Origin of the sequence: Paenibacillus sp. RS8, assembly GCF_041956825.1 — a bacterium.
Lineage (GTDB): Bacteria > Bacillota > Bacilli > Paenibacillales > Paenibacillaceae > Paenibacillus_AQ.
Genome location: NZ_CP168131.1, coordinates 3,449,980 through 3,565,322, shown reverse-complemented (window position 1 = coordinate 3,565,322; position 115,343 = coordinate 3,449,980). Strand labels below are relative to the sequence as shown.

90 protein-coding genes, 2 pseudogenes and 1 other annotated feature (1 of these 93 running past the window's edge) are annotated in these 115,343 nt (G+C 44.5%); of the genes and pseudogenes, 16 read left to right on the top strand and 76 right to left on the bottom strand.

Translation table 11 applies throughout. From position 1 onward, the window contains the following. The 22 genes from essC to ACDZ28_RS17210 form a co-directional block, all read right to left on the bottom strand. A protein-coding gene (gene essC / locus ACDZ28_RS17315) for a type VII secretion protein EssC (RefSeq protein WP_052414523.1) crosses the window boundary here: on the bottom strand, positions 1–1,451 show its 5' portion. It extends 2,434 nt beyond the left edge of the window; only the first 1,451 of its 3,885 coding nucleotides appear in the window; it begins with the start codon at positions 1,449–1,451; its stop codon lies off the left edge, out of view. Beyond that, positions 1,444–2,283: a DUF5050 domain-containing protein gene (locus ACDZ28_RS17310; RefSeq protein WP_339289894.1), complete on the bottom strand. Its 840-nt coding sequence runs from the start codon at positions 2,281–2,283 to the stop codon at positions 1,444–1,446. The genes essC and ACDZ28_RS17310 overlap by 8 nt, the downstream gene beginning before the upstream one ends. A gap of 14 nt (positions 2,284–2,297) precedes the next feature. Continuing rightward, the gene (locus ACDZ28_RS17305; RefSeq protein ID WP_375102358.1) at positions 2,298–2,528 is read right to left on the bottom strand and encodes an EsaB/YukD family protein; all 231 of its coding nucleotides are present in this window, start codon (positions 2,526–2,528) and stop codon (positions 2,298–2,300) included. Between the two features lie 17 nt (positions 2,529–2,545). Next, entirely contained in the window at positions 2,546–3,019 is a 474-nt protein-coding gene (locus ACDZ28_RS17300; protein WP_375102357.1) for a hypothetical protein, read from the bottom strand. Between the two features lie 45 nt (positions 3,020–3,064). Then, on the bottom strand, positions 3,065–3,538 hold the full coding sequence (locus ACDZ28_RS17295) for a hypothetical protein (protein ID WP_375102356.1): 474 nt from the start codon (positions 3,536–3,538) through the stop codon (positions 3,065–3,067). A gap of 1 nt (position 3,539) precedes the next feature. After that, on the bottom strand, positions 3,540–3,755 hold the full coding sequence (locus ACDZ28_RS17290; protein ID WP_375102355.1) for a hypothetical protein: 216 nt from the start codon (positions 3,753–3,755) through the stop codon (positions 3,540–3,542). Positions 3,756–3,784: 29 nt separating this feature from the next. Next, complete coding sequence (locus ACDZ28_RS17285; RefSeq protein ID WP_042125615.1) at positions 3,785–4,666, bottom strand: hypothetical protein; 882 nt, start codon at positions 4,664–4,666, stop codon at positions 3,785–3,787. Then, positions 4,663–5,646, bottom strand: coding sequence for a hypothetical protein (locus ACDZ28_RS17280; protein ID WP_042125613.1), 984 nt, complete (start codon positions 5,644–5,646; stop codon positions 4,663–4,665). The genes ACDZ28_RS17285 and ACDZ28_RS17280 overlap by 4 nt, the downstream gene beginning before the upstream one ends. After that, positions 5,624–7,096 carry a CpaF family protein gene (locus tag ACDZ28_RS17275; protein WP_042125611.1) on the bottom strand — a complete coding sequence of 491 codons (1,473 nt, stop codon included), beginning with the start codon at positions 7,094–7,096 and terminating at the stop codon, positions 5,624–5,626. Before ACDZ28_RS17275 ends, ACDZ28_RS17280 begins: the two co-directional genes overlap by 23 nt. A 13-nt stretch (positions 7,097–7,109) precedes the next feature. Then, positions 7,110–7,937 carry a hypothetical protein gene (locus ACDZ28_RS17270; RefSeq protein WP_076119199.1) on the bottom strand — a complete coding sequence of 276 codons (828 nt, stop codon included), beginning with the start codon at positions 7,935–7,937 and terminating at the stop codon, positions 7,110–7,112. Beyond that, positions 7,916–8,797 (bottom strand): hypothetical protein, encoded by an 882-nt coding sequence (locus tag ACDZ28_RS17265; protein ID WP_042125607.1) that lies wholly within the window; start codon positions 8,795–8,797, stop codon positions 7,916–7,918. The genes ACDZ28_RS17270 and ACDZ28_RS17265 overlap by 22 nt, the downstream gene beginning before the upstream one ends. After that, on the bottom strand, positions 8,798–10,156 hold the full coding sequence (locus ACDZ28_RS17260) for a hypothetical protein (protein WP_339289878.1): 1,359 nt from the start codon (positions 10,154–10,156) through the stop codon (positions 8,798–8,800). A gap of 301 nt (positions 10,157–10,457) precedes the next feature. Further along, positions 10,458–11,384: a 5'-3' exonuclease H3TH domain-containing protein gene (locus ACDZ28_RS17255; protein ID WP_042125603.1), complete on the bottom strand. Its 927-nt coding sequence runs from the start codon at positions 11,382–11,384 to the stop codon at positions 10,458–10,460. 256 nt (positions 11,385–11,640) lie between these two features. Then, positions 11,641–12,015, bottom strand: coding sequence for an arsenate reductase family protein (locus ACDZ28_RS17250; protein WP_042125601.1), 375 nt, complete (start codon positions 12,013–12,015; stop codon positions 11,641–11,643). Positions 12,016–12,105: 90 nt separating this feature from the next. Next, positions 12,106–13,095 (bottom strand): RluA family pseudouridine synthase, encoded by a 990-nt coding sequence (locus ACDZ28_RS17245; RefSeq protein ID WP_339289876.1) that lies wholly within the window; start codon positions 13,093–13,095, stop codon positions 12,106–12,108. A 1-nt stretch (position 13,096) separates the two neighbouring features. Further along, entirely contained in the window at positions 13,097–13,663 is a 567-nt protein-coding gene (locus tag ACDZ28_RS17240; RefSeq protein WP_042125597.1) for a cob(I)yrinic acid a,c-diamide adenosyltransferase, read from the bottom strand. A 97-nt stretch (positions 13,664–13,760) separates the two neighbouring features. Next, positions 13,761–15,434 (bottom strand): amidohydrolase, encoded by a 1,674-nt coding sequence (locus ACDZ28_RS17235; protein WP_375102354.1) that lies wholly within the window; start codon positions 15,432–15,434, stop codon positions 13,761–13,763. 184 nt (positions 15,435–15,618) lie between these two features. Beyond that, entirely contained in the window at positions 15,619–15,807 is a 189-nt protein-coding gene (locus tag ACDZ28_RS17230; RefSeq protein WP_076120863.1) for an aspartyl-phosphate phosphatase Spo0E family protein, read from the bottom strand. A gap of 316 nt (positions 15,808–16,123) precedes the next feature. After that, the gene (locus ACDZ28_RS17225; protein WP_042125591.1) at positions 16,124–17,344 is read right to left on the bottom strand and encodes an aminotransferase class I/II-fold pyridoxal phosphate-dependent enzyme; all 1,221 of its coding nucleotides are present in this window, start codon (positions 17,342–17,344) and stop codon (positions 16,124–16,126) included. A 13-nt stretch (positions 17,345–17,357) separates the two neighbouring features. Continuing rightward, on the bottom strand, positions 17,358–17,858 hold the full coding sequence (locus ACDZ28_RS17220) for an Lrp/AsnC family transcriptional regulator (RefSeq protein ID WP_042125589.1): 501 nt from the start codon (positions 17,856–17,858) through the stop codon (positions 17,358–17,360). Between the two features lie 260 nt (positions 17,859–18,118). Beyond that, a complete protein-coding gene (locus ACDZ28_RS17215; RefSeq protein WP_339289874.1) occupies positions 18,119–18,508 on the bottom strand; it encodes a spore coat protein in 390 nt (129 codons plus the stop codon). Between the two features lie 31 nt (positions 18,509–18,539). Next, positions 18,540–18,773 carry a hypothetical protein gene (locus ACDZ28_RS17210; protein WP_042125585.1) on the bottom strand — a complete coding sequence of 78 codons (234 nt, stop codon included), beginning with the start codon at positions 18,771–18,773 and terminating at the stop codon, positions 18,540–18,542. Positions 18,774–18,950: 177 nt separating this feature from the next. On the opposite strand from ACDZ28_RS17210, the gene ACDZ28_RS17205 reads away from it, so the two are divergent. Then, positions 18,951–20,207: an FAD-binding oxidoreductase gene (locus ACDZ28_RS17205; RefSeq protein ID WP_042131980.1), complete on the top strand. Its 1,257-nt coding sequence runs from the start codon at positions 18,951–18,953 to the stop codon at positions 20,205–20,207. Positions 20,208–20,262: 55 nt separating this feature from the next. Here ACDZ28_RS17205 and ACDZ28_RS17200 read toward each other — a convergent pair whose 3' ends face one another. From ACDZ28_RS17200 to ACDZ28_RS17190, 3 genes are all read right to left on the bottom strand, one after another. Then, positions 20,263–20,805 (bottom strand): hypothetical protein, encoded by a 543-nt coding sequence (locus tag ACDZ28_RS17200; protein WP_042125583.1) that lies wholly within the window; start codon positions 20,803–20,805, stop codon positions 20,263–20,265. Between the two features lie 215 nt (positions 20,806–21,020). Next, complete coding sequence (locus ACDZ28_RS17195; RefSeq protein WP_042125581.1) at positions 21,021–21,440, bottom strand: DUF350 domain-containing protein; 420 nt, start codon at positions 21,438–21,440, stop codon at positions 21,021–21,023. 31 nt (positions 21,441–21,471) lie between these two features. Beyond that, positions 21,472–23,838: an endonuclease MutS2 gene (locus ACDZ28_RS17190; protein ID WP_339289873.1), complete on the bottom strand. Its 2,367-nt coding sequence runs from the start codon at positions 23,836–23,838 to the stop codon at positions 21,472–21,474. A 150-nt stretch (positions 23,839–23,988) separates the two neighbouring features. Between ACDZ28_RS17190 and ACDZ28_RS17185 the strand changes: the two genes are divergently transcribed. Continuing rightward, a complete protein-coding gene (locus ACDZ28_RS17185; RefSeq protein WP_042125577.1) occupies positions 23,989–24,336 on the top strand; it encodes a phage holin family protein in 348 nt (115 codons plus the stop codon). A gap of 69 nt (positions 24,337–24,405) precedes the next feature. Here ACDZ28_RS17185 and ACDZ28_RS17180 read toward each other — a convergent pair whose 3' ends face one another. Further along, on the bottom strand, positions 24,406–25,419 hold the full coding sequence (locus ACDZ28_RS17180) for a GGDEF domain-containing protein (RefSeq protein ID WP_052414522.1): 1,014 nt from the start codon (positions 25,417–25,419) through the stop codon (positions 24,406–24,408). A gap of 326 nt (positions 25,420–25,745) precedes the next feature. Here ACDZ28_RS17180 and ACDZ28_RS17175 point away from each other — a divergent pair, with 326 nt between their 5' ends. Beyond that, positions 25,746–26,129 carry a cupredoxin domain-containing protein gene (locus ACDZ28_RS17175; protein WP_331281360.1) on the top strand — a complete coding sequence of 128 codons (384 nt, stop codon included), beginning with the start codon at positions 25,746–25,748 and terminating at the stop codon, positions 26,127–26,129. Between the two features lie 238 nt (positions 26,130–26,367). On the opposite strand, the gene zapA is transcribed toward ACDZ28_RS17175, so the two are convergent. The 8 genes from zapA to ACDZ28_RS17135 form a co-directional block, all read right to left on the bottom strand. Beyond that, on the bottom strand, positions 26,368–28,386 hold the full coding sequence (gene zapA / locus ACDZ28_RS17170) for a cell division protein ZapA (protein ID WP_331281374.1): 2,019 nt from the start codon (positions 28,384–28,386) through the stop codon (positions 26,368–26,370). Between the two features lie 206 nt (positions 28,387–28,592). Next, on the bottom strand, positions 28,593–31,037 hold the full coding sequence (gene pheT, locus ACDZ28_RS17165; RefSeq protein WP_042125572.1) for a phenylalanine--tRNA ligase subunit beta: 2,445 nt from the start codon (positions 31,035–31,037) through the stop codon (positions 28,593–28,595). Positions 31,038–31,415: 378 nt separating this feature from the next. After that, positions 31,416–32,450 (bottom strand): phenylalanine--tRNA ligase subunit alpha, encoded by a 1,035-nt coding sequence (pheS, locus tag ACDZ28_RS17160; protein ID WP_076120826.1) that lies wholly within the window; start codon positions 32,448–32,450, stop codon positions 31,416–31,418. Positions 32,451–32,510: 60 nt separating this feature from the next. After that, positions 32,511–32,797, bottom strand: a binding site (T-box leader). 186 nt (positions 32,798–32,983) lie between these two features. Further along, a complete protein-coding gene (locus tag ACDZ28_RS17155; protein ID WP_231574086.1) occupies positions 32,984–34,018 on the bottom strand; it encodes an ABC transporter substrate-binding protein in 1,035 nt (344 codons plus the stop codon). Between the two features lie 113 nt (positions 34,019–34,131). After that, positions 34,132–35,100: a galactofuranose ABC transporter, permease protein YjfF gene (yjfF, locus tag ACDZ28_RS17150; protein WP_375105292.1), complete on the bottom strand. Its 969-nt coding sequence runs from the start codon at positions 35,098–35,100 to the stop codon at positions 34,132–34,134. After that, positions 35,090–36,130: an ABC transporter permease gene (locus tag ACDZ28_RS17145; protein WP_042125563.1), complete on the bottom strand. Its 1,041-nt coding sequence runs from the start codon at positions 36,128–36,130 to the stop codon at positions 35,090–35,092. The genes yjfF and ACDZ28_RS17145 overlap by 11 nt, the downstream gene beginning before the upstream one ends. A 6-nt stretch (positions 36,131–36,136) precedes the next feature. Beyond that, entirely contained in the window at positions 36,137–37,648 is a 1,512-nt protein-coding gene (locus tag ACDZ28_RS17140; protein WP_375105291.1) for a sugar ABC transporter ATP-binding protein, read from the bottom strand. An 84-nt stretch (positions 37,649–37,732) separates the two neighbouring features. Continuing rightward, positions 37,733–38,764: an ABC transporter substrate-binding protein gene (locus ACDZ28_RS17135; protein ID WP_375105290.1), complete on the bottom strand. Its 1,032-nt coding sequence runs from the start codon at positions 38,762–38,764 to the stop codon at positions 37,733–37,735. Positions 38,765–39,026: 262 nt separating this feature from the next. Here ACDZ28_RS17135 and ACDZ28_RS17130 point away from each other — a divergent pair, with 262 nt between their 5' ends. The 3 genes from ACDZ28_RS17130 to ACDZ28_RS17120 are packed head-to-tail and all read left to right on the top strand — an operon-like array spanning position 39,027 to position 43,374. After that, positions 39,027–40,826 carry a sensor histidine kinase gene (locus ACDZ28_RS17130; RefSeq protein ID WP_042125556.1) on the top strand — a complete coding sequence of 600 codons (1,800 nt, stop codon included), beginning with the start codon at positions 39,027–39,029 and terminating at the stop codon, positions 40,824–40,826. Continuing rightward, on the top strand, positions 40,823–42,418 hold the full coding sequence (locus ACDZ28_RS17125) for a response regulator (RefSeq protein WP_375105289.1): 1,596 nt from the start codon (positions 40,823–40,825) through the stop codon (positions 42,416–42,418). The genes ACDZ28_RS17130 and ACDZ28_RS17125 overlap by 4 nt, the downstream gene beginning before the upstream one ends. Next, complete coding sequence (locus ACDZ28_RS17120; RefSeq protein WP_042125552.1) at positions 42,415–43,374, top strand: substrate-binding domain-containing protein; 960 nt, start codon at positions 42,415–42,417, stop codon at positions 43,372–43,374. The genes ACDZ28_RS17125 and ACDZ28_RS17120 overlap by 4 nt, the downstream gene beginning before the upstream one ends. Positions 43,375–43,444: 70 nt before the next feature. Here ACDZ28_RS17120 and ACDZ28_RS17115 read toward each other — a convergent pair whose 3' ends face one another. Continuing rightward, complete coding sequence (locus ACDZ28_RS17115) at positions 43,445–49,681, bottom strand: family 43 glycosylhydrolase (protein ID WP_375105288.1); 6,237 nt, start codon at positions 49,679–49,681, stop codon at positions 43,445–43,447. A gap of 650 nt (positions 49,682–50,331) precedes the next feature. Between ACDZ28_RS17115 and ACDZ28_RS17110 the strand changes: the two are divergent. Together ACDZ28_RS17110 and ACDZ28_RS17105 are read left to right on the top strand one after the other, a co-directional pair. Further along, positions 50,332–50,433, top strand: a pseudogene (locus tag ACDZ28_RS17110) (hypothetical protein); the annotation flags it as partial. 468 nt (positions 50,434–50,901) lie between these two features. Next, positions 50,902–52,512, top strand: a complete 1,611-nt coding sequence (locus ACDZ28_RS17105) for a diguanylate cyclase domain-containing protein (RefSeq protein WP_375105287.1) — start codon at positions 50,902–50,904, stop codon at positions 52,510–52,512. Between the two features lie 59 nt (positions 52,513–52,571). Here ACDZ28_RS17105 and pulA read toward each other — a convergent pair whose 3' ends face one another. The 13 genes from pulA to ACDZ28_RS17040 all read right to left on the bottom strand — a co-directional run bounded on the left by pulA (position 52,572) and on the right by ACDZ28_RS17040 (position 70,974). Beyond that, positions 52,572–54,911: a type I pullulanase gene (gene pulA / locus ACDZ28_RS17100; RefSeq protein WP_375105286.1), complete on the bottom strand. Its 2,340-nt coding sequence runs from the start codon at positions 54,909–54,911 to the stop codon at positions 52,572–52,574. A gap of 453 nt (positions 54,912–55,364) precedes the next feature. After that, the gene (gene ptsP / locus ACDZ28_RS17095; protein WP_042125545.1) at positions 55,365–57,077 is read right to left on the bottom strand and encodes a phosphoenolpyruvate--protein phosphotransferase; all 1,713 of its coding nucleotides are present in this window, start codon (positions 57,075–57,077) and stop codon (positions 55,365–55,367) included. Next, positions 57,070–57,345: an HPr family phosphocarrier protein gene (locus ACDZ28_RS17090; protein WP_042131974.1), complete on the bottom strand. Its 276-nt coding sequence runs from the start codon at positions 57,343–57,345 to the stop codon at positions 57,070–57,072. Before ACDZ28_RS17090 ends, ptsP begins: the two co-directional genes overlap by 8 nt. Positions 57,346–57,443: 98 nt before the next feature. Then, positions 57,444–59,507 carry a glucose-specific PTS transporter subunit IIBC gene (gene ptsG, locus ACDZ28_RS17085; protein WP_042125544.1) on the bottom strand — a complete coding sequence of 688 codons (2,064 nt, stop codon included), beginning with the start codon at positions 59,505–59,507 and terminating at the stop codon, positions 57,444–57,446. Positions 59,508–59,846: 339 nt separating this feature from the next. Then, entirely contained in the window at positions 59,847–60,722 is an 876-nt protein-coding gene (glcT, locus tag ACDZ28_RS17080; RefSeq protein ID WP_042125542.1) for a glucose PTS transporter transcription antiterminator GlcT, read from the bottom strand. Positions 60,723–60,950: 228 nt separating this feature from the next. Continuing rightward, positions 60,951–62,564: a hypothetical protein gene (locus ACDZ28_RS17075; protein WP_375105285.1), complete on the bottom strand. Its 1,614-nt coding sequence runs from the start codon at positions 62,562–62,564 to the stop codon at positions 60,951–60,953. Then, complete coding sequence (locus ACDZ28_RS17070; RefSeq protein ID WP_339289866.1) at positions 62,557–63,264, bottom strand: ABC transporter ATP-binding protein; 708 nt, start codon at positions 63,262–63,264, stop codon at positions 62,557–62,559. The genes ACDZ28_RS17075 and ACDZ28_RS17070 overlap by 8 nt, the downstream gene beginning before the upstream one ends. A gap of 111 nt (positions 63,265–63,375) precedes the next feature. Continuing rightward, entirely contained in the window at positions 63,376–64,950 is a 1,575-nt protein-coding gene (locus ACDZ28_RS17065; protein ID WP_375105284.1) for a flotillin family protein, read from the bottom strand. After that, complete coding sequence (locus tag ACDZ28_RS17060; RefSeq protein WP_042125536.1) at positions 64,950–65,486, bottom strand: hypothetical protein; 537 nt, start codon at positions 65,484–65,486, stop codon at positions 64,950–64,952. The genes ACDZ28_RS17065 and ACDZ28_RS17060 overlap by 1 nt, the downstream gene beginning before the upstream one ends. 377 nt (positions 65,487–65,863) lie before the next feature. Then, positions 65,864–67,027 (bottom strand): iron-containing alcohol dehydrogenase, encoded by a 1,164-nt coding sequence (locus tag ACDZ28_RS17055; protein WP_042125534.1) that lies wholly within the window; start codon positions 67,025–67,027, stop codon positions 65,864–65,866. 150 nt (positions 67,028–67,177) lie between these two features. Beyond that, complete coding sequence (locus tag ACDZ28_RS17050; RefSeq protein ID WP_042125532.1) at positions 67,178–68,758, bottom strand: UDP-glucose--hexose-1-phosphate uridylyltransferase; 1,581 nt, start codon at positions 68,756–68,758, stop codon at positions 67,178–67,180. 49 nt (positions 68,759–68,807) lie between these two features. Beyond that, complete coding sequence (galE, locus tag ACDZ28_RS17045; RefSeq protein WP_375105283.1) at positions 68,808–69,794, bottom strand: UDP-glucose 4-epimerase GalE; 987 nt, start codon at positions 69,792–69,794, stop codon at positions 68,808–68,810. Positions 69,795–69,798: 4 nt separating this feature from the next. Then, positions 69,799–70,974 carry a galactokinase gene (locus ACDZ28_RS17040; RefSeq protein WP_042125528.1) on the bottom strand — a complete coding sequence of 392 codons (1,176 nt, stop codon included), beginning with the start codon at positions 70,972–70,974 and terminating at the stop codon, positions 69,799–69,801. Positions 70,975–71,162: 188 nt separating this feature from the next. Between ACDZ28_RS17040 and ACDZ28_RS17035 the strand changes: the two genes are divergently transcribed. After that, a complete protein-coding gene (locus ACDZ28_RS17035; protein WP_375105282.1) occupies positions 71,163–72,059 on the top strand; it encodes an AraC family ligand binding domain-containing protein in 897 nt (298 codons plus the stop codon). A gap of 93 nt (positions 72,060–72,152) precedes the next feature. Here the strand turns inward: ACDZ28_RS17035 and ACDZ28_RS17030 are convergent, their stop codons facing one another. From ACDZ28_RS17030 to ACDZ28_RS17020, 3 genes are read right to left on the bottom strand one after another with little or no spacing between them, the layout of a single operon-like run. Continuing rightward, complete coding sequence (locus ACDZ28_RS17030; RefSeq protein ID WP_375105281.1) at positions 72,153–72,893, bottom strand: NAD-dependent protein deacylase; 741 nt, start codon at positions 72,891–72,893, stop codon at positions 72,153–72,155. Between the two features lie 34 nt (positions 72,894–72,927). Beyond that, the gene (locus ACDZ28_RS17025) at positions 72,928–73,692 is read right to left on the bottom strand and encodes an HAD family hydrolase (protein ID WP_375105280.1); all 765 of its coding nucleotides are present in this window, start codon (positions 73,690–73,692) and stop codon (positions 72,928–72,930) included. A 38-nt stretch (positions 73,693–73,730) separates the two neighbouring features. After that, positions 73,731–74,471: an alpha/beta hydrolase gene (locus tag ACDZ28_RS17020; RefSeq protein ID WP_375105279.1), complete on the bottom strand. Its 741-nt coding sequence runs from the start codon at positions 74,469–74,471 to the stop codon at positions 73,731–73,733. Positions 74,472–74,660: 189 nt separating this feature from the next. Between ACDZ28_RS17020 and ACDZ28_RS17015 the strand changes: the two genes are divergently transcribed. Together ACDZ28_RS17015 and ilvD are read left to right on the top strand one after the other, a co-directional pair. Then, complete coding sequence (locus ACDZ28_RS17015; protein WP_042125518.1) at positions 74,661–75,701, top strand: acyltransferase family protein; 1,041 nt, start codon at positions 74,661–74,663, stop codon at positions 75,699–75,701. A 316-nt stretch (positions 75,702–76,017) separates the two neighbouring features. Then, complete coding sequence (gene ilvD, locus ACDZ28_RS17010) at positions 76,018–77,703, top strand: dihydroxy-acid dehydratase (protein WP_042125516.1); 1,686 nt, start codon at positions 76,018–76,020, stop codon at positions 77,701–77,703. A gap of 168 nt (positions 77,704–77,871) precedes the next feature. On the opposite strand, the gene ACDZ28_RS17005 is transcribed toward ilvD, so the two are convergent. Further along, the gene (locus tag ACDZ28_RS17005) at positions 77,872–79,272 is read right to left on the bottom strand and encodes a polysaccharide deacetylase family protein (RefSeq protein ID WP_339289862.1); all 1,401 of its coding nucleotides are present in this window, start codon (positions 79,270–79,272) and stop codon (positions 77,872–77,874) included. Between the two features lie 208 nt (positions 79,273–79,480). Here ACDZ28_RS17005 and ACDZ28_RS17000 point away from each other — a divergent pair. Beyond that, positions 79,481–80,670: pseudogene (locus tag ACDZ28_RS17000) on the top strand (AI-2E family transporter). Here the strand turns inward: ACDZ28_RS17000 and ACDZ28_RS16995 are convergent. The 8 genes from ACDZ28_RS16995 to ACDZ28_RS16960 form a co-directional block, all read right to left on the bottom strand. Beyond that, entirely contained in the window at positions 80,631–82,439 is a 1,809-nt protein-coding gene (locus ACDZ28_RS16995; RefSeq protein ID WP_339289861.1) for a penicillin-binding protein 2, read from the bottom strand. The pseudogene ACDZ28_RS17000 and the gene ACDZ28_RS16995 overlap by 40 nt on opposite strands. A 655-nt stretch (positions 82,440–83,094) precedes the next feature. Beyond that, entirely contained in the window at positions 83,095–85,167 is a 2,073-nt protein-coding gene (locus ACDZ28_RS16990; RefSeq protein WP_375105278.1) for a methyl-accepting chemotaxis protein, read from the bottom strand. Between the two features lie 48 nt (positions 85,168–85,215). Then, positions 85,216–86,178, bottom strand: a complete 963-nt coding sequence (locus ACDZ28_RS16985; protein ID WP_375105277.1) for an acetylxylan esterase — start codon at positions 86,176–86,178, stop codon at positions 85,216–85,218. 603 nt (positions 86,179–86,781) lie between these two features. Then, positions 86,782–87,813: a glycosylase gene (locus tag ACDZ28_RS16980; RefSeq protein ID WP_375105276.1), complete on the bottom strand. Its 1,032-nt coding sequence runs from the start codon at positions 87,811–87,813 to the stop codon at positions 86,782–86,784. 76 nt (positions 87,814–87,889) lie between these two features. Continuing rightward, positions 87,890–88,723, bottom strand: coding sequence for a carbohydrate ABC transporter permease (locus tag ACDZ28_RS16975; protein ID WP_042186110.1), 834 nt, complete (start codon positions 88,721–88,723; stop codon positions 87,890–87,892). A 3-nt stretch (positions 88,724–88,726) separates the two neighbouring features. Further along, on the bottom strand, positions 88,727–89,608 hold the full coding sequence (locus ACDZ28_RS16970; protein ID WP_042186108.1) for a carbohydrate ABC transporter permease: 882 nt from the start codon (positions 89,606–89,608) through the stop codon (positions 88,727–88,729). 128 nt (positions 89,609–89,736) lie between these two features. Continuing rightward, positions 89,737–91,107 (bottom strand): ABC transporter substrate-binding protein, encoded by a 1,371-nt coding sequence (locus ACDZ28_RS16965; protein WP_042186107.1) that lies wholly within the window; start codon positions 91,105–91,107, stop codon positions 89,737–89,739. A gap of 319 nt (positions 91,108–91,426) precedes the next feature. After that, positions 91,427–92,206 carry a response regulator gene (locus ACDZ28_RS16960; protein WP_042125498.1) on the bottom strand — a complete coding sequence of 260 codons (780 nt, stop codon included), beginning with the start codon at positions 92,204–92,206 and terminating at the stop codon, positions 91,427–91,429. Positions 92,207–92,510: 304 nt separating this feature from the next. On the opposite strand from ACDZ28_RS16960, the gene ACDZ28_RS16955 reads away from it, so the two are divergent. Genes ACDZ28_RS16955 through ACDZ28_RS16945 form a run of 3 tightly spaced genes read left to right on the top strand, consistent with a single transcriptional unit; the run spans position 92,511 to position 95,867 of the window. Beyond that, complete coding sequence (locus ACDZ28_RS16955) at positions 92,511–93,461, top strand: 1,4-beta-xylanase (RefSeq protein WP_375105275.1); 951 nt, start codon at positions 92,511–92,513, stop codon at positions 93,459–93,461. 22 nt (positions 93,462–93,483) lie between these two features. Beyond that, the gene (locus ACDZ28_RS16950; RefSeq protein ID WP_375105274.1) at positions 93,484–94,698 is read left to right on the top strand and encodes an AGE family epimerase/isomerase; all 1,215 of its coding nucleotides are present in this window, start codon (positions 93,484–93,486) and stop codon (positions 94,696–94,698) included. Next, positions 94,698–95,867, top strand: coding sequence for a glycosidase (locus ACDZ28_RS16945; protein ID WP_375105273.1), 1,170 nt, complete (start codon positions 94,698–94,700; stop codon positions 95,865–95,867). The genes ACDZ28_RS16950 and ACDZ28_RS16945 overlap by 1 nt, the downstream gene beginning before the upstream one ends. A gap of 76 nt (positions 95,868–95,943) precedes the next feature. On the opposite strand, the gene ACDZ28_RS16940 is transcribed toward ACDZ28_RS16945, so the two are convergent. From ACDZ28_RS16940 to alaS, 14 genes are all read right to left on the bottom strand, one after another. Then, positions 95,944–96,303: a DUF4440 domain-containing protein gene (locus ACDZ28_RS16940; protein WP_375105272.1), complete on the bottom strand. Its 360-nt coding sequence runs from the start codon at positions 96,301–96,303 to the stop codon at positions 95,944–95,946. Positions 96,304–96,321: 18 nt separating this feature from the next. Then, on the bottom strand, positions 96,322–96,888 hold the full coding sequence (locus ACDZ28_RS16935; protein WP_375105271.1) for a GNAT family N-acetyltransferase: 567 nt from the start codon (positions 96,886–96,888) through the stop codon (positions 96,322–96,324). 51 nt (positions 96,889–96,939) lie between these two features. Beyond that, positions 96,940–98,004 carry a LacI family DNA-binding transcriptional regulator gene (locus tag ACDZ28_RS16930; protein WP_339289856.1) on the bottom strand — a complete coding sequence of 355 codons (1,065 nt, stop codon included), beginning with the start codon at positions 98,002–98,004 and terminating at the stop codon, positions 96,940–96,942. Positions 98,005–98,049: 45 nt separating this feature from the next. Beyond that, positions 98,050–99,351: an ABC transporter substrate-binding protein gene (locus ACDZ28_RS16925; RefSeq protein ID WP_375105370.1), complete on the bottom strand. Its 1,302-nt coding sequence runs from the start codon at positions 99,349–99,351 to the stop codon at positions 98,050–98,052. 40 nt (positions 99,352–99,391) lie between these two features. After that, positions 99,392–101,260 carry a sensor histidine kinase gene (locus ACDZ28_RS16920; RefSeq protein WP_375105270.1) on the bottom strand — a complete coding sequence of 623 codons (1,869 nt, stop codon included), beginning with the start codon at positions 101,258–101,260 and terminating at the stop codon, positions 99,392–99,394. A gap of 162 nt (positions 101,261–101,422) precedes the next feature. Continuing rightward, entirely contained in the window at positions 101,423–103,600 is a 2,178-nt protein-coding gene (locus tag ACDZ28_RS16915) for a methyl-accepting chemotaxis protein (RefSeq protein ID WP_156114748.1), read from the bottom strand. A gap of 316 nt (positions 103,601–103,916) precedes the next feature. Continuing rightward, positions 103,917–105,248 carry a U32 family peptidase gene (locus ACDZ28_RS16910; protein ID WP_042125482.1) on the bottom strand — a complete coding sequence of 444 codons (1,332 nt, stop codon included), beginning with the start codon at positions 105,246–105,248 and terminating at the stop codon, positions 103,917–103,919. A 97-nt stretch (positions 105,249–105,345) separates the two neighbouring features. Further along, positions 105,346–106,278: a peptidase U32 family protein gene (locus ACDZ28_RS16905; RefSeq protein WP_375105269.1), complete on the bottom strand. Its 933-nt coding sequence runs from the start codon at positions 106,276–106,278 to the stop codon at positions 105,346–105,348. Positions 106,279–106,334: 56 nt separating this feature from the next. Then, complete coding sequence (mltG, locus tag ACDZ28_RS16900; RefSeq protein WP_231574078.1) at positions 106,335–107,384, bottom strand: endolytic transglycosylase MltG; 1,050 nt, start codon at positions 107,382–107,384, stop codon at positions 106,335–106,337. A 382-nt stretch (positions 107,385–107,766) separates the two neighbouring features. Further along, a complete protein-coding gene (locus ACDZ28_RS16895) occupies positions 107,767–108,075 on the bottom strand; it encodes a DUF1292 domain-containing protein (protein WP_042125478.1) in 309 nt (102 codons plus the stop codon). Next, positions 108,068–108,376, bottom strand: a complete 309-nt coding sequence (locus ACDZ28_RS16890) for a DUF1292 domain-containing protein (protein WP_038569507.1) — start codon at positions 108,374–108,376, stop codon at positions 108,068–108,070. Before ACDZ28_RS16890 ends, ACDZ28_RS16895 begins: the two co-directional genes overlap by 8 nt. A 13-nt stretch (positions 108,377–108,389) precedes the next feature. Continuing rightward, the gene (gene ruvX, locus ACDZ28_RS16885) at positions 108,390–108,809 is read right to left on the bottom strand and encodes a Holliday junction resolvase RuvX (RefSeq protein ID WP_042125475.1); all 420 of its coding nucleotides are present in this window, start codon (positions 108,807–108,809) and stop codon (positions 108,390–108,392) included. Then, entirely contained in the window at positions 108,806–109,081 is a 276-nt protein-coding gene (locus ACDZ28_RS16880) for an IreB family regulatory phosphoprotein (protein WP_042125473.1), read from the bottom strand. Before ACDZ28_RS16880 ends, ruvX begins: the two co-directional genes overlap by 4 nt. Positions 109,082–109,397: 316 nt before the next feature. Next, positions 109,398–112,031 carry an alanine--tRNA ligase gene (gene alaS, locus ACDZ28_RS16875; protein WP_375105268.1) on the bottom strand — a complete coding sequence of 878 codons (2,634 nt, stop codon included), beginning with the start codon at positions 112,029–112,031 and terminating at the stop codon, positions 109,398–109,400. A 565-nt stretch (positions 112,032–112,596) separates the two neighbouring features. Between alaS and ACDZ28_RS16870 the strand changes: the two genes are divergently transcribed. Continuing rightward, positions 112,597–113,469 (top strand): CPBP family intramembrane glutamic endopeptidase, encoded by an 873-nt coding sequence (locus ACDZ28_RS16870; protein WP_042125470.1) that lies wholly within the window; start codon positions 112,597–112,599, stop codon positions 113,467–113,469. 164 nt (positions 113,470–113,633) lie between these two features. On the opposite strand, the gene ACDZ28_RS16865 is transcribed toward ACDZ28_RS16870, so the two are convergent. Together ACDZ28_RS16865 and ACDZ28_RS16860 are read right to left on the bottom strand one after the other, a co-directional pair. Next, the gene (locus ACDZ28_RS16865; protein WP_042125468.1) at positions 113,634–115,022 is read right to left on the bottom strand and encodes an MATE family efflux transporter; all 1,389 of its coding nucleotides are present in this window, start codon (positions 115,020–115,022) and stop codon (positions 113,634–113,636) included. A 128-nt stretch (positions 115,023–115,150) separates the two neighbouring features. Further along, complete coding sequence (locus ACDZ28_RS16860) at positions 115,151–115,321, bottom strand: hypothetical protein (RefSeq protein ID WP_375105267.1); 171 nt, start codon at positions 115,319–115,321, stop codon at positions 115,151–115,153. Between the last annotated feature and the right edge of the window lie 22 nt (positions 115,322–115,343).

Genomic DNA, 115,343 nt, shown 5'->3' with positions numbered 1-115,343 from the left:
GATACGATGATACTTTGCAGTAATTCACTTTTTCCAGAGCCTGTGGTCCCGGCTACTAGACCATGGGGTCCGAACCCAGCCTCATGCATATCCAGATGTAAAGCTTCTCCACCAGCCCTTATCCCTATAGGTACGCTCATACCCATATAAGTTTTGTTACGGGTCCAGTTCAACATCACATTTACTTCAGATACCTTTTCGTTCTTCAGCATTTCCATCAGTGTGATGGAGGACGGTAACGAGAAGTTAGCGTTTGCATTCTTAATCCGCAGCGGCGCAAGCTTTCTCGCCACCAGATCCAAGTCTTTAATGTCTGCCTGGTCCGGTGTAAACACAATCTTCTCTCCGGTTAATCGATTGGCCATTTCACCGCTTTTTCCATTTAAATGAATAACGGTTTTACAGTTCATGGGCAAATAAGCGGAATTCTTGGCGATAAATAGGGTTGATACCCCAAGCTGTGCACTGCCGTTATATAAATATTTACTGATTAGCTCACTCTCGAGCAAGGAAGCATCTTCAACAATAAAGAGATAATGCGGCAAAACTCCACCACCCAAAGGCCTCATCTCTCTCTCCTTCAAAGCGCCATAAATCTCGGACAAAGTCTGATGGGCAATGGCTTTACCACATAAAAGAAATCTGATATTAAAACCGTCATCCCATAGGTGGGGTACAAATTTTAGCCAATCCCATTTATCCAGCTCATCCTCTGCGGCAAGAACAATAATCCTGACATCGTCATAACCATGATGAGTCACTAGCTGTAGAAGCATTAGCTTTATAAGGTCGGCTGTCTTATTACTCTCCCCGGCAATCCCGCATATTTCAGAGCTCACTAGATTAACCGTTATGGGAACGTTCGAGACCTTCTCGAATTCCATAGCCAATCTTTGCGGCTCCATCAAGAGCGGGTCCGTTTCAAGAATAATCGCCTGTTTGGTGTATTTGATCTGCAGCTCGAGCGGTGCACCGCCTACCCCGATTCGCAGAGCCAAAAAATCATTATGAGACGGTGTTTTTTCCCACAGCTTGTTATCTCTACGCAAAATTCTCTGCACACATTCCGCTGGCTCCGGGCTCATTTCATTCATGGCTTTTACCTGCTGTTCGCGAGCGATTGATAATTCACTGCGCACATCGGTAATAAACTGAAGGTATTTCTCTTCTCGTTCTTTCTTTTTCCGTTTATATTTTCTGATCTGCGTTGTCGCCCCTGTAAGAGAGCCGATTAGAGTCATCACGGTAGTCGCAACTGAGATCAGTAAATAGATGGACTGTGAAGTCATTGCAATTAATACGGTAATAATCAACATCACGATAGGTGGGAGTAATATTCCAAACCAAGAGATTTCTGGCTTCTCGTTAATCATGGGTGGATTAGGAACATCAATTTCTCCCCTAGGCATATCCGGCAAGAAACGAGGCTGACGGCTGAATTCATCACTCATGGCTGTACCTTCCTGTGTAGGTTATTGTCTCGGCTTCTCCCCCAAATAGAGAGAGTCGATGCCATTCACGACCGTTGCAAAAATAAAGATCATTCTCCAAAACATGCAAATAATCAGCGCTCATTCCACATATCCGAATACTTCCCCCATGCACTGGGTCTATTCGATAAATACTGTTGCCGTTTAGGCGGTTAGTACAATAAATATATCTGCCATCTGTGCTGATACTAGCGACATCTATACCATTCATAACTGTTGTGTCGTTAGTTTTAAGATCGAGTAGCGTCAAGCAATGTCTATTCTTCTTGTCCGCACATGCGAGAATGTCTCCAACCATAATCAGCCCAGTCGTTACCATGCCGCTTATCGATTCTCTCTGCCCTCCGGACTCAGTACTTCGGATGATTCCCCGTGGCGTTGCACAATAAAGTAAACCTTCATACATAAGAAAGCTATCTACATGCTCATCAATCAGCCTTGTATTACGTTTGCTGTTAGTTGTATAGCAGTACAATCGATGATCTTCCTCATGAATGTAATACAAGCAATCTTCGTGACGCAGCAACTGATAACAGGGTTTATCAAGTAATAGTTCTTCCTTCTGTTGTTCGATATCCAGTTTACAGAGTGCATTTCCCTTTAACTGATCACTGTAATAAAGGAAGTTGCCGGCTTCGTTCATGAACCAGAACAGCCCTTCATAGTGAGTTGGCGCTGCATGAGGGTGATCCAAATCAACGAAGTAAGTGCCTGTATAGTTCTTGATATCCGTAATAAGCAGTGATTCTCCAGCTTTCATGACTAATCCACCGCTTAACAGGTTGCCATTCATTTCATCGCTCCTTCTCAGATGAGTGTGAGCAGTGCGCCATGGGCTACACCTTCTTGATCCAAAGTCTTGCTATTATTCAGAATTCTCCCGAGCGGTTCTGCCTGAAGTCTAACATCACCGTTCATCTTTACGTGAAGTGAAGAAGCGAGCATAACCAATAGTTCCTCTATAGTCACAAACACCGGAACCTTCAGGTCTATCCTTTGAGCAATACCGGTCTGCAAAGTTACCATGATATAGTCCATTCCGATTGTTCCTTTCATTAATTCTTAACGGAGAGAAGGTATGTTCTTACACTGATCAGCTTATAATCGACATCTTCCCCCGCTGCTTCGGCCAGCTTTAAATATTGTGTTTTAAATTTATAAGTGGATTCGGCCTTGATTTCTACTTTCGTCACCAGTTGTTCTGTTTCGTAATTGGTAACCGAGGAGAAATTTAAAGTGACCTGAAAATCGTTGTATTTGCTGTCATTCGATTTAAATTCAAGTGTATCGCCGTCACTGGTCAGTAATGTTAAGTCCATGGCACTCTCGAAGGCATCCGAGAAATATTCTTTGAACTTCTCTTCATCTATTTCCGCATCTAATCCGCGTAGCGACTCATACTCCAGACTTCGATCCTTTGCCACCCTACATGCGTTATTAATCGCTGTGCTTAGTACTACATTTTCTTTAAACACAAGGGCCATTTCTACCAAAGGCTCAATAATAACCGAAAGAAAAATAACCAACATTATTCCTATAGCAATATTCTTCACCGTCAGTCATTCCTATCAATTCTAATAGTAGTCTAGATCTTTATAATGCTTCAGACCCGTGGTCGTCATGGAGAATCTGACAGGCATCTCACGCTCCACTGGTTTCCCCCAGAGGGTGATTGAAAAAGGATATACCGCTTTGATCTCTACTTGAAGAGACTTCCCTCTCTGTCGGTAAGGTTTATCTGATTCCGGCATCTCATAATAATCGGTTGCATCATCTCCCCCACGGGCATCCTCTTTGTCCTCATTCAAAACTGTAATTTTAATATCATCTGCCTTGTCGCGAAAAATCGGACGTTTCTGCAATCTATCCAGTGCATCCTCATAATCAGAATTCTTCAAATAATTATCACCAGCTACGATCTGTGAGACATTATAGGTTTCAACAACTAGCGTCAAGTACCATGGGAAGAAGAACGCCAGATTCATAAACACCAGAATCATTGCCGTTGTGACAATAGTGATTAGGATTGCTTTTGCTATACTTTGCATCTCATGACTCTGGAAGATCAAAAACATCCTTTATTTTACCAAAAACAGCATCCCAAACATCTCCAACCCAATCAGCTAGAGTACTCCCACTGCTCAAAGAAGTAACTACAACTCCAATCAGAATAATAACACCGACTGTCATCGCAATTTGCTTAATGCCCACTTCACCTTTTTCATCAGCCCAAAACCCCTTGAATTTTTCAATAGTCTCTTTCATCCTAATCTCTCCCTAGAAATAATTTCGAATTATTGAAACAGCTTCATAGAACTCAAAATGGTAAACAAATAATAGATAACGATGTAAATAGCCAGAACAATAATAAGTACTAACTGAATTCTTGCACTGCTGCGCTCCCTGCTCTCAAGTTCCTCTTCCAGTGCCCTGATTCTGAAACCATCCAATTCATTCTTGAGATAAGCCATCTGAGACACATTGTCATACCCCTTTAGTCTGGTTTCCATAATGTCGCAGAATTTGATGATATAGTGCATCGGGATACGTTTCTTCAACTGTTTGAAGGCAAACTCTTCTCCATAATCGATGTTGTCCAGCATTACGCCAAGCTCTTCCGCAATATCCGGATTCGCATTTGGGATATAATCCTTGAGTACATCGGCAAAATGTATATTGACCGACTTTACATACTGGTAATAAACCATGCTGTAAAAAGCCGGGAAATCCAATGAGATATTTTTATTCTTCTTCTCAATAACCTTTTCAAGCTCCACGACCGGATACAACCAGCCCAGCATGATGAAGATGGCAGAAGCGCAGCCTAGCAGAATATTTACCTTTAGAAAAAATAGAGTAACTAGGATCGCGCCTAGCGTGAACATATATTGCTCAGTACGTATTTCCTCAGGTGTTTTTTGAAGATCTAATCTGTCTATTATTTTTTTGAATCTTAGCCTTTCAGCACTTCCCAGCAGGCCTTTGACATATTTCCTAGCAATTCTTCGTTTATATTGATTGAATTTTTCTTGGAAAATAGCATTTTTACGCTGTTTTATGTATTGACGTGCACGTTTTTTCTGTTTTCTGCTTACAGGCTTAAAGAAGGGATACAAGAGGACTTTAATCAAGTAAAGAATGGACAACATAGCGATGAGCTTCATCAGAAATATCATTTGCGCCTACCTCCGGTACCCACGCTCCCTTGAAGCACCTGACTTCGTGCAAAACTCAAGCAGATCACACTAATTAACAGCGTATTAATTAATTTCCCGGCATTGCTCATTAGCATGAATTGCCTGAAATCCTTCACCGTCAATGCATATAAGAAAAATAGCACAATAATTCCAGTTTTAAACATAAAGTCGCGATTCATTTTTCTGAAGATTCGTTCCTTTTTGGTGTTGATTTCACGAAGCACCGCATTTTCATCCACGATATCGAGAAAAATATCTGCCATTCCTCTTCTTTCGTTGTATTCAAAGACGACTGCTTTTTTGGTGAAATTATCAAATTTAGGTCCAAGCTGTCTGTTCAATAGCGTAATTGCTTGCCGAAAGGAGTAACCGTTATTATCACAATTATCTATAAACTGCTGGAAATACGGCCTAAGATTAGCGCTGATATATTCATCGTTCTCCATTACTTTTTTGATGGCTACAAGGACCCCTTCCCGGGCTAACGGGCAAATGATATCCTCGGCATCCATAATATTCTCAAGTCGTTCCGCCTGTATGGCTCTAGACTGCATCACAAAAAAAGTAAGCAATCCTACAAAGATCGAAATGGTGATTACAACCGAAAGCGTAATACTCTCCATAACAAGAACGACAAGCAGCGCTATAATAGCGAAACAAATGCAGAGCATAGAGGTAAAGCTTTCTAATGTAAAAGGCATATTAAAATCAAGAATTAGCCCTTCTACTAAGCGATTGTATTTCGCATAAATATTCTCCTTCTGCCTGACGATTCTCTCTTTCTTGATACGGTCCACATATCGCTTCGTATTGTATTTGCCTAAATACTCTGCGAGGGTATCAATGACATCGAGAATATATCTTAATGAGCCTTGGAAGAATCTCACTTCAAAAATAGCATTAATAAGCACAAATCCTGCCGTTCCCAAAAGAAGACTAATGATTAAAGTTGTATTCATCGAATTCGTACACCTCTGTTTCATCCTCCGTAGGATCCTTAGTAAAAAATTCAAATCTGCTCTTCTTTATTCCGGCCTTCAGCATAAGCTGCTGCACCTTCGCGGATATTTTCCCTACCCGCAAATGTCTTCCAACAATCTTGACGACCTTCTTGCCATCCACCATCTCTTCAATAACATCATCACAATCGAACCTGTAAATTTGATTAATCAGCGGATTCAGATCTTCCGACCCCAGAACTTCCGATATGGAGGTAACCTTACGGGTGCCATCCGCTAGCTTCTCTTGGAAAATCACGAATTTTACCGCACTGCATATATTTCGAAGTGCAAGTTCCGCAGGTTCGCTAGATGCCATAAGATACGCGGTTAAAAACCGATAAATCGCTTCCTTGTCTCCTTCAGCATGGAGTGTAGAGAAAAAATAATGACCTGTTTGGGCTGCTCGGAGTGCCGTTGCGAATTCACCGGGTGTCCGAAGTTCCCCTGGCCCTATCCAGTGTGGTGACTGCCTCATAGCGTTAATAAGCAAATTCTCCATGGTCGCCGGGCTTGAATCATCATCATCAGGTACAGATTCATACTGAAGGACGTCATTCAATACTCTACCGTGTTCACTACCGTCTTCTCGTTGAATTAATCGCATCTCTGAAGGATTCTCGATCGTTATAATTCTGGAAAGAGGATTGATCTCCTTAACCAAAATTTCATTAAGTGTTGTTTTCCCACTTCCTGTAGGTCCCACCGTGATCCACGATAAGTCTGACTTTGGGATCAATGACAACAATTTATACATGTTAGAAGAGAATGATTTATTCTCGATCAGCATTTTCGGAACAATACTTTTCTTACTGAACTTTCGAATTACAAAAGCAGGCTGATCGTAAGGTGATATATCTGCATGCGTTGCGTTTACCCGATACCCTTCAATCGTTCTGGCATTAACCATGGGAATTTTAGGGATTAAGCGTACCTTAGACACGCCAATAAGTTTGGAGATGATTCTTTCCATATGATCACGATCTGTGAAATGCTGATCCCACTGTATGCTTCTGCCGCCGCTTTCCACAAAGATTTGATCTGGACCATTCGCTCTAATCTCATCAATGGATGGATCCTCCATCGCTTTGGTAATCGGACCATAATGCGTGATTTCATTCGTAAGCGCGTTCTTCAACTGGGTTAAATCATGATATCCTTCGACAGATGGCTTCTGAGCGTCTACAAATTCATTGATATATGCTTTCGTCATTTCACGTTTACGGGCAGGGTCATTCTCGCGCCTGTAAGCATGTGTGGTTATTTTGGTAATATACTTTTGGCACAATTCCAAAGCCTCTTCAAAGCTGATCGTCGTATACTTATTGGTCAATTCCTCCATACTTTCCTTGGGACCCACCTGATGTAGTACTTTTTGCTGCATATCACTTATTTTCCCGCGTGTCAGCAATTTACTCTCCCCTTTACTGATCCGCCAACTGATCCGCCAGTTTTTGAATCTCTTTTTTGAAATATTTATTGATTAGGGGGTTATCCTTTATGTACAGCCTTCCCTCATGTGCACGAACCACCGCATCCTTCACTAGCGGTAATACGGTCACGATATTAAAGCCCATATCCTTCATCACCTTATAATCAAATTCAATATTCTGAAAATTCATAAGGACTACACTAGTGAATTTCGCTGTACTGACTCCCACTGATTTGGCGTAGTCCAGCAGCTTTACCATATTGATTGTGGCTTCCATTCGCTCTGTTGCTGTAAAAAAGCCGATATGGCAATATTTCATGGCTCCGAGACAGAATTCGAGCGGTGGATTGTTGGGAATATCGATCAGTACGATATCAAACATTTGTTTAAGTGTAGTAATGACGCGCTCTAAATTCTCAAACTCAAAATCAAAGTATTCTTCCATTAAGTCTTGCGGGCTCGGAGATAAAAGAAACAGTTTATCGTATTTGGTCTGCTGTAATTCATCCCTGAAATCTACCTTATCGCTTTTCAAAACCTTGATTAGACCATTCCCCTTCTTCTGTGTAGGCACATCCAGAAATTGATATAAGTTCGGATAGAATACTTTCAAATCAACTACACAGGTATTCAACCCCTTTTGTGAAATAAGATAAGCTAAGTTACTGATAAGCATCGCATTATCAACACCATCGCAAGCGGGAATAAATCCAACTACACTATAAATTAGGTTGTTCTCTTGAAGCTCTGCACCGACAAGATCTTTGGATGATATTTTCTGAAAAATACTATCGAGCCCTAATCCTCTTCGCTTATCCACGATTCCACCTCATTCTCCAACGTGGGTAATTGATCAATGATGACATCACTATCTTTTCTGCTCAGAATTGTAATTAAAAATGAATTCCCGTTTAACCCTTTATACTTGGCATAGTTATTAATTTGTTCGCTGGTTCCTTCTAGAAGCAAAGCTTTAGGTTGAATGTTCTTCAAAAAATCTTTACTTTTCATAACATCCTGTTTCTTCTGTGAATTCAGCTTTTGAACCTCTTTATAAACCTCATAAATGGAATGACTGCTAGAGTTGAGCATATCCTTTACAATAATGCTATCGAACAACACTTCTGTCTTTTTGATCGTATTAGTTGACTCTGAATAAATAGTATTAGGGTTGCTACCCACTGCACTTTTCTCGTCAACCTCATAAGAAACCCGGATACGAACGCGGTCACCAGGCATTAGGATATCGCCCCCTACCTCAAGGAAATTGTACGGGAGTGTCAACACCTCATTCTCTTCGTTAACCTGATACAGCCATTCATTTTGTTTAGGTTTCTCATCGATTAATTGATCTTTATAAAGCACGCTGTTTCCTCGAATATAATAGGCGGTAAGCTTTCCCTTTACAGAATCCAAATCCTCAGATAACAGCATATCTTCTGTGTATTCTTTTTTGATGATCTGGTATTTCTCAACCGTATTGTCTGAGATCATAACGAAGGCAGGAATGCCCTCATTCGATTTCACTCGCAACACTTCAACGACATCATTGGCATCCTTACTAGCCTTTGTCATAACCATATAAGAGATTACAATGATCAATATGCTAAAGAGCAATGCTGCGACTCGTTTGAACATATGTCTGTTCGGAGTCTTACTCTTAATCCCGCTCAAATCCATTTAACTTACTCCCTCCAGTAATCGTAGAAGTATGTTTCCGTAGGTCCTTTCATGGTCTGTGCCCGTGTATACAAGCGGTACGTCACTTTCGATTTGCGAATCAAAATCATTGTTATACGAGACATAACCTGCTACTTTCATTTCATATGTAAAACTTTCTAGTAAACCCGATGCCATAATCTCGCTTACTCTGTCTGGTGTGAATATATCTCCTTGAAACCGTGATCTATCATTGTATTTGGTAACGATTACCTTTGATTTCGCGTTCAAATAAGCCGCTTTCTCCTTATCAAGGGTACCTTCAACGTTCTTTAACGTACTCAAAACAGAGTAGAGATTATTAGGGATGCACATACCAAAGCTATCAATATGAATCATTACATCACCAAACTTTTCCAATAAATGAAGTGGCATATCCAATAATATTAAATTGAACTTATTTCTCAGTAAGGATACAAGACCGACTAGCTTCGAACTATTATAAAATTGCTCTATCAGCCTCGGATCAGTGAAGCTGTAGCCAAGCCCTGCCATCCAAAGATTGTCTTTCACATGAAAAGCTGTTGTCATATAATCCTGCGGCCTAGCCAGTGTTCGAATTAATGAAGCGTTAATCCCTTCATCCCTTTTAGAACGTTCGTGAAAGCTGCTGAAGTACATGTTGGTGCTGCGATATTCGATATCCATATCTAGAACCAAAACACTTAATCCCCGTTTGCTAGCTTCACTCGCCACGTTGATTGTTGTACTCGTTATTCCGCAACCTCTGTGGCCAGTGATCGCAACAATTCGGCTAATCCCTCGACTGACCTTATCCAGCTCTTTTGTAAGATTATCCGTAGCCTGAAATTCAGGTAGGGACTTGGGTTTTGGTTTAAACCGATCCAGAAATGATCCTTTTTTCTCCGTACTACTTTTATTCCCCTTATTCTCCAGGCTTCTAGCGGTTTCTACACTGCTTTTACTGTCGGATAAATGCTCCACAGCCTCACGGAAAACAGCGGGTGGTATTCGTATGTATTCGCAAATCTTAATTTGGAGATTCGAGTATCTATTGATTGCACTCTCTAGCTCCGCCTCTTGTTTGAAGTTCCTCGTGAGAACCAAAATCTTTACATCTAACCTTCGATTAGCTATCAGCCAATTTACAAGATCGTTTAAGTCATTCTTGTTTTGCTCAGTTCTCACTGACAAAGCCTCATCTGTTATCAATATGCTGTCTACAATTGGATTAGTATCCTCCAAATAATGCAGTACCTCACTTAGTGTTAAATCTGTGTCATTTACGATATCTATGGTCCGCTTAAAGTAGTTGACTATTATTTTTTGAAATTTGTGCGTGACCAAAAGAACCTTCATCTCATCACCTACTGCAATTTTATTCTTTTATGCTATCATAGTAATATTTTTACAACAGTGCATAAATAACCAATTTATTTACTATATTTGATCTATAATTTCTCCATTCTTCTATTTAACATAAGGAAAAATTAAACAAATATGTTCATTAAGAAACATTAAAATGTATTTTCGATAAACAAAGACATTTTATTACAATATATGATAAATAATCACCTATAAAAAAAGCAGGCCAAGGATGATAACCTTGACCTGCCATTATGTTTATTCACATTTTTATGAGAAGAGAACTCTTCTTTCCTTAACCCAAATCGCCTAACTCAATCTGGACAATTCCCCGCTCGTCCTGCACCTCAGCAATCAAATGCATCAAGCTGCCGAACTCTAGCTCCTGAAATTTGCGCGCGGCTGTTTCCCGTTGAAGCTGCCACAAGGCTTCCGTCAACTCGCAGACCACCGGTACATCGCAACGGATTTCAGCTAGCTCTCTCGATAAATGCAGCATATCCAAATCTGCTTCAATTTTGGTACGCACACCCTTAGGAAGCAGATGCAGATTCTCAATTACACCTTCAACTGTGCCGTATTCGGTCAGCAGCTTCAGTGCAGTCTTCTCACCAATCCCTTTTACTCCAGGATAGTTGTCACTGGTATCTCCCATGAAGCCCTTCAGGTCAATCACCTGTCTAGGAGTAAGACCCTTTTCCTCCAGCAGCTCTGCAAGATCATACACTTTATAGTTAGAGCGGCCCTTTTTCATAATTACGACCTTAACGTTCTCATCAATGAGCTGAAGCATATCATGGTCACCCGTCAAAATATATACCTCAGAATTTTCACTGTAACAAGAAGCCAGTGTACCAATGCAATCATCCGCCTCATAGCCTGCAAGACCAATATTCGGAACGCCTAGCTCAGCTACTACATCTTTTACGAGATCAAACTGCGGAATCAGCTCTAACGGCGCTTCAATCCGATTCGATTTGTACCCATCGTATTTCTCGGTGCGGAACGTTCCTTTGCCCATATCCCAGCAGCATACGACATGAGAAGGCTCAAATGTACTTACCGCATCGAAAAAATACTGTAAAAAACCATACACTGCATTCGTCGGTAATCCAGCTTTTGTCTTGCGAATATATCCTCCATAAGAGGTCGCATAAAAGGCCCGGAACAGCAGAGCCATTCCATCTACAAGCATTACACGGCCCTTTGTTTCTGCTCTCATGTATAAACCTCTCCTTTAATCGTTCTATTCATATTACGCATTTGTCCAAGCTATTGCACAAAGAGTATTCTATCAGAAAAAGCCTGATCTGATAAGGGATCATAAAGTTACACATATGGGAGCTTATTCATATCTCTTAAAATAACATAAAAGACCATGGCTCTCAAAATGAGAATCATGGTCTTTTGTTGTTTAATTAAAGACAATTATTCCATAGGGAGCATACGGTCGAGAATGGGGACATCCCTTTACGGGATTATGCCTTGGAGGTATTGGTCCAAGCTTCAGCATATTGATCTTCTTTAAATCCTACTGTAACTTTAACTCCATCGGTGACAATCGGACGTTTATTCAGCATACCATGGCTAGCAAGCAGCTCTAGCTTCTCCTGCTCACTAAGCTGTGCCATTTTGTCCTTAAGACCTAATGCTTTATAGACTTCACCGCTTGTATTAAAAAACTTTTTCAGTTCAAGACCGCTATTGGCCAGCAATTCACGTAATTCTTCAACTGTAGGTGGCTGTTCTGCGATGTGCTGAAGCTCCAGCTCATGACCTTGAGCTTGTAGCCATTTCACCGCGCTGCGGCAGGTGCTGCATTTAGGATATTGATATACTTTTAGTTTGCTCATGTTGTTCTCCTTTAATTGTCGGCTAATAATTCTTAACTACGGGGAATGTTCGGACTTCCCCTGCATTACTTCATAGCCTGAGTATTAATCTTACCTCAAATTCACTATCGGTCCTTGCTCCAATATCTCCTCCAAGGCCGCCATATCAGGCGGCAAAGGAGCTTCAAAGATCATTTCCTGCAATAGCACTGGGTGCTTGAACGTTAGACGTACCGCATGCAGAGCTTGACGAGGGATAGATGCATCTAGTGCTACAACGGACTCCAACTGTTCGCTTTGAGTTGAAGTCAAATCCGGTAGATTATACAGCTCATGACGATACATGCTGTCACCAATCAAAGGACAGCCGATCGAGGTCATATGGACCCGAATCTGATGCGTACGACCACTCTCCAGCTTCAGTTCAACTTTTGATCCTTGTGTATATACAGCCTTAACTTCGTAACGAGTCAGAGAAGGATATCCATCCGGTGTCACGATACGCCGATGCGGCTCCTCAGGATCACGATCAATAGGTCCGTCAATATCACCGAAAGGCTTGGTAGGGACGCCATGAACAAAAGCAGCATAACGTTTGTCCACAGTGCCGGCAATCATCTGCTCGGAAATATGCTGATGACTATATGGATTCTTGGCGATGACTAACACACCGGAGGTTTCCTGGTCCAGACGATGGACAGGTCGAAAGCGGAACCGTTCATTTTTTTGCGCCCAATAATGAACTACTCCGTTAGCCAGTGTATCGGTGTAATGTCCATGCGTGGGATGTACAATAATACCTGCAGCTTTGTTTACAACAAGCAGATGCTCATCTTCAAATAGAATTTCAAAGGGAATCGGTTGCGGTAAAATATCATCCGAAGTCTCTGTTTCCATGCGAATCTGTACAATATCGCCTGCTTTAACACGTACGCTGATATAAACACGCTCTCCGTTTAATGTAATCCCTTGTTCTGTTTGCTTAAGGCGCGACAACAATTTGCGTGAGACATCCATCCGTTTATGCAGGATCGTCTTCAACAGCCAGTCATCCTCTTCAGGCGGTATGATGTAAGTAATAGGTGAATAATAGCTTGTCATATTAGTCCCGGAACACCTTTTTACTGCGAATATATTCTACATCAGTAATTCCTGCCCGTGTATTAGCCGTTCTAGCCAGCGCAAAGAAATAATCCGATAACCGGTTCAAATAAATAACCGCTTCCGGGTTAATGTCCGCATTTCGTCCAAGTGTAACTGCCCGACGCTCCGCCCGGCGGCAAACCGTACGGCACACATGTAGAACCGAAGCTAGAGGACTGCCCCCAGGGAGGATGAATTTTTCTAGTGGCGGATTCTCTGCTTGAAGATCATCAATCCAGCCCTCCAGCCGTTTAGCCATCTCGCTTGTTACCATATATTGACCACCCTCACCCAGCTTAATAAAAGCCAGATCGGTTCCACAATCGAATAGTTCATGCTGGATTTCCAGCAGCTGCTCGCGTACATCGTCAAACTGATCGTCCTCCATCAGGCTCCGCGCCTGCCCTACAAAGCAATTCAGTTCATCGATGGTTCCGTAGGCTTCAACTCGGACATCGTCCTTACCAACCCGGCCGCCGATCACTGAAGTTTGACCCGCGTCACCTGTACGTGTATAAATCACCAAGGCTTGTTCCTCCTATCCATTCTTCAAATCACATAATGCTAGTTTAAGCTTTCTTATATAAAATTGGCAAATGAAGAATATAGTTAGTAATCGACATCTATACCAAATTGTTTTTAAAGAGCGTAAGGCCATTATTATAGACAATCCGCCCGTCAATCAACGTACCTAGAATAGAAATATCTTTAATGTGAAGCGGATCAACAGATGTTGGATCTTCTGCTACTATAGCAAAATCAGCTCGCTTGCCAAGCTCAATCGTTCCTACCTCATCTTCTTCAAAAATCAGTTGTGCCCCGTAAGATGTCATTGCCCGCAGAGCCGTGACTACATCGATTCGCTGCTCCGGACCGAGGATTTTGCCATCGCTAGTTAACCGATTTACGGCTACCCATACTGAGAACAAAGGGGAGATAGGGGTTACTGGATCATCTGAATGAAGCGTAAATAACACGTTATGCTTTGCCGCTTCTGCCAAGGGATTGACTCTTCGCCCCCGCTCCGGTCCTAGAAAAATCTTTTCATGACGGTCACCCCAGTAATACACATGATTGATAAAAAAAGAGGCTGCGACACCTAAGTCATGCATTCGGATCAGATCTTCAGTAGTTGCTGTCTGGGCATGCTCAATCCGGTGACGATGATCGGGACGCGGATTTTCTAGAATTGCCTGCTCAAAGGCATCCAAAATCGAACCTATTGCGCGGTCTCCATTCCCATGAATCGCAATACGAAAGCCTCTATCATGCAAGTCTTTCACTTCAGCGTCTAATTCTTCCTGAGCATGGATGAGATTACCTGACACATCCGGATCATTGAAATACGGCTCACGAAGCGCTCCGGTTAATCCTTGAATAGAACCATCCTGGAACATTTTAGCACTATCTAATGAAGCACGGCCACCTGATCGTTTGCGAATATACGCATCCACTTCATTCGCAGTCATTGAACCCATTTGGCTGCCTTCTCGAAGCCTATCACTCGCGATCATCAATTTCATATGCATAGGTAGTCGCTCTTGTTCAATGGCCTTGAAACACAATTCCAAATCATCTATCTCATTGGTCACTCCAATCTTCGCATCTGTATTCGTTGTAATCCCCTGCGATAAATAAGACAACGACTCTTCACTTATTAACGAAAGAAGCTCCTGCTCACTAGGCTCTGGAGCATAAGCACCAACCGCTTGCGCCGTCCCTTCGTAGAGAACTCCATTAAGATGACCCTCCTCGTCCCTACCAAAGCTTCCACCTTCGGGATCAAGGGCTTGCTCATCAACACCTGCCAGTTCCAGAGCTAGAGAGTTAGCAACTCCCAAATGACCGGAAATATGATAAATGATCACTGGATGATCTGGAGCCGCTTCATCAAGTTCTTTTTTGGTAGGATGTCTCATCTCTGATAAGGCAGTATCGTCATATCCAAAACCCACAATCCAGTTTCCTTTCTCTACACTTAAAGCTTTTTGTTTGATACGGAACTGAATATCGGAAATATCACGATTAGGCGGACTTTTACAATCCAGATATTGTCTGAGCATAATAGCGCTGATCATGTGATTATGAGTATCTATAAATCCAGGAAGCAAGGTCGCGCCCTGTAGATCAATACACTGGGTTCTTTCAGTAATATTCACTTCACTTGAGGATGGCCTCTGTTCTAACCAAATCCCCGTAATTCTTCCGTTCGTAACACCTACAGATCCAGCCTTCTTATTTTCCCCATCTAAGGTCAACACATTTGCATTCACAATCAACAAATCCAAATCAATCATAACAAAAAACCTCCTTCATACCTCTCAGCTAGGAACTATAGTGGGAATTACCCCGTTCACCCGCCGTAGGAATCTACTTTAAAACATATTCTCTCCAATTCCGTCTGCAATATTGCGATGTGTGAGCTTAAAAGGAACAACAAAAAGAGGACCCTAAGGTCCTCTTCATCAGCATGTTGCGACGTTATTTTCCAACTGGACGCCCCTTCATGTATTCATTTATCTTGAGATCCAGTAAACTGCTAATTTCAATCACATTATCTGAAGTGAATGATTTTTCCTGCAAAAAAAGTTGCTCCATCTTGGTACGGAGTATTCTAATTTCATCTTCCAGAGAGAGTATGCGAGCAGATGCATCACCCTTGGGGGACAGTTTCCCACTTCCAGAAAAACATTGCCCTCCATAGGAAGGTAAGTAATAATCGGCATTAAGCACAATCATCCCTCCTAAAAGTTTGTACAGCGTTGCTTCTCGTAAGAGCTTTGTACAAAACTCGCTTTAGAAGCATAAGCCTAAAAGTATTATTAAACGCGTGCCACAAAATATCATCAAAGTATAAAAATTAACTTCAAAGCAACGCTTAATTCCAGAGTAAAATACATCCTTGTTAGTTCTATTATAGGGGCTAATTACTCTCAAAGTAAAATAATACCATAGGATTATGAGATAGGCTATAGTCCAATTTTCTCTATTCCATTCTCTCTCGTTCCAATTGTGTGACAAAAGCACCAATGCGTTCTATCGCTTCATTCAGTTGAGATACTGACGTGGCATATGAGCAGCGTAGGTATCCTTCACCACCTAATCCAAAGACACTTCCAGGTACAGCTGCTACCTTATATTCAAGCAACAGACGCTGTGCAAATTGATCAGAAGTCAGTCCCGTTTTGCGCACGCTTGGAAAAGCATAAAATGCACCCTGCGGTTCATGGCACTCCAGTCCGGCATCACGCAGACCTTTAACAATCAGCCTCCGCCGTTGGTTATACGAATCAACCATTCGGTCTTTTTCTTCCATCCCATTCGTCAGTGCCTCAAGTGCTGCTACCTGACCCATAGAAGGAGCACACATCACAGTATACTGGTGAATCTTAAGCATAGCGGAGATTAAATCAGGGTGACCACAAGCATAACCCATTCTCCATCCAGTCATAGCAAAAGCCTTGGAGAAGCCGCTGACCAGAATCGTACGGTCCATCATACCTGGCAATGAAGCAAAGCTGACATGATTAATTCCATAAGTCAATTCTGCATAAATCTCGTCTGAAATTACAATAAGATCATGCTTCTCAACAACCTTGGCGATCGGCTCCCAATCCTCTAGGGTCATAACACTTCCCGTTGGGTTACTCGGGTAGCACAGAATCAGAACTTTAGAGCGTGAAGTAATCTTCGCTTCCAAACTCTCCGCAGTAAGCTTAAAGTTATTCTCTCCAGTCGTTTCAATGCCTACAGGAATTCCCCCGCCAATAGCCGTTATCGGGGAATAGGAAATATAGCAAGGCTCTGGTATAAGAATTTCATCACCTGGCGTGATCAAAGCGCGCAAAGCCAGATCAATGGCCTCACTTCCGCCGACCGTTGCTATAATTTGATTCGCAGGATCATATTCCACTGCAAAACGGGTGTGTAAATAATTCGCAATGCCCTCCCGCAGTTCAGGCATACCTGCATTGGATGTATAACCTGTAAACCCTCTTTCCAGCGAATAGACACAAGCTTCTCTGACATGCCAAGGGGTCTTAAAATCAGGCTCCCCGACTCCAAGTGATATGATATCCTTGCTGCCTGCTGCCAGATCAAAAAACTTGCGAATACCCGAAGGCTGAATCTGCTGTACTAGCGGGGCCAAATAAGAATTCATTGATTTGCTGTCTTCTTCAGTTAGCTGTGTTTTATTCGTGATCATATGATTACTTCCTTTATGGAGAGATCATCAGACGGTTGTCTTCCTCATGCTCCTCGAAGATGATCCCATCCTGTTTGTATTTTTTAAGGGTAAAGTTCGTTTTTGTGGAGAGTACTGAATCGATTGGAGACAGCTTCTCAGAAACAAAGTTGGCCACTTCCCGTAAGTTTCTTCCTTCCACTTCTACTAGAAGATCGTAAGCACCTGACATGAGGTAAACGGATTTCACTTGTGGATACAGGTAGATTCTCTCCGCAATACCTTCGAATCCGCGGCCTCGTTCGGGTGTAATCTGCACCTCGATCAGCGCAGTAACCTTCTCATCATCCACTTTATCCCAGTTTACAACGGCGGCATACTTAACAATTACATGGTCTTTCTCTAATTGCCCAATCGCCGTCTTCACGTCTTCTTCTTCCTCACCAAGCAGCGTAGCTAAGAGTGCAGTAGATCTTCTCGCGTCCTCTTTAAGCAGTTCCAGCACTTTCCTCTTTAGTTCGTTCATTTCCTTCATGCCTTCCCTCCGGATAGTTCGCAAATGACGTTGCGCTATTCATGCGTCGCCCCGCGAAAAGAGTTTAATACTAATATGACATGAATTGAGCATCTCTGCAAACAAAATAACCCCATATGATGTCCGCATAGAAGACTGTGTTTACTCAGCTAAATGGATTTATATACAAAAAACGCCTGTTTATACTGGATCCCTCCGGTATAAACAGGCGTCATTCTTAAAACGATGAGACAGGATGCTTCATCCGATAACCAACTTGGTTACATTAAATGAGACGGTTGATGTTGCCCATTCGAATGAAGATGCGCGTTCGTATTGTGAGCAAAGGATCCAGCTTGTCCGGTTTTTTGCTGAACAAATTGTCCGGCTTTTTGCTGCAATTGCTGTGCAGTTTGGAGCTGCTTGTCTACATCTTGGCGCAATGCTTTTGCAGGTGCAGGATACATATTCAGTTGGGACATCTGCGTATAAAGCTCGCCCTGAAGTCGAAGCGTGTTCATGGTCATGTCGTTAAACACCCGACGAACCGCTGGACATGCTGATTCTGTAGCGGCGGTCGCATATTCACGGACCGTCCGCTTCAAGTCACACAAAATGGTGTTCATCAAATCCTCATCTGGCATAAATGCTGCTGAATTTTGTGCGTTCATAAAATAACCTCCTTAAGATTTAATAATGCATTTATTGTGGGCTTGTAGGCGCATATTGCTGATGTTGCTGGATTAACTGAGTAAGTGTAGTCATGTGTTGTGTATGGTTTTGCATGTGCTCCATACAAATTCGACGAACCTGCTCATTCTGTGTTGTCGCAGCTGTGGCCGCGCATTGCTTGAGGAGCAAATCCTCGTTGGAAATGGAGTCGGCAATATATTCCAGTTCTTTTCCGCTTAATGCCTGCATTTGATTTGATTGCATGTGTTGTAGTCCCTCCTTGTAGTTGATCCAAACAGGCTTTAGTATACCGCCAACACACACCATTTATTTGCCCGAGAGCATTAGAGAGATATGACAAAAATAAGAACATGCTGCGAATGAGACGGTAATATGCCGCCCATACTTAATTATGGAACGAATGAAGGAGCGATCAATTTCATGAGACTAAATAGCGGCACCCCCCCTTGGAGAAACACTTTACAAGACCCTCCAACTTATCCCGCGCTAGAGGATACCATACGCTGTGATTGCCTGGTTGTAGGCGCTGGAATGGGCGGAGCAATGGCATCCTATCGCTTGTCGTTAAGCGGAGCGGAGGCTGTTCTGATCGAAAAAAAACGAGTTGGCAGCGGAAGTTCACATGCCAATACTGGTCTGCTGCAAATATCTAACGACAAATCGTTAACCTCATGTATGAACACCTTTGGAGAAAAGAACGGCTTGCTCTTTTATCAGCTATGCCAAGCAGGGGTTAGAAATATTCTGGATCTGCCGGCCAAACTCGATATCGATCCCCAAATCATTCCTCGCAGCAGCCTTTTATATGCCAGTACACATGAGGATGTACCCGCTCTGCGAGAAGAATATGAGAATCTCGTTGCTCACGGATTCGATTCTGATTTCTGGGAAGAGGAAAAAATAGCTTCTGTGTATTCTTTTTCAAAACCCGCTGCGCTTTATTCACGCGGTGATGCAGAGGCGAATCCTTTCCGGACGGTTCACAGCCTGATCGCCAAGGCAGCAATGAATGGTGTACATGTTTATGAGCAAACCGAGGCTAAACGCTATGAATTTACTGAAGATGGCGTAATTTGCCACACAGAGCATGGACGCATCATTGCGAAAAAGGTTATCTTTGCAATGGGCTATGAAACGCAGGAGTTTAAAAAAGACCGGGGCGCTGAGCTGATCAATACGTATGCTGTGATGACAAAGCCTCTGAAGGAATTTCCGAAATGGCATGAGCGCAGCCTTCTTTGGGAAACCGCCCGACCGTATTTGTATTTTCGGACAACACCGGAGGGACGTATTATTGCAGGAGGCAAAGATGAGCCATTGACGGATCCCGAGCGTCGTGATGTCAGAGTAATCTCTCAGAGTCAACGGTTACTGGAAGAGCTGGAAGCTCTGTTTCCTGAAATCAAAGGCATCGAGATTGAATACTCCTGGGGAGCTGTATTCGGCTCCACGCGTGATGGGCTCCCTTATATCGGCCCACATCCCAAGTTCCCTCATTGCTATTTCATCGAGGGTTATGGAGGCAATGGGACGGTGTACAGCATGATTGCTGCGGAGTTATTAACAGATACGATTGCGGGTAAACACCGGCCGGAGCTAGATCTATTCTCGTTGACACGATCAGTTAAACCTTCTCCTTCTCAGAATACGAACGTTAATACACAGAAATGGAATTAAAAAAAGCTTAGTCCCCTTATAGTCAATAAGAGGACTAAGCTTTTTATGATGATACTTATGCTTTATCGGTACTCAGATTACGTACGAGCTGAATACGGTCTTCCTGCGCCAGACTATGCTGTACATGGAAACATGATGGGCACACATAGACATTAAGCGAGAATGGAGATGTTAATACAGGTCCACCCAGTGTAGCCGGTGCAGAAGGCTCGAAGTTGTTAACAAGCTGCTTTCCAGCAAGGATAGTTAATTCATGGCATTGTGTACATTCGGGTGCTTCTTCCTGAATCGCTAAGATACCCGATACACGCTCTTCATACTTATTCAAATCATAATCGTCACCGAATTGATTGAGCGTGTTGTAGATAGGCACTACACTGTCTTTGTCGACGTCGCCCCAAAGATCCTCATCATTAATAACCTCTTGTTTAGGTTCTTCTACAACTTCCTCTTCCTCATCTTCGATGCCGTCTATCCCTACTGTAACAGTACGATATCCGTTAAGTTCATTGTTACAGTGAGGACAATTTTCCTCTGGTCCGAATTCCTCGTCCCATACGATTTCAGTATGACACCAAGGGCACACAGTTGTTTCCATCTTTATAATCTCCTTCTTACTTCACGTTTAAATTTAGTTCATCATTAAATAAATAATACCGGCTGCTATAAAAGCAATGGCTGACACAAACAGAACTCGGGTAAGAATCTTCATGATATCCTCCTAATCCCCCACAAAGTGGAGCTGCTCATTTCAAAGCTTGTCCAGATCCATCTGGAATCCTTTGTAGGGAGGTGCAAAACCGCCTATTTTATTTAAAATATAGCTGCACCGATCACATAAGACAACGAAACCGAGATCAGCATTGCTATTAGCCCAACAGCACGGTTATCCGCAGCGATCTCCTCATCAATAGAGAATACCGGGGTTAGAAATTCAAATAAAAAATAGGCAAGCAGCAGCAGTAAAAAACCAACAACCGACCACTTCATCGTCTCATAAATCGAGACACCTGATTCAATACTGAAGCGCAGCACGTTGCAAATTCCGAAGATTTTGCCGCCAGTAGCCATGGCTACTGCCAAGTTTCCCTTGCGAATTTCTTCCCAGCAATTATATTTCGTTACCATTTCAAAAATAGACAAAAATACAACGAGCCCTAGAATTGCCACTGCAAAGTAGCCAAGCAAGGCACCTAGCGGATGACCCAGCAAAAGATCAATATCTCCTTGCACACTCTTCCCTTCTTTCTGCCGGGCAATCCCGCTATTGCAGCTCAGCTACGGTTACGCCTGCGCCGCCTTCATTATAATTTCCAAGCCTATAGCTCTTAACATGTCTGTGCTTACGCAAATATTCTTGAATCCCTGTGCGGAGCACACCTGTGCCCTTACCATGAATAATTGAAATTTGGCCCAAATTGCCTAAGAAAGCTTCATCAATAAAACGATCCGTCTCCATGATTGCTTCCTCTAGGTTCGTCCCCCGTAAATCCAGTTCTCTACGAATATTCTCGTCACGGGAACGTTTAACGGTTGTTGCCTGCCGAAGAGGCACCGGTGCAGAGGCTGCCTTAGATGAGAGCAGTTCAAGATCATCCAGGCTCACCTTCATCTTCATGATCCCAAACTGTACTAAAGCCTCTTTAGTGCCGCTTAATTCCACTACAAAACCTTTTTGATTTAAGCTATCTACTTTCACTTCATCACCAGGCCCAATCGTCCGCGGAGTCTTAGCTGGCTTCCGAGTTGCGGCTTTCTTACGCGGTGAAGGTTCCGCTTCATCTAGACGTCTCCGTGCTTCAATCAGCTTATGCTCTTTGACTGAAGCGCCTTCTTCCATAGCTAAGCGGCGCAAATCGCTAATGATTACTTCAGCTTCCTTACGCGCTTTCTCCAAAATCGCACTGGCATCTTTCTCCGCTTTCTCCAGTCGTTTGTCCCGCTGGCTTTCCAGCTTTTCAAGCTCTTGCTGGTGTCTGCTGCGCAGTTCTTCCACTTCACGGCGGATACTCTCTGCTCTCTCATGTTCCTGCTCTGCACCAAGTCGATTCTCTTCAAGAGAAGCAATCATATGCTCCACACGAAGGTCTTCTTCCTTCACTTCACCACGTGCATGCTCCAGAATCGCGCTTGGCAGACCTAATCGCTCTGCAATTGCAAAAGCGTTGCTTCGTCCAGGAACACCAATCAGCAAACGATAGGTAGGACTAAGACTTTGGACATCAAATTCCATGCTGGCATTGATGACCCCTTTACGCTCATAAGCATATGCCTTCAGTTCGCTATAATGCGTAGTAGCGACCATACGGCATTCAGTCCGGTGAATATGCTCCAGAATGGCAATTGCCAGCGCGGAGCCTTCTGCCGGATCCGTTCCTGCACCCACTTCATCAAGCAGAATAAGACTCTTTGGAGTCATTCGGCGCAGAATGGATATAATATTCGTCATATGGCTGGAGAACGTACTCAGACTTTGCTCAATACTCTGTTCATCGCCAATATCTGCATAAATGGCATCAAACACACACATTTGACTGCCTTCCTCTGCTGGAATGAACAAACCAGACATCGACATAAGACTCAACAGTCCAATGGTCTTGAGTGTAACGGTTTTACCACCTGTATTCGGTCCAGTTACAATTATCGAGCTATATTGGTTGCCGAGCTCTACATCCAGAGGAACCACATGCTCCGCAGGAATCAGCGGATGTCGTCCTTTGCGCAGCTTCAAATACCCGCGATCATTCATGCGAGGCTGCGTAGCCTTCATATCTCGTGCAAGACGTGCCTTAGAGAAGATGAAATCAAGCTCACCTAAAATATCGATATCATAAGTCATTTCTTCGGCTATATCAGCTACTAGCGCTGTCAACCTATGCAAAATGATCTCAATCTCCCGCTCTTCACGCAGCCGTGTTTCACGCAGTTTGTTATTCATCGCCACAATAGACTCAGGTTCGATAAATAAAGTCGCACCTGATCCAGACTGATCATGTACGATACCACCGAAATGCGCACGATACTCCGCTTTTACAGGAATAACAAACCGATCCCCACGAATCGTTACCAGCTGATCCTGCAGCATTTTAGATACGGAAGAAGAACGAATCATGGAATCCAGCTTCTCACGAATTCGAGTCTCTCCGCCGCGTAATTCACGTCGAATCGTAGCCAATTCAGAGCTAGCTGTGTCAAGAACATCTGCGTTCTCGTCTATGCATAAACGAATGGCATCTTCTACATGTTTTTGCTCTGACAAAACATCGCTGAGTGAAAATAGGAATTCAATCTTCTCCTCCTCATGCATAGCTGCCAGGAAGCGTTTGACTCTTCTTGCTCCGCCAATGGTAGTTCCCACTGCCAGCAGTTCAGTTGTTCCCAGCATTCCGCCTATAGAGGCACGTTTTAGCGCAGCTCGAATATCGCTTATCCCGCCAAATGAAGGAATACCCTTCAGGCGATCTACATTAGCCGCTTCATCCGTGGCTTGAAGTAGCTTTTTCACGCCTTCAAAATCACCGGAGGGTCTTAGCTGCTCCGCAGTCAATCGCCCCATTGAGGTTTGCGTATATTGCATTAATTTATTTAAAATCTTGCGATATTCAAGCGTATGCAAAATTTTGTCGTCCAATTACAGTCACAGCTCCCTTCATAGATGTTTCCATTATACAGAATTCAAGTCAATTTCGCTATTTGGTATAGGATTAAGCATAAAAACAAGTATTAAGGTCACAATAAGAACTGCACATATCCTTAGCTTGGGCCAAAGGAGGTTAGTACATTGAATTTCTTAAGTCATGTGGGTCGTTTTGTTGTAGCAGCGCTTGTTCTGATGGTTGTCGGTTGGATTGTTCCACAGTTCACTATTGGAGGCTTTTGGAGCGCTCTTATCCTTGCACTGGTGATCGCGTTACTCGGCTGGGTTGTCGAAGGAATCTTCGGCAAGAAAGCAACACCCTTCGGCCGCGGTATCGTCGGTTTTATCGTCAGTGCATTAGTCATCTGGGTCGCCCAATTCGTAGTGAGTGGAGTTAGCGTATCCATTCTAGGAGCAATCCTGGCAGCACTGGTCATCGGTATTGTCGACTTGTTTTTACCGGTATCCACCCCGTTCGAAGCGGCAAAGTAACGAAAGCTATCCACAACACAGAACCCCTATTCCCGGTTCTTTTCCGGCAATAAGGGTTCTGTGTCTTTTTTATCCATAAGTCGCAATTTCAGCTCCATCATTGTCAAAAGCATTAACGACTGTATTCTTGCCACGTTTCTTCGCTGCATATAGCGCATTATCCGTTTTGCGGAACAGAATCTCCTTCCCGTCCCCTAGCTGATATTCACATATTCCAATGCTTACGGTGATCGGCTTATTGCCAGCGTGCAAATGCTCTATTCGAGCAATGTTGATCCGTAGTTCCTCTATAGCTTTATAGGCCTCAGAATAACTTTTGTCCGTAAAAATCACTGCAAACTCTTCACCGCCGTATCTGGCTGCAAAATCATTAAGTTCGATCATGCCGCCAACCTTTTCCGCAACCGCCTTAAGTACAAGATCCCCTACCCAGTGCCCATATGTATCATTAACCTGCTTGAAATTATCGATATCGAAAAGAGCCAGCTGTAATTTGAGGTTGTTGCTCTCACACTGCTCTAATAATGTATCCAGGTATTCATGAAATGTTTTATGGTTGTACAGCCCAGTGAGCGCATCTGTCTTGAGCAGCTTATCAGAAACAGCCCTCTCCACCATGAGATCTTGGCCTTCCTTCGTTAATCTCTCTAGATTATCACGCGCTTCCCGAGCTCGGATTATTACCGCATGAGCCATCCCTACGAAAATAATAAATACACACTCTACCATTAAGAATTCAAGCAACGGTTTATTCAGAAATATCCGTTCTAATCCAAAATAATTCCCTGCATAAAACACTACGCTGAATATCCCCATAATGTACAGAAGCTTACTATCAAAGTAAATTAGAGCAACCATAATAGGCATCATTAACGTCATCTGCGCACCATCAACATAAGGCTCTAATACAAAATACATAAGATAGGATACTAGAAATCCACAACTGACCACTCCGAGCTTAGGAGAAAGTCTGCTATACCGCAGCCACAGCTCAGCTGCAATCATAAAGATCACAATTAATAAATTGCAAGCTAGAAACAAATGTGATTGCGTTTGTGTGTGGGGAAGGTCAACATTTATCATAAAAAGGATCTCTGAAACCATCATTAGAATGACTATTATCCAGAAGCCTTTTAAAATTCTACGGTGCCAAATCTCTGTTTTTAGCACATCGTTATTATTAATAATCTGTATCCCCTACTTAATCGTTAATATATTCTTTTTTCATTATAATAAATCTAAATTAGATTCACATCAATTTTTTGCAATTTTCGACAAAGTTTGAGCGATCCCTTCGTTCACGGATTATTCACAATTCATCAAAGTGATGACAGAAATTTTAAGTTATGATGTTTACATAATTGTCACATTATTTCTGAGATTGTACTTCCTGGGAGGGGATAAGGATTATGAAGAGAGTTGCAATTCTGCTTTCCATTGTGTTTGTAATAGCTCTCACTGCCTGCAGCAACAGTAACAATAATACAGCAAGTAATAGCGGTAATGAATCTAAGCCAGAAATCGAAGCAGAAACAGAACTCATAATTACGGCTACAAATTACAGCTTTGATCAGGAAGAATATCATTTAAAAAAAGGTGTACCCGTCAAAATTATTTTTAAAAACGATAGCGGCAATCATGGCATCCTTATCCCTGAATTTGAACTCCAGCTTAATAGCAAAAAATCCTCAAAGGTAATTGTTCCGGAAGAAGCCGGCACATTCGAAATGACCTGTTCGATTATGTGCGGTTCCGGACATAGCGGTATGAATGCAAAAATCATCGTAGAATAGATGACTCAATAAAATAGCCGATCGCTAGGGAATTTCCCTACGGTCGGCTATTTATTTACGCTGTGGCCACTAGCATAAACGCCTTCGGCGTCTCTATAAGAATACTAACCATTTAAGCGAGAAATATAAGAAAGGATAGTGTGAGGCTTATACTAACTTATATTTTAGACAAAGAGGGCTAACCTGAAATAGATCTCTCTACACCTCAGGTACAGCCCTCTTTTCTTGCATCCGACATTCAACTATCCTGTTCGATCAGTTGAATCCATTCATTATATTCATTCTGAAGCTTGGCATATTCCTCTTGAAGATTACGATGCTCATCCGTCATCTTCTGTAGCTCATTCTGATGCATCTCAAACTGGACCTGTAGCAGACGCAGTTGTCCTTGAGCCAACTCATAGTTCTCGCCGACTTCACCAAGCTGCTGAAGCACCTCACTGCGTTCACGTTCAATAGATTCCTGCTTCGCCTCAGCCTCACCGGCCTCCTGCTGCCAAATATCTATCTCTTCGCGCAGCTTCGCTTCTAAATCACTCCACTGCTGCTGCCGCTCGAATAACTCCTCGTACTTGTGCTTCCAGGAAGCTCCGTACGCCTCGGCCTCCTTAAGCACTCCCTGCTGCTCAGCAACAGTAGCAGCGGCTTCACGGCTAGCTTCAGACAACTCTTCCAAACGTCGTGCTGTCTCTTCGCCTTCTTCCTGCAGCAGCTGATATCTTTCCTGCAGACGTTCGCCATCTTGCAGTACTTCGTCATATTGAGAGATTAGTTCCTCATAGCGTTCACGAAGCGCAGACAGTTCCTTCTGAACCTGTCCACCTTGTTCACGGAGTGCTGCAGTTTCCTCTTCTGCATCTGTACGAAGTTGAACTTGATGATCTAATTGTTGTACTAATCCATCCGCTTGACCCCGAAGAACCTCAATCTCCTTCTGAAGTGTCAGTGATTTCTCCTCGGACTCCAGCAGATTCATTTCCAGTTCGCCAATATCATCCATCCGTTTATCCGAAAGCTCTTGCCAATTCGCTGCCTCCGCCATAGATCCAGCGAGTTCTTCCTGAACACGGTGCAGATTATCACTCGTTTCTTGTAATGACTTCCGCAGCTCTGATGCTTCATTCTGTGACTGCTGATAACGCTGACGCAATTCTTCCAGCTCTTCATTCAACAGCACACCTAACTCAGTAGCCGTACGCAGTTCCTCACTGAGCTGCTCTTCGCGTTTAACCACCGCTTCATATTGTCCGAGCAGCGTTTGACGAGCATCTCGTTCACTCTTAAGACTGGCTTCAGCCGCACGGAGTCTAGACTGAAGTTGTCCTGTTCCACCACGGAGCTCAGCCAGCTGTTTCTCAAGCTCTTGAATGCTTTGCTTATGTCTGTGTTCCTGAGTGCCTTGCGATTGTCGAAGCTCCTTATTCTTAGCAAGCTCCCGTTGTAAAGCTTCCCGCTCTTCAGCCAGTTCCTTGCCTAGCTTCGTTGTTGTATCCTCGAGTTCCTTACCTAATGTCGATTTGGTTTCCTCAAGCTGTTTCTCTAATGTTGACCTGGTCTCGGTTAACTCAAGCTCCAGGGCAGACAAAGTATCTGTCTTCTCCTTAATCAGCGTCTCACGGATGTTCTCCAGCTCTAGCAGATGCGCCGTCTTCTGCTCTTCCAATTGCTGCAGACGGATGGCTTCTGCAATCGCTAGCTCCTCTCGATGATTCTCACGAATAGCAGCCTGTTCTGCCTCATAGCTTGCCCGCAGTGCTTGAAGCTCCTGCTCACGCGCAAGCAGCTCCTCTTCCAGCTTCTCTCGCGCAGCTTCAGCCGCTTGGTTTGCCTCCTGAAGCTGGTCCGCATGTACCTTGCGCTCGTTCTCCTGGATCTCCAGATGACGCTTGCGTTCTTCTTCAATCGCAGCAATCAGTCGCTCTGCTTCTTCCTTAGCCGCCGCTTCAAGGCGTTCATATTCTTCTTGTCGCTCCCGCTGAACCTCCAGCAGGCGAGATACTTCCAATCGCAGTTCACTGCGTTCACCTGTCATCATGTTGAGTTCATTTTTAAAATCCTGAACCTGAATAGCCTGCTCCGCCATATGTACTGCTGCAAGCACCGCAATACGCGGCGTATCCAGTCTGGTGTGTGATTTAGAAATCGTGCGCATATGTTCGTCAACATAACGGGCCACTTGTTTCATATATTCAGTGCTGCTTCCGACGAGTTTATAGGAAGTTCCGTATATCTCCACGGCGACACGAGTCCGGTCCATAGCCACAGTTGTGCCCTCCTTTGTATGTGTGCGGATTCTAAGCTAGTCTTACTGTTTCTATTGTAGCTTTTTTCTTAAGCATTTGGCAAAATCCCTTGTAATTCAATAGATTCTCGCTGACATCCTCCGCATTTCACTCTACCCAGAAAAAGCCGCAGCGAATCTCAGTTTCTAAATGGATTCGCTGCGGCTTTACACAATTCCTGCTATTTTCTTAATTCTGCACCAAAAGTTTGTTGAAGGGACGATAATAGCTTATCGTGTACTTCTCCAACCTCTTCATCTGTCAATGTATGTTCACCGTGACGATACAGAAGTGAGATCGCAATGCTCTTCTTCCCACTCTCTAATTTGCCGCCAGTGTACACGTCGAATACCTGAACGGATTGTAGCAAAGTCCCTCCGTTTGCACGGATGGAAGCTAGCAGATCGCCCGCTGGTACAGTTGAATCAACAACCACAGCAATATCCCGTTCCATTCCCGGGAAACGTGGAAGCTCATTATATTGCAGACGGCTGTGCGTGTTATCATACAGCGGCTGCAATAAAATCTCAGCGACATAGGTATCCACTAGATCAAGCTCTCTTTGCAGTTCCGGATGGAGCTGACCCATCGTTCCGATCTTCACACGACCCTCGTCTCCGAGCAGGTACACAGACGCGGAACGTCCAGGATGATATCCTTCTGGACTGTCTCCCTCGTAGATGATTCTGTCTGTAAGACCCAAATAAGCAAACACCGATTCTAGCGCACCCTTCAAATCAAAGAAATCGACAGGCTGTGCTGAAACGTTCCATTGCTTCACGGTTAGGCTACCGCTAAGCAACAAACCCAGCACTGGCAACTCACGCGGCTGGCGAGTCAACTGTTCTTCATCCGTGAAGAAGACATTGCCGATTTCAAACAACGCTAGATCGCTTTGACGACGGTTGGTATTGTAGCTAGCAATATCCAAAAGTTGTGGCAGAAGGCTAGTACGCAGTACACTGCGTTCTTCACTCATTGGCATAGCCAATTTAACCGCTTGTGAGCCTTCTGATAACTCAGGGAACATTTTGCTTTGTGCCGGCTGGATGAAGGAGTAGCCCATCACTTCCTGATAACCGCCATGCGACAACAGGCGACGCAGTTCACGGCGGAGTGATTGCTTATGCGTTAATGCACCTGGCGTTGTAACTCCTTCAATCAGAGTCGTTGGAATATTGTCGTACCCGTACAGACGAGCAATTTCTTCGATAAGGTCAACATCATAGTTGATATCGCCACGTCTAGTCGGCACCTGAACTTCGATCAGCCCTTGTGCAGTATCACCACACTTGAAATGAAGACGTCCAAACAATGTCTTCACTTCTAGCAAGGACAGATCTGTTCCGAGATAACGGTTCAACTTCTCCAAGGACAAAGTCAGTACCTTCTCTTCAGTTGCGACTGTTCCTGCTTGAACAATTCCTTCATGCACAGATCCGCCAGCATAACGTGCAATAAGTACTGCTGCGCGGTTCAATGCAGGAATAACTGCATTTGGGTCCACTTCTTTCTCGAAACGAAGGGATGCTTCCGAGCGAAGCCCCAGTTGACGCGAGGTTTTACGAACAGTTCCTCCATCAAACTTAGCGGATTCCAGAACGAGATTTACCGTTTCAGCAGTAACTTCTGTATCCTGTCCTCCCATTACTCCAGCCAGAGCTACTGCTTTAGCTCCATCAGCGATAACGAGCATATGTGGCTCAAGCTTCCGTTCTTGGCCATCAAGTGTAGTCAGGACTTCACCTTCATGAGCAAGACGAACGCCGAGTTCTCCGCCTTCGATTTTATCTGCATCAAAAGCATGCAGCGGCTGTCCGTATTCGAGCATCACATAGTTAGTGATGTCTACGATGTTGTTAATTGGACGAATCCCTGCCGCCATCAGACGATTCTGAATCCACAGCGGTGATGCTGCAGGTTTAACACCCGAGATATAACGAACAGCGTAGTGACTGCAAAGTTCTTCATTCTCAATCTTAACGGAAATAGATTTAGCAGCTGCTCCGCTGATCTCAATGATTTCGCCTGCTGGATTAGGCAATTTGATCTCGCGTCCAAGAATCGCGCTCACTTCATAAGCAGCACCAATCATGCTTAGACAATCTGAACGGTTCGGAGTCAGATCGAATTCCAGAATCTCATCATCTAAACCCAGCAACTTTGAAATATCTTGACCGATCTCTGTTCCCTCTGGAAGCACAAGAATTCCTTCTTGTTGCTCTTTAGGAAGCAATTTATCGTTCAGGCCTAATTCTTTAGCTGAGCAGATCATCCCTTGCGATAATACTCCGCGCAGCTTTGCTTTTTTGATATCCAGCCCTGGCAGCTTAGCGCCTACAAGAGCTACAGGAACGGTTTGTCCTTCAGCCACATTTTTTGCGCCGCAGACGATTTGCAGATCTTCACCTTGACCTGCATCCACGATACATATGTTCAGCTTATCAGCATCAGGATGCTTTTCCTTCGATTTCACATAGCCGGTTACGATGCCCGAAATCCCTTTATTACGGCGCTCTACTCCGTCAATTTCAATGCCGGCAGCGGTAATCTTCTCCGCTAGCTTTTCGGCGGTTACTCCTTCAATCGATGTATAATCAGCCAACCATCCGGTTGATACTTTCATGTCCGCTCACTTCCTTTATGTTTCAGATGTATTTATCTACTTGCCGTTCGATCTGCTTCCAGTCGGAGGCTTGATTAAGAGCTCTCAATTTCAACTGCAAAACACTATTAAGAGCGGTCCCTGCAAGGAATCTTTGGACTTCCGGCCGCTGTTGTCCCCAGATTTCTTGATCTAAACCGCTCTTCGCGGTGGAAATCCGGGGACAAAGCTTATGCTTACGATGCTAGCTTTCCTACGGAAAGCTTTCAGGCGGTCGCTATCGCTCCTACAGTTCCAAAATTCCTTTCCGATCCTAGCTTAATAGGTTTTTTACAACATGAAATCAAATGCTCCAAAATCCATCCTCCTAACCCGTCAGCCAGCTCGCCCACCAAAAATCTAAACGCCCTTGAACTGCTTTACAAAACTCATATCGTTGTTATAGAAATGACGAATGTCATCGATGCCGTATTTAAGCATAGCAATCCGCTCAACACCCATACCGAATGCGAAGCCGCTATACTTAGCAGGATCATAGCCACCCATTTTCAGAACATTTGGATGCACCATACCCGCGCCAAGAATTTCTAACCATCCGCTTTGCTTGCACAGTCTGCAACCATCGCCGCCACATTTGAAGCAGCTTACGTCCACTTCAACGCTAGGCTCGGTGAACGGGAAGAAGCTCGGACGAAGACGAATGCCTGTATTCGGGCCGAACATCTCCTGCACGAATTGCTGCAATGTACCTTTCAGGTCACTCATCCGAATGTTGCTTCCGATAACCAAACCTTCGATTTGATGGAACTGGAAGGAGTGCGTTGCATCGTCATCATCACGGCGGAATACTTTACCCGGGCAGATGATTTTAACCGGAACTTCACCATTCATAGCCTGCATTGTACGAATCTGTACAGGAGACGTTTGAGTACGCATGAGCAGATCATCCGTCAAATAGAAGGAATCCTGCATATCACGAGCCGGGTGGTTCTTAGGCAGATTTAGGGCTTCAAAGTTATAATAATCGGTCTCCACTTCAGGACCTTCAGCCACACGGTAACCCATACCAATGAAAATATCCTCAATTTCCTGAACCACTCTGCTAAGCGGGTGAATGCCCCCTTGCTGCATGCGTCGGCCCGGCAGGGTTACGTCGACTTTTTCAGCCTGCAGACGCTGTTGTGTCTCCTGTTGTTGAAATGCCTCTTGCTTCGCTCCAATAATCTCCTCAATCGCACTACGCACCTGATTCGCTACTTGCCCGATAACCGGACGCTCCTCAGCACTAAGTCCTCCCATACCACGTAGAACTTCTGTAAGCTCACCTTTTTTACCGAGATACTTCACTCTTAGGTCATTCAGAACCTGTGGATCCATAACCTCCTGCAACTTAGCCAGTGCCTCTACCTTCAATGCTTCCAACTTCTCTTTCATGGCCGTGTACAGCCCCCTTCAATCATTGTCTAGTTCAACAAAAAAAGGCCTTTCCTCCCGGTAAGGGACGAAAAGACCGTGGTACCACCCTTGTTAGATAAGCTGATCTGTTCCCCTTAAGAGCTTCATTCCCTCTTTTGGCTGGACAGATACCTATCTCACTTTATACAGAAATAACGGTCTGTGACCGGTTTCCCCTACGCTTCCTTGCAAGGCAATCTTAAGGAATTCAAGGAACTGCTCCGGAGTGAACTTCGACAGCTCTGTTTCCTAGAAACGCTCTCAATCACCGACGTCTCCTCCCTGTAAGTCAGGCACTGTGTACTCTTCTCCATCAATGCATTTCACAATTCAATCTAATTGTCAGGTATCTCTTTAATGTAAGAGATATATCTATTTATTATATGCAAAATCTGTCGTTTTGACAAGTTCAAGCATAATTAGGTCAATTTTGATCTGGCTTTAAGCTAGCTTCTGACTCCAGCTGCACCCCCGGAAGGAACACCTCAAAGCGAAAGCTTTTTATCATCTGGTTAATATGTCCGGTTATCTACTTCCATTGCGGCCAGTTCCTGAGGGTAAATATCTTCTGCTGGAACCATACGTTTGGGGAGGGTCCGGCCCGACATAATCTCTTGGGTAGCTTGCATTAGTAAAGGACCCAAGAGCGGATTGCATTCAACGACAGCATTAATGTTCCCGGCAATCATCTGTTCAAAGGCACGGCGTGTCCCGTCAACTGAAATTATTATAATATCAGTACCCGGCTTCAGTCCGGCCTCCTCAATGGCTTCAACTGCACCAACGGCCATGTCATCATTATGGGAGAACAGCACCTGCGGCCACTCATCTTGAGGCAGGCTCAGGTATTCCTGCATGATCTTACTCCCTCCTGCCTTAGTAAAATCCGCAGGGCGGGTAAGTGTAATTTCAAAGGTATTTCGCCCCTTTATCGTCTCCCGAAACCCGCGTCCGCGGTCAATTGAAGGGGTGGATCCGATAGTACCCTGAAGTTCGGCAATTTTGATTTGTCCGGTATGATGCCGCATTTTGTCCAGCATATATTTAGCGGCCTTCACCCCTTCTTCAAAGAAGTCAGAGCCTATGCAGGTCACATAAAGTGAGTGGTCTTGCACATTAATAGAACGGTCAAGAATGATGACGGGTATGCCTGCCTGCTTTACTTCTTCTAAAATATCATCCCATCCGGTCTGCACAACAGGGGCAATTGCAATGATATCTACATTGCTCTTCATAAATGAACGGATGGCTTCCACCTGCTTTTGCTGAGATTGCTCAGCATTCTTCATAATTAGTGAAATGCCCGCTTCCCGAGCTGCCTCCTTAATGGAATTCGTATTTGCAGCTCTCCATGTACTCTCCGAGCCCAACTGGGAGAATCCGAGTAATATAGTTTTGGCTGCAGGCAGATCTGCCTGCGGAGGATTATTGATCTTCAAGGGGATTTCCGTAGGCCTGAGCGAAGGTTCGGCACTCCTGACCCCTGCTCCGAAGCAGCCAGTCAGGAACACAAACACTAAGCAGACTATCCATTTCCCTGCTTTCACTGAACTCTCCCCCATTTTGGTAACGGTTGCATTTATAAACGAATACTATCGGGAACCCAAGAAAACGGAGCCCGATGGTAATTGTAGCAACAATTCTATAGTAAGAGCAACTGCTACTGCCTTAGGATAGAACGTCTTGCACTAAGAATTCTCTGAAACAGGATAAAGGTGAAGAGCAGCAGACCGATAACAATTTTGGTCCACCAGGAGCTGAGTGTACCATCGAAACTGATTAAGGTTTGGATTACGCCCTGAATTAGCACACCGAAGAAGGTACCAAGGACATAACCGACGCCTCCAGTTAGTAACGTTCCACCTATGACAACCGCAGCAATCGTGTCAAGCTCAAAACCAACTGCATGAAGCCCGTATCCCGATAGCATGTAGAATGTGAACACGACGCCAGCCAAAGCTGAACAGAATCCGCTAAACGCATATACCAGCACTTTGGTTCGCGCAACCGGAAGCCCCATCAGCAACGCCGATTGTTCGTTTCCCCCAAGAGCGTACACATTGCGGCCAAATCGCGTATAATGCGCGATGAAGATAGCGGCGGCTGTGACAATCAACGCAACAATAGCACTAATTGAAATAAAGCTGCCACCCGGGAGCGTGATCTTGGTCTGCGCTACATTCGTATAGAAAGCGTTATCTATCGTTATCGTATCAATGCTGATTACATAGCACAATCCACGAGCCAAAAACATTCCCGCTAAAGTCACGATAAAAGGCTGAATTTTAAAATAGTGGATAATGGCTCCCATTCCCGATCCAAAAACGGCTCCCATAAGAAGTACTAGCGGAATAACGACTGCTGGAGACCATCCTTGCTGCTGAATCAGGCTCGCTGACACCATTGTTGTAAGAGCGATGATTGAGCCGACGGACAAATCAATACCTCCGGACAGAATGACAAAGGACATGCTGATGGCGGTAATCAGCAGAAAGGCATTATCCACGAAAAGGTTCATCAGTACCTGCAGAGAGAAAAAACCGGTATATCGGAAAGAACCTGCAGCAAACATGGCCAGAAACAGTGCAATCGTTACAATAATCGGAATATACTTGCGTTTAAGAAACATGGCGTGCAATCTCCTTTTCTCCTGGATAATGCCGCTTTTTCCACCGCAAGGCAAGTGCTGCCCGGAAGGCAGATGACTGGATCAAGCAGACCGCCAGCACTACAAACGCTTTGACTACCAGCGTGATTTCCGGCGGAACACCGATCATATAGATTGTGGTGGTCAGCGTTTGGATGATCAGGGCTCCGACAACAGTTCCAAGTAAATAGAAGCGTCCGCCGTTTAGTGATGTTCCGCCGATAACGACTGCCAGGATGGCATCTAGTTCATACCACAGCCCTGCGTTATTTCCATCTGCGCTGGATACATTTGAACTCAACAGCAATCCGGCTATACCGGCACACAATCCGCAGAATATATATACGGACATCATCACCCATTTGGCACGAATACCCGACATCAGACTTGCCATCGGGTTACAGCCAACCGATTCAATAAACAGCCCCAGTGCTGTCTTTCTTGTGAGCAGTACGGCTGTAACAAGAACGGCGGCTACTACAAAGATGGAGAACGGCAAAGTCGCCAATGAACCGGAGCCGATATAAGTGTATTTATCGCTCGTCACTGTGATAATCTGTCCGCCAGTAATGAGTTGGGCTATTCCGCGCCCGGCCACCATAAGAATTAAGGTGGCAATAATCGGCTGAATGCCAGCGACTGACACCAGCAGCCCATTCCATACCCCCAGAAGGAGAGATAGCACCACTGCCATTAGTACCGATATCAGAATCAAGGACAGCATATTCTGATCCGAGCCTTTGCTAATGGAAAGACAGGCAATAGCTCCCGATATAGCCACGATTGATCCGACGGACAAATCAATCCCGCTCGTAGCCACAACCAGAGTCATTCCGATCGCCACGAGTACCAAAGGGGCGCCAAAGTTGAGAATATCGATCAGACTGCCGTATAAATGCCCGTCTTGCAGCGTAATCGAGAAGAAATCAGGAGAATAAAAAAGATTAAATAGCATCAATGCAGCCAGTACGCACAACGGCCAGAATAAATGATGTTTATAAATGGTTTTCATATGATCTCAGCTCCCTGCTATTGCCTGCATGATTGTATGCTGGCTCATATCCTTGTCTGAAATTTCCGTTACTTTATGCCGGTCCCGTAGGACAACGATTTTGTCGCTGACGCGAATCACTTCTTCCAGTTCGGAAGAAATAAACACAAAGGACATTCCTTGGCGTGAAAGTGACAGTACCAGCTTCTGAATCTCCGCTTTTGCGCCAATATCTATCCCGCGGGTCGGTTCGTCCAGAATAAATAAATCCGGCTCAGTTAACAGCCATCTGGCGAGTAGCACCTTTTGTTGATTACCACCGCTTAAATTCTTGATCAGGTGATCGGGATTGGGCGGGTTGATATTAAGCATACGGATATATTCCTCTGCAACTTCGTCCTGACGCTTTCGGGAAATGGTCTTGAACCAGCCCAGTTTGGCCTGCAGGGCAAGAATTATATTTTCCCGGATCGTAAGATCTCCAATGATGCCTTCAGTCTTTCTATTTTCTGAACAGAAGGCAATCCGCCGATGAATAGCCTCACGCGGCGAACGTATGTTTCCCCCTCCAACAGCAAACGTAAGCTTACCGGTATCGGGCTTATCGGCTCCGAACAATAACCGTGCAGCTTCGGTCCGGCCCGAACCCAAAAGACCGGCAAGGCCAACAACTTCTCCCTTAGAGATAGACAGATCAAACGGTTCGATGGCTCCCTTCCGACCCAGTCCTTCAGCTTTGAGTAGCTCCTCTCCCGCTTTATCCTTATTGGTTCCTGAAAGAACAGGAAGTTCCTCCAGCAAATTCAGTTCCTTGCCGATCATCTTCAGAACAAGATCCAGCCTAGTCAGATCTTTTGCCATATGCTCCCCGGCAAATTCCCCATTTCGCAGGATGGTTACCCGGTCGGAGATTTCATACATCTGATCCAAAAAATGAGTAACGAATAGAATCGCAAGCCCGTCACTTTTCAGCTTCCTCACTACACGGAATAATTGTTCGACCTCATTTTTGTCCAGACTGGAGGTGGGTTCGTCCAGAATCAGAACCTTTGCGGAAATATTTAGTGCCCTGGCAATAGCGATTAACTGCTGTACAGCAACGGAATACATGTGCAGAGGTTGAGCCACGTCTATATCTAGATTCAAACGGTCCTTTAGCAGCACTTCCGCCTTTCGGTTCATTTCTTTCCAAATGATGCGGCCCAGTTTTCGGGGCTCTCTCCCGATAAATATATTCTCTGCCACTGTCAGATTGGGGCAAAGATTGACTTCCTGATACACTGTGCTAATGCCGGCCGCCTGTGATTCCAGTGGATTGTGCACCGTTATAGGAATGCCTTCCATTTCTACAGTTCCGTCATCAATGGAATATACGCCGGTCAGTACTTTGATCAACGTTGATTTTCCTGCGCCGTTTTCACCCATAAGCGCATGTACTTCTCCGGGAAAAAGGCGTAGACTTACACCGCTAAGTGCTTTGACTCCCGGAAACCGTTTATGAATATTGGTCATTTGCAGTATGGGCCTTGCCATGCTCATATCATCATCCACTCCTTGGTTTAATGAAGCCACTCCGTGAACCTGGTCACCAGCTACGGAGCGGCGGTGTTAAATAGGTCAGGATTAATATTGACGGCTTGGCAGAGCTTCCTTGGCCTGCTCGGAAGTAAATGTCGTTTCTTCGGTCACAATACGGGCTTCAACCGTTTTTCCATCGACAACATCCTTAACCACTTTCATTAATTGAGGTCCAAGCAAGGGGTTACACTCGACGATAAAGTTGATTTTTCCATCGCTGGCAGCCTGCATTCCGTCTTTAACTGCATCGACCGAAATGATTTTAATATCTTCTCCGGGTTTCAGTCCGGCAGCTTCAATCGCTTGGATTGCACCCAGCGCCATATCATCGTTATGCGCATAAAGAACATCAATATCCTTATGGGCTTTCAGAAACGCCTGCATAACTTCTTTCCCCTTGGCCCGTGTAAAGTCTCCTGTCTGGGAAGCAACAATCTTAAGCTTAGGATTGCTGGAGATCACTTCCTTGAATCCCTGCATACGGTCATTAGCCGGAGCAGAGCCTGTGGTTCCCTGCAGTTCAACGATATTTATGTCTTCTGCGGCATCCTTATATTGGTCAGATAACCATTGACCAGCCTTCCGTCCTTCTTCTACAAAGTCAGAACCTAGGAATGTCACATATAGCGAAGTGTCCTTCGAGTCGACGGCACGGTCAGTCAGAACCACCGGAATTCCTGCATCCTTGGCTTCTTTAAGTACAGTGTCCCATCCGGATTCCACGACCGGCGAGAAGGCGATAACATCCACCTTTTGCTGAATAAATGAGCGAAGTGCCTTGATCTGGTTCTCCTGTTTTTGCTGTGCATCCGAAAACTTCAGCGTATAACCGGCATCTTTGGCCGAATCCTGTATCGATTTGGTGTTCGCACTGCGCCAGCCGCTTTCTGCTCCTACTTGTGAGAAGCCGAGCGTGATACTCTTAGACGGTTTCGCTCCGGAACTCCCTGCATTCTCTCCGGCAGTATTCCCGTTATTTCCAGCATCTCCGCTGCCGCTGTTACTACCGCAAGCTCCAACGATCATCATGGACAAGCTTAACGCTAACACAGCACCCATTTTTCCGAGTCTCTTCATAAACTGTTGTCCTCCCCCTTATCAATCACCATTACCTGGTGTTGGCCTGATTATAAATCGCTTACAAATCAACCTGATACGGACAGTCTTTAGCATTTGTTTATATTTTTTGGTTTTTATTAAGAACAGGTCTCTTTTGGTGTAATTTTTTAATTAAAAAGTGTGAATATTGGTTGCGCTTTCTTTTTTGCTTCCGAATAGGTCATAGTTGGTATAAACTATAAGTTGCATGAACCATACTCCGTATGAGAGGAACCTACTGATGAGGATCAAGCGCTGGATCTCGTCCAGCCTGAGGGCAAAGTTGCTGGCCTTGTTTATTGTACTCACCACCATACCGCTAATGACTGTGGGAGTGATCTCTTATCAGAAATCCTACAATTCAGTTTCCAGTCACAGTAAGGCCTCCAGCATGCTCCAGGCTGATATGCTTGGAACAAATATCGATAATATGTTTAAAGATACCGAGAGGCTTCTAGAGTTAAGTAATAACCCCAAGGTTATTCACTTCCTCTTCTCACAATCGGAGACTTACGAGGAAGCCAAAGACATTCTTCAGACCTTTGCTCTATACCGCGACACCTACAAATATGAGAATGTTCTCAACATCAGCTTGATTAACCGTTATGGGAAAGGGATCAGCGAGCGCAGAGGGATTTTCCAGTCCAATATGAATCCGCTGCGGGATCAGCATTTTCAGACACTCGCGCAGAATCCTGATTCTGTGCTGAGAATTCCGCCGGCACTGATTACGAGCAATGAACGAATTGACGGTTTTACCTATGAAGATCAGGGAGTCATTTCGATTATGGCAGCGGTCAGACAGCAAATTACACATGAGGTCATCGGATTTATTACCGTGGATCTGGATGATTCGTTTATCAAAACGTTCTGCGACCAGGTCAAGATAGGTAAGACAGGTTTTTTTTATATTCTTGATCAGCATAGCAATCCAATCTACGTTCCTCCTATAGACAACGCTGACTGGAATATCATTCGAAAGACAAAACTTCCTTTTTCCGATCAGCCTGACGGATTTGTGCTTAGGACTGACAAGATGCCCCGGTTCATCGTACATACCGCTTCTCTTTACACGGGTTGGACAATTATCGGTATCGCTCCCTTGCAGGAAATTGTTGCCGAAGCTAATAGCATCAGGCAGCTGATCATAGTGAGCGTGGTACTCAGCATTGTATTTGCTATCACTCTGCATTATCTGTTGACCAAAAGGCTTACCCGCCCTATTCAGCTCCTTCAGCACAAAATGAGGCTTACCGCAAGCGGTTATCTCGAGGCCAAAGTCAAGCCGGTCGGAACGGATGAAATCGCCGATCTGGGACAAAGCTTTAACATCATGGTGGAGAAAATAAAAGAGCTTTTGGAGCAAAGTATACGTAAACAGCAGCAACTGCAGAAAGCGGAACTGCGTACGCTGCAAGCCCAAATCAATCCCCACTTCTTATACAACACCCTTGATTCCATCATCTGGATGGCGGAAGCGGGCAAAAGCGACGCCGTTATCCAACTCGTGAAAGCGCTATCCGACTTATTTCGGATTAGTTTAAACAAAGGACGGGACTGGGTGATGATCCACACTGAGCTGGCTCATGCCCAGAGCTATCTGGTAATTCAGCAGATGCGTTACCGGGATATCCTTGAATATCGAGTTGAAGTCGATCCTGAAATTCTGGAGTATCCGATTCTAAATATGACTCTCCAGCCACTGATAGAAAACGCTTTGTACCACGGTATTAAAAATAAAAGAGGTAAAGGCTTGATTATCATTGGCGGTTATATGGAAGATTCGGCGGTGATTCTTACCGTTAAGGACAACGGTATAGGCATATCCACAGAGCGTCTAGCATTGCTGAAGCAACAGCTGGAGCACCCTCTCCAGTCTGAGGAGGAGGAGCCTACCGAAGGTGGTTTTGGACTGCAGAATGTGCATCAGCGCTTACGGCTTTATTTCGGTAGTGAATATGGAGTCCTGCTGGAAAGTATCGCAGGTACAGGTACGACAATCTCTGTGCGGATACCTAAGAACAGGGGGAACTTGACATGAAGAAGGTCATGCTCGTCGATGATGAAATTCTAATCCGTGAGAGTATCCGGGATTCTATAGATTGGAAGAAGGAAGGATTCTTCTATTCCGGTGACGCTCCCGACGGTGAGCTGGCACTGCCGCTTATTGAAGAACAAGTACCCGACATTCTGATTACTGATATTAAAATGCCTTTTATGAACGGACTTGAATTGACATCCGTGGTCAGGCAAAGATTTCCCGACATCAAAATTATCATTTTAAGCGGCCATGATGATTTTCAGTATGCCCAGACTGCGCTCCGGCTTGGCGTTGAGGATTATTGCCTGAAACCGGTCAGCGCTGCGGAACTTATTCATATGCTGCATGCTGTCAGCGCCAGAATTGACGAAGAGCATCGGTTAAAACAAAAAAATACGTACACCCCTGACAAGCTGTATGCTGATCTATGCGGAGGCCTAATCGGCACTGGAGCCGCCATCGAGGCGGCAGCTCAACTGGACCTGATGCTTATGGCTCCTTATTACGCAGCCGTTATCCTGTCCTTTATTCCATCTTCCCTTAATGAATCGGATATGGACCAGTCTCAGGTTCAGGCTGCTGAGCAGTTGCTTGTAAACACACTGATCGAGTATCCTGAACTCTGCTTTTTCAGGCGGAGCCGTAACGAAACAGTGGTTATTCTGAAGGGCGGCCAGCCGGATCAAATTTCCGGCAGAATGGATACTCTGATTCAAGTATTGAAGCATAAAAAATTCCATGCAGACTTGCAACTGTCTATAAGCTGTGGAGATATCCATGAACGTCTTCAGGGGATACATCTTTCCTTCCAGGAGGCTGAGGACGACAGAATGTTCAAGAAGCTGTCTAGACAGAACAAAGAGGCAATGATAGAGGCTTCGATCGATCATTCTCCTGACAGTGTGCTGCTAGACCGCAATCGTCTAATTGATTTTTTAAAGCTGGGCACTCCTCAGGAGGCCCCTGGCTTTATCCGTCAGTTTGCTTCCGGACTTAATCAGATAAACTGGAATTCCATGTATGCCTACTACCTGATCAATGACATCACTTTAGAGTTAGTCCAGACAGCAAAGCTAACCTTCCGTTCTGACAGTAATCCTACAGAAACGATGCAAGAGCTGCAGAAGAAAATCCAGAATATTTCCAGGGGTGAAGAATGTCAGGATTATTTCCTTGAAGTATTCGACCGGCTCTGGAAATGGCGGTCTGAAGGTTCTGGAAAATATGGAGAGTTGATCGAGAAAGTCAAACTTTACATCCGGGAAAATTATCACAATGACCAGCTCTCCCTTCATGAAACTTCAAAACAGATCGGAGTCAGCTCCAGCCATCTCAGCAAAGTTTTCAGCCAGGAAACCGGGCAGACAATGACAGAGTACTTAACTGCCACTAGGATTGGCAAGGCGAAAGAAATGCTTAAAACAACCCGGTACAAAACCTTTGAGATCGCTTTTCAGGTAGGCTACAACGATCAGCATTACTTCTCTAACCTGTTCAAGAAAGTTACCGGAATGACACCAATGGAGTACCGCAAACAAGGACATCCGAGTAAACTGGAAGAAACCAGCGCCAAAGGAGGGAAACGGATGTGACAGTCCGCTACCAAACGTTTAAGACACTGGCGCTGCTATTGGGGTTCACCTTTATTTTCAGTGGGTGTATAGGGACCAAGAGCGGGGTGAATGTCCGAGAACCGATTGACGAGGTACCTACAACCGCTGCAAGCGGCGGACCCCGGCTAACCTTCGGCATAATCTATCCTATGGTAAACGATACGTACGAAATGGTAACGGAGAATGCCGAAGCTGCAGCCGCCGACCATGACATCAAAGTTATAGTTCAAGCTCCGGATGAGGCAAACCTGGAGCAGCAGATTCGGATCATGGAGATGATGATCAAGCAGGAGGTTGACGGCATAGCCATCGATCCTGTTGACTCTGAGGCACTGATAGATGTCATCAACAAAGCTGTATCCAGCGGGATCCCGGTTATATGCTTTGAGTCCGACTCCCCGTCCAGTCAGCGGAATGCGTTTATCGGAGCTGATAACTATAAGACCGGTATTGTGATCGGTCAGACCGTAGACACACTGCTTGGCGGCAAGGGTATGATTCTGGTCCAATCCGGGATGCCTCATATGCTTGGGTTGACCCAACGGCTACAGGGACTTCAGGATTATGTGGCGCAGCATACAGAGATAGACATGCTAGAAGTTCGTCATAACGACGGCAGCGAACCAAACGCCATTCTGCAGTTGGAACAAATGATAACGGATCACCCGCATTTCAGTGCGCTGATCAATTTGGATTTCGTGTCGAGTTCCAGCTCTGTGCTGGTCTGGAAGGCTAAAGGACTAAATCGCTATAATGTCGCGCTGGGTCTTACCCCCTATGTCAACCAATCCATTGAGAATGGCCAAATTACCCGCATCATCTCGCAAAATGAGCAAAATTGGGGCCAAGCGATCATCAATAACTTACGTAAACTGGCTCAGGATGAGACATTGCCAGAGTTTATTAATACGGAAATTACAGAAATACGCAACTAACCGGTTCACACCAAACCAAATGGCATTCCCTTCCGGGGAATGCCATTTGTTGTGCAAATGTTGCTTTATTCTAATATAATCCTGACTTTTTCATCAGCTCTTGGGTCAATTTGGCCGCTTCTGCGCGGGTAATATTTCCTTTGGGCACCAGGGCGGAAGTACTTCTTCCGGAGACTATACCCGCCCTCAGGCTATCTGCAACTCCGGATTGTGCCCAGTCGGAGACGCTAACTGCATCTTCGTACCCTTCCAGCATCTCTTCCGCTGTCCGTCCTGTCAGGTTATTCTTCAGTCCGGTGAGTTCCATCGCTCTGGCTGCAATGACCATGGCTTGTTCCCGCGTAATCTTCTCGTCAGGACGGAAGGAGCCGTCCGCATACCCTGTGATAAGACCGAATGCTTGCGCGGTCTTCACATTATCGGCGTACCAATCCGACGCCATAATGTCTTTGAACATCAGCTCTCCTCCATCCGGTCGAAGTCCAAGTACCCGTACCAGCAGTGTGGAGAATTCAGCCCGGGTGATTTCTGCATCCGGATTAAACAAACCGCTTCCGGTTCCGACCAGAATCATTCGGGAACCGAGGTCATCTACGCTCTCCTTCGCCCAGTGCGTATTCACATCTGCAAATTTCACCGAATTTGAGACCACTGCATAGGTGCTATTGGTTAGGCTGCGGATTTTCGCGTATACTCTTCCATTCTCTGTAACTACTTGGGTTGGTACCTGACGAACCTCACCATTCGCTTCAATAACGATACCGGTAGTAATTTGGTTAGCGGTTATTCCCTCAGCAAGGTTGATCACACGCTCCACATATCCATTAAATGAAGGGACTTCCTTAACGATAGATCCGCTTACAATGGAAACCTTAAAATCGAGTAAAGCTGAGCTCAGTGTAAAGCCTTTTGCTACTGCCGATTTCTCAGCTGCCCTTGTCATCATCGTTTCCGGTACGCTGATTTCAATTTGTAACTTCATATTTTGCATATCAACCAAAGTTCCTTGTGATCCCAACGTGTTCATTTTGATTTTGGAGACAGGAACCTTATAATCTCCCTGGCTGGTCCGCAATTCGATTACGATCTTTTTATCCTGAAGCTCCTTCAGCATATCTGTGTTCAGTTGAGCAACTGCACTGTCCGGATTTGACATAACCGTAATCGAGATTACCTCAGCTTCACCAGCTGAGGTGAGCCAGGCTTTCAGCTTCTGCTGGTCAAGTATAATAGTCGTTACTATACGGCCTTGCTGAGTCGTCGTTTCTGCCGTACCCAAATCTACTCTACTACCACCAACCCTGATTTCAGCATCTTTACCGCCAGGTAATGTTGTCGGTGCCGCTGATGGGGTCAATGAAGAAACAACCGTTGGAGATCCAGATGGAACTGCAGATGGAACTGGTGATGGAACTGGTGATGGAGCAGCCGTTGGACCGGTTACCGGAGGCGGGGTGCTTCCAGCGTCTTCAGTCTTTACTGTAACCGTGCTATGAGTAGTCATCGCTTTTCCGCCAGCGGTAACCGTTAAGATCAGGGTGCCCTCCCCGGCCGCAGTGCCCTGTATTTTCACCGTGTCTTTATCGCTGTCACCCGTAATTTTAATACTTCCAAATGCTTCCCAGTGGTATTCCGGCTCCGACGCATTCAACGGGCTTAACTTAGAACCAAACGTTAACGAACTGTTCAACTCGACAGTTGCAGCTCCGCCGGTTATCGAGACTGATTCCAGCGGAATGACTTCCGGTTCGATAACGTTCTGCGTAAACTGCCAGTAATCCATGCTAAGAGAATCCTGGCCTTCTGCCGTAAATGTGAAGAAGATGTTGTGAACTCCGGTAATTGGCGCGACGGTAGTCTTCAGTACTTTCCATTGATTCTCGCCTCCGGTTGGCGTCACTTCCAGCGTTCCGATTACTGTACCGATTGGACTGTCCTGCCGAATTTCAATGGTGCCTCCGGTAGCCGATGCAACGCTGGCTTCAAATACGCTCGCCCCATTCATACCGAAATCTGCACTTGCAACGGCAAACCAATCTCCATTATCCGCATCCGTTATATTCAAATTGATGCTATCCACCATACTTCCAGGCTGTAAGGATTTCTCCGTCACAATTCCCGCTTGCCATGCGATCGTTTCTGCCTCGTTTCGCTGATAAGGGTTAAGATTAGCTGTCTGTTCTACGCCTTCCATATCTCCTTTAATTGGTTTGATAAACCCGTTGTCATAAAAATCCACTTTATTAAGGTGTGTGGAGCGATATCCTTTTGTATTATTCATAGCTTTTCCAAGAGTTTGTGCATGATAGGTTACATACCACTGATCCTTAAATTCGAATATGGCATGATGGTTGTTTCCGCCTACACTGAAAAATACGCTTGGATTTTGCAGTATCGATCCCACGTAAGTAAATGGCCCCATCGGATGATCACTGACCATGTATGCTATCTCCCCCTTCGGCGGTGAGCCTTCCGGATGAGTGCCCGCGAAATTGGAGCAATAAGAGTAATAGTACCTGCCGTTATATTTGTGAATGCCGGAATCCTCGAAAAGGTACGGGGCATCTATAAGTGTCGCAGAACCCACAGTGCTGATCATGTCCGCACCCAATTGGATGACTCTGCCACTCTTTGGATGGGCAACCTGCTCTTCTGTTGGATTACTACCACCGGGAATCCCCCCGCCAAAGTACAGATAACCCGTTCCATCATCATCCACCAGCACCGCCGGGTCAAACATCCACACCACTCCGTTCGTTCCAGGGACACTGCTGTTAATAAAAGATTTGCCCAGCGGATCGGTCCAAGGCCCGATCGGACTATCAGCAGTAAGAACACCAATACTGGAAGCGTTATTGGCAAAGTACAGGAAAAATTTATCCTTTCCGGAGATCACCTTATGGGCAACAGCTGGAGCCCAAGAGTTGTTGGCCCATTTGGCGGCGCCATTCTGGCCCGCTACCGGAATCTCGCCGTGATCTGTCCAGTTGACCATATCGTTCGATGATATAACACTGATGGTGTTGATTTTGGAGTAGCTATTATCTTTAACGTTTCCGTTAGCGTCATATTCAAAAGCATCGCTTGTCATATATATATACACTCTACCGTTATAAACGAGAGCATATGGATCAGCTCCGAACTTATGACTAACCAGCGGATTCGCATACCCGGGCACCTTGGCAAGCGCATTAGTGCTAAGGGCTTTTATTTTAATGTCAGCTGTTGCTTCGCTCACGTTGTAAACCACATTATTGCCTCCGGTTTTGATGTAATCCGTTCGGATGGTATCCGTCCGGTCCTCCGGAATAAACTCTTTAACTTTAAGTTTAATGGTGGCAAACAAATCAGAGGAAACATTTCTGAACCCCACTTTGCTGCCTGATACCTTCAGCTCCAGCCTTTGACCGGAATACGCATAGGATGGCGTACCACTAATATTGTCTGTGGCAAATGACACGCCAGTTACCGACAAGGAATCAGGAATATAGAAGGAAGCTGAAATACTGCTGTACGCTCCATCCGGCAATGCTTCCAGCTTTACCGGAATTTCAAATTCTATGTTCGGAGCACCTATAACCTCTGGGGCATCTCCTAGTTTTGCTCTAAGAGCAAGAGCGGATTGCCCAGTACCAGTCATTTTATCGTGTACTCTGAAATAATCAAAATCGGTGTAACCTCCTGTCATTTTGGTAGCGTAATTAAATAAAGCATAACGGTAACCCATAAAATGAGGCAGGGTATAAGACATTTGCAGGCGTTCTCCGATTGCTGTCCAACTTACTCCGTCAAGACTGTAATAGAAGTATGCCCTGTCTGCCCTTTCCTTGAAATCCATATCAATCTTCAGATAAACTTTATTTTGAGTCAGTGGAACACTTGCCATTTCTTTTGGCTGTTCGCCGCTGCCGTTGACCATTACGATAGATTTAGAAGTGCCCGAATTTTTTACAGCGACGTAACCATAGTTTTTCTGGAACGCTGCAAGACCTGCTACATCCCCGTCCTTCATATGATCCGTATCAATCGCAATATAGCCTGAACTTTCCGGTCCAAAAGTTCTTTGTGTCAGTGTATTCCGTGCATCCAGAATTCCGGTGCTTTTTCTTCCGGTTGTAAGCCGTAAGTAGCCCGGACGTTGAGTCAGTGACCAGTTATTGTTATCCGGGTTATGGTTCCACTGCCACGCCAGCGCCAGATTGGAGCCGTTATATTCACTCTCTCCCGGTTTCTGAATATCAGGAATTGGAGCGGCTGAAGCCGAAAAGGAAATATCATCAACATAAAAGTCCATCAGATCTGCAACAGGATCAGGGGTTCCGGACCATGGTGTCTCTATAAAAATAAAAGTATGGGATAAATCTGCGTCCGCAGGGAGTGTATAGGTGCCTTTGACCGTTCCCCATTCCCCCTTTTTGACAGTAGCCGAACCAAGCACCTTTATCCCCTGCCAGCTCGGGCCGTTCTGAATATTGAAGTTAAACTGCTTCTGATCGGGTCCCGTATCATACCTGACCCTGGCCGAGAAGGAATAAGTAACGCTGGTATTGACCTTTCCGGTAATGATCTGCTTGGGTCCGTCCCCGGTTGCTTTACGTCCTGTCGCCTTCAGAGCGGATGATCCGCTGCTATAGACATCTGTGGTAACTGACACGGAGGCCGAACCAACAGCGGCCCAAGGTTCGATACCGCTTTCAAAATCACTGTTAAGGATAAGCTCTGAGACTGAGGTGTCTGCAAAGGAAATATCATCAACATAAAAGTCCATCAGATCTGCAACAGGATCAGGGGTCCCGGACCATGGTGTCTCAATGAAAATAAAAGTATGGGATAAATCTGCGTCCGCAGGGAGTGTATAGGTGCCTGTGACTGTTCCCCATTCCCCCTTTTTGACAGTAGCCGAACCAAGCACCTTTATCCCCTGCCAGCTCGGGCCGTTCTGAATATTGAAGTTAAACTGCTTCTGATCGGGTCCAGTATCATACCTGACCCTGGCCGAGAAGGAATAAGTAACGCCGGTATTGACCTTACCGGTAATGACCTGCTTGGGTCCATCCCCGGTTGCTTTACGTCCTGTCGTCTTCAGAGCGGATGATCCGCTGCTATAGACATCTGTTGTAACTGACACGGAGGCCGAACCAACAGCGGTCCAAGCTTCGGTACTGTTTTCGATTCCGCCGTTAACCAGAAGCTCCTTCCCCGATCCTGCAGCTGCAGCAGAAATATTCACTGCTGATACGGCTGAAGATAAACTTGAAGTGCTGTCTGGCAGGTTGTACGAGGAACCTATCCGGTCCGGACGTTGATAGAACTCATCTGAGGATACGATATTTGATTCTGTTTCAAGCGCCGGAATTGAGAGTTCGGCCGGAACTTTGCCGTTGACACCAAATACCGGCCACCCGTCCTTCCATGTCACAGGAACCAAATAAGGAATACGTCCGACTGAACCGCGGTCTCCAAACAGAAAGGCATACCAATCTCCGGAAACTGTATCAATCAGTCCGCCTTGAGCAATTCCAGCATCCTTCAGTACGACTTTTCCTTCATACGGGCCGTCAATTTGGTCGGAGCGAAAAACCAGCTGTGTCCGCATCCCTCCATTCGGCCAGGTAATCAGAGAGATATAATATTTCCCGTTGATTTTCTGGATATGGGAACCTTCAGCAAGAAGACCGACATTCGGTCCTGCCACAAGACTCGAATCCTTTATGATGACTTTGTTCATTCCGCCCTCCTTCACAGCAGTGGCATCCGAAGTGAGCTCGACAATGCGGATATCGCCACCTCCATAGACAAGATAAACTCGCCCGTCGTCATCGAAAAGAAGGGACATATCATGATAGAAAGGGATGGAAGAGTGTGTCCAGGGCCCTTTTTCAATATCGGTTGTTTGGTAAATATACGTCCTTCCAGTAGAGTTCGAAGAAAAGACAACGTAATATTTGCCGTTATGATACCTGATACTGCTAGCCCAAGAGCCTTTTCCATACTCGTTATTTGTGTTACTCAATCTTTGATTGTCACCCTCATCCAGAATATCATATACATAATTAACAATATTCCAATGCACAAGATCATAAGATTTCATAATCGGAACACCAGGGTTCATGTGCATGGTCGTGCTGGTCATGTAATAGGCATCACCCACACGAATGACATCTGGATCCGGCACATCGGCCCAAATAATAGGGTTACTGGCAGCTCCCGTTTCTTTGGGGACTTCCTCTGCATAAATGAATCCGGCCGGTACCAAATTCAGCAGTAGTGCAATAGTTGTTAATAACGATATTAGTTTTCTTCCCATTATGCCGATTCTCCTTTGATTAGATATATACAAGAAATGAAGCGCTTTCTAATATTCTGTAACAAACCATCTTAGCTCATTTTATCCGCTTGCACTCCCCTCTGATTATTATTGCTTTACTTTAGTCAAATTCGAGTTCATTATAACTTGGCTATGTGAGAATCACGATGTAATATCTTTTTTGAAAAGTGAGGTTTTTTTCGTTTTTCAGAACCGATTCTCTTCACTGGCACAAGCAAAAAAACAACCGCCAAATAATCGGTTGTTTAGTCGTGTCTCAAGACTTCTGCAGATCCTATGTTCTCTTTTCGATTAACCCTTAGTATTATCTATTGCCCTGCTGTCAAGAATGTGGAGCTTCCGCTAATTTACCGTGGTCTCTCACATCGAGAACGCAGAGAAATTGCACAGCAAGCGAAGGGGATCATTCGAATTCAGAATGGTAACCTCGTATAAGATCGGAGGAATGCGAGGTGAAATTGGCTCTAAAAAGTATTTACAGCAGTAAAGTAAGAGCTTTTTTAACGATGCTGGGTATTATTATTGATGTATCATCCGTTGTCATCCTCGTTTCTGTGGGGCAAGGAGGCAGTTGGTTACTAGGAAAATACACTTCACTTACTGTATCCATTGCATGGGATATGGTGATGATATCCTTTGTTTTCTCCTTGCTTATCGGCGTGATTTTCGGAATGATGCCTGCGAACAAAGCCGCTCGACTTCGTCCCATTCATGCACTACGTAACGAATAGTTACTTCAAAGTCAGCTGCCCCAGTCATAATATGATTGGGGCAGCTTTTTTAACTAACAGAACGTATATTTTTTGGGCATCTGCAAAGGACCTGAGTTGGCATCGAAGCAAAGCCGGGTATCATTTACGGAGCAGTTGGGTAATAGGATTTATGGATTTGAATATAGATAAGGCAATAGGCCCATACCCTAATCATTTAAATTTTTATTATTGATATTTATTTGAGGAAGCGATTGCTCTATAAGTAGGACGTCCTATATACTTGTTGTACGACAAACTGCGATCCACACACAATTTATCTTTCCTATGCCTCATTTCCCACTAAGTTAGAACACCTCTTTTTCAATTAATCACTCTCAACATCTTTGCCTAATAATAAAAACACACCTGCCACAGATGGTAGTTAAGCAGGTTATACGTTAGAAGCAATAAGATTTTTTAATCATCTTATGCAGGGAGAAGATGACCGTGGCCGGATTTTTCAATATCAAAGTAACACGCAAGCTAATCTTTATTTTCGCTGCGATCTCCATTCTGCTGGTTGGGATTAGTGTGGCTTCTTTACTCTATCTAAATCAGACCATTAACAGAATGTCAGATTCTTTATATGACGATGTATTTGAGAACTCTGAGCTCATCCTGAGCGCTGATCGTGATCTGTATCAGGCCGCAATCGCTCTCCACTCCGCAATGAGCTCGAACCTCACTGAAGCTGAACGTGATCAGTTTATTCAGGAATTTAAGGACAATAATCAGCAAGCAGAGGAACGGATAAGTCTAGCAAGTTCAGACATCAAATCAATTAACAAACCCTTCAGTGATTTGAAGCAGGCCAATATACTTACCAAATTAGAGAACGAGCTCCATTCCTTCGAAACATCCCTAGTCCTATGGAAGAGTACAGGGAGTAAATTGATAGCTGAACGGATGCAGATCGGATGGAATCCTGCTTCATATCATGCTGTTAATCTGAACATACAGTTAAATGAAGTTAGAAGTCATCTAGATCAATCAGAAGACCTGATAAACACCTATGCCTTGCAAGTAACAAATGGGTTCCAAGATAAAAAGAGCGCGCTCTTTGCGCTATATTCACTCGTCTTTTTCATACTGCTTCTGGTTATTATATATCTGGGCCGCAAAATCATTTGGCTCAAGAATGAAATGCTGGAGGAACAAACACTCTATCAGCTAATCGGCGAAACCATGTCTGATTTCATTATATTGACCGATCCTAACGGGTTAATTCTGTATAGCTCCCCTTCTCACTCAAGTATTCTCGGCTATGTCCCTAAAAAGGGTGACCCACTATCCAACTACATTCGTGAACCGGAGATCGCCTGGGCTAAACTAAAGAGTGTCGTTCAAGGAACCCCCCGTATCTCAGAGCTACGAATGCGTGGATCTGAAGGGCAATGGGTATGGTTGGAAACGAAGGTGTCACCTGTTCGAGGAAGTAATACTTTCCCAGCACAATTTATGTTAGTCTCCCGTGAAATTACACAACGGAAGCAATATGAAGAACGATTACATAAGCTAGCCTTCTATGATCATTTAACCGCGATTCCCAACCGGGCTCATTTTAAAATGTACATGGAGAATCTCATCAACCAACCGGAAGAACGGAGAAAGAATATTGCACTCGCACTGTTGGATTGTGACAGATTCAAGCAGCTAAACGATACCTTAGGACATCTGGCTGGAGACGAATTTCTCCAACTGCTCTCTCGAGAGCTTCTGCAGACCGTCAAAGGTGTGGGTCAGGCATTTCGGATTGGCGGTGATGAATTTGCGGTGGTACTGCACCGATTTACCTCTCCAGAAATGTTAGATGAAATGCTACAACGTTTGCTTAAGCTGTTCAACAAATCTTGGTCTATTGATAATGGATCAAGCTTCCATACCTCTGCTAGTATTGGTGTAGCTCTATTTCCTGAACACGGAAGCAGTATAAATGAACTTCTGCGCGCCGCCGATCTAGCGATGTACCTTTCCAAAGAACGTGGAGGAAATGAAGCTAATCTCTACTACGAGCTTTTGGATGTAGGTTTATCTAACCAGACCATCGGAAAACCATAAGAACAACAAAAAAAGCTGCTTCGGAGTAACACTAACCCCGGAGCAGCTCTTTTCTTCTTTTAACTGGTTAACTGCAGATGATCATCTGAAATCCCATCATTCTCTTGTTCACGATCTATAACCATGACCTTGATAAGGTCTCCATTCTCAGAACAATCAATGAATCGGTCGCCATCTCCATCTTTTTCTTCCCAGTCATTAAGCCGTAATATATACCCGATAGAATTGGTATCAGGCAATACCTCAATTCGTGCAACTGCACGTCCGTCCTCCATATACCGAAAATCGCATTGTCCATCCTGAATTCCTGTATCCCAAACCCAAAGATTCCAGCCCTTATAATCTCCATCTGGTCGTTCATAGTGTACTTCGATGATTTTGGACCGCGGTGCAGGCTCACCACATTCATCATAGAGCACCATCATCGACAAGCCCTCAATTTCTACCTCGCTACCTGCAACCTTTCGGAATGCTTCTGTCCCCGCTTGGGTATGATCCACTACCACATTCCAGCCGTTAGTAGCTTCAGGAAGAGACAGCCTTATTCGATCGTTATTGGCATTAAAAATGACTGCTATATTGTTCCAGAGGTCACCTCCTGCATGATTACTGAGCAGGTACGACACTATACCATTATCACAGCGCATAAATTCCAGTGAACGCTCAATTTCCTGCCGCCCATGTAGACGAAATGCCGGATGTGTACGCCGCAGTTCGATCAAGCCTTTATAATATTGAAATACAGGCTTAAACACACTTTTCATATTCCAGCGAATCGCGTTAATCGTATCACCACTGCGGTAACTATTATGATCTCCAAATTTACTACGCAACAGCTCATCACCAGCGTGCAGAAATGGAATACCTTGTGATGTCAGGATGATTCCGTTAGCAAGCAGGGAACGGCGTACGGTTTCATTGCTAAGAATATTATCAAGATCTACATTAGAGTAAGGATTAGCCCGTGAAACGGCATCCTGAAATCCCCCTTGAACGGTAAGCACTTTATCCCACAAATTCAAATTGTCATGGGCGGTTACATAGTTCACAGATTCCACAGGGGAGTCCGTAAATTCGTGGATAGCTCCTTTAATTCCTGATGCAATAGCCCCTTCTTTACCGTATTCTCCTGTAATAAAGCCCCGTCCCCATCCATCGCTATCTCCTTTGATTGCCGAACGAAAGTTATCGTTGAAGACGGCATATCCTTTCCCCCGCTGCACACCTTTGAGCGTCTTTGTTGCCAGCGGAGAATCTCCTCCTGTCCAAGGTTCTCCATATAACAGCAAATTAGGATTCACCTCAAGTCGAAGCTCTTCCGTTATTTCACGCATGGTCACACTATCCATCAGACCCATAAGATCAAATCTGAAGCCATCAATATGATACTCAGAAGCCCAGTAAAACAACGAATCCTTAATATATTTGCGTACCATCGGGCGCTCTGTCGCTAGCTCGTTACCAACTCCCGAGCCATTAGATAAACGTCCCAAGTAATCACGGCGATAGAAATAATCTGGCACAAGCGGCTCGAAGGGCCCCTTCTCCACAGCGTACGTATGATTGTAAACTACATCCATAATCACCGAAATTCCACGGCTATGCAAAGCCTGAACCATTTCTTTGAATTCGCGAATTCGTAGCTCTGGATCGGTAGGATCTGTGCTATATGATCCTTCCGGTACGTTATAATGCTGAGGATCATAACCCCAATTGTAGTCAGTCTGTTCAATGGACGTACCGCGCTTCACTACACTTAACTCATCCACTGTCTGGAAATCGAACACAGGCATCAGATGTACATGGGTGATACCCAATTCAACCAGATGATCAATACCTATTGCATTTCCTTCCAAATCCTTTAATCCAAATTCGGTAAATGATTTGAATTTACCCTTATAGTACATCCCAGAGCTCTCATGTGAGGAGAAGTCACGCACATGCAGCTCGTAAATAACCGCATCAGCAGGATGTTGCAGCGGAGGAGCAACGTCCTGCTCCCAATGCTCAGGATTGGTCTCCCGTAAATCAACGATTGCTGTTCTTAAACCATTTGCCGATACGGCTGTTGCATAAGGATCTACTGCTTCCGTCACATTCCCATCAGCATATACAGCACGGTACATATAATATTTCCCTTTTAGATCACCTGATAACTTAGTCTGCCAGACTCCGCCGTTCTGGCGCTGCATATATATAATCCGCCCACTATCTGTAGAGCTCAGATCAAATTCAATGTTAAGTTGATTTCCATCCGTTTCGTATAACACAAGAGACACAGCAAAAGCAGTAGGTGCCCAGACTTTAAATAGACTGTACTCCACCGAGTACGTTAAACCCAGGTCTCTGCCTTCATAGACTTCTAACATTAATTCTGTATTTATAACATTTTTACTCATGAGTTAACACCATCCTATGGCTCCCTACCTAACTTGAGGGATGCTTATAAGTCCAAATATTTCCAATTGTGATCATAATAATACTTGCACAGCTCTGCAAGTCGAATAAGGAGTATGAACTTTCTATGGATCCATACTATTATATGTAAGACATATTTACAGGTTTGGGTTCCTTACCGACTTTATACTCATCACTATTACTATCGGCATAGACATCTGTGCAATAAAGCAAATAATTAGCGAATTTAGTTATTCTTAATTGAGTATAACGCTCATGTATGAACAGAAGCCAATGTAAGCGCATGAACTAAGATCAAACCACGAATCCTTGTGTGCTGATACCAAAAAAATAGCAATTAAACACAAAAAAACCGACCTCCAAAACATTGGAAGTCGGTAATAGTAGTTGGAGCGCTATAAAACGCTTAAACGGAGTAATGCATATGGAAATAATTAATTAGTGATGCTTTGAACAAGTGCAGCTACTTCTTCAGCAGTGCCAAGTTGCAGTGCTTTTGCAGCCAGTTCCTTCATGTCGGCAGCCGACAATTTAGAAATTTGACTACGTGCTGGCAGAATTGACGTTGCACTCATACTGAATTCATCAAGGCCAAGACCTAGTAGAAGTGGAATCGCTGTTGCGTCCCCAGCCATTTCACCGCACATTCCTGTCCACTTACCTTCTGCATGCGCTGCATCAATTACATTCTTGACCAAACGCAGGATGGCAGGATTGTATGGCTGATACAGGTAAGACACCCGTTCATTCATACGGTCAGCAGCCATTGTATATTGAATAAGATCATTCGTACCAATACTGAAGAAATCAACTTCCTTCGCAAACTGGTCTGCCAATACAGCAGTAGAAGGAATCTCAACCATTATGCCGAGCTGAATGTTGTCAGATACTTCCTTGCCTTCTTCACGAAGCTTTGCTTTCTCTTCAAGTAGAAGATCGCGGGCTGCACGGAATTCACCAAGTGTTGCGATCATAGGGAACATAATGCGAAGATCCCCATGAACACTCGCTCTTAGTAAAGCACGCAGCTGCGTACGGAAAATATCTTGACGATCCAGACAAAGACGAATCGCACGGAATCCTAAGAAAGGGTTCATTTCCTTTGGAAGATCCAGATACGGAAGCTCTTTATCACCACCGATATCCAGTGTACGTACAACTACCGGTTTGCCTTTCATATTCTCAAGCACAGTACGGTAGGCGTTGTATTGGATTTCCTCGGAAGGCAGCTTATCACGGCCCATGTATAGGAACTCAGTACGATACAAGCCTACACCTTCGCCACCATTCTCAAGTACACCATTGACATCGTTTGGTGTACCGATATTAGCCGCCAGCTCCACGTGCTTACCGTCTGCAGAAATCGTTGGTTTATCACGAAGTTTCTTCCACTCTGCAATTTGCAAGTCGTAAGCTTCCTGCTTGCGAACATATTCAGCCACTTCTGCTTCACTAGGATTAATTAGAACGTCTCCGTTCAGACCATCGACAATCACTAGATCCCCAGAATTCACTTCAGTCATGACATTCTTAGTTCCAACCACCGCTGGAATTTCTAAAGAACGTGCCATAATTGCTGAGTGGGACGTACGTCCACCAATGTTTGTTGTGAAGCCTTTAACATACTTGCGATTTAGCTGTGCTGTGTCAGAAGGCGTCAAATCCTCAGCGATAACAATTACCTCTTCACTGATTTCTGCAGGACTAACATAATGAATACCCAGCAAGTGGTTCAGCAGGCGTTTGGTCACATCACGCATGTCAGCAGCACGTTCCTGTAAGTAAGCACTCTTCATGTTCTCGAACATTTCAATGAATTGTGTAGCTACTTCGTTTAGTGCATAGTCCGCGTTAACCGATTCCTGACGAATTTTATCAATTACAGGATTAATTAGCTCAGGATCCTCAAGAATCAGCAGATGGGATGCAAAGATCTCCGCTTTTTTCTCTCCTAATTCCGCTAAAGTACGCTCTTTAATGGTTTGCAGTTCAGCACTCGATTTAGCAAGTGCGTCATTCAACTTGGCGACTTCTGCCTCAGGATCACTGACACTAGTCTTCGTAATTGTATAATCCGGATGTTTCAGGATAAAAGCACGGGCTACTGCAATCCCTGCTGAAGCCGCGATTCCTGAAATTTTATTCATGGATTTCCCCTAGCCCTTCTTTGATCATTACATCAGAAAGTGCGCTCAGAGCTTCAGCTTCTTCGCTGCCTTCAGTAATCAGAGACAAAGTGTCTCCAGCTTCCAGACCCAATGACAATACGCCAAGGATAGATTTCAATGTAACTTTTTTACCTTTTGCTTCTGCATAAGCTTCTGTACCTTTGAATTTCGTTGCTGTATTTACCAAGGCAGTTGCCGGACGTGCGTGAATTCCATCTTCATCAATAATTCTGAATGTTGTTTGCATAATATTATCCAACTCGCTTTCTTTTAATAGAATATTTTAATTTATAGTGAAAGCTTCGCTCCCTTTAAGATTTAAAGGAAGCGTCAGCCCTTGCACTTTTACTGAATGGTAATAATATCTTTATCACCAATTGACACCTTGCCTGGCTTCTTCAAGGTTACGGAAGATCCCTCTGGCAAATTAGAGAAAATAACAGGAGACATTACAGATGGCGCATGTGCTTTTACATATTCTAAATCCACTTCCATGATCGGCTGTCCAGCAGCTACAAGGTCGCCCTCTTCAACTAGAACTGTAAAGCCTTGACCTTTAAGCTTAACTGTATTAACCCCTATATGAACGAGCACTTCCTTGCCTCCATCGGACATAATGCCGATAGCATGCTTGCTCGGGAACACATTAAACACTTTACCGTAGACTGGCGAAGCAATTTTTCCATCATCAGATAGGAAAGCAAAACCATCACCCGTCATTTTTTGGGAGAATACCGCATCTGGAACCTCAGTGATATCCACCAGTTCACCATTTACCGGAGAGACGATATCTTCTTTGATAATCGCTTCACCTGCTTCACCTGCCTGCTGTTCTTCCTCAGGCTCTGGCTTAGCCGCTGCTGGTGTTGCTGCAGGTGTCTTCCCGCTAATTACATCTTGAATCTGCGATTTTATGGTATCGGAACGTGTACCGAAGATCGCTTGAATGTTATTACCCACCTCGAGTACACCTGATGCACCTAACTTCTTCAGACGAGTCTTATCCACGCCTGATTTATCTTTAACCTCCACACGAAGGCGGGTAATACAAGCATCCAGATGAGCGATATTCTCTTTACCACCCAACGCAGACAAGATGTTTCGTGGTAAATCATCACCCGTTTTAGAAACTGCTTCTGTGTTTGTATCTTCGACTTCACCCGTATCCTCTTCACGACCCGGAGTCATCAAGTTGAACTTCCGAATAACAAAGCGGAATCCGAAGTAGTAAATTACGGCAAGAGCAAGACCTACTGGAATTACGAGCCACCAAGCCGTGCGGTTCGGGATTATACCAAATAGCACGTAATCGATAAAGCCACCCGAGAAAGTCATACCAATCTTGACATTAAGGATATGCATGGTCATAAAGGACAAACCAGCAAAAACAGCATGTACTGCGAACAACAGTGGAGCCACGAACAAGAACGAGAATTCAAGCGGCTCAGTAATCCCTGTCAGGAATGAAGTTAATGCTGCGGAAAGCATCAAGCCACCGACAAGTTTTTTGTTATGAGGTTTAGCTTCATGATAGATAGCCAGAGCAGCTGCTGGAAGACCAAACATCATGAATGGATACTTACCTGTTGTAAATGTTCCTGCTGTGAATTCTACGCCATCACGAAGCTGCTGCATGAAGATCCGTTGGTCACCACGTACCAATTCTCCTGCTTTATCAACGTAGGTACCAAATTCATACCAGAACGGAGAATAGAAGATGTGATGCAGACCAAAAGGAATGAGCGAGCGTTCGATCGTACCGAAGATAAACGCAGCGAGCGTTTTATTCGTATCAATCATACTTTGGGATACATAGTTCAGACCGTGTTGAATTGGCGGCCAAACTAAGGTCAATGCCAGACCAAGAAGCAAAGACGTTACCGCAGTCATGATCGGAACGAAACGTTTACCTGCGAAGAAACCCAGGTAGGATGGAAGTTCGATTTTGAAGAATCGTTTGTACATGGACGATGCCAATATACCGACGAGTATACCTCCAAATACCCCCGTTTGCAGTGTTGGAATTCCTAAGACGCTAGCATAGGAAAAATCACCTTGGCTCAGGACATAATCATTGACGCCAATTACAGTACCCATCGTAACATTCATTACGAGGAAACCGATAATAGCGGCTAGACCAGCAACACCCTCACCACCGGATAAACCGATGGCAACACCCACGGCAAATAGTAAGGATAAATTATCAAATACAATTTGCCCTGAGTTCATCAATACGTTCGCTATTGCCTGAACTACATCGTTCTCAAGAGCCGGAACGTATTGTAGAAAATCGGGGTTTACCAGCATGTTTCCTATTCCAAGGAGCAGACCGGCTGCTGGCAGTATGGCTACCGGGAGCATTAGCGCTTTACCGACTCTTTGTAAAACGCCGAAAAGCTTTTTGAACATCATGGTCACTTCCTTTCATTATTCACATTTTCAGTAAAAACAGATGCCAAAAAAGGCATGAGCAACACAGTATAAAGGTTGTTATCTAACGCTAAGGTTAGATTACCCCAAGATGGGGACTAGCAACCAAAATACTGTAAATCACTCATGCCTGATCGAATCAGTTACACGCTTGGTATTCTGTTTTAATTAGGACACGGATATTGTAGCACCGTTTTTTTGAAGTGACAAGCTTTTTTTTAATATTAGAAAGTATAAATTTCACACTATACATTATCCATATTTTTCTCGCTTAAACGCTTTCCGGCCTTATGAGGAGGCCAAAGACGTTTATGCTTATCAAGCTTTACCTTTCGTCTCCATATCCATTTCATCCTCTTTCTTCTGAGCAAGACGTTGCAGGTGAACTGTCAAATAGCTGACCTCTGCTGGATACACAGGAATTCGCACTCGGTTCTCGATAACCTTAGTTAATTGCCAAGCCAAGGTATACATTTCGGGATATTCCCGTTTCATTAGACCATCCAGCGTAGAAGTCTCCCTTACCGATTCTCCACGGCGCAGTCTTTCAAGAACAAATCGTAAATGAGTCACCAATCGCGAATAATCAAGTGAATCACGAGGAATTCGATATTCGAGGTTATTCTCTACGATTCCAATCAAATCCGCAATCAAAAGCGAATGTTGTCTAACCTCAGAAATTTGTCTATTACTCAACGCGCTAACGATATGAAGTGCCACAAAGCCCACCTCATCTACGGGTAATTCCACACCCATACCTTCATTAATTCGCTCAATCGCATACTCTGCCATCTTGTACTCTTCAGGATAAATTTCCTTAGTCTCATACAGAAATGGGTTATGAATAGGGATATTTTGTTCATAACGCCGTATAGCAAATGAGATATGATCGGTGAGTGCAATATGAACATGTTCATTAAGCGGTTGACTACTGCAATTCATAATATATAACAAAATTTCATGTACAATCTCAATCAACTTCTCATCCACTTGGGGAAGAAGCTGTTTATATTGTTCCTGCTCTTCCTGGCTACGGAGAATAAACATCTTCTCCACAGAGGATAGATTAATCTGATCATGCAATTTTCGATTAAACCCTATCCCTTTGCCAATCACAACAACCTCGGAATATTGGGGATGGTCCGCAATGATAACGTTGTTATTTAACACCTTTGCTACAGTTATGCTACTCATATTTGCCACCTCTTTTATTTCTAAACACCTGACTTCCAAGCAGCAAACGCAACATGAAACGGTACGATCAAGCAAAAAACGCCTTTGGCGTCCCTAAAGGACGGTAAGCGTTTGTGCGTGAAATATAAGGATAAAGTATAACATGAAACTTATACTTTCTTATATTTTAAAAAACTCTCGTTACCATCATATCATCAACATTCCGATATTAGAAGGACACTCTGCGTTCTATTTTACCCGAAAGGTTCGGCTGGAGAACTTGTATACCAATGTCACGGCAATAACCATATAAGCTATCGTTCCCGTCAGAACAACTAGTGTAAAAATTGACGATGCTTTTGGAAATCCGATACAAGCCACACTTAGTCCCATGACAATGCTGTTGACGATAACAAAGAACGGATTCTTCATATTTAGCTCTGTGCTGTACGGTTGAAAAATATAATACATGAACAAGTGGTGCACCGAGAAGAACAAGGAAAGACAAAGAATCGTTACCCAAAAGATCACCGCATCCATCAAACCCCAATCTGCACCAGAGAGCAGAAACAGCAGCGTACATGCAGAACATATAGCGAAAGCAGGAATAAGATTAAGTCCACTCAACTTAATAAGACGTATTTTGAAATTGTCCAGAATTGCTGATTGTTCACGATAAAAACCATACCTTAATAAGCTTAGATCACAATTGTAAAACATCGCTTTGCATACACGCTCACCTATAGAGGTATAGTTCATTATAAATACAAAAAAAGGAAGTCCGCTTAGCAGATAGGTCGTAAACTTAGACGAAGTCTCTGGCGAAATGAGCATCATTAGGACAGCCACTAAAAAGAGCACACCAATGATGGTTAAACGTCTCTGGATGGGTTGAATTAACAAGCGTTTATGCCTGGAGAAAAAAATAGCATTCAGATAGGCGTAACCTGTTTTTCCTTGAAAAGCTTTACCCTTAAGCTCTTCCGACGAAAAGTCCTTCTCCTTGGTCTGGACTTCCGCCACCCTCGCCTCTCTCATCATCCGATTCATATCCAGCAGTGGATCATCTATCTTGGTGACAACATCTACAGCACTGCGATAGTTAGGATATTTCCCAATATACACAGCTGCAATTCCTCCAAGTGCAACAATCACAAGACTCAATGGGACACTAAATCCTGCCGTATCATTTACAAAAGCATTTCCAAGATAAAGGGGCACATAGGCAAGTAAACCACCTAGTCCAATCACCGACCATACCCAACTCATCTTTTTAACTAACACAATTCCCTTTTTATCAAAAAACCAAAGGTTTAGAGCCTCGGTGACTATTCTCCAGGCCGTTAACAGTACTGTAAGCCATATGCCATGCCACAGCGGTGCGCCAAAAATCCCCGCAAAAACGGTTAAAGCTGGCACAAAATAAATAAAGAATGTTAGGCCTTTAAGTAATAGCGTAGCATGCATATACTGTTTAGCCGGAATCCTCATTAGCTTCACACATATATATTTATCCCGTTTGGGCTCTAATATAAATACATTCGAAACTCCAGCCACTATAAAGCTTAGAATGATAAAAATATGTAGGAACAATGCATACTGTTCGGCGAGCGGCATTTCTTTGTGTGTGAGAATGATTGGCAAATATATCACAATTCCCAAATAAGCGAACTTATTTAAAAATCCCCACAGTACCTTCAGTACAGCTACAATCCCAGCAAAGACTTCTTTTAGGGCAACATTGGAGTAGATATCATCTTTTAAAAGTTTACCAAGAACAGGTAGCTTTCTAAAATAGTAAATCAGCCGATTGGCTCCGGACGAGCCTCGAATCCTCTGGATGCTGCGAAGTGTCCTAATCATTGTTGCCATCCTGAAGTAAAGCTATAATCTGTTCCTCAAATTCTGGACTTTGTAGGGTCTCACGCGGAATTTCTTGAAGGGTTCCATGATTTAGAATAACCAACTCGTCACATAAATCGGCGGCCAATTGCAAAATATGCGTAGAAAAAATAATGATGTGATCCTGCTTCATCTCGCGCAGCAACTTCTTGATCTCAAGAGCGACAACAACGTCAAAAGAAGTTAAAGGCTCATCTAGTAAAATCAAAGGCGGTCGAGTAATGATAAAGCAGAGCATTTGAATTTTATTCTTCATTCCGTGGGAATAGCCCTTAATCAGCCGGTGGCGATCTTCTTCCTCAAACTTAATAATGGAAAAATAATCTTCAATGCTTTTATTCGGATCGATCTTCTCACGGTTAATGTCCATATAAAACTTTACGAACTCATAACCTGTTAGAAACTCAGGTAAGATGGGGAGAGAAAATACATATCCGATGTCCTCGTCACGAAGCGGACGGGCATTATCCTTCTCACCGATAAAGGCAGCGCCGCTATCCATTTGAACCTCACCGCTCAGACAATTGAAAAGTGTGGTTTTGCCTGCTCCATTTCGTCCGAGCAGCCCGTATATCTTCCCTCTTTCAAAGGTAAAATCAGCACCTTTAATGACCTGTTTACCATCAAAGCTCTTTTGAATATCATCTAAAATCAACTGCACGTTCTCGCACCTCTCCCATTCAATAACTAAAAGACCTAAAAACATAGAGTAAGCCCGGCAGCAATCACCGAGCTTACCTTAAGTTAAATTATTCTATAATTATTGCTTACACTAGCCTTCAGGTTGCTCCGCCACAGAAGTTGAAGCTTTGCTCGCTCCCTCCGAGGCTGCTGGAGGTTGCAGAGAGGCCGCGGGTGCGACTGGAACTGCCTTGCTTCCAGCTGCCCCTGAGGATCTTGTCGTCAGCCCTTTGATCAGGGCCTCTACGTCAATCCCAGAGACGCTCTTCAGCATCTCAGGAGCCGTAGACATCAACTGAGTTACATAGTTACTGACACGTGCCGCACCTTCACCATTACCGGTATCTACAACAGTAAGCTTATCAATGGATGCCAGCGGCTTCGCAATTTGTCCAGCCAAATCTGGCAGCATTTTGACGATAATATCGAGCACGGCTGCTTCGCCGAATTTCTGGAAGGCTTCTGCCAGCTTCTCTTTTGCTTCTGCTTCCGCTAGACCGCGCAAGCGGATAACTTCGGCATCCGCAGTACCTTTTGCCAGCTCTGCATCCGCCATCGCTTGACCTTCAAGGCGCTTTTGCTCCGCTGTTGCTTTAGCCTGCGTCTCAATACTGTATTGCAACGCATCCGCTTCACGCATTCTCTTCGCCTTATCAGCTTCTGCCGCTTGCTCTACTGCGTAACGATCCGCTTCCGCTTTTTTCTTCACTTCTGCGTCGTACTGCTTCTCACGAACTTGAATTTCTTTCGCTTGCAGATCGATTTCACGTTCCTTACGCACCAGCTCAACCTTCATCTGCTCTTCGACAACGGTCTGCTTCGCACGTGCCTCTTGAATATGGTAAGCCTGGTCAGCTTCCGCCTTCGCAGTATCCTGATCCCGCTTAAACGCTGCCACCTTAAGCTGGTTATCCTTGGAGGCTTCAGCGATATTCGTATCCCGCAGCAGCTCTGCTTTTTGCCCTTGCTCCTCAGCGTTCGCCTTTTGAATTCTCGCATCACGCACAGCTTCTGCTTCAGCGATCTCTGCGTCCCGCTTCACCGCAGCAATCCGCGGCTTACCTAACGCTTCTAAGTATCCATGTTTGTCTCGCACATCTTTGATGGTGAAGGAGACAATTTGCAGACCCATTTTCTTAAGATCGCGTGCCGCCACACCTTGAACCTCTTGCGCAAAACGATCACGGTTACGGTATACTTCCTCGACAGTCATGGAGCCGAGTATTGCACGTAAATGCCCCTCAAGTACCTCTTGAGCTTCACTCTTCAGCGCCTCAATCGGTTTCCCCATGAACTGCTCAGCGGCTGTTGCCACGTCTTCAGTGGAACTGCCCACCTTGATAATCGCAACCCCGTCAGCAATTACCGGTACACCTTGCTCGGTGTATACTTCTGGGGTCGTCACATCGAGTTTATGAGAAAGAAGTGACATAAATTCAGCCTTTTGAAAGACTGGGAGGATAAACGCCCCGCCTCCGCGCACAATCTTTATTTTACGTCCAGACCCATCGTCAGAAATATGATTGCTCCCTAAAAACGAACCGGTTACGATCATCCCTTCATCTGGTCCTACCGTTTTGTAACGTGCCCAGAATGCGATCCCTAGCACAAACAGAACAGCGACGACAACAGCAGGAATTAACAAATACTCAGGAATACCGAACATTAAAGATCCACTCCTCTTCTCTTCTCGAATTCTGATACCAACGCAACGCCTTCTCTAACTTCCACTACAACAACTTTAATCCCTGCCGGAAGCAACTCATGATCAAAGCTTGCTGCCGTATGCAGGCTATTGCCGGCTCCAAACTTTACCATAATCTCACCATAACCCGTGGCGGGAACAGGAACTGTGATTTCCCCGATCTTGCCAGGCAGATCACTCATAGAGAACCCATTGGACATCTCACTTTTTTCCATAGGCTTAACAACCCCTAGATACATTAGTACTCCCAAAAAAGCGGCGGTTAACAAAGACAAAGCAATGATCGCCCCAGTTTCCAGAGCACTGTACCGGGAAAGAAGAAGGCCCGCTCCGCCGAACACGGTAATTCCTCCTGCCAGCACGGTGGGATTCAGAAAATCAACAGATACGAAATCAAAGACCCCATGTAAGGCATCTCCGATCACATCGCCCACCAGGACGCTGACTATGGCAAATATGACGCCTAGCGCCAAGCAGCCTAAATACAGCGTTTCCATACTTACTTCCTCCTGTCTTCAATCAGGACTGTCATATTACATTAAACGTACAAAGTAGGTCCTTGGTTTCACAAACTTTGGATATTATCCCAAAAAAGTTCCATTCTGAGGATAAGCTTGCTCACATATGCACTTTTTTATTACATAGGAAGACGTTCCAAAAGACGATTAAATGGCTGCGGAAGCAGTCCTTTTTGCTGGAAACTCACATGATATTTAACGGACGAGGTCCAGATAAAGTATAGTATGAGAAGCTAGTCACATTAGACCCCTAAACGCAAAGAAGCGATTCATCCATTACAGGAGAATCGCTTCCTTGATTTTCAATTACGTCTTCTAGAATAAAGACAGATAATCTCTTTCGTTGAAGAAATTACTTACAGAGCCATTTTATAAATTTCTACTACATCTTCACGATCAAGCTTACGGAAGTTACCAAACGGTCCGAAACGAACAGCTTTGTCAGCCATACTGCCGATCTCGCTGTCATCAATATCGTAATCAGCGAGTGTCTTCGGCGCACCAATGGAATCCCAGAAGCTACGCAGAGCTTCAATACCCTCCAGCCCAATTTCCTTATCCGTCTTGCCAGCTGGATCAACACCAAACACATTTACAGCAAGCTTGCGGAAACGAGCAGGATTCGTATCCAGGTTATACTTCATCCATTGTGGGAACAGAATGGCCAATCCTCCACCATGTGGAATGTCATATACGGCTGAAACTGCGTGCTCGATGTTGTGAGTCGCCCAATCTCCAGCAAACCCCATGCTAACCATACCATTAAGCGCCATAGTACCGCAGTACATGATCGTCTCACGCAGTTCGTAATTATTCAAATCTTCAATTAGCTTCGGTGCGGTTTCGATCACCGTACGTAGCAAAGTCTCACAGAAGCCGTCTTGTACCGGTGTGTTGCCATCAGTATGGAAATAGTGCTCCAGAACATGAGACATGATATCTACCATGCCGTAGACCGTCTGATCACGTGGCAGAGTGAAGGTGTTCTCTGGGTCAAGAATCGAAAATGCTGGAAATGCATGAATACTGCCCCAGCCCATTTTTTCCTTGGTCACTTCGTTGGTGATTACAGAGCCGCTATTCATTTCTGATCCTGTAGCTGCCATCGTCAGCACTGTACCGAGTGGGAGAGCGTCTTGAGCAGCTGCCTTACGTTCAACAAAGTCCCACATGTCACCATCATATTTCGCCCCAACAGCAACTGCTTTAGCGCAGTCCAACACGCTACCGCCGCCTACAGCGAGGATGAGGTCGATCTTATGCTCGTGACACAGCTCTACACCTTTATGTACGGTGGAAAGGCGTGGATTCGGCTCTACGCCTGAGAGTTCAGTTACAACAGCATCAATTGCACTCAGCTCAGCTATTACCTTATCGTACAGACCGCTACGTTTGATACTACCGCCACCGTACATCAACAATACATTCTTGCCGTACTTAGGAACCTCAGTCTTCAACGCTTCCAGTGTACCCTGTCCAAAAATCAGCTTGGTAGGATTATAAAAATCAAAATTACGCAAATGTGTAAACCTCCATTAGTTATTTCAGAATGTTTTGCTCACTCGTATTATAAACCTCTGAATAGCCGCATTCAAATGGAGCAGCTTCAATACCATCAAAAAAGGGATGTCCTTAAGCCTACAGGCTTAAGGACATCCCCTTTCCAAACTTTATATCGCGCCGAAGCTCTTCACGAAACGACGGAAAGCAGCTTGCCCTTCCGGAGTCCGTTTATAGACACCCGCGTGTTCAAGAATATGTGTAAACTTGATGCCGACTTCGTTCTGCACAATCTTGACGGCTTCTTCATGCTGTAATGCCGTTCCGAAACGCTCTACTAGCTCCTGAACCCAAGTAGCATGCTGCGCAAGTGGATGACTAGGATCGTTCTTCACCGCTTCTAATCGTGCTTGATCTCCTGCAAGAATGCTCGCAATAGAATCGAGCTCTTCCTTCAGACGACCTGGCAGAATTGCGAGTCCCATAACCTCAATCAAGCCGATATTTTCTTTCTTGATGTGGTGCATCTCCCGATGGGGATGGAAAATCCCCTCAGGATATTGCTCGTTAGTCCGGTTGTTACGCAGCACGAGATCCATCTCGAAGCCGCCATCTTCTGCCCGACGAACGATAGGAGTAACGGTATTATGAGGCTGCACTTCACCATCAACTTCGGTGAACGCCAACACTTCTGCTTCAGGATCACTATACGTCTTCCAAGCTTCATAAAGTGCATTGCCACACTCCAGCAATACCGCTGGATCGCCACCATTCAAACGTAATACGGACATAGGCCATTTTACTATATTAATGCTGACACCCGGATAAGAAGCATGCGTGAACGTATCTTCCTTAGGTGCTTTCTGAATAGGGAAGGTGTGACGTCCACCCTGAAAGTGGTCATGCGTCAGAATCGATCCACCAACAATCGGCAAGTCTGCATTCGAGCCAATAAAATAGTGCGGGAAAGATTCCACGAAGCTGAGCAGACGCTTCAAGGTATCCTTGGTAAGTTTCATTGGTACATGATCATGATGGAATACAATACAGTGCTCGTTGTAGTAAACATAAGGCGAGTATTGAAAGAGCCATTTCTCATTATTCAGCTGAAGCGGAATGACACGCAGGTTCTGGCGCGGCGGATGGTTAACCCGTCCAGCATACCCAACATTCTCACGGCACAGCAGACATTTTGGATAGACCGGCGGCGGGAGCAGTCGGGCCATAGCAATTTCCTTCGGACTTTTCTCAGGCTTGGACAAATTGATTGTCATCTCGATGTCACCATAAGGCGAATCTTGCAGCCAGTAGACGTTCTTGGAAATCCGGTCCATCCGGATATAGTTGGAATCTATGCTTAATTTATAAAAGCGATCTGTAGCCGCGGAGATGCCTTTTTCAGCAGCTAAACGATTGAACTCCGCATTTACGTCTGATGGACGGGCCATTAGGAGCCCCATAATCTTAGCATCCAGCAAGTCACGGTAAGTGTCGCTATTCTCTGGAATCAACCCGATTTCAAAACCATAATCAATCAGTGCATCCAGTGGAACCTGTGGACCTGTAAGTGGACTTTGATCGACCTCGCCAACGAACGGCTCACTAAATCCGAACTGATCTAGCAGCACATTACGGCTAAAATCTTCATCGGATGGTGCAATGAGCTGCTCGCGGAGTGCGAACAGAACAAGTTGCTCAATCGCATATAATGCTTTCTGGCCAGCAGGCGTAACCTTATTCTCGTTGTGCATTTTTAATTCTCCTTAAGTAGGATCGTAAGCTCAATTCGAGCTAAATCCCTTATTCTCCGTATCCTTGCGGATTGGCAGAATGCCAGTTCCAGGCGCTTTGAATGATATTTTCCAAGTCAGCATGCTGAGGGTTCCATCCAAGGATAGAGCGCGCTTTGTCGGAGGAGGCTACCAGCACTGCCGGATCTCCAGCACGTCGTTCTTGAATAACTACAGGGATTTCTAGTCCTGTAACCTTCTTCGCTGTTTCAATAACCTGTTTCACCGAGAAGCCAAGTCCATTCCCCAAGTTGAAAATATTACTGCTGCTTCCGCTGCGAAGATAGGTTACTGCACGAACATGGGCATCAGCCAGATCACTCACATGAATGTAGTCGCGCACGCAAGTACCATCTTCTGTAGGGTAGTCGTCTCCGAACACGGCGATGCTCTCCCGTTGCTTCAAAGCGGTTTGCAATACCAGCGGAACCAAATGACTTTCCGGACGGTGGTCTTCACCGATTTTGCCACTAGCATGTGCACCTGCAGCATTAAAGTAACGAAGCGCTACATATTTGATACCCAGTACTTTATCAAACCAAGCCATCATGCGTTCCATGGTCAGCTTCGTTTCGCCGTAGACGTTAGCTGGCTCGGTACGGTCAGTTTCTTCAATCGGCACTTTTTCCGGTTCGCCATAGGTTGCCGCTGTGGACGAGAATACGATTTTGTTCACGCCAGCTTTTTGCATAGCTTCCAAAAGACATTGTGTGCCGTATACGTTGTTGTCATAATACTTAACGGGGTCCTTCATGCTCTCACCAACCAAAGAGCTCGCCGCGAAATGAATGACTGCCTCAATCTCGTTCTCAGCAAACAGCTTACTGAGCAGCTCCTTATCACGCAGATCGCCTTCGTACAGCCTGCCACCCAATAGCGCCTCACGATGTCCTGTCAGCAAGTTGTCGATGATTACCACTTCTTCGCCGCGATCCAACAGCTCCGCTACAGTATGAGATCCGATATACCCTGCTCCACCTGTTACTAAAATCGCCATTTGATTACACTCCCTTCAATTCTTGGACACCATTACCGATGCCGCAAACGTAGAACTCACCAACCAAACCAGATCTTGTGGTATATGCCTCGCCTACTTCACGAATAAAACGTTCTACATCATCTTCATGTACCAAGGATACAGTACAACCACCGAAACCTGCGCCAGTCATACGGGAACCGAGTGTACCCGGGATACGCTGTGCTTCTTCAACCATAATATCTAGCTCTTCACAGCTAACTTCATACAAGTCGCGCAAGGAAGCATGTGAGTCATTCATGAACTGACCAAACTGCTTCAGGTCATTGTTCTTTAATACTTCAACAGAATCTAGTACACGTTGATTCTCTTCCACAACATGGCGAGCGCGGCGTCTAACAACTTCATCCGTGATTTTATCTTGATGTGCTTCGAATTGTTCACGGTTGAGCTGTGCCAGATAAGCTAGTGAAGGCACTTCTTTTTGCAAAATAGACAAGGCCTCATCACACTGCTGACGACGCTCATTATACTTGGAATCTACAAGTCCTCTGCGTTTGTTCGTGTTGCCGATAACCAGTTTGTAAGCACCTGTGATGAAAGGTACCAGATTATATTCAAGCGTATCGCACATTAACAGGATTGCATGATCTCGTTTGCCATTAGCAACTGCGAACTGATCCATAATTCCGGAGTTTACACCTACATACTGGTTCTCAGCACGCTGAGACAAGAGTGCAATCTCAACGGTATCCGTGTCGCCGCCTTCAAGCGTCAGGAAAGCATAAGCAGTCACGACTTCAAGAGAAGCCGATGAGGACAAGCCTGCGCCATTCGGAATATCACCATGGAACAGCAGATCGTAACCTTTAGATACTGGAGTGTTTTTCTTCTCCAATTCAACCATTACTCCAACCGGATAGTCGATCCATTCTCCCGTTTTGGCCTTGCCAATTTCACTATAATCAATAGATGCTTCATAAGGAAAATTAGTAGATGCAAAATTCACTTTGCTGTCACTGCGTGGGCGAACAATCAAAGTTGTACCGAATTCCAAAGCTGCGGGTAGCACGTATCCACCGTTGTAATCCAAGTGCTCTCCAATGAGATTGACACGTCCTGGTGCATAAAATACTTGAGCCTCTTGCTCGCTTACCCCGTATTTTTCGATGAATTTCTTATTAAGTTCCTGTGTGCTCATTAATGCCACTCCATCCTTTCGCTGCTTCAGCCAGTGGGAATTAGTAAAGCGTTCTTTATGTATTCATTATAATGTAATCAGTGATCCTCTGATAATGCAATCATGTGTGTAATGTATGGATAAATGTGACTTCCCATAATATAATAATTACACAGAGAAATGATACACCCTAAACTATAAGCCATAAAATGACAATAACACAAGAAAGGCTGTCCCATATGGAGCATACTTATTCCGTAGGATCCAATCCCGTGTATTACGATAAACAAAATCTCCATGTACTGTTTGCCGGTCAAAGTCAGACGATTCCTATGCATCAAGCTGGCCCTAAGATTTACGATTATTATTTACTTCACTTTATAGAGTCAGGCTCAGGTATTTTCCGTACTGAACATCATCAATATACACTAGGACAAGGTGACTGCTTCCTTATTCATCCAGGGCAGCTGGTCAGTTATGTTTCGGATAAAGAACAGCCCTGGTGCTATCGCTGGGCAGCTTTTACTGGGAGCGAGGCTGACGACCTTGTGCTGCAGACTGGCTTTACACCTCAAAAACCTGTGTTGACTACAACGGGTGACAGCGTCATCCCAGGTGCCCTTTCCAGTATCATGCAAGCCTTCAAAGCAAACAAAGAAAGTGCCCACCTAACTTCTCTGGGATATCTTTATCTCATTGTAGGTGAAGCTGCAGATTTGCTCTCTTCTTTCTCCCGTCTTCCCGGAGCTGAATCGCAGGTTAAGCGTACTGTGAAGCAAATGATCCACTACATGGCCTCCCAATACGCTCATCCAGTATCTATTGAACAAATGTGTGATACCCTTGGCTATAACCGGGCCTATCTCTCCCGTGTGTTCAAGCAAGAAACCGGTTTGTCTCCGGTAACATACTTGCTGAAGCTGCGTATTGAGAAGTCTAGACAGCTGCTCCGTGAGCGACCAGAACTGTCTGTCGAACAGGTTGCCGCTTCCGTTGGACTCACTGACGCCCTGTACTTCTCGCGTCAATTTAAACGCTTTTGCGCCCAGTCACCCACTGCCTACCGCATCACAACGACCAGACAAGTAAAGAAGCCAGATCTTTAAGAGGCTTTTCACTTTTAAAAATTCATTTCTACAACAACAGCCCGGCTTCCTTAGCTTAAGGAACCGGGCTGTTGCTCTATTACTATTCCTTCTCTAACCAATTAGATCCTTTACACTGCCGAGTACCTTCCCAATCCGATCTGTAATCAGAAGATCAGCGCGATCATCATAGGGGGTCGGGTCGCCATTCAGCAGCACCGTACGTTTCCCCCTGAAATAAGTAACCAGACTAGCCGCAGGCTGGACCGTAAGAGAGGTGCCACCAATCATAAGCATATCTGCAGCTGTTATCGCTTCAACAGAATTCACCAGCACCGAGTGATCTAATTCTTCTTCATATAACACAACATCCGGCTTAATAATGCCACCACATTCAGGACAGCGAGGGACGATCTCATTGGAACTTAGGAGCTGCTCCAACCCGTAATAACGTGAGCAGTCCATGCAATGGTTACGATGAATGGAACCATGCAGCTCAAGTACCTTTTGACTGCCTGCCAGCTGGTGCAGACCATCAATATTTTGCGTAATAACAGCCTTAAGCTTGCCCTGACGTTCCAATTCTGCAAGCAGCTGATGAGCGCCATTCGGACGAGCGTCGGGATGAATCATTTTACTACGGTAAAAATCAAAAAAAATGTCCGGTGAGGACATAAAAAAAGTTCGGCTCAGCATCACTTCAGGCGGATAAGGTGAATTGTGCTGAGTCTGGTATAATCCTGCTGCCGAGCGGAAATCCGGGATTCCACTCTCTGTTGATGTACCTGCCCCTCCGAAAAAAACGATATTGTCACAGTCTTTAATCCAAGAAGCAAGTGTCTGCAATTGATCCATATGTTGTAGCACATCCTTTCCATTAGTATGCTGATCAGTAGGTGATCCTTAGCTCATTATAGCTAGAAATAATCACATCTGCGTCGATCAAGTGATTTCCATCACCCATGTTAGAGATTCCAACGGCGAGGCGTAATCCAGCACCCTTACCCAATTGCATATCTGCATTACTGTCACCGATAATAATCGTTACTTCTGGAGAAAGCCCAAGCTCCCGGCAGGCTAATTCAGCCATTTCAGGTGCGGGTTTTCCGTTTAATACTCTGTCTCTTGTAACTACCGAATCGAAATAATGCGCAATACCAAGCCAATCCAGATGCTCCTGAGTGGTCTTTGCACCATCTGAGGTAACCACACCTAGCTTCAGCGATGCAGCCGCGCACTGTTCCAGAAAAGAATGAAGACCTTCTAGCGGCTGTGCCGTGCGGCGTCTGCGCAATTCATACATTGCGTCCTTCGCTATGCTCTTTACACGGGTCAACGCTTCATTCCAAGGAACGCCCGCAGCATATAGCTGCCAGGCAAGCACTCCATAACTTTCTTCCTCTGTAGCCATGGTGAGCGGCCCTGCAGGATCATAACCAATCAACTTACCTGCAGCATCATGCTGAGTACCAAGCACTTTACTTCGATCCACAATAAAATCAGTTCCCATAACCGTAAGCTGGTTTTCCATTCCACGAAGAACAAGCTCGGCCCAATTCCCCCATGTGGCTAACAAATCCAATAGCGTACCATCTTTGTCGAACAATATTCCTGAACAGGGAATGCAGTCATCGTTAATGTGTAATAATGGCATAATCCTCACTCCCTTTGTTGGAAAAACCGAACCGGAGACTACCTAAGATTCCCTAGCCAATCCAGCATAGCTCTCACTGTTTCATTTTGCTGCTCTTCTTCAGAAATGGTTGCATTCCCGTCTCCCTTTTGAGGTCCATAGCTTCCAAACTGAGCGTGATTACCACCGACGATTGAACTATAGACCGTATTATCCGGCAGATAAGAGCGCCCTTTACTGTAGCTGTCTCTGTCAATCACTTGATCCTCAGTCCCTACCAGCGACAATACTGACAAAGTGGTCTCTCGTAGACTACCTTTTTCATCCGGATAAGAGGCTAGAAAAAATACACCTTCCAGCTGGTCCGCATGCTCAACTGCATAACGTGACGCCATGACGCCCCCAAGGGAATGTCCACCTAGAACAAAAGACTGCTTCGGATGTACACGAATAATCTCTTCTGCGGCATCACCCTTTGTTACTGCTAAATTAAACGGCATTTTGGCGATGTAGAAAGGATGTCCCGCAGCAGCAATGCCCTTCGCAAGTGGGGAATAAGCTTCTGGTTTCACCAGAGCTCCAGGGTAAAATATGATCGAGGCACCTTTAGTAATGGAAGGTTCGAACGAGATCCAGTTGTCATTCTGCTCGACGGTTACTCCACCACTGGAAATCAGGGCAGTTTCGGCTTGTTCGGCTGGTGCATACGGAGTTAAATATTTCCATAACAGCAATCCGGCTATAACAAGAATGATTAGTACAGTTAAACCAATACGACGCTTATTTATTCTTCTCTTCAATATGCTCCACTCCCGGATGTTACTGTATATAAGAAAATTATAGTGGAAACCCACTATTCTAACAACCTTCAACACATCGCCACATTTGGTACTCATGATAACGCTTTCACTAGTGAGTTAATTCACAATTCAATCGAAGAAAATTTTGTATTTTAAAATTAAAGCATCAAGCATCATTGGGGGGAAGTCATGGTAGGGGATAACTCGCTAGACACACCTGGAAAGACCTTTTTTCTAAATTTACGTTTTGTTCTCATTGTCACTGTAATCGTTGGAAACGCCATAGAACCACTGATAGGCTCAATGAGCAGCTTGCATAGCTTATATTTGTGGATCTTCAGCTTCCATATGCCCCTCTTCGTGCTCGTTACAGGCTTTTTTGCCAATAAACACCTTACAGGGACGCAAGGCCGTCGCATAATCATGCAAATCGGACTGCAGTACATTATTTTTCAAAGCCTCTACTCTGTGCTAGACGCCGCCATATATCACGTACAGGGTATCCATCATTCTTTTTTCGCCCCCTATTTGCTCTTATGGTTCCTGGCAAGTCATGCCTTCTGGCGTTTGCTAATGATCGGGATGCGTAAATGGACGCCTGCCATGCAATTCATTTTTGCTATCGTTGCTGGAATTGCCATTGGATACCTACAGCTTGATGGCATATGGTTCAGCATTAGCCGTACTTTCGTATACCTGCCATTTTTCGTATTAGGTTATCATTTTCCGTTCCAGACCTTTTTACGCTTTTTTCAAAAAAAGATTAAAGTCACTGCTGCCGCAGTCTCCATCCTTCTATTCCTTCTGTTTGCATCTGGGGGCTCAGAGTTCCCGATAGGCTGGCTTTACGGAAGTATGACTTACATGCAGCTTGGACTTCATGAATGGTACGCAGGAGTTTATCGGTTAGCTGTTTACGGTCTGCAAATCACTGCTGCACTAGCATTTATGGGGTGGATTCCTTACTTGCTCAGCCGGATGACTGACTGGGGTTCCCGTACATTGTATGTTTTTCTACTTCACGGATTTATCATTCGTTTTGCCGCCGTTTCTGGCCTGTACTCCTATATCAACCATTCTATAGGCGCCGTCTTATTAGTGTTCTCCGCAATCTTACTAACCATTCTCTTAGCCCAACCAAGTGTAAAACGACTGATGCATCCTATTGTTGAGCCTCCCGTTGGCTGGATGATCACCCTGCAGCGTGTTGCCTTAAGGCGCTCATTATAAGTGGCCTATCCCCTAGCGGATAGGTTTTTTTATACGATTTTAGGCTGGTCTCCTCATCAGAAACTTCACATTGTCCGGTAGAAAAAACGTGCTCTTTGTGATAGACTCACTAATAACAATGACTTCTCCGTTCATTATAGGCGGGAAACGTTTATACCAAAACAGCGGCATTATTTATAGAATCGGCTTCGCCCTTCTTCTCTAGGAAGCTCGTCCCCGTTCATTCTATAAACCGTATATACGCAGGTCTTTGGAGTTCATTGCGTTAATGCGACACTATATTTCATTGCAATTTATTTAGGGGGGAAATGTCAATATGGCAGCTAAGAAAATGCGTTCAGACATGATTAAAAAAGGCTTTGACCGTGCTCCACACCGTAGTCTCCTGCGTGCAGCCGGAGTAAAAGAAGAAGATTTCGGAAAGCCGTTTATTGCGGTCTGCAATTCCTATATTGATATTGTTCCAGGTCATGTGCATCTGCAAGAGTTCGGTAAGATCGTTAAGGAAGCGATTCGTGAAGCTGGCGGCGTTCCTTTCGAATTCAATACGATCGGCGTAGATGACGGTATCGCAATGGGACATATCGGCATGCGTTATTCACTGCCAAGCCGTGAGATCATCGCTGACGCCTTGGAAACTGTAGTTTCCGCGCATTGGTTCGATGGCATGGTCTGCATCCCTAACTGCGATAAAATCACACCGGGTATGATGATGGGCGCACTGCGTGTCAACATCCCAACCATGTTCGTAAGCGGCGGACCAATGAAAGCCGGCGTAGACAGTAAAGGTAAAAAACTCTCCCTTACCTCCGTATTTGAGGGCGTAGGTGCTCACCAAGTCGGCAAAATCAACGATGCTGAGCTGCTTGAATTAGAACAATTCGGTTGTCCTACCTGCGGATCTTGTTCAGGAATGTTCACAGCCAACTCCATGAACTGCTTGGCAGAAGCACTTGGACTTGCATTGCCAGGTAATGGTACCATCCTAGCTGTAGCTGATGAGCGTAGAGAATTTGTACGCAGATCTGCTACTCAATTGATGGAATTGATTAAATTAGATCTTAAACCAAGAGATATCGTAACTAAGGAATCCCTAGATAACGCTTTTGCACTGGATATGGCAATGGGCGGATCCACCAATACGGTGCTGCACACCCTTGCGCTAGCTCAAGAAGCTGGTATCGATTATCCGCTTGAACGTATTAACGAAGTGGCTAACCGTGTTCCTTATTTGGCGAAGCTGGCTCCAGCATCCGATATTTTCATCGAAGATGTGGACCGCGCAGGCGGCGTTAGTGCCGTCTTGAATGAACTGCTGAAGAAACCAGGTGCTCTGTACGGAGACTGCATGACGGTTACCGGCAAAACATTAGCCGAAAACGTAATCGGACATGAGATCCAAGATACTTCGGTTATTCATAAGATCGATAACCCTTACTCCGAAAGAGGCGGTCTCGCCGTCCTATACGGCAACCTGGCTCCTGAAGGTTCCATCATTAAAGTAGGTGCAGTAGATGCTTCTGTTGGTGGATATCACAAAGGTCCTGCGATCTGCTTTGATTCCCAAGAATCCGCACTCGAAGGTATCGCTAACGGTAAGGTTAAAGAAGGCCATGTAGTCGTTATCCGTTATGAAGGTCCAAAGGGTGGACCGGGAATGCCGGAAATGCTAGCTCCTACTTCACAAATCGTGGGCATGGGTCTGGGTGCTAAGGTTGGTCTGATTACAGACGGACGTTTCTCGGGGGCTTCCCGCGGAATCAGTATCGGTCATATTTCTCCAGAAGCTGCTGAAGGCGGCCCGATCGCTTTTGTTGAGGATGGCGACATCATTGAACTCGACCTCAACAATCGTAAGATTGAACTGCTGGTTGACGAAGAAGTATTGGCGGTTCGCCGTACGGGCTGGAAAGAGTTTGAGCCTAAAGTTAAGACTGGTTACCTGGCTCGCTATTCCAAAATGGTTACCAACGCAAGTAACGGTGCAGTACTGAAGATTTAATTCGCCTAGTTCTAATTGTTCCTAGCATACAAGAGCAGTTCACCTTAGATAATCTATGGTCGGACTGCTCTTTTTTATTGGACATAAGAAAAGATGCCCCACAATCCATTTCTGGTTTGTGAGGCATCTACATTGCCATTCATTATATAAGACTAATAATATCAAGAATCAATTCGTTACTGTTGCTCCTGGTAATTCCACTTCTGAAAGTGAATCGTTAAGCGACAAGGCTTCCTCTTGCTGTGGTTTACGTTTTCTTACTGACCTTTCATCATGAGGCAGTTGCTGATTCATCTTCTTGAGCAATTCTGAGACAGGCATCAAGATTAGCTTCGGTACAAGGACCTCACTCCGCTCCTTGAGCCTAGCACCACCATCTGGATGAATCACACTTAACAGGATCTTTAAGTAAAACTTGGTGGAGCGTGCGAATAAACCATCCGGCAAATCATGTACACTAAAGCCAAATTTCTCTGGCCCACGGTTTATCATACTAACCCCATAAAGTGCTTTGGCTTGCGCAAGATCCACATCCTTGGCAATGACTTCCGCCAGCATTGGCAACCCTTTCTCCATTCTGCGGATCATTCGAATCGCAAGTTGAGCAGAAGAACGAGAATGAATACCTATTTCGAATAATTGCTTGTTATCAATATGCAGCTCAATGATTTTATCGCCTTTTCTCAGCTGGGTTCCATCACCGAGTTCAACAGGCTCTCCCTGATATTTACGCATTCGATAATGCATGAATGGATCCGCCGGGTTAATCGTCTTAAGCTGGAACAATACTTGAAATACTTGCTCCCAAGCCAACCAGAGTCCTACCAGTACTCGTTTACCAAAGGATAAACGCCGAATCGGTGATTTCTCCGCCATCTTGATCATGTCATCCACTCGAATGCTACGCAGTCCTCTTCTTTGGGCCTCCTGCAGCGTCAGTTCAAGGGCTACAAGCATATTCTCGGGTGCGTCCGGATCGGCACCCAGCGTTGTACCGCTATCATGCAGCAGCATTACTTCACCGGGATTCAATCGGGCAAGCATTTTTTCGGTGAGCCGCTGCGCACCAAGCTTCTCACGCCAATCGCCAAACATTACCGACCAAAGAACAATTTCAACTTGGCGACGCTTAGAAATATCGAACAAATTGACAATCCCCCAAGGTGGACGGTAATACGTACTACGCTCGCCTATTATGTTGTAGATAATATCATTCGTGCGCTGAATCTGCCGACGAACGGTTGCGGGCCGCATGAGCCAGTTCGTCTTGTGAACATAATTATGAATTCCAATAAGATGTCCCTCTGCATGTATCCGCCTAATAAGCTCCGGATAACGTTCAGCGTTAGATCCTACTACAAAAAAGGTTGCTTTTGCATCATACTTCTTCAATAAATCCAGGAGTAACGGTGTAAATCGAGGGTCAGGTCCATCGTCAAAGGTCAACGCGAACTCATTCAGCCCAGTTCCTTTACGAAAGACACGGTAACCAAAAATGCGGCTAATCATACCCGGGATAAAAGCATAAAAAGATGAGATATAAAATAACCAGAGCAGCAAAGTCTGCATATGAATTCCTCGCTTTTCCAGAGTTGACTTTGGCTCGCCTTACGTCTGCAAGCAGAACCTGTGATACGGCCAAGTGAAATTAGACAAAAAATACGTTACCCCCTATTTTAACACATGTATCAAAGAAATAGACGTTTTTTAAGTAAAATCATGTACAATGTATTCAACCTGACCTATCAACAATTTAAAGAGGGAGTTGTTTATATCTATGCTGCCGTTATACAAAAAATATTGGCGCACGTTCTTCGACATTGGATTAATTGTCCTCACGGTCTATCTGGTTATGTTTGCCTTCAGTAAATTGTATCAGTTAGCTGCACCTGTATTCCTATCTTTTTTTGTATTTTTGCTTATTGAACCACTTGCCCGTTTCTTGAACCGACGGGGGCTAGCCAAACCATTCGCTTCGGCAATCTCAGTGCTTCTGTTTCTAATCGTTCTTCTAGGTACGTTATTTGGTGCTGGGCTATTGGTCACGATCCAAGCGCTTCACTTTCAAGATAATCTTCCTAAGTATACATATGTGGTACAACAACATTTCGCGGAATTCACAACCTACCTTCAGCAAAAAATCGATAGCCTGCCGCCTGATATTACCGACAAAGTGAATGGATACTTTAAAGATGCACGAATGTCCTTACTGGATGGCTTGTTGCTTTTCTAAAATACATGGTCGGTGTTCTTGGATCCTTTTCCTCTTTCATGGCCAATTTTGGGATTGCCATTATTTTAGCATTTTTTCTTAGTATGGAAATTAAAGACTGGCGCAAAATCGCCCATGACAAAATGCCAAAAACATTTAAAACCGCTTATGCCTTTTTGCAGGGTAATGTATTTAAAGCCATCGGCTCTTATTTAAAAGCTCAGCTTATTCTGATCAGCATTACCTTTGTTATCGTACTGGTTGGCTTATTCATACTAAGAACCGGTAACGAAATCACTATGGCGCTTATCTGTGCTGTATTTGATGTCTTGCCGCTCCTAGGTGTAACAACGATTTTAGTCCCTTGGATTATTTATCTGTTCATTGTTGGCAATACCTCTTTAGCAATCGGTCTAATCATACTCCTCGCAATTGTACTGATTGTAAGACAACTGCTTGAGCCTAAGATTACCGGGAATTCGATTGGCGTTTCGTCAGCTTTTCTAATGCTGTCCTTCGTCATTCTGTCCACATCTGCTTTCGGTATGGCCGGTCTGATCCTGTCGCCAATTCTGCTTATTCTAATCAAAGAGCTTATCCAACAAGGATATCTTCAGAGCTGGATCTATTTGCCTCAAGAGGAGTTTATCGTTTCGCCCTTTGCCGCAAACGGCCCTTCATCTAAGGGCAAGGCTACTCCTGCTCCTCCGGAGACTCAAGCTTCTGACGAATCCGATAACAAATCAAATATCTGACCGAACAGCTTAATGGCAAGATGCGGACTGTCCGGAGCGACATTCTCTACAGCAACTGATACAGCATATCTTGGGTGATCCACTGGACCGTAGCCGATAAACCATTGATTGTTGCGTGCTATACCCTTAACTTGGGTCTGTGCCGTCCCTGATTTACCTGCAACGGGCCAGTGTGTGCTTTGTAGACGGGTTCCGGTGCCTTCCGTCACTACTTTGCGCATCATGGACAGTAACTGGCGGGCTGTAGCCTTAGAGATCCTACCTGCGGAGGATGGGGACAGATGACCCGGAAGCTCCTCCAGCTTCTGTCCATTTGCAAATGTGACTCGCTGCAGGATTCTTGGCGCTCTTACTTCCCCACCATGCAGTAGCGTTACGATTAGATTTGCTGCTTGTAAAGGTGTGACTTGCACATCTCGCTGTCCAATTGCAGTCTGTACCCTGGCTCCCTTGTCATCTGGAAGTAAGGTAGTGAAGATGGTCCCCTTTTGCTCGCCGGCTAGTGGTTTTAGAAGTGGGAACCCAAGCGTCTTTTCGGCTTGCCAGCTAATATCTCTTCCAAGTCCTAGCGCAAATGCTGTTGATTGAAGCTGAACACCGCTCAATCGCTCTGCCAGAGCAGCAAATACAGTATTACAGGACACGGCAAATCCTTGCGCCAGCGTAAGGGGGCCGTGTCCCTTTCCTGTCAGGCAAGACAATCCATATTTCTCATATTGCCCTGAACAATAAAAAAGCTCGTCAGCGGAGGTTACACCCGCTTCTAACGCTGCGGCGGCTGTAACGATTTTGAAGATCGATCCAGGAACGGCGGCCTGGAGCGCCCGGTTATTCCACTCCCCCCCTTGAGGAGATATCTTCTCTGGGTTATAGAAGGGTAAAGATACCATGGCTTCAATATCTCCCGTGCCGGTGTCTAACACCACTATGGCTCCTTCCTTCATTCCGGATTTAAGCGCTAGCGCCTCAATCCCCTCCTGAAGCTTCTTATCAATCGTTGTATATAAAGACAAAGGGAAATAAGGATTGCCCGGTGCTTTAACTTGGATGGGGCTGCCTGGAAGGCGATTCCCACGCGCATCCACTTGAACATATGCTTCCGTGTGTCCTACCCCTTGAAGCAAAGGCTCTAATGTCTTCTCTAAACCGTCCGTTCCCGTCATAGGAACTCTAAGACCCGTAGGAGAGGCTTTAGCTCCAGCATGCATGGTGGCTTCCGATAAATAGCCTAGCCATTGCCGACCTGAAGAATTCCCATCATATCTGCGTGCGAAAGGAAGCACGCCTACTCCGTCAATCCCCAGTGCACTCACTTCTTCTGCCTGTGCCTGGGACAACGCGAGGGGTTCTTTTCCCACTGAAGATGGCCAAAGTAAAGGTTCTTTAAGCGAAGAACGCTTATTCAGCAGTTGTTCATAGCTGACACCCAGAATCTCCGCCATTCGGTGCATGGGTTTCGCTTCTTCGTAAACAACCTTCGTCACAGGTTTCTTAGCCATCTCCTCCTGTGGAAAAAACGCCGCCGTCCAAATAGTTTCCCCGGCAAGGGGTTCATTCTTGCGGTCATACAGACGTCCCCGACCACTGTCCAGTACCGTCTCCCGTTCACTTTGAATTTCCGCCATCTTCGCAAGTGTATATTTTGTTCCAGGAACCGTCTGTTCCTTCATAATTAGTTGAACCCACGCCAGCCTAAGGATCAACACGGCTACAGCCGCAGATAAAATAAGAAGACCGCTGAATACACGCCGGTGTTTGTTATTACGCAATGTCTTCCCTCCTGATCAGACTCCACACTATTATGTCCCACCTACATCCATTAGAATCGCCATAAATTTGCCTTCACAACATCAGTAGCAAAAATTTTTTTCCAAACAAAAACGCCTACGTCGTCCTTGTAGGGACGGTAAGCGTTTGTCCTTCTGTTTCATTTATCACCTCACCAGTAAAGCGTTCGGACTCTCGAGTCCGCAACTCACCCCATAAGCAGCAAAATGCACAAATAGCTGCATCTGAGTCCGTTACACATAAGCAATTGATGTGTAATGTTTATTTTCTGGTAGAGTCGTTGTATTTTGTGCAGCAGAATTTTAAAAATCGTGCTGAATTGTAATTCGTTTGTATTTTGTACAACCAATAAATGAAAAATGCCCTTTAATAGCATATTTCCAGTAGTTTGATTGCACAGAGTGCAGTAGATGTTATTTTATGAGCGGAAATGGCGTTTTCTATTGTACTATCTGCAATGTAACGTAATGTTTGCCTTCAGATCAGTAGGTTCGTAGGGTCGTTTCTCGGGCTTATCTAGACTATCTTCAGATGCATCTGGATTATTTTATACTGGCTTCATGCCGCTCAAAACAAAGAACCGCTTCTCCTAAAGGAATAAGCGGTTCTTTAATTTAGTATTCTGTTAAGACTACTCTACACGCTGAACTTCGATAATTTCTCCTTTAACTGCAAGGATGCATCCTCCAGCTTCAAAGAAAGCTCTACCAAATGATCACTTACACTTTGTTGCTCTCCACTGAGTGAGGCAACCTCTTGAGATGCAGCTGATGATTCCTCAGCTATTGAGCTTACGTTGCTCATCGAATCGGATAGAACCTTTTGCGATTGGCTCAGGCTGTCCATCGACACAGTTACAGCATTCAGACGTGCGATAAAATGCTGCATCTGATCCTGTACAGATACGAAGATATCGCTAGTGCTCTGCACGGAGGTCATTTGCTGATTAAAAAGCGGTGCAACTTCTGATAGAACCACAACTGTCTCGTTCATATCTCTCATTACGGTATCTGTTATTTCTGCCACAACAGCAATAGACTCTTTCGATTGATCAGCAAGCTGGCGTATTTCATCAGCTACCACCATGAATCCGCGTCCAGCCTCGCCTGCTCTTGCTGCTTCAATGGTGGCATTCAGAGACAAGACATTCGTCTGCTGAGTAATATTTTGCATCACATTAAGAACCTTCATAACGGAAGATGCCGTTTCTGTCAGCTCGTTAACCTTCATCACAAGCTGATTCGTCTTCAGGCCCGTCCTATTCGTCTCATTAAGTAATTCTTTCAATCTGTTGAAACCTTCCTCACTGAGTTCGCCGATGCTGTGTGCAGTATGATCCATCTCGTGAGTAGCTGAATTGACTAAATCCATCTGTACCGAAATTTGCCCCGTCAACTCATTGCCACGATCAGCTTCCAAGGCTAGACTTCCAGCACCACCCGCAATTTCTTCCGTGGCCGCGGCAATATCCATGGCTGCATCAGCTGTCTTACGTGATACACCGCTAAGCTCATCGGCGGTTTCCAGTACCTTCTGAGCTATTTCATTCGTATGAATAACCAGCTCTGTTATCCGTTCCATCATCATGTTAAAAGAGCTGGATAACTGACCGATTTCATCACGTGAGGTGATATTCGTACGCACTCCTAGATTCCCTTCGGCTCCCTCAGACATCAGATTCTTAAGTCTGGTCAACGGACGAGATACCATTCTTACCATCCAGTACCCAATCAGAATCGCGATAACTGCCGCTACAGCTACGATAAGATAGGTAGTCTTGAGAATACGCAGCGCGTCTTTCGTCAAGTTCTCAGCGGGTACAACACCAAGTAATCGCCATCCCGAGGTTTCTAGTGTTCCATAGACAGCTAATATGGATTTCCCCTTCTCATCCTTTGTTGGCAATGACCCTGCTGTATTCTGCAGCCCCCCCAGAAGCGTTCCTCCCAGATTCAAATATGTATCCGTCCCCACTTGCTGAGAAGAGGCAATCAATTCATCCTTATTCGTCAGCAATTGCATGTAGGAGCCTGCTCCAAGATCTACTTTACGAAGCTGATTTTCTAATTCGCTAATTCTGATATCACTAATGACTATGTATCCCGAGCTTTTAGAATCACCGGCAATCGATTTAGCCAAATGGAAAACACCTGACGTATTTCCTTCCTGGCCCTGTAACTCACGTGGAATCCATACACTCTGCGGCTTCTCCACTAGCTGCTTAAACCATGAGGATTCTTTGAAACTCTCAATAAAAGCATTATCTTTTGTACCCGCCGAAGAAATTGGAAAACCTTCATTCATCGGAATAAGGTATACGGCTTCCACACCGTTTGAAGCAGTGAGCCAATCATTTAGCTCCGCACTAACCTGATTAGACAGTACCTTACGTTCCTCATTACTTGTAGTGGGATTATTCCCTTGTTTGAGTGCATTTTGAATTTCATTGTTGTACAAGATTCTTCCTAGACCATCCTCATAACGTAACAATTCCACATCAAACTTCTCAGCGGTTTGAACGACTGTCTGTTGATTGGCTGACAGCGCATTAGTCTCGATCGTATGCTCTGCTACGGAATAGGAAGTGTAGCCAAGCGAGAGCACGAGCACCATCGTCGAAACAAAGAAGATGAGAAAAAGCCGCACCCCAATGGATTTGGATGGATGCAGCTGGAACCGTCTTTTTTCTTTTTTCACTTGTACTTTCATCTAATCATTCACCACCGTTGTCGTCTGTTATGCCTACTGGCTTATCGTTTACAAGGTCATGAACATTTGTAACACCCGATCGGAAAGATATGGCAAATACTCATGTCCGTACTCATAATAAACCATAAGCTCTTTGGGCGCTAGTACTTTGTTGTATGTGGCAAACTGCGTTGAAGGTGGACAAATCACATCGGATAACCCTGTAACCCACAACATTTTGGCTTGAATTCGCTCCGCGAGATTCTGAATATCGATGTAAGCCAGTCTATTAAAAATCTCGTCTTCACGTAAATGATGGGGGTCAAAAAAGCGGAAATAATAGTTAATTTCCTCATAAGCTGAAGTAGTAATATCAAGCTCCCAAGCCCGTCTATAATCTGAAAGAAACGGATACACAGGAACGGCCATGCTCACACGCGGCTCTAATGCTGCACAAGCTACAGTAAGCGCTCCGCCTTGAGATAAACCAAAAGCACCTACTCGTGCTGGATCAACTTCTTCCATAGACATCAATATTCGAGCAGTCTGCGCTGTATCCAGAAACACATTACGATAGTAAAGGTTGTGCGGATTAGGATCGTCAATGCCGCGAATAATATGTCCACGAATGGTTGTGCCTTTTACAGTTAGATTATCCTCGGAAAGTCCGCCCTGTCCCCGGCAATCCATCGCAAGGACACTAATCCCATGGGCCGCATAAGTCACCTTCTCCATCCAATCGCCACTGTCACAGGAATATCCGTGGAACATCACTACACCGGAACCTTTGTCTGACCCTCTTTTCTTCGGTCTTACATATTTACAATGAATTCTTGCTCCGCCAACGCCGGTAAAATAGAGATGAAAACATTCTGCCAGCTCGCTGACAAACTCCGCAGGCTCTAGTTCATACTCTAGTGACTGAGCGTCCAGATCACGCAAAGCCCCCTCCCAAAATGAATCGAAATCATCCGGCTTTGGGCTGCTTCCGTTATAATTTTTCAATTGTGACAATGTCATGTCGCTTCCCATATTAAGATCCTCCTTTAGGTTTTCCCTCTTAAAAATAATGGAAACGGAAAACCCTCTGAATCGGATTTTCCGTTAGCTTTTACTAATAACAAGAGCTCGATAGTTGCACTTTCTGCAACTATTTACAGCAAAATATATGTGTTGTTCATTTAACTGCACTCTATACAACTAAATTTGCTCAAAGCAGGGATTACGAGGCAAATCGCCTGAGATAAGTGTACAATGTGCAGCTATTTACACTAAACATCACCAAACAGGTTAGTTTAAGTGCACTTTGTGCAATAGAATCACTCCATATGAGCGTCAATCGGTGTTCTATTGCACTCTGTGCAATCAGCTAGAGCGAAAACGAGCATAAAATTTATTTTTGCGGAAAACCATTGCAGAGAGTGCAATAGATTCTATTTTTCAGACAAAATCGAGAGTTTCTATTGCAGAGAATGCAATGAAAAGCCCAAATCAATGAACATAGAGCGTGTAACGTGCAGAACCCAGCATCAAAACACAGCGCACAAATCACTTCTTTCGAACGCTACACAGCGCCAAGCATCTACCCAATTTCACTCTAACAAAAAGTTGTTCCCCAAAAGATTGCTCACCCTATTAGATTTTGCCTAAACCCGCATCGTCTCCAACCTCTTCATGGGTGTCGATCACATAGTTGACGATTTCATCAACCGTTGTATAAGCAACGCCTACATAAGTATCAGCAGCGCCATAATAGATAGCGATATGACCGGTTTCTGCATCATGCAGAGTAGCACATGGGAAAAGAACGTTATTTACAAAACCTCTTTCCTCGTACCATTCTTCCGGTGTTAATACGAAGTTCTTTGAGCGATATTTCACCTTCGAAGGCTCATTAATATCCAAAATAACCGCGCCCATGCTATATACAAGACCGTTGCAGGTTCCAGTAACGCCATGGTAGAACATCAACCAGCCCTCAGTAGTTTCAATCGGTGCAGGTCCGCCGCCAATTTTGACACTTTGCCACCAGCCTTGACCACCTTTACTCATCACATGGCGGTGTTTACCCCAATATACAAAGTCAGGACTTTCACTAAGGAATACATCACCGAATGGTGTATGTCCGCTGTCACTTGGACGGGACAACATCACGAAGTTATTGTTGATTTTTCTAGGGAACAATACACCGTTCCGGTTGAAGGGCAGGAATGGATTTTCCAAGCTGATAAATGTTTTGAAATCTTGTGTTTTAGCAACACCGATAGCTGCGCCGTAAAAATCAGTACACCAGATAATATAAAATGTATCTTCGACCTTAACCAGACGTGGATCGTAAGCATAACGCGGCTGATAAGGTTTACCTTCTTCATCTATAAAATGGATCGGCTCATCATCAATCTTCCAATCCAGACCGTCAACACTATGTCCCATACGCAGATGTGGGCGAGTTGTGTTATCTTCTACACGAAATACTCCGATAAAGCTACCTTCATACGCAGCAACCGCACTATTAAAAATACGCGCCACACCTTTTGCAGGATTTCTCTTGATAACCGGGTTATCATTATGTCTCCAAATCGGGTTCTCGTAGCCAGCAGGCTTATCCTGCCAAGGCATGTTCGGGATGTTCACTACACTTGCTCCAACCAATTTCACTTCACTCATTAGTATTCCCTCCAAATGTATGCAACTTTTCAGTATGCTATTTTATCTAGTATTGCTATGAAATCTACTACTAAGCTTACTTCACGGAACCTTGTGAAAATCCATTGTAGATATACTTTTGCAACGCGGTAAACACAACCAATGTCGGAATAATCGCGATCATAATCGCCGCACATATTACTTCCCACTGCGATCCGTATGGACCCTTAAACTTAAAAAGTGCTGTGGAGATCGTTTGGAGATCTGTTTTCGGCATATATAGGAAAGGCGTGTAAAAATCGTTATAAATATTTACGCCCTTCACAATAATTACTGTTACAATCGCCGGCTTCAGCAGTGGCAAAATAATTCTCCAATAAATCGTCCAATACGAAGCCCCGTCCAGCATCGCGGATTCATCCAGTGACTCGGAAATCGAATCCAAGAACTGCATGAAAATATATACAGCAATAATATCCGTACCGAGGTACATCACGATGGGTGCCCATCTGGTATTAAACAAGCCCAAGTGATTGATGATTTGGAAGGTTGCCACTTGCGTTGTAACACCCGGAATCAGGGTAGCAATCAGAAACATACTGATGAGAACTTTACTGCCTTTAAATTTAAACCGGGATAAAATATAAGCCATCATCGAACCCGTCAGCGTTGCACCCAGGATAGAGATCACAACGATAATGACAGTGTTTTTAAATCCTAGAAGCATTTTGCCATCAACAAAAGCCTTAGTGTAGTTGGAGAAATTCAGCCAATTCTCTGGCAGCGTTAACGGTCCGGTTGAAGCATATTCTGGCCCTGTCTTTAATGAAGCGAAAAATACGACCACGATAGGTATCAATGCTGCAAGTGCTCCCAAAATCAAGGTGAGATATTTGAATATACTAGCAGTGGTATATTTTACAGAATGCATAGTTTATTTCTCCTCCTTGATCAGAACGCGCTGCAAAATAGTAACTACTATAACGATACCCAGCAAAACTACGGCCATCGCTGACGCTAATCCAACTTTGCTATATTTGAACGCTACATCGACTGTCTGAATAACAAATGTGCTACTTCCGTTAGATCCGCCTGTCATGACGTATGGAATTTCAAACACACCAATGGCGCCACTGACCGCAAGAATCAGGTTCAATTGCAGAATACGTTTAATACTTGGCAAAATAATATGCATAAACTGATGCCATCTGTTTGCACCATCAATCTCAGCAGCTTCATAAATATCCGAACCGATCGAGGAAATAGCCCCAAGGAAGATCAGGAAGTTCATCCCCATGTATCTCCACAGTGACGCACCTGCGAGCGAGAAGTTAATCAAATTCGGATTGAGCAGCCACTTCTGCTGTAAACCGCTGAGTCCGAGCAAGTTAAGAATCGTATCTAGCGTTCCATCTGGTTTGAAAAAGAACAGAAAGATAAAGCCGATCGCTACACCGTTTAGCAAGGTTGGGAAGAACAAAATCCCTTTGAATAAATTTTTCATGCGAACACTAAAGCTCAGAATGGTTGCAAAATACAAAGCAAGTGCCATCTGAATAAAGGTAGTGAAGAAATAATACAAGCTGACCTTAAATACGGAAAAATACTCCGGTTTCGTAAAAATGGTTTTGTAGTTTTCTAACCCAACGTACTCCATATTTTTACTTAGGCCATTCCAGCTGGTGAAGCTGTACCGAAACATACTGATTACTGGATAATACGCAAACGTGAGTAGTAATACGATCGGCACTAATGAGAACAAGCATATGATGGCAATCCGTTGATTTTTGTAACTCAAATTCGAAAACTTGAACACCCGATACACCTCCAGAAAAGCATCCTCATTTATTTATGACTCGTTTAAATGTGAAGGGGGAAATGCCCGTTAGCATATCCCCTCCCACATCCACTACCGCCTATAGCATTTAAGAAAGCTTATAGTTGTTACTGTGCTGTGACTTTAGCGCGAGCGGCTTTCCACTTGTCGTTGAGGTCCTTCATGATGTCATCATAAGATTCTTTTCTGTTGCCAATTGCGGCTTCAATAATCCGTTTCTTGAAGTCTGGTTGCCAAGCACCGATTTCGGCTTGTTTGTCGATTTCATCAGACCAGCCTTCTTCACCGGCTTTAGCAGCTGCAAGTGTATCAAAGGTTACTTCAGTACCTTCATATTGTTTCAGAATTTCTGGAAGCTCTGCACCGATAGCCGGGCTCATACCGCCACCTTCAGTCGTTGGGTAGCCAGATTCGTTAATGAACCAATCCACCCAAGCTCTAGCAGCTTCTTTGTTTTTACTATGAACGCTGACACCCAGATTGTAGTCACCAGCAAGTGGTACAAGGATTTTATCTGCATTCGTAGGGAATGGCATAAAGCCAACATCATCTGGATTCGTTGCTAAACCTTTGATTTGACCGATTGCCCAAGATCCAAGAACCATCGTGCCGATTTTTCCGTTAGCCAGATCCGCTTTGGAAGATTCCCAGTCTGTAGTCGTCGGATCTTCTTCAATCAAACCTTTTTGTGCTGCATCGTACAGGATTTTGTACAGCTCATAGTGAGGTTGACCTGGAACATAGTTATCGTCGCTAGCCACTTGACCAATGTTCACATAATCACGGTTACCAGCTACTGTAGCCAGATCCGCTTCCCATTGGGTCAATGTCCAGCCAGCTGCGTAGTTTGTGTACAGAGGCACAGCTTTCGTTTTATCTTTAACAGATTGCAGAGCAGTTAAGAATTGTTCAGGCGTTCTTGGAACCTCTGTAATCCCGGCATCTTTAAAGACTTGTTTGTTGTAAATAATACCGTTAAAGTTGATGGTCATTGGAATTCCGTAAGCCATTCCATCTACTGCTCGTTCTTCCACACCTGTATATTGTTTTTGCATATCTTCGAGTGTACCCAGTGGTTCGAAGAAATCGGGAATATCTTTAATAGCTATGCTTGTAGGTAACAACAGAACGTCGCCATAGTCACTAGTGCTCATGCGAATTTTAATTTGATCTTCGTAAGTAGCAAGCGCTTCAAAGTTTACTTTTACATCAGGATATTTCTCATTGAACTTAGCCGCATACTCTTTGAATACGGTATCAACAATATCCGTTCTTTGCGTAATAACCGTGATATCCCCTTTAATATCCTTGGCTGCTGCATCATCAGCCGGAGCTGCCGTCGCCTCTGTTGAGGATCCATTGCTTCCTGTGTTTTTAGCGCCTTCATTATTGGTGTTGTTGTTTGAGGAACAACCGCTAAACAATCCTGCCATAAGTGTCAGTGCCATCAAGCCCATCATTGTTTTGCCTTTTTTCATGCTTTTACGACCCCTCTCTTCGTTTCAAATCTAATTTTTAGTAGATAACAAAATAATAACTTTTATCATCACGAATAGTTGAAATGAGTATTTATCAATTCCACGATTATTGAATTACTCATGAAAACAAGTGATGATATCGCTTACAAGATCATTATAAATCTATTTTTAACGCAAAACGATGGTTTGAATTGCTTTTTCTGGTCTTGTATTTGTTATTTTTGTTTTTGTTATTTATATTCTGTTATATAATTTATCGAAAATAACCACAAAAAAAGAGAGCTTATCGCCCTCTTAAATAATAGCTTCCTATATAAGTCTAAAACTCTCGTTCCATTTTCGATATTTTACAACCGCTTTTATAATCCTTTGGTGTCATACCACACATTTTCTTGAACAATTTATTAAAATAAACAGGATCACTATAACCTACTTTATCGGCAATTTCATAATTTTTCAGGTCAGGATGCTCCATCAGCAATTCTTTCGCCTTAGTAATACGAATCCGAATTAGATAATCGGTTATAGTTAGGCCCGTCTTTATTTTGAACAAACGGCTGAGGTAGCTCGCATTCATACCGACGGTCTCCGCCAAGCGCTCGAGTTCGAAGTTCTGATCATACTCCCTCTCCAGTATGCTCTTAGTCTGTTCAACTACGTAATGCTCTCCACCATCTGCCGCTTGAGAGAACATCTCCTCCTGGTCTTTGACGTTCTTTTTCTTCGCACCCTCTACTCTCTTGAGCAGTTCATATAGCTGAGTCTTATCAATCGGTTTTAATAAATAATCCATCACCCCATGACGGATTGCTCGGCGGGCATATTCAAATTCACTAAACCCGCTAAGAACGGCAATAGGCATATCCTCCATCTGTCCTCTAACCTGTTCAATTAGCTTAAAACCATCCATTCTAGGCATTTTTATATCTGTAATAAGCAGATCCATATCCTCTCGGGATAACTTTTCAATATGCTCCCAAGCTTCCAACCCGTTTCCGTAGGATCCAATTACATGTACGTCTAATTCCATCCTGGATGTGATTTTTTCAAGCCCTCTGCGAATGACTTCCTCGTCGTCCGCAATCATAATATTTATCATTTGAGTACTTCCCTCCAGTTGTATCGGCCAGTTATTATGATTGCGCTATCATCACGAATAGTATTCTCCCCATGTATTACGTCAATGTAGGATTGCGCTCATTTATAGTCTTGTCTTTACTATAACGAAAGTTATTCAAATTTCCCAGCCGCAACAATAAATTGTCCTTGAAATCATCTTCAAAAAAGTATATAACTAAATTAAGTTGTTATTATAAACTAACAAATTAATAATAACTATATAACAAAATTAAGATTTGCTAATTTTTCTCTTTTCTATTTTCAATGTAAGGTGGGGATTCTCAATGCGATTTAACAACGAATACATTGCAGGTGTAACCTGGGGTTTCTCGGGTACTCGTGGTTCATGGAAAACAGAAGAAGCGGAACGTTCGATGGAACTCATGTCTTCAGTTACTGGAGCGAACTGGACAGCTATTGCACTTAGTGCGCTTCAAGCTACCGCTCATTCAACGGAAATTCCCTATTGGGAAACTCCAACCGTTAGTGATGAAGAAGTGAAATCGGCCATCAGTAAAGCGAAATCATTACAGTTAAAGGTATGCCTGAAGCCGATTGTTAATTGTGCTGACGGAACTTGGCGTGCTCACATTAACTTTTTCGATAAGGATGTTCCTTGCGAGCCTAAATGGTCTGAGTGGTTCAGCTCATATACCAAATTCATTCTGCACTATGCCTCCATCGCTGAGGAAACAGGCTGTGAGATGTTATGTATCGGCTGTGAGCTTGTACAAACGGATAGGCGGGAAACTGAATGGCGCACACTTATTGCTGAGGTTCGGAAGGTTTACTCAGGAATTCTTACTTACAATTGCGACAAGTATCAGGAGGACAACGTAACCTGGTGGGATGCGCTCGATGTGATTTCTTCAAGTGGGTATTATCCAGCTAACGATTGGGAAGCTCAGCTCGACCGGATTGAGAATGTAGTGCGATCACAGAATAAGCCTTTCTTTTTCATGGAAGCCGGTTGCCCAAGCCGGAGCGGAAGCGCCGCTATTCCTAATGATTGGACCTTAAAGGGTGAACCGAGCCAAGAGGAACAAAGCAAGTTCTATCGGGCAATGTTTCAAGGCTGTGAGCGCAGAGATTGGGTTCAGGGCTTTATGCTCTGGGACTGGCCTACTCATCTTTACCCCATTCATGATGCTGCTCAGAATGATGATTATTGTATGTATGGCAAGCAAGCCGCAGGGATTATCAACGAATATTTCACCTCAAAAATCAATAAGTAATGTGAGGAGTGACTAATAACCAATGATTTATTCACCAGAATTATGGATTACTCAGCTTGAAGATGAGCTGCAGGGGAATATCCTCAGTTTTTGGATGAAACAAACGAAGGACAAAATCAATGGGGGATTTGTTGGCGAGATTGACAATCAGCTGAACACTAGTCCTGACGCGGAGAAAAGCCTTGTGCTTAATGCCCGTATTCTATGGTCCTTTGCGAGCGCTTACCGGATTTACGGCAAGACAGAATATCTGGCTATGGCAGAACGTGCCTATGCCTATCTGATGGATCACTTCATCGATAAAGAGTATGGCGGATTATACTGGATGGTCGACGCTGAAGGCAAACCTGCTCAGGAGAAAAAACAGATCTACGGCCAAGCTTTTGCTATCTACGCATTGGCTGAGTTCTATCATGCGACCGAACGATCTGAGGTATTGGATGAAGCGATTCGTTTGTTCCAGCTTGTAGAGAAATACGGCTATGATTCTATATATAAAGGTTATGTTGAAGCTTTATCCCGGGAATGGCAAATCACGGATAACCTAAGTCTTAGCAGTAAGGATATGAATGAGAAAAAATCTATGAATACGCATCTGCATGTGTTAGAGGCTTATACCGGACTTTTTCGAGTATGGAAGTCAAAGGAACTAGAGAGCAAGCTGGCTGAGCTAATCGAAACGATGCTGGATCATATCATTGATAAGGAAGGGAAGCATTTCCATCTTTTCTTAGATGAAGCATGGACTGTGAAATCAGATATTATCTCCTACGGACATGATATCGAAGGTAGCTGGTTACTTGTGGAAGCAGCAGAAACGCTTGGACATGAAGAACTACTGCATCGTGTACATACAGTAGCCATCTCCATGGCAGAAGCCGTTCTTGCGGAAGGCATAGATAACGACGGCGGAATATGGAATGAAGCAGACCCGAACGGATTACTGAGCAAAGAGAAAGATTGGTGGCCGCAAGCCGAGGCGGTTGTAGGATTCTATAATGCTTATCAGCTGACCGGTGACAGTAAATTTAACGAGGCTGCCCAAGCCTCCTGGACTTTTATTGATAAATATATGGTAGATCACCAGTTAGGCGAATGGTACTGGAGTGTAGATGAGAATTACCAGCCTTTAGCTCATGCTCCAAAGGTTAGTGCCTGGAAATGTCCTTATCATAACAGCAGAGCCTGCTTCGAAATGATCGCACGACTGAAATCAACAATAAAGGAGACTGTATAATGTCATTATTTCAAGAACGCAAACAACAATTAACAGATCGTTATGAAACACTGATCACCCGTAAAAATGAAAAGCTTCCTTATGGAAACGGTATTTATGACCGCTATGCTCATCCACTGCTTACCGCTGAGCATGCTCCCCTAATCTGGCGTTACGACCTCAACCCAGACACCAACCCTTTCTTCGCGGAAAGAATCGGTGTAAACGGTGTATTCAACCCTGGTGCGATTGAACTGAACGGCAAGTTCTATCTCGTAGCCCGCGTTGAAGGTAATGATCGCAAATCTTTTTTTGCTGTAGCTGAAAGTGACAATGGGGTGGATGGCTTCCGCTTCTGGGATCACCCAGTTGTGCTGCCTGAGACAGCAGTTCCGGATATCAACGTCTACGACATGCGCCTCGTAAACCATGAAGATGGCTGGATTTACGGTCTCTTTTGTACAGAACGCAAAGATCCAAACGCCCCACACGGCGATCTTTCCAGCGCAGTAGCACAATGTGGTATTGTTCGCACAAAGGATTTGAAGACCTGGGAACGTCTGGCTGATCTTAAGACAGGTTCTGCTCAGCAGCGTAATGTGGTGCTTCACCCTGAATTCGTAGATGGAAAATATGCCTTCTACACTCGCCCACAGGATGGTTTTATTGATGCAGGCTCCGGTGGCGGTATTGGCTGGGGACTCTCGGATACCATTGAGGATGCCGAGATTACGAGCGAGACTATCATGGATGAGCGCCACTACCACACCATCAAGGAAGTAAAGAATGGTCAAGGTCCAGCACCTATCAAAACTCCAAAAGGCTGGCTGCATATTGCTCATGGTGTACGCAATACCGCTGCTGGGCTTAGATACGTGCTCTATGCCTTTTTATCTGATTTAGAGGAGCCAAACAAAGTCACGCATTCACCAGGCGGTCATTTCATCGCACCAGACGGTGAAGAACGTGTCGGCGATGTCTCTAACGTCGTGTTCTGTAATGGTGTGATTGCACGCGATAACGGTCAGATCTACATTTACTACGCTTCCTCCGACACTCGCATCCATGTAGCTACAACTACCGTTGACCAGATGTTAGATTACGTGCTGAACACTCCTGAGGATCCGCTTCGCTCTTATGCTTGTGTACAGCAACGTATCGCTCTCATTGATCGTAATTTAGCACTGTAGGGTTTGGCTTTTAAACTTATACAGAAAAAAAGCGTCCTCAGTTAAAGTTTCTACTGAGAACGCTTTTTTCTTCTTACTAGACACGGGCAGGTGTACCTTGATGGAAATACATCTTCCATTCTCCATTCCTACACTTCCATATTGAACTGCGCAGTGTATGTTGCTTCTTGTCTTCGTTATAGATTCGATAGGTTACTAACGCTATATCCTCAGACAACAGATGTAGCTCAAAATGACTCAGTGTCATTCGAACAATTCCTAGTCCTTCTTCAGGAATACCATCACTTTTATACCACATTCCACCCGAACTACCAATTTCAAAAAAATCGTCGGCGAGCAGCTTTGATATTTCTTCAGGAGAAGAACGAATTTCTGGCTTTAATAATTTTTCTTCTAGCTCGCGTAAATAGACCTCTAGCCTAGCCTCTCTCGTCATTCCCGATCACCTTCGATCTCACTTTGTCTCATACAAAGCCCGGTATTCATCCTCCAGCATAGACATCAAAATCAAGTTATGAAATTCTCCATCAACATAAAGAGCATCCCGCTCCACACCATCGCGTTTGAAACCGAGCTTCTCATAGACATGAATGGCTCTTGGATTAAATGGATACACACCAAGATGGATGCGATGCAGCTTCAAGCTTTCAAAGCCATATTGCAGCATTTGAGTCATAGCCTCAGTACCGTAACCTTTCCCTCTATGTTCATGGCTACGAATCCCAATTCGAATGTTTGCGCTGCGGTTATCCGGATCTATTTCATTCAGCACCACTTCTCCGATAAGCTCATCCGTTTCCTTGACGATAATCATAAGATCCACACGATCCTCAGCTGGAACACTAATTTTTCGAATCCAGTCCGCAGTTTGCTCACGAGAGATTTCTCCTTGCGACCCCGTTAGACGTCCCATCTCCTCATCAAGTAAAAAGTTATAATAAGCCTCCAGATCGGTCTCTTCTACACCACGCAGAATAATATGCTCGCCATCTATCTTTGGCATTGTATTTGCTTCAGTCATAGCATTTCCCCCTAAACTACCTTCACCATTATATATTTGTAAAACTAATTGCTAGTCTCGCGGTTTATCCACAGAATCACGATGCACTATGTCTGCTGCGATCAGGATCTTCTCCAGTGGTGCAGAGGGATGCCCAATCCGGCTTAGCAGCTTCTCCACTGCCGCCCGGCCCATCGCTTCTTTAGGGACATGTACAGTAGTTAGCGGCGGAATGCCCCTTGAGGCATCCTCAATATTATCAAAGCCCGTAACCGAGATATCCCCTGGAATATTAAGACCTTCCGCCTTCAGGATATCACTGACCGAGAGTGCTGTTTTGTCATTGGCGCAGACCAAGGCGGTTGGGAGTGTCTTCGCTTTTTTCCGCTTCATCACCCAATTTTTAAAATCCTCTTGGAATACATCTTCCTCCACCCCTTCCAAAAAGAGATTTGAGTCGTCTTCCAAAGGCAGTCTTATCCCACTCTCCTCCAGCGCACTCCGAAAGCCAATCCACCGGTCACGGAAGCTGCGTGAGAATCCAATATTCCCGATAAAATGCATTTGGGTATGGCCTGTCCCCATCAAATGATTAGTCAGCCGAGCCATCGAATCCACATTGTTCGCGAATACAGTATCACTTGGAATTAATGGATCTTCATGGTCAATTAACACCATCGGCAGACCGATGCGATGTACCTCAAGCAGTAAAGAAGTGGAGATTTCACCCACTCCTACCAAACCAAGAATCCCGCTTGGGTTCAAGATATTAACGAAATTATCTGCACGGTTCTCAGAGATGATAACCATTCCTAGTCCTTCTTGATCCAGAGCAAGAGCAATACCGTCTACAATCTTTCCCCAATACAAGGAATCCTGAGTCTGTGAGCGGATATTCGGCATTAATACAAGCACAGATTGCTTATTCCGATCACTCCCCGCCACCGGAGGCGTTCGTTTAATACCTTGGACAAAAGCGTTCTTTTGCGTAAAATAGCCTAACTGCGAAGCAGCTTGAATAACTCGTTCTCTGGTCGTCTCATTAACGCCAGCTTTACCCGATAGTGACTTAGAGACAACAAATTTAGATACACCGAGATGATCGGCTATTTTTTGCATGGTGACCTTTTTAGCCATATTAAACCCTCCAGAGATTGTAATAAAATTAATGTTAAACCAAAGTTAAGGCTGAGAAGTTACCTGTGTTGCTACCCGCGCTTCCGTCCATTTTGCATTTAATTCGTCAAAAGACTTTTGTAAATCAGGCGCAGCAAGTAACTCTTGAATATAATCTCCGGACCAAAAGGACAGCTTAGCTCCATTTGCCAGATCGATGAACGCATCACTTTGTACCGTGCCATAAACCAGCTTAGGTTCATAAGATAAAAATTCACGGTACTGCGGCATAAAAGGGTTTAAGCTGCCGTCAGCAGGGAGAAATCCCCAATCATCTTTATAGGAAGTCTCCTTCACAAAAAAGTTCAGCCAAGCCATTGCAAGCTCTTTATTCTTGCTATATTTACTTACCCCCATGAACCAGTCTGAATTGATCGGCGCATAATGAGAGTCACTATTATCATATGGAAATGGGAAGAATCCAATATCTTCTGGCGAAGCTCCAACATCAAAGACTTGTCTAATGGTCCAATTTCCAACTAAATACATCCCTGCTTGACCCTTGGCGAGCTTAGTCTTCGATATTTCCCAATTGTTCGAGAATAGTTCATCTTCAACATAACCTTTAGATATTAGGGTTCTGGCAATAGAAATCGATTTCCCCCATTCATTATCAAGCTGCCACGGGCTATCTTCATTTACCATTTTATTAAGATATTCAGGGTCGCCTGCCATATAGTTAACTAGAGTATTCCCCCATTCACGCAGTGGCCAAACCGCCCCATAATTCATATATAGCGGGATAACTCCAGCCTGTTTCAACTTAGCACAAGCCTCATAGAATTCATCTAGTGTCCGTGGTACAGAAGTGATCCCTGCTTTTTCGAAAGCTCTCTTATTATAGACGATCCCAACCGTGGTAGTTCCCGTCGATACCCCATATCTTTTGCCCTCATAAGTAGAAAAAGAAGGGAACCGTTCACCAGCAGTTGTTTCCTCATCCAGCGGCTCGAAAAAATAATCCAGCTCCTTTGCAGGGAGATTTACCGGAAGCAGCAGTACATCACCCGCATCCTTAGTGGACAGCCGTACCAGAATATCCGTTGCATAGTTGGACAGACCTTCAAATTCGACATTCGCCCCGGGGTATTTTAGCTTGAATTGATCTGCGTATCCTTGAAAAGTTCCGTTCTCAATCAAATCTATTCGATTGGTCATCATGACTATAGTGCCGGATAAGTCAGACTTCACTTCGTTTCCAACTGGAGGTGCTGGTGATTCCGTCTGCTTGGTGTTGTCCTCACAGCCACTTATTGATATCAAAAAGAGAAGAAGCAGTACGGTACGCATAGACCAGTGTAATCTCATCCCCTTCAACGGACAGCCCCCTCTGATTTCAGTCAGGTAATCAAATCATTTCCGGTTCCAGCAGCGGTAGCGACAAAATAACATCCGTCCCTTGTCCAAGCGCACTGTATACCTCAATTCCATATGCCGCTCCATAATGAAGGCGCACTCGTTGCTGTATATTTTTCATACCAATCCCCCCATTGATGCTTTTCTTAGGAGGACTTTCTTTCTGAAGCCCATCGTTCAATCTCTCCAAAGTGAGCTTATCCATTCCACAGCCATCGTCCTTAATATGAAACAGCAGCATTTGCTCAGTAATCTCGCAACGAATGCTTAGATGCATTTGCGGTTTGTTATCATCTAAGCCATGATAGGCTGCATTCTCTATGATCGGCTGGAAGACCAGCTTGATAATAGAGTAATTATCTAGCTCCTTCGGCACGTCGACGTCGAGTACGAAACGATTAGGGTAGCGACAGTTCAGCAGCTCAACATAATTGCGTACATATCCAAGCTCTTGCTGCATTGTCGTTTTACCGCTCAAATCACTTGTACTATACCGTAGCAGTTTACCTAAAATAGAGATCATATCCGCAGCTTCAATATCATCATTAAGCTCAGCGGTCATCCGGATCGACTCCAGCGTATTATAAATAAAATGAGGATTAATTTGACTCTGCAGAGCGTGAAGTTCCGCTTCCTTCTTCTGTTCTTCGATTCGGTAGATATCTTGAATTAACTGCCTGATCCGAGCCAACATTCGATTGAACTGATGTCCGAGCAGACCAATCTCGTCACGCCGCCTAACCCTAAACATCACATCCAGATCGCCGCCCTGAACCTTTTTCATCAGATGAATCATTTGGGATAGCGATTTAGTGAGCGCAAAGGAAAGAATAATGGAGATGATTAGCGCCAACACAATGATACTTAATGTAGCAGCGAGTGTTGCATTACGAGTCACCTTCACATCCCGCATCAGCACATCCACAGGAATGGAGATAATGGCCTTCCAATTGCTCTTGTTAGAGCTTGAATAGATATTCAGAAATTCTTTTCCGTTGACTGTATCATAGAAACTTCCGGATATCCCATCGACCCTTTTGAATCGCTCTGAATCAGATACATCTGTGGCAAGAAGCTTTTTATTACTGTCGTACACGACCATCCCATTTCCATCAACAATCAGAGATTGGCCATGTGTTACTTTATCCAACTCTTTAACTCGATTCTCCAGATTGCTAATATTCGCTTCTACCGCGATCAGCCCAATCGGATTTAGCAATCCATCCACGATTTTGCGAACAACAGTAAAAGCATATCGAGTACTCTGCAAATTACTCGTAAACGATTGGGTGCCAAACAAGAGTGCTTCTCCGCTGGAATCCTTCGTCTGCTGACTCCAGTACGTATAGCTTTGATCAAGGTCAAGCCGCACTCCACCATCCTTGGCAGAATAATAGCCATTCCCATGAGCATCAAAAATATAAACCGTGTTCGCGCCTCGCTTAATATTGTTAATAAATGAAATATTACCTTCTATTCCCCGCTGAATGGATAGCAACAGATCAAAATCTCCAGGCGACAATGAGGCACTGCCTCCTTTCCCACCCATGATCTCTTTCTGCTCATAGTACCGGTTTGAACGAATTAAATTTTGTTTAATATCGTTCACATAGGCTGGCATAGATGAAATTCGCTTCATATCTTCGATATAATCATCTACTCCATCCATCATTTGATCGATTAGCTTCTCAGAATAAGCAATAGTGTTGCCCTGAATAGACGCTGAATAACTCTTATAAGTAAACACACTAATGAAGGTTAGCGGAAGCGTAATAATGATTAAAAAGACGAGGAGCAGCTTGCGTTCCATGCTCATGTCCCCGATAGCGGACCACCAGCCAAAGATGCGTTTACCTTTCATAGGGTCCTTCTCCTTAAACCTTTTTACTAACTTGTTATTATTAATTACCTAACAAAATTATTATACGGGGAAGTTCTTCTTTATACAATAACAAAACCGCTTCCTCATAGCGAAGAAGCGGTTTTGTTAGGAAGACCATATAATGATTAATAAGGGATCCTATTACTTTATAGTGAATAATGACAGCTTGTCCTTCAACTGTCCTGAAGCACTTTCCAGCTTGCCTGATAGTGAAACGAGTTGATCACTAACACTTTGCTGTTCGTTACTGAGTGAAGCCACTTCTTCAGAAGTCGCTGAAGATTGCTCAGCTACAGCACTGACGTTACCCATCGCTTCTGACAACACAACCTGTGAATGATTTAAGCTGCTGATCGCTGTTGTCACCGATTCCAGACTAGTAATGAACTCATCCATCTGTCCCTTTACGGATACAAAGATATCACTCGTACTCTTCACTGAGCTTATTTGCTCTTTAAAGAGAGGGGCCACTTCAGATAATACAGCTTCCGTTTCGTTCATTTCCATTATGATCTTGTCGGTAATTCCGGCTACTAGGGCGATAGACTGCTTTGATTGGTCGGCAAGCTGTCGCACTTCACCTGCTACCACCATAAAGCCCTTACCAGCTTCACCTGCACGTGCAGCTTCTATCGTCGCATTTAATGACAAAATATTCGTCTGCTGTGTGATACTCTTCATCACGTCCAGCACCTTAATTACTGAAAACACCGTTTCTTTCAAATGATTAACACGCTCTACAAGCGCACTTGTCTTTTCCCCAGTACGGCTAGTCTGATCCAATAAATCCGTTAATTGTTTAGCACCTTGCGCACTGGCTTCTCCTACCCCACGAGCAGCCTCGTCCATCTCAGAGTTGGCACTGATCACAGTCTGCATTTGTGTAGCTATCACATCTGTAAGCTCATTCCCACGTTCGGCTTCAAGTGCCAGACTGCCTGCTCCTCCGGCGATTTCTTCCGTCGCGGCTGCGATCTCCTTCGCTGAGATAGCTGTCTTGCGCGATGCTTCTCCAAGCTCCCCAGCGGTCTCCAGCACATCTCGAGCGGTTTCTGTCGTTTGCGATACAAGCTCAGTAATACGCTCCATCATCAAGTTAAAGGATGCTGACAGTTGACCAATTTCATCCTTAGACACATATTCTGTGCGTACACTTAAGTCTCCACCTGCACCTTGAACCATAAGATTCTTCAAACGTGCCAGTGGGCGAGCAATCATACGAACCATCCAAATTCCGATGAATATCGCCAGCAGAGCCGCACCCGCAGCTGCAATAAAAGTTGTCAACAGAATCGGACGTGCTTCCTTCACAAGCTCGTCTGTAGGAACTACACCGGTGAGCTTCCAATCCGCACGCATCATCGGATTAAACACCGCCAGAATTGGTTTGCCGTTAGAATCTTTGACATCTAGACTAGTGTTATTCTTCTTGCTCTCTTTGATAAAAGTAAACTCCGACGGCTTTCCTTCATCCTTCTGATCGGTAGAAGCCACCACTGTTCCATCAGGAGTCACCAATTGAATACGGGAGCCGTCTCCAAGCTTCACGCTTGCGAAAGCTTCTTCCAACAGTGCATTTTTCATTACAATCATGATTATGTAACTATCATTTGATCCCAGATTTTTAAGAGATCTCACCATAGCGATATCCTTTTCTTCATTTCCTTGAACGGAAGTGGAGAACCAAATATTTTTGGCACCGCCTTTGTCACCGTCTGAATAATATGGATTATATTCTTTGGTGCTGGCTAGAACCGTCTTATACCATTCTTGCTCTCTTAATCCATCAAGATTAATGCCACCACTACCACTTGTAACAATATCTTGATCAGGTGACTCTGGAATCAAAGAGACACTGATAATATTAGAATCTGTTGTAGTCTGACTGGATAATTTCTTACTAATGGAGCTTGTAGCTTCAAACTTTTCATAAGACGTTTTGGCATTCACCAAAGCCCTAAGATCCGTTTGCGTTTGTGCATCAAAATAAAGCTGCAATGCCAGGTTCTCATACTGTTTCAAGGTAATATCCAGCTTCTCAGCAGTCTGAATAATAGTCTGACGATAAGCTTCGGATACGTTATTCTTTATCGTTGTTTTTGCCTTTGAATATGATATTAGTCCAAGTGACATCACTACGATTACAGTGGAGCAAAGGAAGATTAGAAATAACTTCACTCCGACGGATTTGATAGGATTCACTCTCTTGATTTGGCTTCCCCAACCCAACACCATATTCTTAGCATCTAGCTTTGATGTCTTACCTGTGCTTGCTTCATTGCTCTGTACATTTACGGATTTCTTATTATTTTTCTTCATCTCTAACCTTCTCTCTTTATGCTTTTCACTAATACTATCTTGATCAGGATCCCCATCATGATCATCTACCCGCTAATATTAGAGGACATATGAAAGCGCTAACTATATTATATATCGGTATATTAGGTCTTTTTTCTTAGCTTTAATACACTTTTTTTATAACTTTTAACCTATGTATTTTGAGGCAAAAAAACTTCGTTCGTTCTGCCCTCCTTCTTGGATTTATTTGTTAGTTACTAATATATATAACTTATTGTTAGCTTTGTCAAAAGAAAAACAGGGATGCTCTTCTAACAAAGAACATCCCTGTATCCTATTAAGATTTTCTCTTACGCATCATATCAAAGTATGCTACTGGTTGATCTACCTTCATGCGAACACGTTGCAGAGGATGACGGGCTACATCAAGCGGGTTGCCTGCTTCATCCCATATTTCCGCTACAGTCTGCTTAAAGAACGTATCATTCGGTCCGAAGAATTCAACTTCCTGACCAGGCTTGAAGTGATTGCGTTGCTGAATTAGTGCCATTCCACTCTCAGCATCGTATTCTAGCACAAGTCCGGCAAAATCATAAGGAGCTGCTTTTTCTTCCGGCTCATAGATATGATCTTCATGATCCGGAGTATCATAGAAGAACCCTGTGTTAAGCGGGCGATTCGCCGCTTTGTTCAGCTCGTCCAGCCACTCTTGCTTCAACTCGTACCCTTCCGGATCAGCCATGTAAGCATCAATGGCTTTACGATAAGCATTAACGACAGTAGCTACATAGTGAATCGACTTCATCCGTCCTTCGATCTTGAAGCTGTCGATACCGACTTCAATGAGTTCAGGGATACTTTCCAACATGCACAAATCCTTAGATCCCATGGAAAAGGGATTATCCCCTTGCTGATGCAGTGGAATCTGAGTTACACCCGGAAGTAAAGGTGCCGGAGATTGCACTTCAGCTTGATCTTCTTCAGACACCCAAGTGCCTTCAGGACGCGCATCCTCGAACAGATCATATTTCCAGCGGCAAGACTGGCAGCAGCCTCCGCGATTGGAGTCACGGTCTGTAAAGTGATTGGATAATACGCAGCGACCTGAGTATGAGGAGCACATCGCACCATGGATAAAGCTCTCAATTTCAATATCGACATGCTTCTTAATCTCGGCGATCTCTTCCAGGCTTGTCTCACGCCCGAGTACTACACGTGGTAGACCTTCTTCTTTCCAGAAGGATACGGCTTGCCAGTTCAGTGTAGATTGTTGAGTACTCAAATGCACCTCTAATCCAGGTACTAAACGGCGCGCTGTATCTACAATGACTGGGTCAGCTACGATAATGGCAGCAATACCGACTTCATATAGGTTACGCAGATATTCTTCAATCCCTGCGACATCTTCATTGTGAGCATAAATGTTCGTTGCAACAAATACCTTAGCGCCATACTTCTTCGCGAATTCAACACCTTCACGCATTTCCTCAAAGCTGAAATTGTCTGCCCCTGAACGCAAACCGTATTTCTGCCCTCCGATATAAACAGCATCCGCACCATAATGTACTGCGAATTTTAATTTTTCCAAATTACCGGCCGGAGCTAGGAGCTCCGGTTTGTCCAGACGGTAACGTTTGCCCTTGAATTGCGGCTTTGTCATGGTTCCCATTCCTGTTCTCCCCTCCATCGCCCCGCAAAGTGATGTCTACACTTGATTACAAGCATTTAAGTCTTTGCAGGGAAATAAAAACTGTCTTAAATTAAACTTAATATACTTGCTCTTTATAGAAAAATCCGAAGCTTAGCTCCCGTTCTGGATCCTGCAACGTTCTGATTGCTTCCATCCAATCCTCTTGAAAAGAATATCCTTCTGGGTCAGCTGCATAGAGATCAATAGCTTTACGATATGTCTTAACAACCGCCACATTATAAGCTGTTGATTTCAACAATCCTTCAATCTTAAAACTCTGTACGCCTGCAGCCATAAGGATATGAAGATCCTCCAAAATACAAATATCATCCGAACTCATAATATGTGTACCGTTCACGTCTTCATAGATCGGGAACTTTTGGTCATCTCGTTCTGCCTCAATCAAGAATAGACCACGTTCCTTGCCAAGACTGCCCCCTTCAATTGGACGTCCTTGATGTGACATATAGCTTTCTACAAGCTTACGCTTGGAATGATATATATTGGTCATGCCGTGAACCTGAACCTGTGCTTCTACCTCTAAAAGCGGAACCATTTCCGTCATTTCATCCATATTCAGCTCACGGGCAAGAACAACGCGACTAGCCCCTTTACGCCCCCAATAATTCGCGGTTGCGTAATTGGTAGAGGTCATTTCTGCATTCCAATGCAGATTCATCCCCGGCGCTTCCTTTTTCACTGTAGTCAACACAGCAGGATCACCAAATTCAACACCATCAACACCAAGTTCACCTATAGCCTTCACATAGGCAGGAAGCTCTTCGAGAAGAAGGTTGGACATGAGCCCACCTAGTCCAGCATATACCTTGCAGCCACGCGCATGTGCCATTTCTACGACAGCAGCTGTATCCTCCAGCGAAAAATGTCCGGCAAGACGCATGCCGAAACGGTCATCCCCGATGAGCAACGCGTCGGCTCCGGCATCCAGCAAAGCAGCAGCTTCCTCTAAGGATGCTGCTGTCGCCAACAATTCCGGTTTGTTAGTCATGTTGTACCTCCTACTTGTACAGTTGTTTCAACCGCACCACTCTTCATTTTAATATTTTATTTCGATTCTTGCTTACTTTTTTCGATATTGGCTAAATGTTCCTTGTAGGTCTTAGCAAACAAATGGCCTTGTGTACCATCTTTCTTAGTCACATAGAAGTAGTATTCAGATGCCTCAGGTTCAAGTGCCGCCTGAATGGAAGCCAGCCCTGGATTACTAATAGGTCCCGGAGGAAGCCCAATATTTCTATACGTATTATAAGGACTGTCAACTTCCAAATCTTTATATAACAGTCTTTCCTTCTGTTTGTCGAGCAAATATTGAACCGTAGCATCAATCTCCAGCTTTTGCTCCTTCTTTAAGCGGTTATAAATCACGCCAGCGACTAGCGGTCGTTCACTATCTACCACGACTTCACGCTCAACTAACGAGGCCACCGTCAACAGTTCATGTAGCGTCATTCCACGTGCTTCAAGCTTCTGCTTCCAGTTCGGGATCGTATCCAGTTTCTTCTGGAACTGATCCAATAACGCTTCTACAACTTCCTGCGGTGTACTGTCCTTAGCTAGTTCATACGTTTCTGGGAACAAGTATCCTTCAAGACGATGGCGAAGATTCTTATCCTGTGGGATACCTAGAAGATCAACTCCCTTTAACCCCGCACCGGTATCCATTATTTCGAGAAAAATAGCAGCCTCCTGATTCCACGCTTCAGCAAGCTTCTTGGCAATCTGCTCAGCAGTATATCCTTCGGGAATTGTAAAAGTTATGGTCTCTTCCTTAACAACATCACCAGCATTTAACCTCTCGATGAGCTCGTCATAGGTATCGCCTGGACTAGCAACATAAGTACCAGCCTTGAAGCTAGAACCTTCTTTGGTCCATTTCAAATATCCCTTAAAAAAAAGACTGTTGCGAATAATGCCATTTTGTTCGAGCAGGTCGGCTATTTCCGCACTACCCATGCCCTTCTCTATCGTAAATGTTACGGCAGGTCCTGCAGGCTTTACCGGCTGCATCCCGTTCCAAATGTACCAAGCGCCTCCGCCTCCTGCTGCTACCAGCAAAAGAATAACGATAAGCACAGTACGGATTGCGGATTTCAAGTCAGGTTCCTCACTTTCCGACTATAAAGTATAAAAGTGTATTACTTAAAATTCAATACATATCTCAAGAAATGCTCTACATAAAGAAGTCACTGTAAGAGTTACAGGGAATTACTCCCTATATTTCATCAGCTCAAGGCATGATCCCGGTTATTCCTTAAAATTATAGGGAGTAATTCCTTATAATATCAAAACACCAACCAATCCCTCTTACTTATGAGGAGAATTCCCTATAAGTAAGAGGGATTGATGATCGTACCTAAATCTCAGGAATTAATAGTTGAATTCTCCAAAAAGAACATCACATATACCAAGCAAAAAGAGCGCGGAATTCTCCGCCCTCTTCCGTACTCGTCATAAATGTAACGTACATGTTTAAGACTTACTCTGCGTCATCCACTGGGAAAGTCATCTCATCATATAGTTCTGAGATATCTTCCCATTCTTCATCGTCAACGATGTTCTCTAATTCCGGAAGTCCGTTAGGAGAGACAACGATACGCAGGATTTCATAATCCACGTCTTTACCAGCGCCTTGCAGCACAGCATAGCCGCGACCACCGACTTCAAATTCGGCAATAATATCGTAAATGGAAGACTTGCCCTGCTCATCTTCCAGTTCTACTGTTTCTCCGTAGGCTTCTTTAAGTCGAGAAGTCCATACCGCTTGATCAGCGGATCGTTCAGTCATTCTCAGATCCTCCGTCCAACTCGTCAACCAGTGTGTTGAAAGTCTCTTCGACAATCGCCCACTCCTCGTCATTATCGATCATGAACAATTGAAGATCGTCGCCTTCTTCCACATAACGGAACGCATAAACCTCATCGGTTTCCTCGTCCTCGGAATCAAGCGGAACCACCATCATGTACTTAGCGTCCGAGCCATCAACCTCAAACTTCATAATGACCTCGAATTCCTCTTCATTACCTTCCTCATCGGGAATATAGATAATTTCCGGTTCTTCCTCTTGGCCAATCTGTTCGTTTGTCATTTCCTCGCACCCCTCACCTTTTACTGTTAGCATCCAAAAAATTTTGCAAAATCAGGGCTGCAGCCATTTTGTCCACAATCCCTTTGCGTTTCTTCCGGCTGACGTCCCCTTCAATCAGCACCCGCTCTGCGGATACCGTCGTCAGACGCTCATCCCAAAGGTGTACGGGCATTGCAAATTGCTCCCGCAGCTTGTCAGCGAACTCTATGCAGATTTCGCCCCGGGGTCCTACTGAGCCGTTCATATTCTTCGGTAGACCAACTACAATCTCTCCAATTTCGTGCTCCGTAACAAGTTCACGAATACGTTCGAACTCATTACCAGTACCGCGGCGCTCAATCGTTTCAAGAGCTTGTGCCGTCCATCCAAAAACATCGCTTGTGGCTACACCGATTCTACGGTCGCCGTAATCCAGTCCTAACTTCTTCTTCATCTGGGATTATCCACCTTGTGATTGACGAGGTAGAATCTAACCAGCTCTTCAATCAGCTCATCACGTTCTTTTCTCCGGACCAAACTTCTCGCATTGTTATGACGCGGAATGTAAGCTGGGTCTCCGGAAAGTAGATACCCTACGATCTGATTGATCGGATGATACTCTTTCTCCACCAGTGCATCGTATACAGCGAGCAATATTTCCTGGGGAGAAGCTTCCTTTTCGTCGCCCTTCACATTGAATTTGACCGTTTTGTCCATGGAGTCCATTTGTGACACCTTCCTTCTGCAAAATCACCCTATCAGGGCGGCTTCGCAAAGTTGCTACTGTGCAGCTCACTTGCTTCCTTTATCATAACATATTCATAGCCCAACGAGGAAATCCTACGCGTGGAATAACGCTTTTTTTGGTATTTCCTCTACAAAAATAATGATATTTTTGGCTTTTAAGCTATTGTCAAGCACAACTTTCCATGAAAATCTAACCACCTGTTAATAAAGAGTAGCGGTACTGATGTCAACCTCTCAGTACCGCTATGTTTTTTCGTAATACGTTTAAATTAAGAAATAGTTTCGTAATTTTAATTTATGCTAGGGAAGCTATTAATTCTTCAGCTTTAGCCAGTGCCTCACTAAGCTTGGAAGCGTCTTTACCGCCAGCTTGTGCCATATCTGGACGTCCGCCGCCGCCGCCGCCGCATACTGCTGCAACTTCTTTAACGATCTTACCAGCGTGGAAGCCCTTTTTCACCAGATCCTGTGGTACAGCTACAACAAAGTTCACCTTATCGTCCATGGCAGCACCCAGAACAAGAACAGCATCCGGAAGCTTGGATTTCAATTCATCTGCAGTGGAACGCAATGCATCCATATTTCCTGCTTGAACGGCAACAGCAAGAAGCTGCGTACCTGTGCCAACCGTCTTCACACTGCTCGTTAGTTCAGCAGCAAATGTTGCGCTCAGCTTAGATTGCAAGGATTCATTCTCACGCGAAAGCTCACGGACTTGGTTATGCAATGCTTCAATCCGTTTTGGAACATCATTCAAAGAAGACTTCAGTAGACCTGCAGATTGCTTTAGCAGATCCAGTTGACTCTCAGTGAACTGATAAGCGTAACGTCCAGTCACTGCTTCGATACGGCGCACTCCAGAACCAATACCACTTTCGCTAAGCAGCTTGAAAATTCCAATTTGAGATGTGTTGGATACATGGCATCCGCCACAAAGCTCAAGGCTGTAATCGCCGACTTGAACGACACGGACGATATTACCATACTTTTCACCAAATAGTGCCATAGCACCCATAGCCTTAGCTTCATCAATCGGCTTGTTCTCAATGACAACATCAAGACCACGCCAGATTTGTGCATTCACGCGATGCTCGATGTCGCTTAGTTCTTCCGGTGTAATCGCTCCGAAATGGGAGAAGTCAAACCGTAAACGTGCGCCTTCCACTAACGATCCTGCTTGGTTAACATGGCCGCCGAGAACCTCTTTGAGCGCTTTATGCAGTAGATGGGTAGCTGTATGGTTCTTCACGATATCTTCACGCTGTGCACGATCTACTTCAGCGCGAACCGATTCGCCTACTTTCAATTCTCCAGCTTCCACAGTTACCAAATGTACATGTTGACCGTGTGGAGCTTTGAACAATCCTTTTACCTTAGCTGTAACCGAACCGCCAGTAAGCACACCCGTGTCACTTACTTGTCCACCACTTTCAGCGTAGAACGGTGTTGCCTCAAGAATCACTTGGCACTCCACGCCTTCGCCAGCAGTATCCACCAATTCGTCACCCACAACAATAGCCATAATCTTCGACTCTGTTACCGAGTCATTATATCCAACAAATTCACTTTTAACCGTCAGATCCGCCAATGCACCACCCTGAATCTTCATGCTGCCACCGTCATGACGTGCTGCTCTTGCACGGTCACGCTGTTCTTGCATAGCGGCATCGAAACCATCACGGTCTACAGTTAATCCTTGCTCTGCTGCGAAATCTTCAGTCAAGTCAAACGGGAACCCGTAAGTGTCATAAAGCTTAAATGCATCGGCTCCAGCAATGGTACTGAGGCCATCCGCTTTTGCTTTAGCGCTGATCTCGCCCAAAATAGCCAGTCCGTCAGACAATGTCTCGTGGAAACGTTCTTCTTCTGTACGGATAATCTTTGCGATATATTCACGATTCTCGACAACGGATGGATAATACACACCCATAATCTCGCCAACAGTTTCCGTTAATTCATGCAGGAATGGACGATCCAGACCCAAGGTTTTTCCATAACGAACGGCACGGCGTAGCAATCGACGGATAATATAACCACGACCTTCATTAGAAGGAAGTACTCCGTCACCTACGGCAAAAGTAACCGTACGCACATGGTCAGCGATAACTTTAAGCGCGATATCCTGCTCAACATTATCTTTATAAGTTACACCGGCAAGCTCAGCAGTTTTTTGAATAATCGGTTGGAACAAATCGGTATCGAAGTTGGAATCTACATCTTGCAAAATGGAAGCAAAACGCTCTAATCCAGCACCGGTATCAATGTTCTTGTTCGGAAGCGGCGTATAGCTGCCATCCTTGTTATGGTTGAACTGTGAGAACACTAGGTTCCATACTTCAAGCCAGCGTTCGTTTTCTCCGCCTGGATACATTTCTGGGTCGCTCATGTCGCTGCCGTAAGCTTCGCCGCGGTCATAAAAGATTTCCGAACAAGGACCACAAGGGCCTTCGCCGATATCCCAGAAGTTTTCATCTCCCAGCTTAATGATGCGTTCTGCTGGCAAGCCCACTTTTTCATTCCATAGCTTGAATGCTTCTTCATCCTCAGCATACACAGTTACGGAGATGCGTTCAGGATCGAAGCCGATCCACTCCTTGCCAGTTAAGAATTCCCAAGCCCATGTAATAGCTTCTTCTTTGAAATAATCGCCGATAGAGAAGTTACCCAACATTTCGAAGAACGTATGGTGACGACGTGTCTTCCCTACATTCTCGATATCATTGGTACGAATACATTTCTGTGAGTTCGTCAGGCGCGGATTCTCAGGAATCTCACGTCCATCAAAGTAAGCTTTCAGCGGTGCCATACCTGCGTTAATCCACAGCAGCGATGGATCGTTATGCGGTACGAGGGATGCACTAGGTTCAATCTTGTGACCTTTACTTTCAAAAAACTTAAGCCATTTGGAACGAATTTCACTTGCTTTCATTATTTACAGCTCCCGTCTCATCATTAATTCGGCGTATGCGCCAGATTACACAAATTTTCTAAAAAATAAAAACAAAAAAACGCCCCTGAATAATTCAGGGACGATTAATATCGCGGTACCACCCTGGTTATCGCCTTAACCCGATTCACGGGAAAATTGCAGACGATCGCCTTGTCGCGGCTGATAACGGGTGCCCCCGGTGAGATTTGTGATCCCACACTCCGAAATTAGCTTTCCACCGGCCTGTCTTCAAGGTTCTCACAGCCATTACGAAACGCTTTCGTAAAGGAACCTGTTCTCTGATCAAGCCATCCTCCGGTGTACTTCATTTTCATCAACGTTTTATCCGATTTACATTTTAACATTTCAAGTATAGCCAGTGCCCCTGCATCTGTCAATCCGGGGGGTAGCTAAGGCTAAAGTGAGAATATATGATTTTTGTAATGGTGAACTCGAACACTTAAAGAATATAGTAAATCTCAGATATCATTTGGGAAATTATGTATTATAGATGATGTTCTAGAATACGCAATGCTCGGGTAAAACCTAAGGAGGATTACAAATCATGCTGCGCAATAAAGTAACTGAGGAGCTATCGATTGTTAAAGTTAAGCCTACATCAATACGCTATATCGTCAGTCTCATTTTTATTCATATTCTCTTCACACTAACGGTTAACCTTGTCCTTTTTGCAAATGGAACTTTAAGCGTTATTGCCAAAAGCACAAACGGATGGATCAACGAAACGTTAGCTGCAAATCTGTTCGGCCTTGTGTTAGAAGTGGTTATTTTCTTATGTATAATAGCTAAATTATCACCTAGTGATATTGGGTTAAGAAAAAATAAATTATTAGCAGGACTTATCGGTACTTTACTATTTTGGCTTGCTATAAACATTGTTGATTTAGGTATGACATTACTGACTCACTCAAGTTTAACATTCAATAATGATATCTTTACGAATTCGAACGTCGTCTTCGGTGGATTTCTGGGTCAGATTTTCGGAAATGCTTTACTGGAAGAAGTTTTGTTTCGGGGCTTTCTGCTAGTTCAAATTTATCTTTTATTAAATAAAGTCAAAAAAGTCAAAACCAATACTTCACGCATTGTTTATGCAATGCTTATCTCACAATCGATCTTTGCCGCTATACATATCCCAAATCGGATCTATTCAGGATTAGTCGGAATTGATTTTGTTTATGATTTTATCGTTCTAGTAATCCTAGGGATCATATTCTCATTACTCTATGTCCTAACTAAGAATCTATTTTTCGTGATTGGCGTCCATTCCTTAATGAATGTTCAGATTATGTTTTGGGATAGCAGTTTCACTTATACAGCAACTTTAATCTGTGTATTGTTACTGGCTTGTCTTTTAATTTGCTTCAGAAGAAAGAAATTCCGAGCGGAGAAATCGATGGATTTGAGTCTTCACTAGCAAATCCCTCCCCACATACTTCGGAAGCAGACGATAACAAAACGTAGGGCAGCGACTCTCAAGTAAATATGAGAATCGCTGCCCTGTGCTTTATTTTTACGTTTTTAATATAAAAGAGCTACGTTTCCGTCAGCAGGCGTAGGTAGTGTATCCTATCAACAATTCTAAATCAGCTTGTGTGCAAACCACTTTTTGCCTTTGAAGCGCCACAGAAAAATGCCCCCGCGAACGGCCCACTCGCAGTTCATTGCCAACCAGACACCCATGACACCGTAACCTAGTACGATCCCAAGGATGTATCCAAAAATCACCCGAAACAGCCACATCGTCAGCATCGAGGTAATTGAGGTGAAGCGGGAATCTCCCGCTGCCCGCAGCGCGGACGGCAAAATAAAGCTGACGGCCCACAGTGGAACTTGGGCAATGGAATTCACCAGCAGCACCACAAACAGATCGTCAATGATCTCGGGAGGTGGGGAAAAGATCGATACCAGCGGGTGGAATAGTGGCATCAGAATCAAGGCGATCAACGCCAAAGAGCCGGACCCTATCCAGAGAAAGGACTTGATGAACTTTCTGGCTTCAGAGACATTCCCCCGCCCGATACATTGGCCGACCACCGTTACAATAGTTAGCGACAGCGCGCTGGCTGGAATTTGAAACACCAGAGCCAGCGAGCCGGCAATGGCATTGGTCGCAATGGCATAAGTGCCTAGGCTGACAATAAACACCTGAGTGAGCAGTTTACCCCCATTGAAGAACATCTGCTCCGCCGCGAACGGCACGCCGATGAACATGATTCTCCTCAGCATGGTCAGAGGGATTCGGAATAGGTCACGAAAACGCACCCGCAGGGTCGTATCCACCTTGAACAGATACACCAGGGCACAAACCATACCTGCATACCGCGCGATATTAATCGCAAGCGTCATCCCCAGCACACCCATGTGCAACAGGTTAATGAAGACCACGTTCAGGATAACATACAGCAGGTTCATGATGAGCGACAGCATCAAAGAAGCTCGTGTCTTGCCCACTCCTCGCAGAGCTCCGCAAACCGCCTGAACCACCGCGATACCCAGATACGAGATGCTGCTGCCGATCATGTAGATGCGGGCATTGTCCAGCACTTCGGGTGAGGCGGTTCCGAACAACAGGTTCAATATTGGAGTATGTAATCCCATTAGCAACAGACCAATTCCCAAAGCGATCAGCGACACCGAGGCGACCGAAGCCGCCGTAGCCTGGGACACCATCCGGTCGTTTCCGCTCCCTTTATACTGCGCGACTACCACTGTTCCCCCGGTTGCAACCGCCACGAACACATTGATCAGAAAAATATTCAGCGAATCCACCATATTCACTGCACTGACCGCCGCCATTCCGGACGAGCTGATCATTGCGGTATTTACCAGATTCAGTCCAATAATGAAGGCCTGGTCTATCAGAATTGGAATAAATAAAGCTATAATTTGCCGATAATCCATCCCCTCCCCAGAAAGATATTTCTCTAGTAATCTTTTCTTCTGAAGACTAGCCCGAAGCTGCTGCATAACATATCACATTCTTTTCTGTAAAATGGAAAAAACTCTTCATCCGAAGAGCTCTTCAACAAATTATACCCATTATACCGTGGGCACTTTACATTCAGTTTACTATAGATACACTTTTAAGTCTTTAATCAGGAGTCAAAAAACAACAACTGTCCTTCACATATTTGAAGAACATAATCTTCATCAGAATTATGCAGCTTCAGACCATCAGACCATTGAATCATTCGTTCATCAAAAGTATTGGCAAAAGTCTTTAAGCGGATTGCGTTATGCTTGATGATTATGATTGATCTTTGCATTTACGCAAGAAAAACGCCTGAC

Excerpts from the sequence above, each read along its gene's own strand:
- ACDZ28_RS16940 (WP_375105272.1), bottom strand. The coding sequence starts at position 96,303 with ATGACGAGAGAGGCTAGGCTAGAGGTCTATTTACGCGAGCTAGAAGAA.
- alaS (WP_375105268.1), bottom strand. The coding sequence starts at position 112,031 with ATGAAAGCAAGTGAAATTCGTTCCAAATGGCTTAAGTTTTTTGAAAGT.
- ACDZ28_RS17210 (WP_042125585.1), bottom strand. The coding sequence starts at position 18,773 with ATGCAATCAAATCAAATGCAGGCATTAAGCGGAAAAGAACTGGAATAT.
- ACDZ28_RS17280 (WP_042125613.1), bottom strand. The coding sequence starts at position 5,646 with ATGAATACAACTTTAATCATTAGTCTTCTTTTGGGAACGGCAGGATTT.
- ACDZ28_RS16895 (WP_042125478.1), bottom strand. The coding sequence starts at position 108,075 with ATGACTGAACGATCCGCTGATCAAGCGGTATGGACTTCTCGACTTAAA.
- ACDZ28_RS17065 (WP_375105284.1), bottom strand. The coding sequence starts at position 64,950 with ATGTTCGGTATTCCTGAGTATTTGTTAATTCCTGCTGTTGTCGTCGCT.
- ACDZ28_RS16965 (WP_042186107.1), bottom strand. The coding sequence starts at position 91,107 with ATGAAAAAAGGCAAAACAATGATGGGCTTGATGGCACTGACACTTATG.
- ACDZ28_RS17295 (WP_375102356.1), bottom strand. The coding sequence starts at position 3,538 with ATGCAAAGTATAGCAAAAGCAATCCTAATCACTATTGTCACAACGGCA.
- ACDZ28_RS17015 (WP_042125518.1), top strand. The coding sequence starts at position 74,661 with ATGGTAGGGGATAACTCGCTAGACACACCTGGAAAGACCTTTTTTCTA.
- yjfF (WP_375105292.1), bottom strand. The coding sequence starts at position 35,100 with ATGTTTCTTAAACGCAAGTATATTCCGATTATTGTAACGATTGCACTG.
- ACDZ28_RS17290 (WP_375102355.1), bottom strand. The coding sequence starts at position 3,755 with ATGAAAGAGACTATTGAAAAATTCAAGGGGTTTTGGGCTGATGAAAAA.
- pheS (WP_076120826.1), bottom strand. The coding sequence starts at position 32,450 with ATGAAAGAGAAGTTGGAAGCATTGAAGGTAGAGGCACTGGCTAAGTTG.
- ACDZ28_RS16880 (WP_042125473.1), bottom strand. The coding sequence starts at position 109,081 with ATGGACTCCATGGACAAAACGGTCAAATTCAATGTGAAGGGCGACGAA.
- ACDZ28_RS16960 (WP_042125498.1), bottom strand. The coding sequence starts at position 92,206 with ATGATAAATATTATGATTGCGGACGACGAGGAAGTCATTCGCAGAGGG.
- ACDZ28_RS16890 (WP_038569507.1), bottom strand. The coding sequence starts at position 108,376 with ATGACAAACGAACAGATTGGCCAAGAGGAAGAACCGGAAATTATCTAT.
- ACDZ28_RS17205 (WP_042131980.1), top strand. The coding sequence starts at position 18,951 with ATGAGACTAAATAGCGGCACCCCCCCTTGGAGAAACACTTTACAAGAC.
- ACDZ28_RS16955 (WP_375105275.1), top strand. The coding sequence starts at position 92,511 with ATGCGATTTAACAACGAATACATTGCAGGTGTAACCTGGGGTTTCTCG.
- glcT (WP_042125542.1), bottom strand. The coding sequence starts at position 60,722 with ATGAGTAGCATAACTGTAGCAAAGGTGTTAAATAACAACGTTATCATT.
- ACDZ28_RS17125 (WP_375105289.1), top strand. The coding sequence starts at position 40,823 with ATGAAGAAGGTCATGCTCGTCGATGATGAAATTCTAATCCGTGAGAGT.
- ACDZ28_RS17310 (WP_339289894.1), bottom strand. The coding sequence starts at position 2,283 with ATGAATGGCAACCTGTTAAGCGGTGGATTAGTCATGAAAGCTGGAGAA.
- ACDZ28_RS17145 (WP_042125563.1), bottom strand. The coding sequence starts at position 36,130 with ATGAAAACCATTTATAAACATCATTTATTCTGGCCGTTGTGCGTACTG.
- ACDZ28_RS17050 (WP_042125532.1), bottom strand. The coding sequence starts at position 68,758 with ATGCACAACGAGAATAAGGTTACGCCTGCTGGCCAGAAAGCATTATAT.
- ACDZ28_RS17265 (WP_042125607.1), bottom strand. The coding sequence starts at position 8,797 with ATGGATTTGAGCGGGATTAAGAGTAAGACTCCGAACAGACATATGTTC.
- ACDZ28_RS17220 (WP_042125589.1), bottom strand. The coding sequence starts at position 17,858 with ATGAAGGAAATGAACGAACTAAAGAGGAAAGTGCTGGAACTGCTTAAA.
- ACDZ28_RS17200 (WP_042125583.1), bottom strand. The coding sequence starts at position 20,805 with ATGGAAACAACTGTGTGCCCTTGGTGTCATACTGAAATCGTATGGGAC.
- ACDZ28_RS17180 (WP_052414522.1), bottom strand. The coding sequence starts at position 25,419 with ATGATAAATGTTGACCTTCCCCACACACAAACGCAATCACATTTGTTT.
- ACDZ28_RS16920 (WP_375105270.1), bottom strand. The coding sequence starts at position 101,260 with ATGAAAGGTAAACGCATCTTTGGCTGGTGGTCCGCTATCGGGGACATG.
- ACDZ28_RS17025 (WP_375105280.1), bottom strand. The coding sequence starts at position 73,692 with ATGCCATTATTACACATTAACGATGACTGCATTCCCTGTTCAGGAATA.
- ACDZ28_RS17245 (WP_339289876.1), bottom strand. The coding sequence starts at position 13,095 with ATGACAAGCTATTATTCACCTATTACTTACATCATACCGCCTGAAGAG.
- ACDZ28_RS16865 (WP_042125468.1), bottom strand. The coding sequence starts at position 115,022 with ATGCAGCAGCTTCGGGCTAGTCTTCAGAAGAAAAGATTACTAGAGAAA.
- ACDZ28_RS17235 (WP_375102354.1), bottom strand. The coding sequence starts at position 15,434 with ATGATTGATTTGGATTTGTTGATTGTGAATGCAAATGTGTTGACCTTA.
- ACDZ28_RS17140 (WP_375105291.1), bottom strand. The coding sequence starts at position 37,648 with ATGAGCATGGCAAGGCCCATACTGCAAATGACCAATATTCATAAACGG.
- ACDZ28_RS16915 (WP_156114748.1), bottom strand. The coding sequence starts at position 103,600 with ATGAAGAAAAATAATAAGAAATCCGTAAATGTACAGAGCAATGAAGCA.
- pulA (WP_375105286.1), bottom strand. The coding sequence starts at position 54,911 with ATGAGTAAAAATGTTATAAATACAGAATTAATGTTAGAAGTCTATGAA.
- ACDZ28_RS17030 (WP_375105281.1), bottom strand. The coding sequence starts at position 72,893 with ATGGATCAATTGCAGACACTTGCTTCTTGGATTAAAGACTGTGACAAT.
- ACDZ28_RS17060 (WP_042125536.1), bottom strand. The coding sequence starts at position 65,486 with ATGGAAACGCTGTATTTAGGCTGCTTGGCGCTAGGCGTCATATTTGCC.
- ACDZ28_RS17090 (WP_042131974.1), bottom strand. The coding sequence starts at position 57,345 with ATGCAAACAACATTCAGAATTATTGATGAAGATGGAATTCACGCACGT.
- pheT (WP_042125572.1), bottom strand. The coding sequence starts at position 31,037 with ATGAAAGTATCAACCGGATGGTTGGCTGATTATACATCGATTGAAGGA.
- ACDZ28_RS16910 (WP_042125482.1), bottom strand. The coding sequence starts at position 105,248 with ATGGGAACCATGACAAAGCCGCAATTCAAGGGCAAACGTTACCGTCTG.
- ACDZ28_RS17035 (WP_375105282.1), top strand. The coding sequence starts at position 71,163 with ATGACAATAACACAAGAAAGGCTGTCCCATATGGAGCATACTTATTCC.
- ACDZ28_RS16870 (WP_042125470.1), top strand. The coding sequence starts at position 112,597 with ATGCTGCGCAATAAAGTAACTGAGGAGCTATCGATTGTTAAAGTTAAG.
- ACDZ28_RS16860 (WP_375105267.1), bottom strand. The coding sequence starts at position 115,321 with ATGCAAAGATCAATCATAATCATCAAGCATAACGCAATCCGCTTAAAG.
- ACDZ28_RS17075 (WP_375105285.1), bottom strand. The coding sequence starts at position 62,564 with ATGATTAGGACACTTCGCAGCATCCAGAGGATTCGAGGCTCGTCCGGA.
- ACDZ28_RS17115 (WP_375105288.1), bottom strand. The coding sequence starts at position 49,681 with ATGGGAAGAAAACTAATATCGTTATTAACAACTATTGCACTACTGCTG.
- zapA (WP_331281374.1), bottom strand. The coding sequence starts at position 28,386 with ATGGACCGGACTCGTGTCGCCGTGGAGATATACGGAACTTCCTATAAA.
- ACDZ28_RS17260 (WP_339289878.1), bottom strand. The coding sequence starts at position 10,156 with ATGAAGGTTCTTTTGGTCACGCACAAATTTCAAAAAATAATAGTCAAC.
- ACDZ28_RS16975 (WP_042186110.1), bottom strand. The coding sequence starts at position 88,723 with ATGCATTCTGTAAAATATACCACTGCTAGTATATTCAAATATCTCACC.
- ACDZ28_RS17130 (WP_042125556.1), top strand. The coding sequence starts at position 39,027 with ATGAGGATCAAGCGCTGGATCTCGTCCAGCCTGAGGGCAAAGTTGCTG.
- ACDZ28_RS17225 (WP_042125591.1), bottom strand. The coding sequence starts at position 17,344 with ATGATCACGAATAAAACACAGCTAACTGAAGAAGACAGCAAATCAATG.
- ACDZ28_RS16945 (WP_375105273.1), top strand. The coding sequence starts at position 94,698 with ATGTCATTATTTCAAGAACGCAAACAACAATTAACAGATCGTTATGAA.
- ilvD (WP_042125516.1), top strand. The coding sequence starts at position 76,018 with ATGGCAGCTAAGAAAATGCGTTCAGACATGATTAAAAAAGGCTTTGAC.
- ACDZ28_RS16925 (WP_375105370.1), bottom strand. The coding sequence starts at position 99,351 with ATGAGATTACACTGGTCTATGCGTACCGTACTGCTTCTTCTCTTTTTG.
- ACDZ28_RS17285 (WP_042125615.1), bottom strand. The coding sequence starts at position 4,666 with ATGATATTTCTGATGAAGCTCATCGCTATGTTGTCCATTCTTTACTTG.
- ACDZ28_RS16985 (WP_375105277.1), bottom strand. The coding sequence starts at position 86,178 with ATGGGAAGCGACATGACATTGTCACAATTGAAAAATTATAACGGAAGC.
- ruvX (WP_042125475.1), bottom strand. The coding sequence starts at position 108,809 with ATGAAGAAGAAGTTAGGACTGGATTACGGCGACCGTAGAATCGGTGTA.
- ACDZ28_RS17005 (WP_339289862.1), bottom strand. The coding sequence starts at position 79,272 with ATGCAGACTTTGCTGCTCTGGTTATTTTATATCTCATCTTTTTATGCT.
- ptsP (WP_042125545.1), bottom strand. The coding sequence starts at position 57,077 with ATGAATAAAATTTCAGGAATCGCGGCTTCAGCAGGGATTGCAGTAGCC.
- ACDZ28_RS16980 (WP_375105276.1), bottom strand. The coding sequence starts at position 87,813 with ATGAGTGAAGTGAAATTGGTTGGAGCAAGTGTAGTGAACATCCCGAAC.
- ptsG (WP_042125544.1), bottom strand. The coding sequence starts at position 59,507 with ATGTTCAAAAAGCTTTTCGGCGTTTTACAAAGAGTCGGTAAAGCGCTA.
- ACDZ28_RS16990 (WP_375105278.1), bottom strand. The coding sequence starts at position 85,167 with ATGAAAGTACAAGTGAAAAAAGAAAAAAGACGGTTCCAGCTGCATCCA.
- ACDZ28_RS17215 (WP_339289874.1), bottom strand. The coding sequence starts at position 18,508 with ATGAACGCACAAAATTCAGCAGCATTTATGCCAGATGAGGATTTGATG.
- ACDZ28_RS17255 (WP_042125603.1), bottom strand. The coding sequence starts at position 11,384 with ATGAGAGCAGAAACAAAGGGCCGTGTAATGCTTGTAGATGGAATGGCT.
- ACDZ28_RS16930 (WP_339289856.1), bottom strand. The coding sequence starts at position 98,004 with ATGGCTAAAAAGGTCACCATGCAAAAAATAGCCGATCATCTCGGTGTA.
- galE (WP_375105283.1), bottom strand. The coding sequence starts at position 69,794 with ATGGCGATTTTAGTAACAGGTGGAGCAGGGTATATCGGATCTCATACT.
- ACDZ28_RS17305 (WP_375102358.1), bottom strand. The coding sequence starts at position 2,528 with ATGGACTATATCATGGTAACTTTGCAGACCGGTATTGCTCAAAGGATA.
- ACDZ28_RS17040 (WP_042125528.1), bottom strand. The coding sequence starts at position 70,974 with ATGAGCACACAGGAACTTAATAAGAAATTCATCGAAAAATACGGGGTA.
- ACDZ28_RS17135 (WP_375105290.1), bottom strand. The coding sequence starts at position 38,764 with ATGAAGAGACTCGGAAAAATGGGTGCTGTGTTAGCGTTAAGCTTGTCC.
- ACDZ28_RS17175 (WP_331281360.1), top strand. The coding sequence starts at position 25,746 with ATGAAGAGAGTTGCAATTCTGCTTTCCATTGTGTTTGTAATAGCTCTC.
- ACDZ28_RS16950 (WP_375105274.1), top strand. The coding sequence starts at position 93,484 with ATGATTTATTCACCAGAATTATGGATTACTCAGCTTGAAGATGAGCTG.
- ACDZ28_RS16905 (WP_375105269.1), bottom strand. The coding sequence starts at position 106,278 with ATGACTAACAAACCGGAATTGTTGGCGACAGCAGCATCCTTAGAGGAA.
- ACDZ28_RS16935 (WP_375105271.1), bottom strand. The coding sequence starts at position 96,888 with ATGACTGAAGCAAATACAATGCCAAAGATAGATGGCGAGCATATTATT.
- ACDZ28_RS17300 (WP_375102357.1), bottom strand. The coding sequence starts at position 3,019 with ATGTTGGTTATTTTTCTTTCGGTTATTATTGAGCCTTTGGTAGAAATG.
- ACDZ28_RS17250 (WP_042125601.1), bottom strand. The coding sequence starts at position 12,015 with ATGAGCAAACTAAAAGTATATCAATATCCTAAATGCAGCACCTGCCGC.